Origin of the sequence: Prevotella melaninogenica, from assembly GCF_018128065.1 — a bacterium.
GTDB lineage: Bacteria > Bacteroidota > Bacteroidia > Bacteroidales > Bacteroidaceae > Prevotella.
On the sequence record NZ_CP072360.1, the window covers coordinates 1405929 to 1521271 of the forward strand.

At 41.7% G+C, this 115343-nt stretch carries 98 protein-coding genes, 3 tRNA genes, 1 other RNA gene and 4 pseudogenes (2 of these 106 cut by a window edge); 54 read left to right on the forward strand and 52 right to left on the reverse strand.

Annotated elements, in window-relative coordinates; genetic code table 11:
- Positions 1 to 535, reverse strand: the 5' portion of a protein-coding gene (locus J5A56_RS11550) for a patatin-like phospholipase family protein (RefSeq protein ID WP_021670796.1). The gene continues 332 nt to the left of window position 1, outside the view; the window shows 535 of its 867 coding nt (coding positions 1-535); it begins with the start codon at positions 533 to 535; its stop codon lies off the left edge, out of view.
- An 89-nt stretch (positions 536 to 624) separates the two neighbouring features.
- On the opposite strand from J5A56_RS11550, the gene J5A56_RS11555 reads away from it, so the two are divergent.
- From J5A56_RS11555 to J5A56_RS11575, 5 genes are all read left to right on the forward strand, one after another.
- Entirely contained in the window at positions 625 to 2031 is a 1407-nt protein-coding gene (locus tag J5A56_RS11555; RefSeq protein WP_021670797.1) for an aminopeptidase P family protein, read from the forward strand.
- 81 nt (positions 2032 to 2112) lie between these two features.
- Positions 2113 to 3315: an aminopeptidase C gene (locus tag J5A56_RS11560; RefSeq protein WP_036918707.1), complete on the forward strand. Its 1203-nt coding sequence runs from the start codon at positions 2113 to 2115 to the stop codon at positions 3313 to 3315.
- A 318-nt stretch (positions 3316 to 3633) separates the two neighbouring features.
- A complete protein-coding gene (locus J5A56_RS11565; RefSeq protein WP_211815519.1) occupies positions 3634 to 5514 on the forward strand; it encodes an IS1634 family transposase in 1881 nt (626 codons plus the stop codon).
- A gap of 170 nt (positions 5515 to 5684) precedes the next feature.
- Complete coding sequence (recJ, locus tag J5A56_RS11570) at positions 5685 to 7409, forward strand: single-stranded-DNA-specific exonuclease RecJ (RefSeq protein WP_021671012.1); 1725 nt, start codon at positions 5685 to 5687, stop codon at positions 7407 to 7409.
- 124 nt (positions 7410 to 7533) lie between these two features.
- Positions 7534 to 9426 carry a RecQ family ATP-dependent DNA helicase gene (locus tag J5A56_RS11575; protein WP_021671013.1) on the forward strand — a complete coding sequence of 631 codons (1893 nt, stop codon included), beginning with the start codon at positions 7534 to 7536 and terminating at the stop codon, positions 9424 to 9426.
- 140 nt (positions 9427 to 9566) lie between these two features.
- Here the strand turns inward: J5A56_RS11575 and J5A56_RS11580 are convergent, their stop codons facing one another.
- From J5A56_RS11580 to J5A56_RS11635, 12 genes are all read right to left on the reverse strand, one after another.
- Positions 9567 to 10331, reverse strand: a complete 765-nt coding sequence (locus J5A56_RS11580) for an acyl-[acyl-carrier-protein] thioesterase (protein WP_021671014.1) — start codon at positions 10329 to 10331, stop codon at positions 9567 to 9569.
- Positions 10332 to 10746: 415 nt separating this feature from the next.
- Positions 10747 to 11895, reverse strand: coding sequence for an OmpA family protein (locus tag J5A56_RS11585; RefSeq protein ID WP_021671015.1), 1149 nt, complete (start codon positions 11893 to 11895; stop codon positions 10747 to 10749).
- 713 nt (positions 11896 to 12608) lie between these two features.
- Positions 12609 to 13151 carry a 2-oxoacid:acceptor oxidoreductase family protein gene (locus tag J5A56_RS11590; protein WP_021671017.1) on the reverse strand — a complete coding sequence of 181 codons (543 nt, stop codon included), beginning with the start codon at positions 13149 to 13151 and terminating at the stop codon, positions 12609 to 12611.
- Between the two features lie 30 nt (positions 13152 to 13181).
- On the reverse strand, positions 13182 to 13949 hold the full coding sequence (locus J5A56_RS11595; RefSeq protein WP_021671018.1) for a thiamine pyrophosphate-dependent enzyme: 768 nt from the start codon (positions 13947 to 13949) through the stop codon (positions 13182 to 13184).
- A gap of 18 nt (positions 13950 to 13967) precedes the next feature.
- Positions 13968 to 15053 carry a 3-methyl-2-oxobutanoate dehydrogenase subunit VorB gene (locus J5A56_RS11600; RefSeq protein ID WP_036918951.1) on the reverse strand — a complete coding sequence of 362 codons (1086 nt, stop codon included), beginning with the start codon at positions 15051 to 15053 and terminating at the stop codon, positions 13968 to 13970.
- Positions 15054 to 15055: 2 nt separating this feature from the next.
- A complete protein-coding gene (locus J5A56_RS11605; protein ID WP_021671020.1) occupies positions 15056 to 15289 on the reverse strand; it encodes a 4Fe-4S dicluster domain-containing protein in 234 nt (77 codons plus the stop codon).
- A 12-nt stretch (positions 15290 to 15301) separates the two neighbouring features.
- Positions 15302 to 15481, reverse strand: a complete 180-nt coding sequence (locus tag J5A56_RS11610; protein ID WP_021671021.1) for a tetratricopeptide repeat protein — start codon at positions 15479 to 15481, stop codon at positions 15302 to 15304.
- Complete coding sequence (gene folD, locus J5A56_RS11615) at positions 15482 to 16366, reverse strand: bifunctional methylenetetrahydrofolate dehydrogenase/methenyltetrahydrofolate cyclohydrolase FolD (RefSeq protein ID WP_021671022.1); 885 nt, start codon at positions 16364 to 16366, stop codon at positions 15482 to 15484.
- 31 nt (positions 16367 to 16397) lie between these two features.
- On the reverse strand, positions 16398 to 17750 hold the full coding sequence (gene ffh, locus J5A56_RS11620; RefSeq protein ID WP_021671023.1) for a signal recognition particle protein: 1353 nt from the start codon (positions 17748 to 17750) through the stop codon (positions 16398 to 16400).
- Positions 17751 to 18457: 707 nt separating this feature from the next.
- A complete protein-coding gene (locus tag J5A56_RS11625) occupies positions 18458 to 18844 on the reverse strand; it encodes a hypothetical protein (RefSeq protein ID WP_021671025.1) in 387 nt (128 codons plus the stop codon).
- Between the two features lie 15 nt (positions 18845 to 18859).
- On the reverse strand, positions 18860 to 19768 hold the full coding sequence (locus J5A56_RS11630; protein WP_021671026.1) for a dihydroorotate dehydrogenase: 909 nt from the start codon (positions 19766 to 19768) through the stop codon (positions 18860 to 18862).
- Positions 19769 to 19883: 115 nt separating this feature from the next.
- Positions 19884 to 20660 carry a dihydroorotate dehydrogenase electron transfer subunit gene (locus J5A56_RS11635; protein ID WP_021671027.1) on the reverse strand — a complete coding sequence of 259 codons (777 nt, stop codon included), beginning with the start codon at positions 20658 to 20660 and terminating at the stop codon, positions 19884 to 19886.
- A gap of 696 nt (positions 20661 to 21356) precedes the next feature.
- Between J5A56_RS11635 and J5A56_RS11640 the strand changes: the two genes are divergently transcribed.
- Positions 21357 to 22766 carry a hypothetical protein gene (locus J5A56_RS11640; protein ID WP_021671028.1) on the forward strand — a complete coding sequence of 470 codons (1410 nt, stop codon included), beginning with the start codon at positions 21357 to 21359 and terminating at the stop codon, positions 22764 to 22766.
- Positions 22767 to 23378: 612 nt separating this feature from the next.
- Here J5A56_RS11640 and J5A56_RS11645 read toward each other — a convergent pair.
- Together J5A56_RS11645 and holA are read right to left on the reverse strand one after the other, a co-directional pair.
- Positions 23379 to 23849 carry a helix-turn-helix domain-containing protein gene (locus J5A56_RS11645; protein ID WP_021671029.1) on the reverse strand — a complete coding sequence of 157 codons (471 nt, stop codon included), beginning with the start codon at positions 23847 to 23849 and terminating at the stop codon, positions 23379 to 23381.
- An 837-nt stretch (positions 23850 to 24686) separates the two neighbouring features.
- Entirely contained in the window at positions 24687 to 25712 is a 1026-nt protein-coding gene (gene holA / locus J5A56_RS11650) for a DNA polymerase III subunit delta (RefSeq protein ID WP_021671030.1), read from the reverse strand.
- Positions 25713 to 25934: 222 nt separating this feature from the next.
- Between holA and J5A56_RS11655 the strand changes: the two genes are divergently transcribed.
- From J5A56_RS11655 to J5A56_RS11665, 3 genes are all read left to right on the forward strand, one after another.
- The gene (locus tag J5A56_RS11655; protein WP_021671031.1) at positions 25935 to 26384 is read left to right on the forward strand and encodes a type I restriction enzyme HsdR N-terminal domain-containing protein; all 450 of its coding nucleotides are present in this window, start codon (positions 25935 to 25937) and stop codon (positions 26382 to 26384) included.
- Between the two features lie 139 nt (positions 26385 to 26523).
- Positions 26524 to 27342, forward strand: coding sequence for a DnaJ domain-containing protein (locus J5A56_RS11660; RefSeq protein WP_021671032.1), 819 nt, complete (start codon positions 26524 to 26526; stop codon positions 27340 to 27342).
- 218 nt (positions 27343 to 27560) lie between these two features.
- On the forward strand, positions 27561 to 28307 hold the full coding sequence (locus J5A56_RS11665) for a peptidylprolyl isomerase (RefSeq protein ID WP_021671033.1): 747 nt from the start codon (positions 27561 to 27563) through the stop codon (positions 28305 to 28307).
- A gap of 106 nt (positions 28308 to 28413) precedes the next feature.
- On the opposite strand, the gene J5A56_RS11670 is transcribed toward J5A56_RS11665, so the two are convergent.
- From J5A56_RS11670 to J5A56_RS11680, 3 genes are all read right to left on the reverse strand, one after another.
- Positions 28414 to 28755 (reverse strand): TM2 domain-containing protein, encoded by a 342-nt coding sequence (locus J5A56_RS11670; protein WP_021671034.1) that lies wholly within the window; start codon positions 28753 to 28755, stop codon positions 28414 to 28416.
- Positions 28756 to 28818: 63 nt separating this feature from the next.
- Positions 28819 to 29199 (reverse strand): DUF2752 domain-containing protein, encoded by a 381-nt coding sequence (locus J5A56_RS11675; RefSeq protein WP_349251577.1) that lies wholly within the window; start codon positions 29197 to 29199, stop codon positions 28819 to 28821.
- A gap of 3 nt (positions 29200 to 29202) precedes the next feature.
- Positions 29203 to 29481 carry a CD225/dispanin family protein gene (locus J5A56_RS11680; RefSeq protein WP_036918956.1) on the reverse strand — a complete coding sequence of 93 codons (279 nt, stop codon included), beginning with the start codon at positions 29479 to 29481 and terminating at the stop codon, positions 29203 to 29205.
- A gap of 832 nt (positions 29482 to 30313) precedes the next feature.
- Between J5A56_RS11680 and J5A56_RS11685 the strand changes: the two genes are divergently transcribed.
- On the forward strand, positions 30314 to 31411 hold the full coding sequence (locus J5A56_RS11685; RefSeq protein ID WP_036918948.1) for an agmatine deiminase family protein: 1098 nt from the start codon (positions 30314 to 30316) through the stop codon (positions 31409 to 31411).
- Positions 31412 to 31459: 48 nt separating this feature from the next.
- Entirely contained in the window at positions 31460 to 32344 is an 885-nt protein-coding gene (locus J5A56_RS11690; protein WP_021671038.1) for a carbon-nitrogen hydrolase, read from the forward strand.
- 496 nt (positions 32345 to 32840) lie between these two features.
- On the opposite strand, the gene asnA is transcribed toward J5A56_RS11690, so the two are convergent.
- Entirely contained in the window at positions 32841 to 33878 is a 1038-nt protein-coding gene (asnA, locus tag J5A56_RS11695) for an aspartate--ammonia ligase (protein WP_021671040.1), read from the reverse strand.
- Positions 33879 to 34262: 384 nt separating this feature from the next.
- On the opposite strand from asnA, the gene J5A56_RS11700 reads away from it, so the two are divergent.
- The 11 genes from J5A56_RS11700 (at position 34263) to J5A56_RS11750 (ending at position 48274) form a co-directional block, all read left to right on the forward strand.
- Positions 34263 to 34336 (forward strand) — tRNA-Arg (locus J5A56_RS11700).
- Between the two features lie 722 nt (positions 34337 to 35058).
- A complete protein-coding gene (locus J5A56_RS11705) occupies positions 35059 to 36225 on the forward strand; it encodes a dicarboxylate/amino acid:cation symporter (RefSeq protein ID WP_021672683.1) in 1167 nt (388 codons plus the stop codon).
- Positions 36226 to 36400: 175 nt separating this feature from the next.
- A complete protein-coding gene (pepT, locus tag J5A56_RS11710; RefSeq protein ID WP_021672684.1) occupies positions 36401 to 37624 on the forward strand; it encodes a peptidase T in 1224 nt (407 codons plus the stop codon).
- Between the two features lie 226 nt (positions 37625 to 37850).
- Positions 37851 to 40121, forward strand: a complete 2271-nt coding sequence (locus tag J5A56_RS11715; RefSeq protein ID WP_021672685.1) for a cation:proton antiporter — start codon at positions 37851 to 37853, stop codon at positions 40119 to 40121.
- Between the two features lie 664 nt (positions 40122 to 40785).
- Entirely contained in the window at positions 40786 to 41730 is a 945-nt protein-coding gene (locus J5A56_RS11720) for a DUF4595 domain-containing protein (protein WP_021672687.1), read from the forward strand.
- Positions 41731 to 41872: 142 nt separating this feature from the next.
- Positions 41873 to 42781 carry a hypothetical protein gene (locus J5A56_RS11725; RefSeq protein WP_231370829.1) on the forward strand — a complete coding sequence of 303 codons (909 nt, stop codon included), beginning with the start codon at positions 41873 to 41875 and terminating at the stop codon, positions 42779 to 42781.
- An 86-nt stretch (positions 42782 to 42867) separates the two neighbouring features.
- Positions 42868 to 43683, forward strand: coding sequence for a Nif3-like dinuclear metal center hexameric protein (locus J5A56_RS11730; RefSeq protein WP_021672689.1), 816 nt, complete (start codon positions 42868 to 42870; stop codon positions 43681 to 43683).
- 185 nt (positions 43684 to 43868) lie between these two features.
- Complete coding sequence (locus tag J5A56_RS11735; protein WP_021672690.1) at positions 43869 to 44690, forward strand: zinc ribbon domain-containing protein; 822 nt, start codon at positions 43869 to 43871, stop codon at positions 44688 to 44690.
- Positions 44691 to 45658: 968 nt separating this feature from the next.
- On the forward strand, positions 45659 to 45865 hold the full coding sequence (locus J5A56_RS11740) for a hypothetical protein (RefSeq protein WP_211815444.1): 207 nt from the start codon (positions 45659 to 45661) through the stop codon (positions 45863 to 45865).
- A 57-nt stretch (positions 45866 to 45922) separates the two neighbouring features.
- Positions 45923 to 47467 carry a hypothetical protein gene (locus J5A56_RS11745; RefSeq protein WP_211815520.1) on the forward strand — a complete coding sequence of 515 codons (1545 nt, stop codon included), beginning with the start codon at positions 45923 to 45925 and terminating at the stop codon, positions 47465 to 47467.
- A gap of 372 nt (positions 47468 to 47839) precedes the next feature.
- On the forward strand, positions 47840 to 48274 hold the full coding sequence (locus tag J5A56_RS11750; protein ID WP_036919983.1) for an HU family DNA-binding protein: 435 nt from the start codon (positions 47840 to 47842) through the stop codon (positions 48272 to 48274).
- A gap of 457 nt (positions 48275 to 48731) precedes the next feature.
- Here the strand turns inward: J5A56_RS11750 and J5A56_RS11755 are convergent, their stop codons facing one another.
- The 5 genes and pseudogenes from J5A56_RS11755 to J5A56_RS11775 form a co-directional block, all read right to left on the reverse strand.
- Entirely contained in the window at positions 48732 to 49247 is a 516-nt protein-coding gene (locus J5A56_RS11755; RefSeq protein WP_036919981.1) for a nitroreductase, read from the reverse strand.
- Positions 49248 to 49260: 13 nt separating this feature from the next.
- Positions 49261 to 50442 (reverse strand): MalY/PatB family protein, encoded by a 1182-nt coding sequence (locus J5A56_RS11760; protein ID WP_021672132.1) that lies wholly within the window; start codon positions 50440 to 50442, stop codon positions 49261 to 49263.
- A 22-nt stretch (positions 50443 to 50464) separates the two neighbouring features.
- A pseudogene (locus J5A56_RS11765) lies at positions 50465 to 50746 on the reverse strand (PLP-dependent transferase); the annotation flags it as partial.
- A gap of 90 nt (positions 50747 to 50836) precedes the next feature.
- On the reverse strand, positions 50837 to 53683 hold the full coding sequence (locus J5A56_RS11770) for a putative LPS assembly protein LptD (protein ID WP_021672130.1): 2847 nt from the start codon (positions 53681 to 53683) through the stop codon (positions 50837 to 50839).
- A gap of 487 nt (positions 53684 to 54170) precedes the next feature.
- The gene (locus J5A56_RS11775) at positions 54171 to 55982 is read right to left on the reverse strand and encodes a DNA polymerase III subunit gamma/tau (protein WP_021672128.1); all 1812 of its coding nucleotides are present in this window, start codon (positions 55980 to 55982) and stop codon (positions 54171 to 54173) included.
- Positions 55983 to 56137: 155 nt separating this feature from the next.
- Between J5A56_RS11775 and J5A56_RS11780 the strand changes: the two genes are divergently transcribed.
- From J5A56_RS11780 to J5A56_RS11830, 11 genes are all read left to right on the forward strand, one after another.
- Positions 56138 to 56482 carry an FtsB family cell division protein gene (locus J5A56_RS11780; RefSeq protein WP_036919977.1) on the forward strand — a complete coding sequence of 115 codons (345 nt, stop codon included), beginning with the start codon at positions 56138 to 56140 and terminating at the stop codon, positions 56480 to 56482.
- Positions 56466 to 56900, forward strand: a complete 435-nt coding sequence (locus J5A56_RS11785; protein WP_021672126.1) for a hypothetical protein — start codon at positions 56466 to 56468, stop codon at positions 56898 to 56900. Before J5A56_RS11780 ends, J5A56_RS11785 begins: the two co-directional genes overlap by 17 nt.
- Positions 56901 to 57007: 107 nt before the next feature.
- Positions 57008 to 57856, forward strand: a complete 849-nt coding sequence (locus J5A56_RS11790; protein WP_021672125.1) for a DUF4369 domain-containing protein — start codon at positions 57008 to 57010, stop codon at positions 57854 to 57856.
- 127 nt (positions 57857 to 57983) lie between these two features.
- Entirely contained in the window at positions 57984 to 59333 is a 1350-nt protein-coding gene (locus J5A56_RS11795; protein WP_021672124.1) for a dihydroorotase, read from the forward strand.
- A gap of 6 nt (positions 59334 to 59339) precedes the next feature.
- Entirely contained in the window at positions 59340 to 60179 is an 840-nt protein-coding gene (locus J5A56_RS11800) for a vitamin B12 dependent-methionine synthase activation domain-containing protein (protein WP_021672123.1), read from the forward strand.
- Positions 60176 to 61348 carry a metallophosphoesterase gene (locus J5A56_RS11805; protein ID WP_021672122.1) on the forward strand — a complete coding sequence of 391 codons (1173 nt, stop codon included), beginning with the start codon at positions 60176 to 60178 and terminating at the stop codon, positions 61346 to 61348. The genes J5A56_RS11800 and J5A56_RS11805 overlap by 4 nt, the downstream gene beginning before the upstream one ends.
- Positions 61349 to 61367: 19 nt before the next feature.
- On the forward strand, positions 61368 to 62180 hold the full coding sequence (locus tag J5A56_RS11810) for a lysophospholipid acyltransferase family protein (RefSeq protein ID WP_051305139.1): 813 nt from the start codon (positions 61368 to 61370) through the stop codon (positions 62178 to 62180).
- 69 nt (positions 62181 to 62249) lie between these two features.
- On the forward strand, positions 62250 to 62465 hold the full coding sequence (locus tag J5A56_RS11815) for a hypothetical protein (protein WP_021672120.1): 216 nt from the start codon (positions 62250 to 62252) through the stop codon (positions 62463 to 62465).
- On the forward strand, positions 62462 to 63073 hold the full coding sequence (locus J5A56_RS11820) for a zeta toxin family protein (RefSeq protein ID WP_021672119.1): 612 nt from the start codon (positions 62462 to 62464) through the stop codon (positions 63071 to 63073). The genes J5A56_RS11815 and J5A56_RS11820 overlap by 4 nt, the downstream gene beginning before the upstream one ends.
- A 69-nt stretch (positions 63074 to 63142) precedes the next feature.
- Positions 63143 to 63889, forward strand: coding sequence for a polyprenol monophosphomannose synthase (locus J5A56_RS11825; RefSeq protein WP_021672118.1), 747 nt, complete (start codon positions 63143 to 63145; stop codon positions 63887 to 63889).
- Between the two features lie 401 nt (positions 63890 to 64290).
- Positions 64291 to 65661 carry a patatin-like phospholipase family protein gene (locus J5A56_RS11830; RefSeq protein WP_021672117.1) on the forward strand — a complete coding sequence of 457 codons (1371 nt, stop codon included), beginning with the start codon at positions 64291 to 64293 and terminating at the stop codon, positions 65659 to 65661.
- Positions 65662 to 65836: 175 nt separating this feature from the next.
- On the opposite strand, the gene J5A56_RS11835 is transcribed toward J5A56_RS11830, so the two are convergent.
- On the reverse strand, positions 65837 to 67198 hold the full coding sequence (locus J5A56_RS11835) for a dipeptidase (RefSeq protein WP_021672116.1): 1362 nt from the start codon (positions 67196 to 67198) through the stop codon (positions 65837 to 65839).
- Positions 67199 to 67342: 144 nt separating this feature from the next.
- On the opposite strand from J5A56_RS11835, the gene J5A56_RS13615 reads away from it, so the two are divergent.
- Together J5A56_RS13615 and J5A56_RS13620 are read left to right on the forward strand one after the other, a co-directional pair.
- Positions 67343 to 67657 (forward strand): hypothetical protein, encoded by a 315-nt coding sequence (locus J5A56_RS13615; protein ID WP_249112100.1) that lies wholly within the window; start codon positions 67343 to 67345, stop codon positions 67655 to 67657.
- Between the two features lie 152 nt (positions 67658 to 67809).
- Positions 67810 to 68673 (forward strand): DUF6624 domain-containing protein, encoded by an 864-nt coding sequence (locus J5A56_RS13620; RefSeq protein ID WP_249112101.1) that lies wholly within the window; start codon positions 67810 to 67812, stop codon positions 68671 to 68673.
- 16 nt (positions 68674 to 68689) lie between these two features.
- Here J5A56_RS13620 and mfd read toward each other — a convergent pair whose 3' ends face one another.
- Positions 68690 to 72229, reverse strand: a complete 3540-nt coding sequence (gene mfd, locus J5A56_RS11845; protein WP_021672114.1) for a transcription-repair coupling factor — start codon at positions 72227 to 72229, stop codon at positions 68690 to 68692.
- Between the two features lie 208 nt (positions 72230 to 72437).
- Here mfd and ssrA point away from each other — a divergent pair.
- The 5 genes from ssrA to J5A56_RS11870 all read left to right on the forward strand — a co-directional run bounded on the left by ssrA (position 72438) and on the right by J5A56_RS11870 (position 75666).
- Positions 72438 to 72838: a transfer-messenger RNA gene (gene ssrA / locus J5A56_RS11850) on the forward strand.
- A gap of 548 nt (positions 72839 to 73386) precedes the next feature.
- Positions 73387 to 73474: transfer RNA gene (locus tag J5A56_RS11855), tRNA-Ser, on the forward strand.
- A 220-nt stretch (positions 73475 to 73694) separates the two neighbouring features.
- Complete coding sequence (locus J5A56_RS11860; RefSeq protein ID WP_021672112.1) at positions 73695 to 73943, forward strand: hypothetical protein; 249 nt, start codon at positions 73695 to 73697, stop codon at positions 73941 to 73943.
- The gene (locus J5A56_RS11865; RefSeq protein ID WP_021672111.1) at positions 73940 to 74665 is read left to right on the forward strand and encodes an SDR family NAD(P)-dependent oxidoreductase; all 726 of its coding nucleotides are present in this window, start codon (positions 73940 to 73942) and stop codon (positions 74663 to 74665) included. Before J5A56_RS11860 ends, J5A56_RS11865 begins: the two co-directional genes overlap by 4 nt.
- Positions 74666 to 74859: 194 nt before the next feature.
- On the forward strand, positions 74860 to 75666 hold the full coding sequence (locus tag J5A56_RS11870) for a PepSY-associated TM helix domain-containing protein (protein ID WP_021672110.1): 807 nt from the start codon (positions 74860 to 74862) through the stop codon (positions 75664 to 75666).
- A 329-nt stretch (positions 75667 to 75995) separates the two neighbouring features.
- On the opposite strand, the gene J5A56_RS11875 is transcribed toward J5A56_RS11870, so the two are convergent.
- From J5A56_RS11875 to J5A56_RS13945, 8 genes and pseudogenes are all read right to left on the reverse strand, one after another.
- Positions 75996 to 77564: a hypothetical protein gene (locus tag J5A56_RS11875; RefSeq protein WP_021672108.1), complete on the reverse strand. Its 1569-nt coding sequence runs from the start codon at positions 77562 to 77564 to the stop codon at positions 75996 to 75998.
- A gap of 44 nt (positions 77565 to 77608) precedes the next feature.
- Positions 77609 to 78562: a PorV/PorQ family protein gene (locus J5A56_RS11880; RefSeq protein WP_021672107.1), complete on the reverse strand. Its 954-nt coding sequence runs from the start codon at positions 78560 to 78562 to the stop codon at positions 77609 to 77611.
- An 11-nt stretch (positions 78563 to 78573) separates the two neighbouring features.
- Positions 78574 to 81330, reverse strand: a complete 2757-nt coding sequence (locus J5A56_RS11885; RefSeq protein WP_036919968.1) for a S8 family serine peptidase — start codon at positions 81328 to 81330, stop codon at positions 78574 to 78576.
- A gap of 17 nt (positions 81331 to 81347) precedes the next feature.
- Positions 81348 to 82949 carry a BACON domain-containing protein gene (locus tag J5A56_RS11890; protein ID WP_021672105.1) on the reverse strand — a complete coding sequence of 534 codons (1602 nt, stop codon included), beginning with the start codon at positions 82947 to 82949 and terminating at the stop codon, positions 81348 to 81350.
- 35 nt (positions 82950 to 82984) lie between these two features.
- Positions 82985 to 84601, reverse strand: a complete 1617-nt coding sequence (locus J5A56_RS11895; protein ID WP_021672104.1) for a BACON domain-containing protein — start codon at positions 84599 to 84601, stop codon at positions 82985 to 82987.
- Between the two features lie 1392 nt (positions 84602 to 85993).
- Positions 85994 to 87097: an Mrp/NBP35 family ATP-binding protein gene (locus J5A56_RS11900; RefSeq protein ID WP_021673086.1), complete on the reverse strand. Its 1104-nt coding sequence runs from the start codon at positions 87095 to 87097 to the stop codon at positions 85994 to 85996.
- A 141-nt stretch (positions 87098 to 87238) separates the two neighbouring features.
- On the reverse strand, positions 87239 to 87616 hold the full coding sequence (locus J5A56_RS11905; RefSeq protein ID WP_036920438.1) for a hypothetical protein: 378 nt from the start codon (positions 87614 to 87616) through the stop codon (positions 87239 to 87241).
- A gap of 338 nt (positions 87617 to 87954) precedes the next feature.
- Positions 87955 to 89835: pseudogene (locus tag J5A56_RS13945) on the reverse strand (IS1634 family transposase).
- Between the two features lie 573 nt (positions 89836 to 90408).
- Between J5A56_RS13945 and J5A56_RS11920 the strand changes: the two are divergent.
- From J5A56_RS11920 to J5A56_RS11930, 3 genes are all read left to right on the forward strand, one after another.
- Positions 90409 to 90894, forward strand: a complete 486-nt coding sequence (locus tag J5A56_RS11920) for a pyridoxamine 5'-phosphate oxidase family protein (protein ID WP_036918991.1) — start codon at positions 90409 to 90411, stop codon at positions 90892 to 90894.
- Between the two features lie 231 nt (positions 90895 to 91125).
- Positions 91126 to 92397, forward strand: coding sequence for an NAD(P)/FAD-dependent oxidoreductase (locus tag J5A56_RS11925; protein ID WP_021671046.1), 1272 nt, complete (start codon positions 91126 to 91128; stop codon positions 92395 to 92397).
- Between the two features lie 260 nt (positions 92398 to 92657).
- Positions 92658 to 93284, forward strand: coding sequence for a hypothetical protein (locus J5A56_RS11930; protein ID WP_021671047.1), 627 nt, complete (start codon positions 92658 to 92660; stop codon positions 93282 to 93284).
- Positions 93285 to 93733: 449 nt separating this feature from the next.
- Here J5A56_RS11930 and J5A56_RS11935 read toward each other — a convergent pair whose 3' ends face one another.
- Positions 93734 to 94159: a hypothetical protein gene (locus tag J5A56_RS11935; protein ID WP_021671049.1), complete on the reverse strand. Its 426-nt coding sequence runs from the start codon at positions 94157 to 94159 to the stop codon at positions 93734 to 93736.
- Between the two features lie 170 nt (positions 94160 to 94329).
- On the opposite strand from J5A56_RS11935, the pseudogene J5A56_RS11940 reads away from it, so the two are divergent.
- The 10 genes and pseudogenes from J5A56_RS11940 to J5A56_RS11985 all read left to right on the forward strand — a co-directional run.
- Positions 94330 to 95148, forward strand: a pseudogene (locus J5A56_RS11940) (transposase); the annotation flags it as partial.
- A 578-nt stretch (positions 95149 to 95726) separates the two neighbouring features.
- Positions 95727 to 95811 (forward strand) — tRNA-Ser (locus tag J5A56_RS11945).
- Between the two features lie 312 nt (positions 95812 to 96123).
- On the forward strand, positions 96124 to 97350 hold the full coding sequence (locus J5A56_RS11950; protein WP_070668451.1) for a site-specific integrase: 1227 nt from the start codon (positions 96124 to 96126) through the stop codon (positions 97348 to 97350).
- Between the two features lie 33 nt (positions 97351 to 97383).
- Entirely contained in the window at positions 97384 to 97848 is a 465-nt protein-coding gene (locus J5A56_RS11955; protein ID WP_070668449.1) for a DUF1896 domain-containing protein, read from the forward strand.
- Positions 97849 to 97988: 140 nt separating this feature from the next.
- Complete coding sequence (locus J5A56_RS11960) at positions 97989 to 98336, forward strand: hypothetical protein (protein WP_007367138.1); 348 nt, start codon at positions 97989 to 97991, stop codon at positions 98334 to 98336.
- A 361-nt stretch (positions 98337 to 98697) separates the two neighbouring features.
- The gene (locus J5A56_RS11965; protein ID WP_211815521.1) at positions 98698 to 99129 is read left to right on the forward strand and encodes a hypothetical protein; all 432 of its coding nucleotides are present in this window, start codon (positions 98698 to 98700) and stop codon (positions 99127 to 99129) included.
- 22 nt (positions 99130 to 99151) lie between these two features.
- Positions 99152 to 99571: a PcfK-like family protein gene (locus tag J5A56_RS11970; protein WP_027952915.1), complete on the forward strand. Its 420-nt coding sequence runs from the start codon at positions 99152 to 99154 to the stop codon at positions 99569 to 99571.
- A 4-nt stretch (positions 99572 to 99575) separates the two neighbouring features.
- Positions 99576 to 100850, forward strand: a complete 1275-nt coding sequence (locus J5A56_RS11975; protein WP_211815522.1) for a PcfJ domain-containing protein — start codon at positions 99576 to 99578, stop codon at positions 100848 to 100850.
- A gap of 27 nt (positions 100851 to 100877) precedes the next feature.
- On the forward strand, positions 100878 to 101132 hold the full coding sequence (locus J5A56_RS11980; RefSeq protein WP_021672826.1) for a hypothetical protein: 255 nt from the start codon (positions 100878 to 100880) through the stop codon (positions 101130 to 101132).
- 8 nt (positions 101133 to 101140) lie between these two features.
- The gene (locus tag J5A56_RS11985) at positions 101141 to 101359 is read left to right on the forward strand and encodes a hypothetical protein (protein ID WP_021672825.1); all 219 of its coding nucleotides are present in this window, start codon (positions 101141 to 101143) and stop codon (positions 101357 to 101359) included.
- Positions 101360 to 101494: 135 nt separating this feature from the next.
- Here J5A56_RS11985 and J5A56_RS13625 read toward each other — a convergent pair.
- Positions 101495 to 101700, reverse strand: a pseudogene (locus J5A56_RS13625) (glycoside hydrolase family protein); the annotation flags it as partial.
- Between the two features lie 162 nt (positions 101701 to 101862).
- On the opposite strand from J5A56_RS13625, the gene J5A56_RS11990 reads away from it, so the two are divergent.
- On the forward strand, positions 101863 to 102576 hold the full coding sequence (locus J5A56_RS11990) for a class I SAM-dependent methyltransferase (protein ID WP_021672823.1): 714 nt from the start codon (positions 101863 to 101865) through the stop codon (positions 102574 to 102576).
- Positions 102577 to 102837: 261 nt separating this feature from the next.
- Here the strand turns inward: J5A56_RS11990 and J5A56_RS11995 are convergent, their stop codons facing one another.
- The 16 genes from J5A56_RS11995 to J5A56_RS12070 form a co-directional block, all read right to left on the reverse strand.
- Positions 102838 to 103347 carry a glycoside hydrolase family protein gene (locus J5A56_RS11995; RefSeq protein WP_021672822.1) on the reverse strand — a complete coding sequence of 170 codons (510 nt, stop codon included), beginning with the start codon at positions 103345 to 103347 and terminating at the stop codon, positions 102838 to 102840.
- A complete protein-coding gene (locus tag J5A56_RS12000; RefSeq protein WP_211815523.1) occupies positions 103334 to 103816 on the reverse strand; it encodes a DUF3872 domain-containing protein in 483 nt (160 codons plus the stop codon). Before J5A56_RS12000 ends, J5A56_RS11995 begins: the two co-directional genes overlap by 14 nt.
- 12 nt (positions 103817 to 103828) lie before the next feature.
- Positions 103829 to 104422: a conjugal transfer protein TraO gene (locus J5A56_RS12005; protein WP_211815524.1), complete on the reverse strand. Its 594-nt coding sequence runs from the start codon at positions 104420 to 104422 to the stop codon at positions 103829 to 103831.
- A complete protein-coding gene (traN, locus tag J5A56_RS12010) occupies positions 104416 to 105366 on the reverse strand; it encodes a conjugative transposon protein TraN (protein WP_211815525.1) in 951 nt (316 codons plus the stop codon). The genes J5A56_RS12005 and traN overlap by 7 nt, the downstream gene beginning before the upstream one ends.
- 47 nt (positions 105367 to 105413) lie before the next feature.
- Positions 105414 to 106682 (reverse strand): conjugative transposon protein TraM, encoded by a 1269-nt coding sequence (traM, locus tag J5A56_RS12015; protein WP_211815526.1) that lies wholly within the window; start codon positions 106680 to 106682, stop codon positions 105414 to 105416.
- Positions 106675 to 106977, reverse strand: a complete 303-nt coding sequence (locus tag J5A56_RS12020) for a hypothetical protein (RefSeq protein ID WP_211815527.1) — start codon at positions 106975 to 106977, stop codon at positions 106675 to 106677. Before J5A56_RS12020 ends, traM begins: the two co-directional genes overlap by 8 nt.
- A gap of 4 nt (positions 106978 to 106981) precedes the next feature.
- Positions 106982 to 107605 carry a conjugative transposon protein TraK gene (gene traK, locus J5A56_RS12025; RefSeq protein WP_211815528.1) on the reverse strand — a complete coding sequence of 208 codons (624 nt, stop codon included), beginning with the start codon at positions 107603 to 107605 and terminating at the stop codon, positions 106982 to 106984.
- A gap of 23 nt (positions 107606 to 107628) precedes the next feature.
- Positions 107629 to 108666, reverse strand: a complete 1038-nt coding sequence (gene traJ / locus J5A56_RS12030; protein WP_211815529.1) for a conjugative transposon protein TraJ — start codon at positions 108664 to 108666, stop codon at positions 107629 to 107631.
- A gap of 40 nt (positions 108667 to 108706) precedes the next feature.
- Entirely contained in the window at positions 108707 to 109339 is a 633-nt protein-coding gene (locus J5A56_RS12035; protein ID WP_008823910.1) for a DUF4141 domain-containing protein, read from the reverse strand.
- A 200-nt stretch (positions 109340 to 109539) separates the two neighbouring features.
- Entirely contained in the window at positions 109540 to 112053 is a 2514-nt protein-coding gene (locus J5A56_RS12040) for a TraG family conjugative transposon ATPase (RefSeq protein ID WP_211815530.1), read from the reverse strand.
- Positions 112050 to 112385 carry a DUF4133 domain-containing protein gene (locus J5A56_RS12045; protein WP_008566149.1) on the reverse strand — a complete coding sequence of 112 codons (336 nt, stop codon included), beginning with the start codon at positions 112383 to 112385 and terminating at the stop codon, positions 112050 to 112052. The genes J5A56_RS12040 and J5A56_RS12045 overlap by 4 nt, the downstream gene beginning before the upstream one ends.
- A gap of 4 nt (positions 112386 to 112389) precedes the next feature.
- Positions 112390 to 112692, reverse strand: a complete 303-nt coding sequence (locus tag J5A56_RS12050) for a DUF4134 domain-containing protein (RefSeq protein ID WP_036918814.1) — start codon at positions 112690 to 112692, stop codon at positions 112390 to 112392.
- A gap of 154 nt (positions 112693 to 112846) precedes the next feature.
- A complete protein-coding gene (locus tag J5A56_RS12055) occupies positions 112847 to 113665 on the reverse strand; it encodes a hypothetical protein (protein WP_021670886.1) in 819 nt (272 codons plus the stop codon).
- Between the two features lie 2 nt (positions 113666 to 113667).
- Positions 113668 to 114045, reverse strand: a complete 378-nt coding sequence (locus J5A56_RS12060; RefSeq protein WP_223381209.1) for a DUF3408 domain-containing protein — start codon at positions 114043 to 114045, stop codon at positions 113668 to 113670.
- Positions 114046 to 114150: 105 nt separating this feature from the next.
- Positions 114151 to 114624, reverse strand: a complete 474-nt coding sequence (locus J5A56_RS12065; protein WP_004351245.1) for a DUF3408 domain-containing protein — start codon at positions 114622 to 114624, stop codon at positions 114151 to 114153.
- A protein-coding gene (locus J5A56_RS12070) for a division plane positioning ATPase MipZ (RefSeq protein ID WP_036918809.1) crosses the window boundary here: on the reverse strand, positions 114611 to 115343 show its 3' portion. 71 nt of this gene lie beyond the right edge of the window; the window shows 733 of its 804 coding nt (coding positions 72-804); the start codon falls outside the window, past its right edge; it ends in the stop codon at positions 114611 to 114613. The genes J5A56_RS12065 and J5A56_RS12070 overlap by 14 nt, the downstream gene beginning before the upstream one ends.

Consider the following 115343-nt stretch of genomic DNA (forward strand, 5'->3'; position numbering starts at 1 on the left):
AACGTAGCACAGGAATAGAGTCAACGATACCGCCATCCAAAAATTCCTTGCCATCTACCGTAACAATCTTACTGACGTATGGAAGGCTTGAAGAAGCACGTGCTAACTCATTAAGACGATGCGAATTACCTGACGATTCTGAAAGGTATTCGGCAAAGCCTGTTTGGCAATTTGTTACAACCATTTCAAAGATATCCCCTTTCTTACAATTACGAAAATACTCCTCATAATCGTAAGGGATAAGCTCATAAGGGAAACGATGATAAAGCAGCTCTGGATCAAAGATGCAACCCTGTGTAACGAGATGGTGCAAGCCTATATAATCATATTTGGCAAGCATATCAATATTAGAAATACGAGCACGACGCGGTTGACGACTGGCGTATGACAAACCATTACACGCTCCAGCAGAAACAGCCACTGTATAGTGAAAATAAAGCTTATATTTCATAAAAGCATCTAACACACCAGAGGTAAATACACCACGCATTCCCCCACCTTCTAAAACTAATCCCGTATTCCTATCTATTAGCATAACTTCTTCTTGAAAAAAACAACTGCAAAGTTAATAACTTTCAAACAAAAATAACTATCTTTGCAATCAAACCAACTAATAATTGAAATATGTTTAACAAAGAAACCTATGTAAAGCGCCGTACAGAGCTAAAAAAGCTTGTTGGGAAAGGAATTATCATCCTCTTCGGCAACAACGAATCGCCTGCAAACTTTCCTGCAAATGGGTATTATCCATTCCGTCAGGATTCATCATTCCTCTATTATTTCGGTCAGAAACGTGACGGCTTAGTTGGTGTTATTGACATTGACAATGACACTGAAACGCTTGTTGGTAATGACATTGATATCGATGATATTGTTTGGTACGGTAGTGTTGACTCTGTAAAAGACATGGCTGATGCTGTTGGCGTAGCCAATACTGTCAACATGAAGGGACTCAAGACTATCTGTAATAATGCACTGCGTGAGCATCGCAAGATACATTTCTTGCCACCTTACCGTGCAGATATAATGATTCAAATCTTCGACCTCTTTGGTATTCATCCTAATCAGCAGAAAGAGTCTGCAAGTATGGAACTTATACGTGCGGTTGTGAAGATGCGTTCTGTTAAGACACAAGAAGAAATTGAAGAACTAGAGCGTGCTGCTGTTATTGGCTATAAGATGCACACTACAGCTATGATATTGGGTAAGCCAGGTGTAACCGAGAAGTTCGTTGGTGGTCAAGTTAGTGGTATCGCCAGCTCATACGGTTCAATGGTATCATTCCCTACTATCTTCTCTCAGCATGGTGAGATTATGCATGGTAATCCTTCCATGGCAGTATTGGAGGCTGGTCGCCTTGCTCTTTGCGATTGTGGTGCTGAAACCATCAACCACTATTGCTCTGATAATACTCGTACATTCCCTGTAAGCGGTAAGTTCACACAGAAGCAATTGGAGATTTACAAGGTTGTAGAAGAGTGCCACGATGCAGCATTGAAACTTTCTAAGCCGGGTGTCAAGTACATGGATGTACACTTTGCTGTCTGCCGTATTCTCTTTGACCGCATGAAAGAGCTTGGACTAGCTAAGGGTGACACCGATGCTGCTGTAGCTGCTGGTGCACACGCAATGTTCTTGCCTCATGGTCTTGGTCACATGATGGGTATGGATGTTCACGATATGGAATCATTCGACCAAATTAATGTAGGCTTTGACGAGGAGACACGTCCAAACCTTGAGCAGTTCGGAACAAACTGTCTGCGTATGGGTCGTCGATTAGAAGAAGGATTTGTTGTTACCGATGAGCCAGGTATCTACTTTATTCCTGCTTTGATTGATGAATGGCGTGCAAAGAAACATTGTGCAGACTTCCTTAACTTCGACAAGTTGGATGAGTATAAGGACTTCGGAGGAATCCGTCTCGAGGACGATCTCCTCATCACCAAGGATGGTTGCCGATTCATTGGCAAGGATATTATTCCATACCACCCGAAGGATGTAGAAGACTTCATTGCAGCAAACCGAAAGTAATAAACATTTATAATTAATATTTACATCAAGGTTGCCGCAAGAGTTTCGCTCACAATGGCAACCCAACTTTTTAAAAAACTTATGAGAAAAACTTTAGTAGTAGCATTGCTCGCTTTGTTTGCGATAGGTGCTAATGCCGCAGACAAGAAAGAGGGAACGACCTCTAACAAGCCTGTTTTTACTGTAGTAAAACAGATTCCAATTACAAGTATTAAGGACCAGAACCGCTCAGGTACTTGCTGGGACTACTCTACTCTTAGCTACTTCGAGGCTGAGATTTTGAAGAAGACTGGTAAGACATACGACCTCTGTGAGAGCTTTGTTGCAAACAAAACATATATGGATCGTGCTATTCAAGTGGTTCGCTTCCATGGCGATTGTCAATTTGCTCAAGGTGGTTCAGCATACGACGTGTTGCACACACTTGAGAACTACGGTATCTGCCCAGAGAATGCAATGCCATTCCCAGGCTCTCTCTACGGTGACTCACTGAACAACTTCAATGAGTTCTTCTCATTGCTGGAGCCATACGTAAATGGTATTGCCCGCAACAAGGCAAATAAGATTTCAAGTCAGTGGAAACAAGGCTTGCAGGGTATTCTTGATGCTTACCTCGGTAAGTGTCCAGAAACTTTCACCTACGAAGGCAAGCAGTACACTCCAAAGAGCTTCGCTGCAAGTCTCGGTTTGAACTGGAGCGATTATGTTACTATTACTTCTTACACACACCATCCTTTCTATTCAAAGTTTGCTGTTGAGGTACAAGACAACTGGCGTTTCCCACTGTCTTACAACCTTCCAATGGACGAGATGATGCGTATTATTGATAACGCTGTCATGAACGGCTACACAGTAGCATGGGGTGGCGATGTTAGCGAGCCTGGCTTCACTCGTAAGGGTTTGGCTTACATGGTTGACGGTAAGAAGGTTGAAAGCATGAAGGGTAGTGACATGGCTCACTGGCTTGGTCTTTCTGCAGCAAAGAAAAAGGATATCATCGACTCACTGGGTGTAAACGTACCAGAGGTTGTTCCTACACAGCAGCAACGTCAGGAGCGTTTTGACAACTGGGAGCTTACTGATGACCACGGTATGCTTATCTTCGGTATCGCTAAGGATCAAAATGGTAAGGAATACTACATGGTAAAGAACTCATGGGGTGAGACTGGTGACTACAAGGGTATCTGGTACATGACCAAGAACTTTATTGCAGCTAACACCATGGACTACATGGTAAACAAGAATGCTATCCCTAAGGATATTCGCAAGAAGATGGGTCTCTAAAGAGAATGAGATTGTTGAAATGAAAATGGGAAATTACCTTTTCTTATATTATTCTTTCAACTACTCGTACTGAATTATAAACAATCCCGTTCCTATGATTTGGAGCGGGATTGTCGTTTTATCACCTATTGGACCTATTAGCTTTATAGTCCTAACCCAAGTTTAACTGGCAAAAATATTTTTCATAAATATTCGGGATGTTTTGTGTAGTATCAATTTTATAAATGATTGATAATCAAGCATAGGGTATTGTAACGAGGAGTAAAATCCGAATTGTAGGACACCGTCATATCAAAATTATTTTGTTACTTTGCACTCATGCACGCAAATGTACAGACACGATTCAATCCTGCAACAGGCGACATGGCTCCTTATTATCGCATCAAGGAGTCATATCGTGATGTGCAGGGTCATGTACATTCGCTAATTCTGTTGAACATCGGTTTTGAACCTTCACTTACTGCCGTACAGGTTCGAAACATTGCATACGCACTTACCGAACGCTTCAAAAACAGAAGTACACCCTCGCTTTTCAAGGAACATCTTGACGGACTTACTCCTATTGAACAGGCAAAGGCTGACGAATGGTGGAGCCGTATGGAGCAAGAAGGTGGAATCGATAGGTTTAACAAGGAAGAGCAGAAGTCGCTGAGAAAATATGAGAACTACGTTGACCTTGAGACGGCAAAATATACTGACGCAAGGAATGTCGGTGCTGAGTGGCTCTGCAAGCAGACGATAGACAAACTGCAATTAGAGGGTTTCCTGCGCAGAAACGGCTGGACGGAGAATACGATCCGCACGGCTTTGTCAGCATTGATTGTTCGCACAGTATATGCAGTTTCTGAACGTTCGTCTTATTATTATTTGCGCGATAACTCAGCTGCTGGTGAACTTTATAGTGGAGTTCCTGGCTGGACACCAGGAATCAATTCTCTGTATAAAGTCACTGACAAATTATATGAACTAAAGGAACAGTTAGAGCGTCATCTGTGCAACGTTACTGACAATCTCTTTAATATAGACAACAAGTTGATGCTCTTCGACTTAACCAACTTCTATTTCGAGGGCAGTAAGCGTAACAGCGACAAGGTCAAGTTCGGTCGGTCAAAAGAAAAACGCTCTGACTGTAAGCTACTTGTACCTGCACTATGTATCAATAAAGAAGGTTTTATACGTTATTCTTCTATCTTGGAGGGTAATACAGCAGACCCCAAGTCTCTGCCCGATATGATTGACACGCTGGCAAAGAGGAATCCATCACGGACAAAGGATACGCTCGTTGTCATGGATGCAGGTGTTGCCACGGAAGAAAACTTGGAGCTGATCAAAAGGAAAGGTTACAATTATCTCTGCGTATCTCGTACGAAAATGAAGGACTATACGCTCAGTGATGATAACAGGAGTGTTACGGTAATGGATGCCCGTCGGCAGAAGATAACGCTGAAAGAGGTTAAGACAGAGGATGACAAGGATTATTATCTCGAAATAACATCTCCTTCGAAAGCTATGACAGAGTCGTCCATGAACAGGGTCTGGAGAGAGCGTTTTGAGATGGAACTGCAGAGAATAAACGATGGAATCTCCAAGAAAGGTGGAACGAAAACCTATGAAAAGGTTGTTGAACGTACAGGACGTGCCATACAGAAGTACCCATCTATAGCGAAGTTCTATCAGATAAGCTACATAAAAGATGAGAAGAAACCCAAGCAGATGCTACGCGTAGACTGGGAGATAAAAGACCTCTCCGCAATGGAATCTGGTCACGGAGTATACTTCCTCCGCAGCAATGTCAGGACACTTGATGAGCGCATGACATGGGAATACTACAATCTCATTCGTGAGATAGAATGCATGAACAGGCAACTAAAGAATGACCTCAACCTCCGTCCTATCTATCATCAGAAAGATGAGAGAAGCGACGCACACCTCTTCTTCGGTTTATTAGCCTATTGGGTGGTAAACACCATCCGTTGTCAATTAAAACGAGAAGGAGAAGCCTGTTACTGGACCGAGATTGTACGACGTATGAGCACCCAGAAGCTCGTCACAACAAAAGGGAAGAATCCATTAGGAGAGAACATCGAGATGCGCCAATGTAGTAGTCCTTCGAAGCAAGCAAAACAGATATACGATAAGTTGAACTTAAAACACTCACCATACAAAAAGAATAAAATTTGTAGGACACAGAACCCATAAGAAAAACGAGGAAAGTACGGTCACTGCAAGAAATAGGCGAATGTGGGGGTTAAACTTGGGATAATAAGGCTAATATCATTTGGAAACCCAGCACCAAATAATATACCACATAACATTCTCATTTGCTATTTTTTTTGTACCTTTACGGACAGAAATAAAAACAATTTAAAATGCAATTTAAATGGAACTACACACCACCTGTAGATACTCAGGTCAATGCTGCTAAAGACTTAGGAGAGAAATTGGGTATTAGTCCCATTCTCGCTTCGTTGCTCATTCGCCGTGGTATAACAACGGAGAGTGCTGCTAAGCGGTTCTTCCGCCCACAGTTGGCAGACCTCATCAATCCTTTCTTAATGAAGGACATGGATGCTGCTGTCGATCGTCTCAATGACGCAATGGGGCATAAAGAGCGTATTCTTGTCTATGGAGACTATGACGTAGATGGCTGTACAGCTGTAGCGTTGGTATATAAATTCTTACGACAGTTCTATTCAAACATTGATTACTACATCCCTGACCGCTATGATGAGGGATATGGAGTAAGTAAAAAAGGAATAGACTTTGCCAAAGAAACTGGAGTAAAACTTATCATTATCCTCGATTGTGGTATTAAGGCAATCGAAGAGATAACCTATGCTAAAGAACAAGGAATAGACTTCATCATCTGTGATCATCATGTCCCTGATGAAGTGATGCCACCTGCTGTGGCGATTCTTAACCCCAAAAGACCAGACGACACCTATCCTTTCAAGAACCTTTGCGGTTGTGGGGTGGGTTTTAAGTTCATGCAGGCATTTGCAAAGAACAATAACATTCCGTTCTCTCGACTCGTTCCCCTACTCGACTTCTGTGCTGTCAGCATAGCAGCTGATTTGGTTCCTGTGGTTGATGAAAACCGTATCCTTGCCTTCCACGGACTGAAACAGCTAAATCAGAATCCAAGCCTTGGACTGAAAGCAATTATTGACATCTGCGGTTTGAATGGTCGTGAATTATCTATGAGCGATATCATCTTCAAGATTGGACCACGTATCAACGCCAGCGGACGTATGGAGAATGGCAAGAAGAGTGTTGATTTACTCGTTGAAAGAGAATACAGCTTAGCTTTCAATCAAGCAAAACATATTGACGAATACAACGAACAACGAAAGGATGTAGACCGCCAGATGACGGAGGAAGCCAACCAGATTGTGGCTCGTTTGGAAAGCCAGAAGCATCAGTCGAGCATCGTTCTCTATGATGAACATTGGAAGAAAGGTGTCATAGGCATTGTTGCCTCTCGTCTAACAGAAATTTACTTCCGTCCAACAGTGGTCTTAACACGTGACGAAAACCTTGCAACTGGCTCTGCTCGTAGCGTAGCAGGATTTGATGTGTATGCAGCCATTAAGAGTTGTCGTGACCTACTACTAAACTTTGGCGGACATACCTATGCAGCTGGTCTGACTATGAAGTGGGCAGATGTAAAAGAGTTCCGCGAACGCTTCCAAGCCTTTGTAGAAGAACATATCGAACCAGAACAGCGTGAGGCGATATTGGATATTGATGCCGTTATTGATTTCAAGGATATCACCAAGAAGCTACACAGCGACTTAAAACGCTTTGCTCCATTTGGTCCAGGAAACCCCAAACCTCTCTTCTGCACATTGGATGTTTACGATTTCGGAACAAGTAAGGTTGTTGGGCGTGAGCAAGAGCATATCAAGTTGGAGCTGGTTGACTCCAAATCAAACAACGTAATGAATGGTATAGCCTTTGGACAGAGTGCATCTGCCCGCTATATCAAGTCAAAACGTTCGTTTGACATAGCCTATACGATTGAGGATAATGTCTTCAAGCGTGGAGCTGTACAGCTGCAGATAGAGGATATCAGACCGACAGAGGATTGTTAACAATAGAATGAATATAAGTTGTGTATGAACCAATAGGAATCTTTCAACACCCTAAAGTTCAATATTCAAAGTTCAAACCTCAAAGTTCAAACCTCAAAGTTCAAACCTCAAAGTTCAATGTTCAATGTCCTACCTTGACATTCTTCATCAATATTGGGGGTATCCTAACTTTCGTGGTATTCAGAAAGATATCATTGAGAGTATAGGTTCAGGAAAGGATACCTTAGGACTAATGCCAACAGGAGGAGGAAAGTCTCTCACTTTCCAAGTGCCTGCATTAGCCCAAGAGGGAGTATGCTTAGTCATAACCCCACTCATTGCATTGATGAAGGATCAGGTTGACCATCTTCGACGTCAAGGCATTACAGCAGCTGCTATTTACTCTGGCATGCGCCATGACGACATCATTACAACCTTAGACAACTGTACCTTTGGAGGAATAAAACTACTTTATATTTCACCAGAGCGTATAGGTTCTGATCTTTTTAAAGCAAAATTACGACATATAAAGGTGAGTTTTATCACAGTTGATGAAGCCCACTGTATCAGTCAATGGGGTTATGACTTTCGTCCTTCCTACCTGCAGATTGCAGACATCCGCAAGTTAGTACCTGATGCTCCAATTCTTGCTTTAACAGCAACAGCCACGCCAGAAGTTGTTGATGATATCCAAGATCGCTTAGGCTTTAAAGAGAGGAATGTCTTCCGCATGAGCTTTGAACGTAAGAACTTAGCCTATGTTGTACGTCAAACGGAGGATAAAGATGCAGAGATGGTACATATTCTGCAATCCATACCCAAGACCGCAATCGTCTACTGCCGTAGCAGAAAGCACACGAAAGAGATTGCACAAATGCTTACAGAGCATGGTGTTTCAGCTACATGGTATCATGCAGGCTTAGAGCCGGGTGTCAAAGATCAACGACAAAATGATTGGCAGAACGATAAGATACGTGTGATGGTTGCTACAAATGCGTTTGGTATGGGTATTGATAAACCAAACGTACGTGTAGTTATTCACATCGATTGTCCAAGTTCATTGGAGGCTTATTTCCAAGAAGCGGGACGTGCTGGGCGTGACAGTAATAAGGCATACGCCGTTCTACTATATAATGGAAACGACAATCGAACGTTACAGAAGCGTATCGAGGACACATTCCCACCTAAAGACTATATTCAGGAAGTTTATGAGCACTTAGCCTACTTCTATCAGATAGGTGTTGGAAGTGGCTACGGATGTATCTTTGAATTCCCAATAGACAAATTCTGTAATAGCTTCAAACACTTTCCTATACGTGTTAATGCTGCTCTGACAATACTTCAAAGAGCAGGTTACATTGACTATGAGCAGAATCCAGACACGAAGGCACGTGTTCGATTCCTTCTAAATAGAGACGAACTCTATCGACTCGACTCACTAAGTGATAAAGAGGATGAAATCGTCACTGCCCTACTCCGCAACTATGGCGGTTTATTCTCTGACTTCGGTTATATTGACGAGAGCTATATTGCACAAGAAGCTGGACTTGATAGAAACCAAACTTACATGGTACTTGTTAATCTGAGTAAAAAGCATATTATCAACTTTATTCCACGTAAGAACACACCACTTATAAGCTACACACAAGACCGTATTGATGGGGTTGACGTTGTACTTAACAAGAACGTGTATGAAAACAGAAAAGAAGAGTTCATAAAACGAATAAACTCAGTAATCAACTATGCGCAAAATGAACGAGTTTGTCGCAGCAGACAGCTACTATCCTACTTTGGAGAAGCAAAGTCAACAGACTGTGGACAATGCGATGTTTGCCTATCACATACCAATGAAGACGATACTGACGAAAAAGAGCTTATCAAACAACAGTTACTGACATTCTTAGCAGATGGACAAAAGCATCTTATTACAGAGATCCGACAACTGAATGATAACTGGGAGCTTCTGCAGAAAGTAATGCGAGATATGATTTTAGAAGAGGAAATTCTTATGGATGGCAGTTTCTTGCTTCTACCTTAGATGGGAAATATTTAACAGTAAAATTCATCGCAATGGGAATTCAACTCGTAAAATATTATGCAAAAAAGCGTACATAACGTACGCCCCGTAATTTCATAAGTTTTGAGATACAATCTACCACTAAAACTATTGTCTTATCCTTAAATAAACAGCATTCTACAACGACAGACTTCAGTTTCTTCTCCATCACTATTACTCTTGGTGATTCTGACATTAAAGTCGGTATCTGTATCCCTTTGCTCACGATAAAAATGAAGTTGATCACCTTGATGAGATTCTGCCACATATGCAATCTCAAACCGTTTAATACAATGTTCTTTATACCAAGACAAGTCCCACAAGTCTAACACGTGCTCAATATACTTGACAGAGTTGATATGACCATTAACATCTACATCATTATAATAGGTTTCTATTGAACGGATAGGAGCGGTAGCAGCTGACATCTTTACACGTGAAGACTTCTCTATTGGACAAGGATAGTCGGTTTCGATATACTCGTTTATCAAACCATCACGCACTGAAAGAATATCTACAGGCAGACGTGTATTGAGGTCAATCATTGCCCACACACTCTTTCCATATCCATATACATGACCCGTTTCTCCAACAACCTTAAAGTTACGGCTTGTAAAGAATCTCAATGCACTATCAACCCACGTTTCTACAAAGAACTTATCATACGCCCTTGGCATTTCCTCCATCTCAATAGCCAAACGGCTCAACACCCAAGTCTTATTGACTGTATTGAGATAATTCATTCCATAACCACGATCATTACTATGGAAGTCGGCAGCATTGAGCAAGTGATTCCCTAAATGTCCCATAAACAAGTGGTTGGAAAAGTCGCAATGAAACGGCTCTGCCAAAAACTCATATCTTCCTATCTTTGATAACTTTATCATATTACCCTTTCTTACACTATCCAGTTATTTCAAGTAATCATACACCAAATATATTATATAAACGGAGAAATACTAAGTTTATTCTATCATTAGCAAGAAAACTAAATTATCAGAGTTTACGGATCAGTAAGGATATAGGTACACAGAACGCAAACTATAAAAATCCTTCCAAACTTTGGAATAATAAATATTCCCAAATAAGAAAGATACTATTACAGAAGTTTTATTTCAGTTTGCTGTCACTTTTAACATTTCATATATCTTACTGTAATACAACAAATTAAGAACCTACTACAACTGACAGGAGTGACAGAAAAATATAATCCACCTTAATCGAAAAAGGGATGCACCTTAAAGATGCATCCCCTAATATCTATCGTTTGAAGGATAAACCTTCTTTACCAATCCAGTTAGATTACTTTACGTAAACAACAGCGAGACGGTTAGAAGTTGTACCCTGTACGCCCTTACCAGTAGCCTCGTCAACGATAACACCACGACCCTTGAGGTAGTTAGCAACTACATCAGCACGAGCCTGTGAGAGACGATCGTTAAGTTCCTTAGAACCCTCTGGAGAAGCTGTACCTACAATCTGAACGTGAACACCCTCCTTAACATTGTTAAGAGCCTTCTTAGCATCGTTTGTAAGGATTGACTTACCCTGTGCGAAGGTTACGAATACGAGGTCAGAAACTGACAACTCCTTAACCTGTACAGAAGGAACCTCCTTAACAACCTCCTTAGTGATAACCTGTGGCTTGCGGTTGCGAAGCTCATTGATCTGAGCGTTCAAAGCATCGATCTCAGCCTGGTCACGTGGAGTAACGATTGTGAAGTTGTGTGTACCGTTAGAGTTCTTGAACTTGTAGATGAAACCAGCATTCAACTGAACGAATGAGTTGTTGATGTTGTAAGCTGGCTGACCTGCCTGTGAAGCAGCCTTGTAACCATACTCCTGATGATCAGCTACAGCTACTGGAGCTAAAGGATTACCAGTTGCAACTAATTCCTTGCTCTTTGACTGACCCAAGAAAGCGAAATTAATAGAAGGCTCTACATAGAACTGGAACTGCTTTGCTGAACCAAAGTTGAAAGCGAAGTCAAGAGCAGCCTTAGAAGTCATACGATTACGCTGATTCTCAGTAGCAGCCTTAACAGCCTTGTCGTTTGTAAATACGTGCATCCAACCAAGACCATAGAGTGCGCTAACCTCGAATGTACGTGGCTCACCCTTGTAACCACCGAACCAATTGCTAAGGTTTACAGTACCGAGCAAGCTTGCGTTAGTAGCGCGAACTACTGTACCTGTAGAACCCCAAGGCTTGTTTGAGAAGTATGCGTTACCCTCTACAGCAAGACCGAATACTGGAGTGAAGTAACGACCAACACGGATACCAGCGTTTGGATCGAGGTCGCTCAACCACTTGTGACCAGTTGTCTTTGTAGCAACACCACCGTTAATACCAACGTAGATGTTATCAAATGTCTTGCTTTCTGCCACAGTTTGAGCAGAAACAGATGCAGCCATTGAAGCTGCAGCCAACATTAAAACTAACTTTTTCATTGTTTCTCTGAATAAATTAATATTTGTAAAATATATAATGTCAATGTCTTAATCACGGTGCAAAGTAATAAAAAAATAATGAAACAACCAAATTTTTTTTAGAGAAAATATGCACAAGACTATATATAATGAGCAAAAAAACACAAAGGAGGAAATAAAGAACAAAGTCTTATATATTTTTCCACTTTATAATACACAAATAAATAAGAAAAGTGTGCTAAACCGCACATTGTAGGAGGATAGTCATCATATAAAATATAAATATTTATTAATAGGGGAGTATTGGCGCACTGCAAGACTTTCCATATAGCTTAGTCAGTTGTTTCTTACAACACATTTTAATAATGCTAAGAAACTCTTTTACCATCTTCAACCAATGTGTTTATGCTCAACACATGTGGCGCTGATGGTAAACACCATGTGTGCGGAGGCTGCGCACCATATAAAAGAACATAGAGATAGAGCCTGATAACAGACTAAAAAGAGTTCTGTTGTCCCTAACAAAGTTTCCAGATAAGTGTGCTGTATTCTAAAATCAAAATAACATTATAGGACTGTTTCAACAGATAGGACGACAAGTTACCTCTTGTCAAGAAAAAAGGGACCCATAGCATCACTGCTTAGATCCCTTTAACAAATTAGAGAGTTATAAAAAAAATCAGGTTTACTTTCATCAATTACTGCAGATACCTCTACAGTAATATCACTCATAATTACTGTTGAGCAATAATCTTCATTCCCTCTTCCACTGCTTCCATATTCAGTGGAATGAGTTTATGATGGCGTTCTGGCAAACTCTTGAAGAGTGCCTTTTTGAGTCCATCGGTGCTGACAACAGGGCAAACCTTAAGCAGACCACCCAAGACTATCATATTAAACACCTTTGCATTCTTCATCTCAGCAGCCTTGTCCATAGCGTTTATGCGATAGACTGCTATATCCTTACGAGTTGGGGGATTGATGACACCATATCCATCATAGATAAGCAAACCACCTGACTTAACCTTTGGCTCAAACTTATCCAACGAAGGCTGGTTCAAAACAATCGCAACATCATACTTGCTGAGAATAGGAGAAGAGATACGCTCATCGCTTACAATAACAGTAACGTTAGCTGTACCACCACGCTGCTCTGGGCCATAAGCAGGCATCCATGTTATCTCCTTATCTTCCATTAGTCCCGAATAAGCCAGAATCTTGCCCATAGAGAGTACACCCTGACCACCGAAGCCACTAATTATTATCTCTTTCTTCATATTATACCTTATTTATATGGGAGAAGGCTTTTAAAGACCTGTTGTATCTTTCAAATCTCCCTTTTCATATTCAGGGAACATATTCTCACGCATCCACTCGTTAGCTTTCACTGGAGTAAGTTTCCAACCGCTGTTACAGGTTGCCACAATCTCTACCAACGAGCTTCCCTTTCCTTGCATACTTGCCTCAAAAGCTTTGCGAATTGCACGCTTTGCTTTATTGATTGAAGCTACGGTGTCAACACTCTGACGAGTAACATAGCAGGTTCCTTTCAGATGACTTGCCAACTCCGTAATGTTCAGATTATAACCATGCAGTTCTGGATCACGACCATATGGACAAGTTGCTGTCTTCTGACCAATAAGCGTAGTAGGTGCCATCTGTCCACCAGTCATACCATAGATTGCATTATTAATAAAGATAATTGCAAAGTTCTCGCCACGATTCAAGGCATGGATTGTTTCTGCTGTACCAATACAAGCAAGGTCACCATCACCTTGATACGTAAACACCAAGCGGTCTTCCCAAAGACGCTTAATACCTGTTGCAACAGCTGGGGCACGACCATGAGGAGCTTCCTGCCAGTCAATATCGAGGTAGCGATAAGCAAAGACAGCACATCCTACAGGGCATACACCAATCGCCTTATCACTCATTCCCATTTCTTCAATTACCTCTGCAACTAACTTATGAACCACACCATGTGAACAACCCGGACAATAATGCATTGTCGTATCGTTCATCAAAGTTGGCTTCTTATACACCAGATTCTCAGGTGAAATTATATCATTTGCCATAATAAACGTCCTCCCTTCTTACTTTACTAACGTTTCCTTGAGTGCCTTGACAATCTCTTCAGGGTCAGGAACGATACCACCTAAGCGACCGAAGTGCTCTACTGGTAAAGCGCCATTGATAGCCAAACGAACATCTTGCACCATCTGACCAGCATTGATTTCGCTTACCAACACACCCTTCTTGTCCTTGCAAAGCTCTGCAAGTTGCTTGCTTGGGAAAGGCCACAGTGTAATAGGACGGAACAAACCGACCTTCAATCCTGCCTCACGAGCCAACTCAACAGCCTTCTCGCCGATACGTGCGGCACTACCGAAGCTGACGATAACATAGTCAGCATCCTCACACTGTTGGGTCTCAAAGCGTACCTCATTCTCACGAATCTGACGATACTTCTCTTGTAAGTGGAGGTTTCTCTCTTCCATCACCTCTGGTTTCAATTCCAAAGAAGTAATGATATTAGGTTTGCGATCAGGCGTACGACCTATCGCCGCCCAAGGACACTCCTTGCGGATTTCTTCCTCTGTACGACGTGGCTTTTGTAGAGGCAGAATTACTTTCTCCATCATCTGACCAATCACACCATCAGAAAGAATCATTGCGGGGTTACGATACTTAAATGCTAACTCGAAGGCTAAGTCAACAAAATCAGCCATCTCCTGTACCGAGTTTGGTGCCAATACAATCACATTGTAATCACCATTACCACCTCCACGCGTTGCCTGGAAATAGTCACTCTGACTCGGTTGGATAGTTCCAAGACCTGGACCACCCCGCTGGACATTAACAAAGACACCAGGAAGTTCCGCACCAGCCAAATAACTGATACCCTCCTGCATCAATGCTACACCAGGCGATGAGGAGCTTGTCAGCACACGCTTACCTGCACCAGCACCACCATAAATCATATTGATTGAAGCCACCTCGCTCTCAGCCTGAAGAACAACCATACCCGTTGTTTCCCAAGGCTTCAATGCAGCAAGTGTCTCAATTATCTCACTCTGAGGAGTAATAGGGTAACCGAAATAGCCATCAGTACCGCAGCGGATAGCTGCATGGGCAATAGCCTCGTTACCCTTCATTAGTTTTACATCTTGTTCTGCCATAATCATACCTCCACCTTTTTACGATAGACTGTAATACAGCCATCAGGACAAACCGTTGCACAAGCAGCACAACCAATACAATCATCAGGTCGTGCAGACTCTATATACGGATATCCGTGGATATTTACCTTCTTTTGAGCCAATGCAATAACATCTTTCGGACATGCAACGATACACAACTGGCATCCTTTGCATCGATCTGTGTTTACTACAATGGCACCTTTCATCTTGCTCATAGTTTTTGTATTTTAAGGATTATACGCATCCTTGTTATAGAAGTTGAGAATATTCTCCAGCATTTCTTTTGCTACTACTGCTGGAGAATTAGGGTCCAACTCGATTGCCTCCATATAATTAGCTAAGGCCTCTTGCCAGTCGCCTCTTTGTCGGCATTCATTACCTCGTTGGAAATATTCTTCTGCTGTCATCTATTTATAATATTCTTTCTTGCCTGCTGCAAGTGTATTCTTCATCAGTGAGCAGATAGTCATAGGACCAACACCACCAGGCACAGGTGTAATGAAAGAGCAAAGAGGAGCAACCTCATCAAATTTCACGTCACCACAGAGCCTGAAGCCACTCTTACGTGCCTTGTCTTCAACACGTGTTGTACCGACGTCAATAACCACTGCACCAGGCTTCACCATATCAGCTGTTACAAATTCAGGTCTACCAATAGCTGCGATGATGATATCTGCCTCTTGACACTCTTTCTTCAAATCTCTTGAACGAGAGTGACATACTGTTACTGTTGAATCACCATATTGCTTTTGCATCATCAGCTGTGCCATAGGCTTACCAACAATATTGCTGCGACCTAAGATAACACACTTCTTACCAGAAGTTTCAATATGATAATGCTGCAATAAGGTAAGAATACCCAATGGCGTAGCCGAGATAAAGCACGGAAGACCAATAGCCATACGACCCACATTGATAGGATGGAAGCCGTCCACATCCTTGCGATAGTCTACAGCCATGATAATCTTCTGCTCATCGATATGCTTTGGCAAAGGGAGCTGAACGATGAAGCCATCAACGTCCTCATCCTTGTTCAGCTTATCCACACAAGCCAAAAGCTCTTCTTCTGTCACATCAGCCTCAAAACGAATGAGCGTAGACTTGAACCCACACTGTTCGCAGGCAATTACCTTATTCTTAACATAGGTTTCACTTCCTCCATCATGCCCCACCAAAACGGCAGCTAAATGAGGTTGTTTTCCACCTGCGACAACGATAGCCTTCACTTCTTCGGCAATCTCCTGCTTTATAGCAGTTGCAGTTGCCTTTCCGTCTATTAACTGATATTCCATAGTAATATATTATTTGATGAATATGTGTCTTTTACATCTTTGGCATCTTTGGCATACCCGGCATGCCCTTCATCTTGCTCATCATACCTGCCATCTTCGAACCCGTAACCATCTTCATCATCTTACGAGTCTGATCGAATTGCTTAATGAGTCGGTTCACCTCTTGTATATTGGTACCAGAGCCCTTAGAAATACGCTGACGACGAGAGTTATTGAGCAGTTCTGGATTCGTGCGTTCCTTCGGTGTCATACTCTGGATAATTGCCTCAATACCCTTGAAAGCATTATCGTCAATATCGACATCACGGATAGCCTTGCCTACTCCAGGAATCATAGAAGCGAGGTCCTTTAAGTTACCCATCTTCTTGATTTGCTGTATCTGATTATAGAAATCGTTGAAATCAAACTGGTTCTTCTGAATCTTCTTCTGCAGACGCTTTGCTTCTTCCTCGTCGAACTGCTCTTGTGCACGCTCAACAAGTGAAACAACGTCACCCATACCCAAAATACGGTCAGCCATACGACCCGGATGGAACACGTCGACAGCCTCCATCTTCTCACCCGTACCAATGAACTTAATAGGCTTTGTAACGACTGTACGGATTGACAATGCCGCACCACCACGTGTATCACCGTCAAGTTTTGTGAGAACAACACCATTGAAATCCAAACGATCATTGAACTCCTTAGCTGTATTCACTGCGTCCTGACCAGTCATTGAGTCAACAACAAACAGTGTCTCATCAGGATGAACATGATTCTTGAGACTTTCAATCTCGTTCATCATCTCTTCGTCAACAGCCAGACGACCAGCGGTATCGATGATGACAACATCGTGACCCTTTGCCTTTGCCTCAGCAAGTGCGTGGTCTGCAATCTCGTTCACATTCTTGTTCTCAGGCTCGCTATAAACAGCTACACCTACCTGCTCACCAACAACCTTCAACTGGTCGATAGCTGCAGGACGATAAACGTCACAAGCAACCAACAAAGGATTCTTATGTTCCTTTGTCTTAAGCATGTTTGCCAGTTTACCGGAGAATGTAGTCTTACCAGAACCTTGCAAACCACTCATCAAAATGATTGATGGACGACCTGACAAGTTCAAACCGACAGCCTCACCACCCATCAACTCTGCCAACTCATCATGTACTATCTTAACCATGAGTTGTCCGGGCTTAACGGCTGTGAGTACGTTCATACCTAATGCTTTCTGCTTTACAGTATCAGTAAAGGTTTTTGCAACTTTATAGTTAACATCGGCATCAAGAAGCGCTCTACGCACGTCCTTCAGGGTTTCTGCTACATTTATCTCTGTAATCTTTCCCTCTCCCTTGAGAATCTTAAAGGAGCGTTCAAGACGATCACTTAAATTTTCAAACATTGCTTTTAAAAGTAAACTTATATATTCTTATTTCTATCTTACAAAGATAATAAAAAGGAAAATAATACAGCAAGCGAACGACCTTTATTTTAATGTATTTTAAAACACAAACCTTATAATAATGCGCAAGTAAATATAGTTTGTGCAAAAAAATGTAAAATAAAACAGCCTCAACCCCTACTTTTCCATTATCACAAGGAAATGTAAAAACAAAACGCATCAGAAACTCTTAGATTATTAGGTTGAAATTTAGCACTTAAATTTTTCACTTAAAGTTAGCATCTAAGTTATCCTAAAACCGAATGAATGATGTTACACTATTTACCCGCCCATCAATCGACGGCGAATTAAGACAAAACTTTGTAATGTTTTTTCACAGACTACTTCTTATTTGATGCTTAATTTGCTTCGAAAAGATGCCTAATTAGCTTGCAAAAGATGCTCTTTTGAGATCTTACTAACGCCCTTTTGAACGCTTACTAAGCACCTTTTCTTGCACAGATTTATAACTAACTGATATAATAACAGTTACAAGCATCCTAAAAATAACTATTTATATGCCTTTATTGAAGGATAAGAAGCCTTAAAGATGTAAATATTTTTCCAAACAGGAAACAAAAAAGAAGTGCCGACATCACTCTCTTAAAAGAGGAAAACGATGTCGGCACTTCCCTATTAATCAAAATACTGAATTCATAAAATCTTGATTATTCTACAAAGTTAATGAGCAGCAATAACAATATATTAGGAATAATCATCCAAGCAAAGAAAACAAACCAAAGCGTAGGCGGACTATCATAAATAGATCCCCGATAATGAGTCATTACACGACTATGATGTCCTCGCACCTGATATATATAATATACAATGATATACGATAAAAGTATAGGTACACTGATTACAGTTTTTTCTTTCCATCCAGTAAAATGAAGCAGTGTGATATTCAGCAAATTTAAGCAATACCCCAAAAGGAACATAATCCCTAAAGGTATTAGTAACACTCCATCAATACTACGACGCCCTGGGAAAAGCTGATGTAACCGCTCTCCAACAAAGTAAACCAAGTCGAAAAAATAAAACTTTCTCTTACCCATTCTTGCTTTAAAAGTCTATACAAGACAGTTGATGATTTCCGTAACCGACTTACAGCCATGACGGTCAAGCCAGTCATTAATACCATCACGCACCTTTATCGTAACCTGTGGGTCAATGAAATTCGCTGTTCCTATCTGAATTGCTGTTGCTCCTGCCATGAGGAATTCAATAGCATCTTCAGCAGTAGAAATACCACCCAAACCGATAATAGGTATCTTAACAGCCTTTGCAACATCATTAACCATTCGGACAGCTACAGGCTTTACAGCTGGTCCACTCAATCCTCCCGTACGAATACTCAACTTCGGACGACGATGCTCAATATCAATCGCCATTCCCATCAACGTGTTAATCAGTGATACCGAGTCAGCACCTTCATCTTCGCAGGCACGTGCAATGCTGGCAACGTCTGTGACATTAGGTGAAAGCTTCACAATCATCGTCTTGTGATAATGCTGGCGCACAGCCTTCACGATAGAAGCAGCACCAGAACAGGTGACACCGAACGACATACCGCCTTCCTTCACGTTTGGGCAAGAGATATTCACTTCAATCGCAGGAATACTCTCCAATGCATCGAGTTTCTCAGCAGTCTCTGCATAAGATTCAGGCGAATTTCCGCTCACATTGACTATCATATTGGTATCGATATCCTTTATCTGAGGATAGATATGCTCGATAAAATAATCTACACCCTTATTCTGTAAGCCTACGCAATTAAGCATACCCTGAGGTGTTTCTACCATACGAGGATAGTCATTTCCCTCACGTGGTTCCAATGTTGTTCCCTTAACGATGATACCTCCAATTTCTTCCAATGGTACAAAGTCGGCAAACTCTAAACCATAACCAAAGGTACCGCTGGCAGTCATCACTGGATTCTTGAGATGTAAGTCATTTATCTTTACACTTAAATCAGCCATATTATAATCATCTATTTTTACAAAATTATGTGGTATTAGCTTCTTTCACCTATTAGAATTACGCATCTATTCCGTCTTCTATAAGGAGACTAAGTCCCTACCACTTCTTTCTGATTTATTCTCCCCACATCAACCTACGTGTATCGAAGACAGGACCTTCTGTACATACGCAGAGATTTCCCTCTGTTGTTTTCTCTACACAACACAGACAAGCACCGACACCGCAAGCCATCATATTCTCTAACGATGCCTCACAAGGAATAGATGCTCGGTGAGCATAACGTGCCACAGCCATCATCATTGGCTTAGGACCACAGGTTGAAATACGATCAAAACGCTCTGTGGACAGGATAGAGTGATTTGTGACAAACCCTTTCTCACCTGCAGAACCATCCTCTGTAGTGATACATACCTTTCCATACTTCTCGAAAAGCGATACCTCTGCTAAGTCGGCTGCTGTACGAGCGCCCAACAAAAAGACAGGCGAACCACCAGCCTCCTTTATCTGCTTACCGAAATAAAGCAACGGAGCAACGCCTACACCACCGCCTACAAGCAATACACGTTCTGACGGACTTGCCAAAGGGGCAAACGTATTACCCAAAGGAAGAACACAGTTTAACCTATCGCCTTCACGTAGACGTGCAAGCGTACGCGTACCTTCTCCTACAGGTGCAACAAGCAGCCACAACTCATTACACTCTTTATCAACAAAATTAATAGAAATAGGACGGCGAAGAAAGGTAGAAGGCGAGCCGTCCACTCTCACCTCTACAAACTGACCGGGCAGCATCTCTGGAAGCGGTTTCTCATCTGTCAGCTTAATAAGGACATTCCTTACATTGACACGCTCTACGGAAGATACCTTCAAGTCGAGGACATACTTCTTCATCTTTGCTTTGCTTTTTAAAACTATGCAAATATAGATAAAATATCCCGATTATAAACTGATTGAAGAAAAAAACAGAGAGAAATCCTTTCAAAACGAGTAATGCCCATAAACATCTATCGCATTAATAATACAATTAACACCTTTATATATAATCAGAAAGAGACTATCTTACGCTTTTCAGTCTATGTGTTATAACCCAGCACATAATGTGTTAGTTCCTAACACACGTGGTGTTTATGATTAGCACTATTCGTGCTAAGGGATAAATATCTCAGAATATAACCCTAAAAGGCAAGCTATTTATTGTCATAAATAGGGTTGTATAACTAAAAACAAGTCTTATCAAAACTCGCCTCCACAAAAGCAGACTGTCTATAAGGGTACAATATATATAACCATTGCAATAGATTGATGATAAATTACTTATCTGAATGTCCGATTGACAATTAGACTTATCAGCTATCAAACAACTCTATTACTGTAAATATTCTTCCAAAAGAAGGTAAGATTATCGGATTTTCTTTGTACTTTTGCCATGTTGGTTGCATAGTTAACACTTTTATTTCCAACAATAAGTCAAGTGAATTCTGCAGCACGACTGACACTTAGGCAACATTTTGTTACTCAAGTACTTGTATTAATACTTAAATCAGAACATTACAAAATCAAGGACTACGCCTGGTAAAACATAAATTTATGAAAAAAATAGATATAACCTACGAGTTAGAAGATTTCTACCATCATTTAAACGAAGCTACTATAGACAGAACCATCTTTTCAGCAAAATTCGGTGATGGCAAAACAGAGTTCCTAAAACAATTCAAGGAAAAATACCAAGATAAATACGACTTCTATACTCTGTACCCTGTCAACTATCAGATTGCTCCAAACGAACAAATAATGGAGTACATAAAAAGAGACCTGCTATTCCAACTGCTTCTCAACGAAAAAATCAAACCAGGTATAGAGATTCCTAACCCTATCGCATTCCAATGGTACCTCTGTAATAATACGTTTGACATTATACGAGACTGTATGAAATTTGCTCCATCACTCATTGGCACAATGGCGCAATACCAAGTGGTATTAGAGGGCGTAACAGCACTTGCAGAAACAATCATCAAACAATATCAGAAATTTAAGGATTTCAAAGAAGAAATCAACAATAATAGTTTTCAAGAAGGGGTGAACTATATTGGGCGTTTCAATAACGAGGCTGGTAGTATCTATGAATTAGACCCTATCAGCTGGCTCATTGCTAAAAGCATTACTGCTGAGAAAAGAAAAACACCCGTCCTCATCATAGAGGATCTTGACCGTATTGACCCTGCACACTTGTTCAGAATACTTAATATATTCTCTTCCCACATAGACAGACAATATCTATTAAGTGACCAAAACATAATAGAAGATGACGAAGAGAAGTCTTTAGACCAACTTCCGAATAAATTTGGGTTTAAGAAAATCATTTTTATCATGGATGCAGAAGCAACTGCGGCTATTTACGAGAAGTTCTATGGGAATTATAATTATAAGGGATACATTAGTAAATTTATCTCCAAACGTATTTTTGAATATTCGATAACAAAAGCTGCACAAACAAGATTGAATGAACATTTCTATCATGAATGTGGAATAGGTGCAAATACTGTATTTGATGCGTTAAGAAACGTGAGAGTCAATTTAGACTTATCTGTAAGAGACATTGTAAGAGTACTCGATGATTTTACAGATTCCTATAGAAGAGAAGAAGTGATAAAAAAAGAAGTACCATTTTTATCGGACACACCAGTTGTTAGATTCATTGCAATATTAAGCAGATTGGGACTAAATAAACAGCAGATACCAAAGGTTATCAAAGAAATACCACTAAACTCAATGATCATAAGTTTCTTGGACTGTTTTGCTTTAGATGAAAATTCTATTCAAGCATATAATTATTTGCGATATAATGGACGAACATATCAAATAGGATATACTGAGGATAACGGAGTTCTACATCTAATAGATTTAAACCATATAAATGATGAAAATATAAAAAATATCGAGTACGCAGAAATAGACATTGATGCTGCCATTGCCAAAGCATTAAGATATGTAAACTAACAAGAGAGACTTAAAACATGATAGGCATAAGTATGAAACGAAATTGAACAAGATACTCTATATATGACTAAAAAGAGTAAGAAAAGAGACGATAAGATACTATGTAATTGCTTTATCAAGTTTAAGTAAATAGTCCGCTTCCAACATACGATTCCCTAGAATTACACTTTCCTGTCACTACTGTCATCCAAAGAGAGAATATAACTAATTAGTTTATAAGGAATTTGTGCTAAATGTTAAAATGACAGCAAACTAAATCAAAAATAGTTTTTTTGGTAAACGATTAAATTAAAGTCTATCGTAGCACATCCAAACTCTGGATAGACATGATAAAAAAGTAAGAACCCAGTAATATTAATAAGAGAAAAGACCTTTGTGGGCTTAAAGTTCGTTTGCATGCTATAAACACCTATTTCTTTATAGTAAGAGCAAATACATCAAAATTGAAACAAAGGCTTGTAAGAAAGACTACATAGATTCTTATAGAATAATGTACGCTACTTAGAAATTGTTTTAAGAGATAACTAATGTAACTTTGCACTCGGAAGTTAACGAATACGTTTACAAACTCCGAGTGCTATTCTTTGAATATCATTTTCGCATTCCGAAGACTTACTTCTTTGGTACAAAAGTCTCCCATGTTTGGTCATCAAAGAAGATACGAATCTCGGTGATACGACGTTGTGGTTTGTCAATATATTTTATCTCTGTTCGAGCTGGCGTTTTATAGCTATTATCATTATAAGGTGAACTTACTTGTTCGGCTTCAGCCTGCGATGGGGAGGTAGAATAAGAGAAATCAAGTGCGCCTTCAGAATTACCAGGACGCATCATGTCGGTTTCTGCATTAGAAGAATTAGACTCAACCCCCTGATCTTTAAACATAGGTCCTTGTCCATACATAAGCCAGTCAAGATTAATCTTAGTAAACTTACTACGAATTGCCTCAACAGTATTTAGAGTCGGTTTTGTTCTTCCCGTAAAAATACTACTGAGCGATGCAGATGAGATTCCTATGAAATCTGAGAAGGTTTGTTGAGTCATGTGCTGACTCTCCATAAGCTGTCTGATTCGATCTTTCATATTAAATTTCTATCGTTCGTTTTCAAATAGAGGTGTTTTTAGGGCAATTTGCCACTTCTATAACTCTTTTACAAAGGTAAACAAAAGATTTTAGACATCAAAATTATGAGACGAAAAGATTTCATTTGTATATCTAACTTTTTATATTTACATTTTACAATTATAAAGTAATTAAAGTGTGCATTCCTAATATACATTTACAAATCAATATATACGTACCTATACGATATAAAATAAATAAATAAACAAAAATACCTAAACCACTGGCTATAATACATATTATTGAGCATATACAAACCTAAAAAGTGGAAATATACGGTTTATAAGGCTTTAAAAGGTAAACAAAGCTATTAAAACAACATTGATTTATAATAACTATCTGATTTACAGTAATATAACAACACAATTAATCATGTGTATAAAAATACATTTATGTTTGCAAAGCTATAAAACCACATTTAATAATACAAATATGAACTTGTGTGAGCATTTATTTATTATTAAACAATCACCTTTTATCAACAAACATAAATCAAGATAGCAACATTTTTAAATATCAGATTTACAATATAAAACCATAACATATGTGAAAGATAAATCGTTTCTCCAAGAAAAGAACCATTTTTTGCATGCTTCAAGTATTTACGAACAAGGGGAAAGAAGGCGAAAAATACGCAAAAAATGAAGGAGCTAAAATGAGCTAACTCCCCTAATACTCAATAGAAAACATGAAAAAAGCACCCTTTTTAGAGTGCTTCTTTTAGCTTAAAATAGCGTTATTTTTGATTGAAAAGGGTCATTTTTCTGCTTGAAAAAGCATAAAAACCCATCATTTTTTTAATGAAGAATGAAGAAAATCAGCTCTTTCATCAAATCTCCTGCACCAGTATTAGGATTATCCAATCCTTTACTCTTTCCATCGATATCTCGAATCTTAGAAATAATATCCATCGTTTTGCGTGCAGAATAGTTCTTTTGTCCAATCACAAACTCTTTTGCTCCCCATATGCTTCGTAAATCTAAAGCTGCTGCTATATCTTTTTCTGTGTTTTTCTGAGGCGCGTAATGAACAATCATCAGACTTTGAAAATAAGAAAAGAGCAAAGGAAGGAAAGAATAAAGTGAACCAGCTTTGGGATTATTGTCAAAATATTTCACAATCTGATTTGCCTTAAAACAGTCTTTCTGAACAATTGCATTCCTAAGTTCAAACGCATTGAAATCTTTACTTACTCCAATCTCCTTTTCCACGACTTCTGGTGTTACCATAAGATTGTCTGCCGGGAGCGAAATAAGAACCTTATCAAGTTCTGAAGTAAGACGACTGAGATCTGCCCCAATATGATCAGCTATAATCTGACACGATTTAGGGTCGATACTAACTTTTCTTTCTTTTAAGTAACTTTGGATAAAATCAGGGAGCTGATAGTCGCGCAACTTCTTACTTTCAAAAACGACACCTACAGATTGTGCTAATCCAAGCGTCTTCTTACGTGCATCAATTTTCCCATTTTTATGGCACCATACAAGGATGGTTGATTTTACGGGATTTTTGAGATACTTATCCAATGCTTCTAAAGAGCGTATATTCTGTGCTTCTTTGACGATTATCACTTGATGTTCAGCCATCATTGGATAGCGTCTTGCCATATCAGCTACTTGAACAGCTGTTACGTCTGATCCGAAGCAGATGGTTTCATTAAAATCCCGTTCTTCTGGAGAAAGAACATGTTCCGCTATATAATCAGAAATCTGGTCTATATAATAAGATTCTTCACCCATCAGCATATAGATGGGAGCAAACTTCTTATTCTTCAGATCCTGCATTATACTCTGAAATGTTGATCCTTGCTTTGCTGGCATTTACTTTTTTATTAACTTTGCATTATAGATAAACCATATACACAGACAAGAAGAGCGAGACTATATGTCCATCTTAACAACTAATCTGTTGAAAGGAACACGTCTTCTAATATCTTGCTGTTCGGTCTGTCATGCAAAGTTAGTAGAAAAGAGATAGAAAACAAAATTTTCATTTGACTTTCGCCTTCACTTTACACCATTTATATATAATGATATTTAGTTATGATACAGCTTAACCTTCCTCCTTACCAAATAAGAATAAAAGAGGTAAACGGACGGAAGCAGATTTTTGATATTCTTCGCAGGAAATACATAGCACTCACTCCAGAGGAATGGGTGCGTCAACACTTTATACACTTCCTTATTGAACACAAGCATTACCCTGCTTCCCTCCTCGCTAATGAGGTTCCGTTGCAGGTGGGTGAAAAGAAAGTTCGTGCAGACAGTGTACTATACGACAATCAGCTTCGACCAAGGATGATTATAGAGTACAAAGCTCCAACAATACCCCTAACACAGAAAGTGTTTGACCAGATATCTGTTTACAACCTCCTACTCCATGTTGATTATCTCGTTGTATCGAATGGATTAGGGTCGTATATCTGCAAAATGGATTATGAACAACAATCATACACATTCCTTGAGAGTCTTCCTGATTATCAAAACATCTGACAATACTAATGATTTAACCCCCAATGATAGCATAATTAAACTTGACAATCAGTAAGACAAGACACTTTGGCATTATCTTTGTCTATAAGTCAGAAGTGTAACGATAAAGAGAATTTATTTCATATAAACAGAAGAAGATATGGCAATTGCAAAATGGATAGGTGGCGCATTAGGTTGGATTCTTAGCGGAAACATGTTAGGGGCTTTGGCAGGTTTTTGCGTTGGATCAATGCTTGACGAGGCAATCACTGGAAATAAAAACAACACTTTTGGTGGTGATAATCAAGATGAATTTGGTGAACAAAATCACTTTGGGGGTTCTCGTGCTTTTGAAGAAGATCGCAACTCCTTTTTGTTTGCAATGCTTGTTCTGTCATCTTACATCATAAAGGCAGATGGCAAGATAATGCACTCCGAGATGGAGTATGTACGTCTGTTTCTTCGTCAGAACTTCGGTGAACAGGCAGTAAGACAAGGCGAATCCATTCTACTGAAGTTATTTGAATTACAAAAGCAACAAGGACCTTACCAATTCAAAGAAACAATCCGTAAGAGTTGCGTTGAGATACGCTTTCACACAAGTGTTAGTCAACGACTACAATTGCTTAATTACCTTGTAATAATAGCAAAAGTTGATGGATCAGTAAGCCCAGAAGAAGTTATTGCCTTAAAAGAAATTGCCCAATATATTGGACTTTCTGAGCAAGATGTAGAGTCTATGCTCAACTTAGAAAGTGGAGCAAAAGCAAGTAGCAACATTGAAGATGCTTATAAGGTGTTAGGCATATCTCCATCAGCAACTGACGATGAAGTCAAGGCTGCTTACCGCAAGATGGCTTTAAAACATCATCCAGACCGCGTATCTTCACTGGGAGATGACATTAGAAAAGCAGCTGAGAAGAAGTTCCAAGAGATTAATGATGCCAAAGAGAGAATCTATAAGGCAAGAGGACTATAGTTAGTAAACGAGTTTATAGTTTACAAGTTTTTACAAGTAAACAAGTTTGTAGTTGACAAGTGAATAAGTTTTTGCTGGTAAATAAACGAGTTTTTGTTGACAAACAAACGAATTATTGTTGACAAATTGGATACAGATTATTGCTTACCAATTAAATTGAAAAGACCCCGTCTAAAATATCATTTATCATCGTTACAAAAGAAACAAACATAAGTAATATGGCAACAAAACTTAAAATAAAAACAACTGAAGGTGATATCATCATTCGCCTTTATGATGAGACTCCAAAACATCGTGATAACTTTTTAAAGCTTGCAAAGGAAGGGTATTTCAATGGTACGCTCTTCCACCGAGTAATAAAGGACTTTATGATACAAGGTGGTGATCCAGATAGTAAGAATGCTCCAAAGGGTAAGATGTTAGGTACAGGTGGACCTGATTATACCATTCCTGCTGAGTTTGTGTATCCACAATACTTCCACAAACGTGGTGCCCTGAGTGGTGCCCGCACTGGTGATGAAGTTAACCCCAATAAAGAGAGCAGCGGTAGTCAGTTCTACATCGTATGGGGAAAGACCTACAAGCCTGCTGAACTAAAGCAAATGGAGCGTCAGATGGCGATGCAACAGGAACAACAAGTTTTCAATCAGCTAACAAAAGAAAATCACGAGGAGATAATGAACTTAAGGCGTAATCGTGACCGTGTTGGCTTGCAGACGCTGCAAGAAAAACTTATAGAACAAACTAAGACGATCTGTAAGGAACAAGGTAAACCAACCTTTACAGAAGAACAGATAGAGGCTTACACTACTGTTGGTGGTACTCCTTTCCTTGACAATCAATACACTGTCTTCGGAGAAGTTGAAAAGGGTCTCGAAATTGTTGAACGTATCCAAAACTGTGATACAGACCGCAATGACCGTCCAACAGAAGATATTATGATTGAGGCTATAGACTTATTATAAGCTCTCTTTATCAAAGCTTAAAAATAAAATCCTTGTATAGTTATTTCCACCAAGAAGTAACTACACAAGAGTTTTTGATATTCTAACCGAATAGAACTATTCTATCTTAACGAAGATAGTATGACAGAAGTTCTAAGTTCTTCTGCTTAGTAGCATCCATTATCAAAAAGATGTCTATAAGCCACCAAATACCACAACCACCACCTGTTAGCAGCTTACCAATACCTAAACCAACATCACCAATATAGAAGCGATCTACACCAAATGTTCCAACAAATACTGATAAGAGGATTGATAACAAAGGGTCTTTCATTTGGGTAAGAAGAGTCATTATCTCCGCCTCTCTCAATTCTGAGTTCTCCAATCTTGTACGGACACTCGAGATACTTTCCATAGGGATCTTTGATGAAAGCATCATCAATATATGATTCACTTTGTCTGATTCCATAATGATTACCTTAGATTTAACTATTTATATACAGATATCACGTATCCATAAAAGCCTTATCCACTACAAATTTAGGATATTTCTTACAACAAACCAAATAAAAAAAAGAATTATATACAACCATATAAGGCGCTTATCTTCTATTACCTTTGTCAGATTATCCTTAGTCTTTCCTTTCGGTAGTAACGCACGGACTCCAAAAGATAAGATATATGGTCCAGAAAATAGAAGAAAATAATTATAATGGATTGCATCTAAAAAATGTCCTTGCAATAAGGTGTGCAATGCACGTTGAATACCACAACCAGGACATTGTAACCCTGTTACAAGCTTTAATGGGCACTTAGGTGTCCACAAACTTGCAACAGGGTCATATAAATAATATATTGTCAATAGGATTACTCCTAAACAGAGTAACCCTGAAAGTTTTATACTACGTTTCAATGATTAATTAAATCCAGACAATGCACTCAGTGCCGCCAAACCACCAAAGAAAACAAGGTAGAGGATAGAAACAATTGCACCTGCAACAATACCAATAATGCTCCATTTCTTTGCATCATTAGCAGCCAAAGCAGCCTCTTCGTATTGTTTCATCATATAAAGTTCATTCACCTTCATAGCGCGAATGATTGCATAAATACCTGCTGGCAAACAGCAACATACAGTTGTGAAAATCGCAAGAGCCAAATTGTTATTTGGCTTAGGAGTATTCATTTCTTCCATAACTTTTTTTGAGCCGACTCCCCATAGCATTATTTTTTGTTTATTAATTAAACCACATTGCTACTACGGTGGGGAAGTCTTAGGTGACACCTCTTCACAAATGGATTATTGTTTTTAGTTTATTACTTAACCGAGAACAAATTTAAGTAATTTAGATTAAATATACAAGCTAAAGAAAAACTTTTCGTTCTGTCATAAACAAAAACATCATAATTTAAACAAATATAACATCTAAGAAATGCTACGAAAAAGAAAAAAAGGAACTCCTATAAACAAAAATCGGATCAGAATCTTTATGACTCTAACCCGATCTCTCTTTTATATTCTCTCAATTATTTTTCTTAACTACATAATTGCGTAAGAACCAGTGTGTCTATGTTTATGCCAAACAATTTACACGACCAAAATTATATTCTTTAATGACATCTGTCATATAATGAAACATCTTACGCATAACACTCATATTCTTTACTTTCTCTTTCATAATGTTTCCTTTCTTCTGTTGAGTTATACAATCTTTTACCTGTGTTTATTGAGACTGAAGCCCATTCTTTTGCTACCTCTTTTTGTTATCCTTAATGAGGTGCTTTTGTATTGTTTTGTGTTTGCAAAGTTAGCACACTTTCCAAAATAACACAAAGAAAACTCACTCTTAAATCGCTTTTTTAATCACTAATTGACTTTCATCAAAACTATTGATTCGTATCAATCGAATGAATTGATTCATATCAAAGCAACTACTCCACCCTATCAACTTCCTCAAAACGAAGATATTATGATAAAAAAGAATGGGAAAGACGAGTATCACATTTTCTTTTCTTACCTTTGCACTATGAATACTAATAGATATAACGGATTCAGACTACCTGCTGAGTGGGAACCACAAAGTTGCGTTATGTTGATATGGCCACACGAGGATACCGACTGGCGGCCTTATCTGAAAGAGATTACAGAAGTTTATCTCCAGATGGCGAATGCAATCACACAATATGAGACCTTACTTATTACGGCTCGTGATACCGAAGGCGTACGCGCTTTGTTAGCTGAGAGGCTGACTGACGAGCAAATGAGAAAAGTAACGCTCTTCACGTGTGATTACAATGACACATGGGCACGAGACGTGGCTCCGATTTCACTCGTGTCAGACAAAGAACCCAAAGGTAGCTTTCAACCACTCCATCTACTCGACTTCTGTTTCAATGGCTGGGGCGAAAAGTTTGAAGCTGGAAAAGATAACAAAATCAACCGCCAACTTTATGAGGCAGGACTCCTCCAAGGAGCTTTAGAGAACCATAAGGACTTTGTGTTAGAAGGTGGTTCGATAGAGAGCGATGGAGACTGTACACTCTTCACGACAACAGGTTGCCTGATGGCACCACATCGTAACCAACCGCTCACACAGGAGGATTTAGACAAACGACTGCGCCTACTCTTTCCAAATGTAGAACGAGTTGTGTGGCTCGATTATGGTCAGTTAGCAGGTGACGACACTGACGGACATATCGACACTATTGTGCGTATCGCTCCCAACAACACCTTATTATATATAGCGTGTGACGACAAAGACGATGAGCATTACGAGGATTTCCGACTTTTAGAGGAACAGCTCAAGCAACTCCGCACACTCGAAGGTAAACCTTACCGCTTACTTCGTCTGCCGATGCCCGATGCTATCTATGATGATGATGAGCGTCTGCCAGCGACACATGCCAACTTCCTTATCATCAACGGAGCTGTGCTTGTACCAACCTACAACCAGCCAGCAAAAGATAAAGCGGCATTGGATACAATCCAAGCAGCATTCCCTGATCGTGACATCATTGCTATTGACAGTCGTACTATCATAAGACAGCATGGTTCAATACACTGTCTTACCATGCAGTTGCCACAAATCAACCGCCTCACCCGAACTAATGAGGGCAGTATATAACATTAGAACACAGAACAATAAACATAAACAAGGCAAACACCTTATATTATGAGAGAACTGAAAATTGGTTTTCTGCAGCAACATAATGTTGTAGATATAAAAAACAATATAGAGCGACTGGCTGAGGGTATTACAGACTTGGCACAACGTGGTGCGGAGCTTGTTATCCTACAAGAGTTGCACAACTCACTTTACTTCTGCCAGACAGAAGACGTAAACAAGTTTGACTTAGCCGAGACAATCCCAGGTCCATCTACTGGTTTTTATGGCGAATTAGCACGCGGATTAGGTATTGTCATTGTAACATCTCTCTTTGAGAAGCGTGCACCTGGACTTTACCATAACACAGCCGTGGTCATAGAGAAAGATGGCAGTATTGCGGGTAAATATCGCAAGATGCACATTCCAGACGACCCAGCTTACTATGAGAAGTTCTACTTCACACCAGGTGACCTCGGTTTCCACCCGATTGACACAAGCGTAGGACGTCTTGGTGTACTCGTCTGCTGGGACCAGTGGTATCCGGAGGCAGCCCGCCTGATGGCTTTACAGGGCGCAGAGATGCTCATCTATCCAACTGCAATTGGTTATGAGAGTAGTGACACAGACGAGGAAAAACAACGCCAACGTGAAGCGTGGACTACCGTAATGCGTGGTCATGCTGTTGCCAATGGTCTGCCTGTAATAGCCGTCAATCGCGTCGGTCATGAACCTGACCCAAGCGAGCAAACGCAAGGTATACAATTCTGGGGTAGCAGTTTCGTTGCCGGACCGCAAGGCGAACTACTTTATCGTGCTTGTGACAACGATGAAGAAAGCGTTATCCTCAACATCAACCTTGACCACAGCGAGAATGTTCGTCGTTGGTGGCCTTTCTTGCGCGACAGAAGAATTGACGAGTACGGAGAGATAACAAAAAGGTTTATTGATTAAAAACCTCCCCTAACCCCTCCAAAGGAGGGGAAGTCCCCCTACCCCTCTCATGAACCAATGGTCATTGACCGAAGGGAAGTAATGGAAGAGGGTGTCTTAACGGAATAAGAGATTCTCTCTTTATTAATGATTACTGCTTGATAGGAGTTAAACAACACCTCCTTCCATACGAAATATGATAATAAGTAGAGTCTATCCAATAAGATATTAGAACTTAATATGCCATCCGCACCATTGGTGCTTACCATGCGCACCACACGTGCTGAGCACCAACACATAGGCTGGATATGGATTGAGCGTTGCATTGTAATACTCAAAGAGCCATACAAAACTCGTTCTTAGAGTTTGGTATGGCTATTTTTTCTTTACCAACATAATTACCCTCTTATAACAGTCGCTGTTGGATTGATATTCTTTCCCTACAAAACTAATATTCTCCCATTACTTCCCTTCGGTCAGTAACACTGGTTTAGGAGAGAAGTCGAACGGTGAGACTTTAGATTAACGGCATTCCCGCCTCTTCACATGCTCTTCTCATTTCATCTGGCCAGATACTTGCTTGTATCTCACCGATATGCGCTTTGTGCAACATTATCATACAAAGGCGGCTTTGACCGATACCACCACCAATACACAATGGTAATTTGTCTGAGAGCAACTGCTGATGGAAATAAAGCTGTTCGCGCTCTTCTTGCTTCTCTATTGTCAACTGTCGAAGCAAAACCGTCTTATCCACACGGATACCCATAGAAGAGAGTTCAATACTACGACCTAAGATAGGATACCAAACGAGGATATCTCCATTCAACCCCATCTTACCATCTTCTGCCACCGTAGACCAGTCATCGTAATCAGCAGCACGCCCATCGTGCTTCTCGCCATTACTTAACCGGCACCCTATGCCTTCAATAAACACGGCACCATACTCTTTACAAATCGCATCTTCGCGTTCTTTTGCTGTCATTGTAGGATACATATCCAACAGGTCTTGTGCATGAATAAAATGAATCGACTGTGGAAGGAAAGGTTTCAGCTGAGGATAAGACTCACAAGTAAGAAACTCTGTGCGGAGAATAGCTGCATAGATTCGTCGAACAACATTCTCTAAAAAAATACGTGTTCTGTCGTTTTCGGTGATGACAGCCTCCCAGTCCCACTGGTCAACATAAAGTGAGTGAAGATTATCCAGCTCCTCGTCAGCACGAATCGCATTCATATCGGTATAGATACCATAACCTGGTTGAATAGCATATTCAGCTAACGTTAGTCGCTTCCACTTTGCCAGCGAGTGTACAACTTCAGCCTCAGCTTCTCCTAAGTCCTTGATTGGAAAAGAAACAGGGCGCTCAACACCATTCAAATCATCATTAATACCTAAACCTTTCAGTACGAACAGCGGTGCCGTAACACGACTTAAACGTAGTTCGGTAGCTAAATTTTGTTGGAAGAATTCTTTTATCAGTTTGATTCCTTGCTCAGTCTGGCGTTTGCCAAGTACTGCTTTATATCCTTCTGGTTTTATCAGTTGGCTCATTATATTTTCTTTCTATTGATTTTTTTATTAATTATCTTTATTGCTCACAAAGGTATATATTAATTATCAAACTGAAAAACAATAACTAACACAATACTGCAAAATAACAGATTTCATCTACGTTTTACAACATTATGACAATTTAGAGAAGAGCCTTGGTTTATTAAGCTTATTTTTCTTTTCTGCTGATAAGAAGTTTTCCCCATCAGAAACTTCTCTCATTGCATATAGAGTTCATTAACACATAACAGATGTAAAAACGACCTTAGATGAAAGATATTAGTCAGCTTGCGAAACATTACTTCTATACCAGAAACTTTAACAAGAATGTTTACTGTTCGTTTGGAGTTATGCAAACTTTAATGTATCTTTGCACAGTCATTAGGCTCCGTAGCTTAGCTGAATAGAGCGTCAGATTCCGGTTCTGAAGGTCTTGGGTTTGAATCCCAACGGAGTCACTAAAAGTGATGAACACCTTGATTACATTTAGCTGAATGAGGTCAGAAAAATGTTCTGAAGGTCTTGGGTTTGAATCCCAACGGAGTCACTAAAAGTGATGAATACCTTGATTACATTTAGCTGAATGAGGTCAGAAAAATGTTCTGAAGGTCTTGGGTTTGAATCCCAACGGAGTCACTAAAAGTGATGAACACCTTGGTTACATTTAGCTGAATGAGGTCAGAAAAATGTTCTAAAGGTCTTGGGTTTGAATCCCAACGGAGTCACTAAAAGTGATGAACACCTTGATTACATTTAGCTGAATGAGGTCAGAAAAATGTTCTGAAGGTCTTGGGTTTGAATCCCAACGGAGTCACTAAAAGTGATGAATACCTTGATTACATTTAGCTGAATGAGGTCAGAAAAATGTTCTGAAGGTCTTGGGTTTGAATCCCAACGGAGTCACTAAAAGTGATGAACACCTTGGTTACATTTAGCTGAATGAGGTCAGAAAAATGTTCTAAAGGTCTTGGGTTTGAATCCCAACGGAGTCACTAAAAGTGATGAACACCTTGATTACATTTAGCTGAATGAGGTCAGAAAAATGTTCTGAAGGTCTCAGAGAAAGAAAGAATAAGAATCACAGATTGTAACAAAGGATGTATGGTTGTTTGCTATTCATCCTTTTTTTGTTCAACCGAGTTAGCTTAAATATTGATTAATCCATCACAAAATTAAAAGTATGCAGAAGAAAAACAGAATTGGTCTACTCCCACGCGTTATCATCGCAATACTGCTTGGATTGTTTCTTGGCTATTATCTCCCAGACCCAGCAGTAAGAGCGTTTCTGACTTTTAACAGTATCTTCAGTCAGTTCCTCGGCTTTATGATACCACTGATCATCATTGGGCTGGTAACCCCTGCTATTGCAGGAATTGGCAAAGGAGCTGGCAAGTTACTGATAGTTACCGTAATCATTGCCTACGTTGATACTATCTTAGCAGGTGGATTGTCATACGGAGCAGGTACGTGGCTCTTCCCATCTATGATTGCCTCTACAGGAGGAAGTATGCCACAAATTGATAAAGCTACCGAACTGGCACCTTATTTTACAATCAATATCCCTGCTATGGTTGACGTAATGAGCAGTTTGGTATTCTCATTCATTGCAGGGCTGAGTATTGCACACTATGGTTTGCGCACTATGGAGAACCTCTTTAATGAGTTTAAAACCATAATTGAGAAGGTTATTGAGAAGGCTATTATCCCTCTCCTACCGCTTTACATCTTTGGTGTATTCCTTAGCATGACCCATAATGGGCAGGCAAGACAGGTGCTTTTAGTATTCTCACAGATAATCATTGTCATCCTCGTTCTGCATGTGCTCATCCTTATCTATGAATTCTGCATTGCAGGTGCTATCGTTAAGCGCAATCCTTTCAGACTACTCTGGAATATGTTGCCCGCTTATCTGACAGCATTAGGTACAAGTTCATCCGCAGCAACAATCCCTGTAACGCTGAAGCAGACAGAAAAGAACAATGTAAACAATGAGGTGGCTGGCTTTGTTGTACCTCTTTGTGCTACTATCCATCTTAGCGGAAGTGCTATGAAGATTACGGCTTGTGCATTGACTATCTGTCTATTGACAGGCTTACCACACGACCCAGGGTTATTCATTTACTTTATTCTTATGCTCTCTATCATTATGGTAGCAGCCCCTGGCGTCCCTGGTGGTGCGATTATGGCAGCCTTAGCTCCACTATCAAGCATCTTAGGATTTAACCAAGAGGAACAGGCTTTGATGATAGCATTGTACATTGCAATGGATAGTTTTGGTACTGCTTGCAACGTGACTGGTGATGGAGCTATTGCCATTGTTATTAATAAATTCTTTGGTAAGAAATAGTTAATTCACTTGTAAAAGTGCTTAACTCATCAGCTTAATAAGAAATCCTAAAAAGAGACAGCAAAGCCTCTTTCATTAGGCTTTATCAAAATTAAATAGTATCTTTGCAGATGACAGGCTGCAATTAGCAGCATTGAACACGCAAAAAAACATACAATAAAATATCCGTAACATCATGGAAATAGTAGAAAGATTTATTAACTACACCAAGTTTGACACACAGTCAGCTGAAGACTCAGAGACAGTGCCAAGTACATCGAAACAACTTATCTTTGCAAAATACCTCAAGGAGGAACTTGAACGTGAAGGGCTGAAAGATGTTGAAATGGACGAGATGGGCTATATCTATGCCACTCTCCCTGCAAACACTAAGAAGAAGATTCCAACAATAGGTTTCATTTCTCATTATGACACTGCACTTGATGCAAGTGGAGCGAATGTCAATGCCCGTATCGTAAAGAATTACGATGGTGGTGACATACAGTTGAATCCTAATATGGTTAGCTCACCTCGAATGTTTCCTGAGCTTTTAGAGCATAAGGGAGAAGACCTCATCGTAACAGATGGCACGACTCTTTTGGGTGCAGATGATAAGGCAGGTATAGCTGAAATCGTACAGGCTATGTGCTTCCTCCGCGATCATGACGAGATAAAGCATGGTGATATTCGTATCGCTTTCAACCCAGACGAAGAGATTGGTATGGGAGCTCATCACTTCGATGTTGAGAAGTTCGGTTGTGAATGGGGTTATACCATTGATGGTGGCGATCTTGGAGAGCTTGAATATGAGAACTTCAACGCTGCTGGTGCCAAAGTTCTTATCCATGGTGTAAGCGTTCATACAGGTTATGCTAAGGGTAAGATGATCAACGCAAGTCGTTTAGCATGTGAATTCAATAATATGATTCCTGCAACAGAGATACCTGAAGAGACTGAAGGGTATCAAGGATTCTATCACCTTACCAGTATAGAAAGCCGCTGTGAGGAAGCAAAGCTCAGCTATATTATTCGTGATCATGATCGTGAACACTTTGAAGATCGTAAACGTTTCATGGAGAACTGCGTGAAGCAGATGAATGAAAAGTACGGTGAAGGAACTGTTGAGTTGAAGATGAACGACCAGTACTATAACATGAAAGAGAAAATCGATCCTAACATGCACGTTATCGAGTTAGTTCTCCGTGCTATGCATCAAGCAAACGTCGCTCCAAAGGTGCAGCCTATTCGTGGCGGTACAGATGGTGCACAACTATCTTTCAAGGGTCTTCCTTGCCCTAACATCTTTGCTGGTGGCGTAAACTTCCATGGACCTTACGAGTTTGTTTCAGTCCAGGTAATGGAAAAAGCCATGCAGGTTATCATTAATATCTGTCGACTTACGGAAGAGTTTAATGATTGATGTTTGATAATTAAGTAGTTAAAGATATGCCGTAGGAGTTAAGCCAACTGATTATAATCTATATACTTATGTTGGTTTAACTCTTTTTCTTTTAACTATCCATTTACCACCTATCATTTACAAAAAGATGTCCAACACTCAAACAACACATACAGAATTATATACAACTAAGGTCTTGGCTTCACCTCCAATACCCCACAAACTCCTCTAACTCCATAAAATATTTATGTCAGAACTACCCGAATTGGTCAAAGACCTTGCACTCATTCTCGTTGTAGCAGGATTTGTAACTCTTATTTTCAAGAAACTCAAGCAGCCATTGGTATTAGGTTACATCGTGGCAGGCTTCCTTGTGTCACCCCACATGCCCTATTTGATGAGCGTTGTCGACAAATCCGATATACAGACATGGGCGGACATTGGTGTTATCTTCTTGCTCTTCTCATTAGGATTAGACTTCTCCATTAAGAAGATTCTAAAAATGGGAGCCTCCCCTATCATTGCCGCCTGTACCATCATCTTCTGTATGATGACATTAGGTGTCATTGTAGGGCATAGCTTTGGATGGAAAGAGATGGACAGCATCTTCCTTGGAGGTATGGTAGCAATGAGTTCTACAACCATTATATACAAAGCCTTCTCGGATATGGGACTCACGCAACAAGGCTTTGCTTCAACGGTTATGAGCGTACTCATATTGGAGGACATCCTTGCCATTGTAATGATGGTGATGCTCAGTACTATAGCCAATGGAAACAGCCCCGATGGAGTACAACTCGTGGGAAGTATTATGAAAATTGGCTTCTTTCTTGTTCTATGGTTCGTAATCGGGATTTTTGCCATCCCACTCTTCCTTCGTTCCGTTCGTAAAATACTTAACAACGAAACCCTGCTTATTGTGGCATTGGGTTTCTGTTGTCTTATGGCCGTTATATCAACACGGGTAGGGTTTAGTGCAGCTTTCGGTGCCTTTGTTATGGGAAGTATCTTGGCTGAAACGGTTGAAGCTGATAAAATCATCCGCCTTGTAGACCCTGTTAAGAATCTCTTTGGAGCTATCTTCTTCGTCTCTGTTGGTATGTTGGTAAATCCAAGTGTTCTTGTTAACTATGCTCTTCCTATCCTTCTGCTTGTCGTTACAATCCTCGTAGGACAGGCTTTGTTTGGTACCTTAGGCTATCTTCTCGGAGGCCAGACACTCAAAAACGCTATGCGTTGTGGTTTCTCAATGGCACAAGTGGGTGAGTTTGCCTTCATTATAGCGACATTAGGACGTTCTTTGGGAGTCATAAGCGAATTCCTCTACCCCGTTGTCGTTGCAGTATCAGTCATCACCACCTTCCTCACGCCTTATATGATTCGTGCGGCAGAGCCATGCTATGACTTCCTCATCAAACATCTTCCCAAACGATGGGTTCGTCGACTTACTCATATCCAAACGAATAGTGTGGGAGGGAGTGCCACTGCTGATAATCATTGGAAAGTCCTGATGAAGAAGATGATACTTAACACACTTATCTATGGCATTCTTTCTTCTGCTGTCATTGCCATTATGTTCTCTGCAGCCCTTCCTCTTTGTAGGAAGTTATCTATAGAATGGACAGGAAGCCATTGGGCTGGTAATGCCGTATGTGGATTTCTCACAATCGGCTTTATTGCACCTTTCTTACGTTCTATCGTAATGAAACAGAATCATTCCGAAGCATTCAAAGCATTGTGGACAGACCGACGCATCAATCGCCTACCCCTCACAGCAACCGTTCTCGCACGTGTAATTATCGCACTCGGTTTCATCTTTTACGTATGTAATTACCTCACACGCTTCAAAAATGCACTGATGATTGCCATTGCAATGGGTATATTAATATTGATGCTACTCTCCCGTTGGCTCAAGAAAAGAAGTATAACATTGGAACGTCTGTTTATCCAGAACCTCCGAAGCCGTGACATTGAGGCACAGATACAAGGAAAGAAGAAACCTCTTTTTGCCGACTATCTGATAGACCGTGATATCCATATTGCTAATCTTGAACTGCCCGACGATTCTCTATGGGCTGGTAAGACATTGTATAGTCTGAAGCTCCGAAACCGATTTGGCGTGCATATTAGCAGTATCCTTCGTGGCTCCCAGCATATCAATATTCCGAATGGTGGCACAATTCTCTTCCCTGGCGATAAACTGCAAGCCATTGGTAATGATGAGCAGCTAACAAAACTTTCTAAGGCAATAAATGCTGAGTTACAGGCAGAGCTTACTGACATAGAGAAGCATGAGATGAAACTCCGTAGTTTCACCATCTCTAAGACAAGTCCTTTCATTGGCAAAACGCTCAAAGACAGTGGTATCCGCGACGAATATAACTGTATGGTTGTGGGTGTTGACGAAGGTCAGAAGAACCTCACCCTCATCACTCCTTCCCGCTGTCTGCAAGCAGGCGACATCCTATGGGTAGTGGGAGAAGAACGCAACATAGAGCGTATCCTCGCATTAGGATAAATATTTTTAGGCTTATTAGCCCAATTACATAATCAAGTAATAAGGACTAATAAGCCTAAATTGTATATTGCCAAACGAAGCCACAGAATATTCGTGAAATACCCAAAGAACTACGCCACGGATTATTTTCATGATAAACATTAAAAATACAGGTTAGTCCTTCCATATTATAAGATGATAACTATTCTCTAATAAGAGATGTTATTACACGTGATGCAAGGAAAGTTTTATATTAGCTTGCTGTCACTTTTAACATTTCGCATATCTTTCTGTAATATAAAGAGTTAAGTATCTAACACAAATGACAGGAATGACAGGAACTTTCATTTATGGATTACTCAGTAAAACGAAATCGACTAATTGATATAGATACTTTGCTGGTTCTTCCGAAATATAGAGTGATGAAATAAGTTTCCCAATATAATAGGACACACTGAGAAAAGGAAAGCGGAGGTAATCATTATCACCCAATATTCAACACCCAACACTCATCACCCAATATTCTCCTTTGCTCAATGCACCAGTGCCTTTATTGGACGACAACGAAAAAATCATATCTCTATCGGTTTAGATTTAATAGAGAACAAAAACTTAATTGACTTTTTTTTCTTACCTTTGCAGCTGATTTTGAAAATGACTATTTATAAATTTTAATTATATTAATATGAAGAAAATCTACTTATTATTTATTTGTTTCATAGTAGTTGCACAGACCATAAGTGCACAGAATGATAAGAAATTATTGAAGATGACCTTTGGCAAATCTTACTTTGAACTTAAGTATGATGCAAAAGGAAAACTTGTAGAGACGGTTGAATATTATGCAGATGAATCCACAAAACGTAACAGCAAGTATACTTATAACGATAACAAAGTGGAGCAAATCTTCTATGAGAATGATAATGTAAACGATAAAGATAATCGAACATCTGTTCTCAAAAATAATAGAGTTGTTTCAGAAAGAATACACTTGTCAGCACATGAAGGAGAACCTGAATATTGGGCAGATTACAACTACACGTATAATGGTGCAGGTGAACTGATAAAGGTTGTAACAACCAGTAATGGACGTCCAGACACAGAGTATAAATTGACATGGACAGACGGAGATATTACACTCGTAGAGCATTTTCGAGATAACAAAAAAGTAGGACAGGTAGCTTATGAATACAACAAAAGCATCACCAACAAATATCTATCTCTATTTGTCAATCCAATTACTTCAATTGCCGATTATGAAGGCATCGTACCATACGGACAACTTTTAGCAGGATACTTTGGAAAAGTTTTCCAACATCCAGTAGCTGCTGTGCACTATACGGTGATAGATAAAGACTATTTTGGGTGGACAAGTGATGATGATTTCACAATTACGTATAAGCAGAATGCAAGTGGTATTGTAGAAAATATCAAACAATCAGGGGAAGAAGGAGTGACAGCAACGTGTATTTGGGAAGAAACCCCTACAGGTATCAGTGTTTATAAGCAGGAGAAAGAGAATACAAAAAAGATTTATGACCTTTCTGGTAAATGCCTTGAAAATATACAACATGGTGTGAATATTATCAAAGAAACGAATGGCAAGACACATAAGGTTATTGTAAGATAATATTCTACTGTTTATCAAAGAAATAGCATAATAAAAGGAGGAGCAGCATAAGTTTCTCCTTTTATTAGTATTTTTAATATTTAATCTAACGTTTCCTCGCATAATTAGAGTATCTTTGCATTGTCATTCGATGATTATACAGATGAAACGTAATAAATTAACAGCTCTGATAGCACTTGTAGGTGTTGTAGCCTTCACATCTTGTGAGGATGTGAAACGTCCAACCCCTGTCAGAGAACGTATCAATGTCACTCCTCCATCAAGAGAGGCAGAGGCTATAAGTCAGTTGACAGCATCAATAGATGAGATTTCAGCTAACCTTGATGCCATATCTTCTCAAGAGGCAATGCTCTGTAAGACTACAGAGCACGCAAATAAGAAGTCGAAGATTATTCAGCAGATAAGGGGGCTCGGTGCGCTGCTTAGAGAGAAGCAAAACCAGATTGATAAACTGCTAAATGAAAAGGTTAAGAAAGTGGATGCTCCAGCAGCATCTAATCCTACAATAGATAATCTTTACAAGGTAATAGAGTTCCTTTCATCACAGCTGAAGGAGAAAGGAGATCGTGTAACCCAATTAGAGCAGGTTGCAAGTCGTAAGGATGTCACTGTAGACCAGCTTAAATACATCGTTATGAACCAAACTAACAGCATTGATGCAATGCGTTACAGGTTCAACATGGCAGCTTTGAAGCGCGAATATGCTCAACTGAAAACTAAAGAGAAGCAAAGAATTAAAGAAGATAAGGAGTCAGATAAAGTCTACTATATCATTGCGAACAAAGAGACTCTGAAGGATAAAGGTCTTTTGAAGACATCACTTTTCTCTAAGAAAGTGGATAATAACAATGTAACAAAAGATCTGTTTACAGAGGCTAACAGCAAAGATCTGAAGACACTGACGATAAACTCATCGAGTCCAAAGCTCTTATCCCAGAACCCAAAAGGTAGTTATACACTCACGCAGAATGAAGACAGAACGACAACACTCACCATTACAGACCCAGAGAAGTTTTGGAATGTGTCGCGCTATCTGATCATCCAAGAGTAAATCTACTTTGAAATAGAAAGAAAATAAATTAGGCTGCAAAGGTTGTGAAAATCGAATAATTTTCTTATCTTTGCAGCCTAAAACTTATGCGTAGCGTGAAAATAAAGGAAGTAATTGATGCCCTTGAACGATTCGCGCCTTTGCCCTTGCAGGAAAGCTATGATAATGCTGGCCTACAAGTTGGATTGACAGAGGCGGAAGTATCAGGGGCTTTATTGTGTCTTGACGTGACGGAAAAGGTGGTTGATGAGGCTATCAACAAGGGGTGTAACTTAATTGTTGCGCACCATCCGCTCATCTTCCGCAAGTTGGCACAAATAACAGACGTGAACTATGTGCAGCGCACAGTGATAAAGGCTATCAAGCATGATATCGTCATTGCCGCTATGCACACAAACTTAGACTCAGCTGTGGGTGGTGTTAACTACAAGATAGCTGAGAAGTTAGGACTTAAGAACCTTCGTTTCTTCGGTCGTAACAAACAAGTGGTAAACCCACAGACAGGAGAATCAGTAACAGGTGGCGATGGTGTCATCGGTGAGTTTGAGGAGCCTTTGGCAGCAGACGATTTGATACTGTTATTGAAAAAGAAGTTTGATGCAGAGTGTGTTCAAACCAATGAATTACTTCGTCGTGAGATTCACACCATTGCTCTCTGTGGTGGTTCAGGCTCATTCCTATTGCAGGATGCTATCGCAGCAGGTGCAGATTCCTTCATGACAGGTGAGATGAGCTATCACGAATACTTTGGTCATGAGCAAGAAATACAGATTTGTATCATCGGACATTATCAGAGTGAACAGTTCACTACTGAGGTGTTACGTGACGTTATCGAACGAGAATGCCCAAGTGTAAAATGCTACTTGTCTGAGATTAATACGAATCCTATCGGGTATTTTTAGTTGACGAGTTAGACAAGTTGACAGGTTGACGTGTTAGACAAGTAAACAAGTTAATTGTTAAGAAGTTGGACGAATGGAGTCTGTGGTGTTGTCTTAACTCCTCTCACTCCTAAACTCCTAAAACAACAGTAATCATAATTATGAATTTTGAATTATGAATTTTGAATTAAATTAACATAAGAACTATGGCAAAGAAAGATCCAAAAGAGTTACCAGTAGAGGAGAAATTGAAGGCCCTTTTCCAGTTACAGACAACCCTGTCAGGAATCGACGAGAAGCGTGCATTGCGTGGTGAGTTGCCACTTGAGGTACGTGACTTAGAAGATGAGTTGGAAGGTCTGCACATTCGTATTGAGAAGATTGAGCAGGACATTAAGGACTATCAGAGTGCTGTTACCCAGAAGAAGGGTAACATCGTTGACGCTCAAGCAAGTTTGGAGCGTTACAACAAGCAGTTGGACTCTGTTGCAAACAACCGTGAGTATGACACTTTGACAAAGGAAATCGAGTTCCAAACATTGGAGATTGAGCTTTGCAATAAGAAAATTAAGGAAGCTCAAATTAAGGTTGAAGAGAAGCAGAAGGACTTAGAGGCTAATCGTGCATTGCTCGAAGACCGTCAGCACGCCTTAGAGGAGAAGCGCAACGAGCTCGATGAGATTATGCAGGAGACACGCGAGGAGGAAGGTCTGCTGAAGGAGAAGGCTGCAGAGTTGGAGACTAAGATTGAGCCGGGATTGCTTCGTAGCTTCAAGCGTATCCGTCGTGGTGCTCGCAATGGTTTGGGTATCGTTTACGTACAGCGTGATGCTTGTGGTGGTTGCTTCAACAAGATTCCACCTCAGCGCCAGTTGGATGTGAAGATGCACAAGAAGATTATCGTTTGTGAGTACTGTGGTCGTATTCTCATTGACCCAGAGTTGGCTGGTGTAAAGGTTGACAAGACCGAGGAGAAGCCAAAGAAGCGTAGAACAACTCGTAAGAAGAAGGAAGAGGAGGGAGAGTAATCATCGGCCCTTTTTATCCCATAGAGGATTAAAGTCTTTCATCTTCTGAAAGATAGAAAATAGCCTCAATACATTTGAAATGCCATCAAGCATTCTTATGTATTGAGGTTACTTTTACGTTTAGCACTCTATTATTGCTATGCTATAAAATTTTAGTTCAAATCGATTATTATCTCACAATAATCTTATTATTCTCATCATATTATGCATTCTGACCAAACCAAATAAAATCTGTTCAGCCTCTAATAATAGATTTCAGTTTAAAGTAAAGAGAAAGAGTTCATTTGTTACTCTTTCCCTCTTTCTGCCTCCTTTTTATCTTTCTGTTACCTTTTCTTTTTCTCGGTTATTCTGTCTAATTTATATATTTTTTTAAGATTTCCTTGCCAGTTCTAAAAAGATGTTTTACCTTTGCGCCCGTGAAACAATTAGCAATGACATATCCAGCCAATCCAGCACAGCAAAGAAACTTTGATTTCTTTGCCTTTTTTAGTGCTTTATATTTGGCAGTCTCAGATATTTTGCTAACACACACACACACACACACACACACACACACACACACACACACACACACACACAGGCGCACCTAGCGTTTAATCATACTTTTTTTCTTCCATCCTACGCGCGCGCGAAGCGTGGCGTAACGCTTGTAAACAAAGGACTTCACGGAGTTTCCTTTGTTCGCTTTTTTGTACCCGTTTGCGAACTGTCAAGAAAGCAAAATAAGGACGTTTTAAGCACTGGTTTTACTGCAAAAAATACTTATCATTTTATAGTAATAGTTTGTTTTCTCTCGTTGATTTCTCAGGCAGGCAGCAGTGATATGCTGTCTGCCTGTAGAGAGGGAGAGGGCAAGCAATCAGAAGGGATAAATAATGAGATCGTCAGGATGTATATATAAAGGTGGCGTGATAAAGCCACATCTATAGAACAGTAACAACTATTTTTAATCAAATCAAAAAGCAATGAGAAAGAAACAAGAAAAGAAGGTTTATTCTGCACCACGTTGCACGATAATCCAAGTAAGCGAAACCACTTATTTGATGGACACTTCTTTCCCCAGTCAGCACAACCCAGCCCAACCGGGTGGAACCTTTGGTGATGCAAAGCAGGCTCCAAGCTGGATGACAGAAAGCGAAGAAGCAACCGAGCATTCTTCATGGGAAGACTAACAGAGAGTTATTAACCAAGTAAAGAAAACAAAATCACACTAAAAGAAGAAACAGACAATGAAAAAGAAATTATTCAAGACCCGCCTGCTTTCATTCGCAGCTTTCTGCGGGCTCACATTCGCGTTTGCATCCTGTGCCAATGAAGACGTAGCGCAGAACCCAAACAACATAGATAACGATAAGAACTTGACAACCTTCACAGCAGGTGACCCCTCAACACGCACCTCAATGGAGAGCGATGGCAAGTTCTTTTGGGAGGGAGGCGACAAGATTTGGGTAAAAGATGATAACGGTGCTTGGCAGCAAAGTAGCAACGCCCCTACAGAAAAGACTGCCAGCTTTAAGTTTAAAGTACCCGGCAACTTTACACAAAGCAGCAGCTATAAGGTTTACTACCCTGGTAAGAATGGAAATCGAGACAAAGTAACAATCTCTGCAAACCAAAGTCAGTCAGAACCCAACACTACCGCCCACTTTGGCACATCAGGCGATTGCGGAATGGCTGATGCATCAAAGCAGTCAAACGGCTCGTTTGCTTTTGCGCTTGACCACAAGGCAGCTTACTTGCTTCTTTTGCCACGTACAGCCAATACAATCTTGCATGACTGCTACTTGACAAAGGTAGAGATAAACTCTGATAACGACATCACTAGTACATATACCCTTGACCCAACAACAGGCGAACTAACAGGTACTGGAACAGGCAAACAGATTGTTCTCACAACAAAGAGTAGCGGAACATACGCTAATGGTTTCCCTTTAACCAACACTGCCACAAACGCCGCTACTAACGGTTCTTACGTTGTTATAAAACCGGGCACCCATACACTCAAGATACGTTATTGGGTGAAGGACATTGTAACAAATGTAGAAGGAACTATAACCAAGACATTGTCATCAGCTACCTACGACCAGAATAAATATTATAACATCACTGCTAACCTTGACGTAAAGGATTACGACGGAACAAAGTACTACATGTGGGATGCTCAGCAGAATTATTGGGCAGGTCATGAATGGAATAGCGCAGCTCCATGGCAGCCAACGCTTACGACACAGCCAGCCAATTCAAACTACCCCAAGAGCAACACCGACTCTCGTTGGTACCACGAGGGCGGCGGTCTAGGTCGCATCGATGCTACTCAGAGTTGCGCTACTCTTCCCAACGTGAACGAGATGACATGGTACGCTGCCAAGGGCAATCCCCGTTGGGACAAGGACGAATTATGGACAACTATGGGTCATTTATATAAAGGCGGCATGTGGTTTAAGAAGAAGTCAGTCTTACTGGCAGAAGGTAATTATAACACCGAGAAATCTGTCGACGGCACTGATTGGCGTATAAATAGAAATGCAAACCGCTGGTCCGTATCTCAGACTCTTCCTTCCGCTGCCGATGCAAACAAATACTTCTACCTGCCCGCCTTGGGTTTCTACAGCTCTGGTCTGTGGTACAACGTTGGCGAAGCCGGCTTCTATTGGTCGTCAAGTGCTACTCCGCGGTACAGCATCAGCGCGTGCCTTGTGCGCTTAGACAGTGGTTTCGTCCACGTGTTCAACGAAGACCGCTACCGCGGTCTCTGGGTCGGGGTGTTTGAGTAGTCCTAAAAGCCCACCCTGACCCTCCCCAAAGGGGAGGGAGTGCCTAACGGGATAAAAGAAGTAAATAAGCAAACCGTTTGAAAAAAAATTCTAACGTGTTAGAAATTTACGGGGAACGTGTTAGCGAGAAATTTCTAACGGGTTAGAAATTTTCTTGCAACCCGTTAGAAATTTTACTCTGACCTAATATGCGTTTTAAGCCTCCGCATTATGCGGATTTTCAAAGCTTTGCGGAGGTTTTTATCTCTTTTAAATACTGAATAAACACGCTTTGATTGAGCTTATCAAACTGAGAAAAAACGAAACTAATGAAAAACGTGTTGCTGCAAAGTGCAGCACAAGTAAGTAATAACTAATAAAATTTTAAACACAATGAAAATCAAATTGATTGAAAGAAGAAAGCCGGGTACAAAGACTGGACCGGGTAAGTTTTATGCAAGTCCTGTAAACGTGGGGAAGAAGAACCTGCGGGATATTGCGCATGACATTGCGGGACGTTCTTCGCTGACACGTGGTGATATCGAAAACGTGCTGTCAAACTTTATGGATTGTCTGCCCCACTATCTTCGTGACGGCTTTAGTGTGCAGTTAGGCGAATTTGGCACGATGCGCTTGACACTGTCAAGCGAGGGAGCTGAAACGGAAAAGGCTTTTAAGACCGAGAAGATTAAGCCGCGCGTAACGTTTACACCGGGCGTAGAACTGAAAGCTGCCCTGCGCGAGAACTCGTATGAGACAGTGAAGGAGGAAAAGTCGGGCGGAAAGAAAGAAGGAGGCGGAAAGGCTCCCGGACCTATGCCAGAGTAGGAAGCGGCCTCACCCCCAACCCCTCTCCTATTGGAGAGGGGAGTGAACACCGAGATACCCCCACATGTTTGAATGCATTATTGTGGATGATAAGCTAAACGCCATACAGCAAAGATTTTGTTCGTAAACCTTACAATGTAAACCTTATAATGTAAGCCTTATGGCAAATATTCTGCAAATGGGGTTCTTCCTCTTTCGGGGGGAGTTGAGGGGCTTCTCTTTTCTCCGCAAATTGTTTATGGTAAAGGATTGGCTTTAATCAAGAATAAATCAAAAAATTGTTCGCGAACAAAAAGGAAATTGTTCGCGAACTTTTTTTGATTTGTTCGCGAACAATTTTGGTAGAGTCTTAGAATAAATTTTCTCGCATGAAGTCAGAATGCAGAAAGATATACACTTCAAAGGAATGTTTTAAGACAGACAACCTATGTTTATCAGGTAGCACTGATTCAACTCCTTACTTCACATAGAAGATACGATTTTGCTTGCGTGATGAGGTCTTGCCTTCCTTTGCTGCATAACCAAGAATACAGAAGCCGATACCTTCATAATCGCCTTCTATCCCCCACTCTTTCAACATCTGCTTACCATCTTCACGTTCAAAAGTCTGCTTGGCACGATTAATCCAACAGCTTCCTAAACCTACTGCGTGAGCAGCATTCATAAGGTTGCCCATCATCAACGCACCATCATAGACGTGATTAGGGCTACTCTTATCCGCTAACACAGCAAGGACAACGGATGCTCCATAAAAAGGGTCGCTCGTTACGCCCATTATCTCACCATTAATCGCCGATAAGCGGTCGCGTACTTCCTTATTAGTCACTTCAACGATGATAGCAGTCTGCATATTCTTTCCACTTGCAGCGTAAAGACCAGCTTCCATCACCTTATCAATCAACTCCTGTGCAGGCATACGCTCTTCATAAGCACGTATGCTACGACGTGTCAACAATGCTTCTAATGCTTCCATAACATATTCTATTTTATAATTCATTTACGGCTTTTGCCAACTGCTCCAACGCCTGACGAAGTATAGAACGTGGTGTACCGATATTCAAACGCATAAAACCTTCACCTCCGGGACCAAACATTCTACCATCATTTAAAGCTAAATGAGCTTTGTCAATGAAGAGGTTTAATAGTTCTTTGTGCTTCAATCCAAGGTCACGACAATCCAACCAAACAAGGAAACTTGCTTGTGGACGAAGTGGACGAACACTTGGAATATGTTCACGACAGAAGTCTTCGACAAAGAGAATATTGTCTTCTACATACGCCAACATCTGTTTACGCCACTCCTCTCCCTTTCGGTAAGCAGCTATCGTGGCTATTGGGGCAAAGAGTGTAGGCTCATCTAATTCGTTTGCCTTCAACCAACCATAGAAACGATTACGCAGTTCTTCATTCGGAACAATGGCATACGAACTAACGATACCTGCCATATTAAAGGTCTTTGTCGGTGCTGCAAAAGTAATACTAATTTCCGCAGCATGCTCTGACACACTTGCAAATGGTGTATGACGATTGCCAAAGAGAGCCATATCGCTGTGTATCTCATCGCTAATGACAAGAATATTATGCTCATAACAGAAGTCTGCCAAGCGGCGTAATGTATCTTCCGACCAACACAATCCTGCAGGGTTATGAGGATTAGAGAGGATTAGTAAACGACATTTATCATCACATACCTTTGCGAGATTCTCAAAGTCCATATCATAATATCCGTCTTCACGGAGACGAAGCGGATTGAAGACAACCTTACGATGATTAGCCTCTGGTGTCAAACGGAATGGATGATAGACAGGTGGTTGTATTATCACCTTTTCGCCTGACTCTGTGAATACATTTACAACAAAACCAATACCCCTTACGATACCGGGAATAAAACTCAACCACTCTGGCTTTACTTCCCAAGCATGATGCGCACATATCCAATCAATGATAGCAGGGCGATAGTCAGATGGTTCTATGGTATAACCAAAGATAGGATGTGAAAGACGGTCTTTAAGGGCATCCACAACAAAATCAGGAGTAGCAAAGTCCATATCAGCCACCCAAAGTGGTAACAAGTCATTACGTCCCCAACGTGGAAGAAGTGCCTCATGCTTCAAGTCACCACTTCCCGAACGGTCGATTATCTCGTCAAAGTTATAAGTCTTTATCATACTTCCAAAGCCTGTTTAATATCATCAAAGAAAGCAGCGTATTGCTGATAGCAGCCATGCCTGAGTTAAGGGCGATAACATTCTCAGCTCCAGTCAAAGTCTTAACACGCTGTTCGAGATTCGTCACCGTTGGGTTTTCCACACGTGAATAATCAGGAGCATCAATACGTCCACAAAAGGCATCAGCCATCACTTCCGCATTGTCAAATTCAAAAGCAACAGCATTATAGACTGGCATACTTAACGCATCGTAAGCATCCCTACGCTTGTAAGCCTGATGAATAGCCAGTGTTTGCTTCTTCATATCTTTCAAACAGTTGTGTTGTTTATAAAGGATTCATAAATCAAGGACGGACGGAAAAACCGTCCGTCATATAAGTTGTAGTTTATCTTATTAATACCACTGTACCGCATTGGTGATACCGCTTCGTTTATCATATTTCAACGCATCTGTCAGCGTTGCAGCATTACAACGGAAGGTAAAGTTGTAAGATGTATATGGTGCTAAAACTACAGAAGCACTCATATTAAAACAGTGTAGGTCACGTGACAGGCTGGCTGTTGTCATACTCATCGCATGGTTTTCAAAGTCGTAACCACTTGAGAAGTTAATGTTCCAGCCATCACTGATACGAATATTACCAGAGAAGTTCAGCGTCTGTGTGAACTTATAAGGGTAACGCATCGTCTTAGTATTGAACCTACCCGCTGTATTCTCACGCATCGTAATACCATAACCGATTGTCAATGACCATGGCATATTGAAACTCATGTAACCATCGTCATCCGTCTCAGCAATATTACCACGCTTCTTCTTAGCTGCATGCTTTCCTTTCTCAAGGTCATCGTCCATATTCGATTCGATATTGGTATCAGGCCCATCGCTCTCTTCCGTCACCTTGTCGTCATTCTTATCATCCTTACGTCCGAACCACTTCTTCAACTTCTCTGGATTCAAAGTGAATGAGAAGTTCTGCGACATACCTTGAAAACGAGGCAAACGACCATACCCCCACTCAGTATGATTACCTACGTAAGGCTTACCATTAGCATCAAGTTCGTAAGCATAGGTAGCAAACTGTGCATTCATTGAGAAGGTATAATTCTTCCACCACTTCAAACGTAGACGCATACTAAGGTCACTCCAACGATGATAGTCTGCTGCAGCATTGTAAGACATACTGGCTCCTAACTCATCAATGATACTTATCTTCTTATAACCAGTCGTATCTTTGTCGCTCTTGATTTTCATTTCGAGGTTATTGCTAACATCCCAACTAATCATCTCAGTCTTGTACTTACCCGGCACACTATAGAGTTCATCCTGATAAGGAGAGTACTCAACAAGTTTCACATTACCGCTTGCATCGGTGTACTGGTAGCTGTCATAATAGCCATAACGGCGTGCACCGAAGTTAGGTGAATAAGAGAATGAAACCTGTGGCGTGATAACATGGCGGATAGCCTGAATCTTATCACCAAAAAGTTTTCTATTAGGTGTCCAGAAACCATACAACTTAGTGCTGGCACCTACATTCATGCTCCAATTATATACATTATGGAAGCCATACGTAGTGTCTCTTACCACCTCTTTCTGAAGAGTGTTATCCCATCCACGTGTCACCTTCTTAGAATACATACGATCCGTAAAATTGAAAGATGGCGTCACATTGATATAATTAAACAAGGTGAAGTTTGCCTGTACAGGAATTGTATGCTGAAAAGCATTCTTCCAGTCTTTGATCAGATTAGAGTGTAAGAGTTTATCTTCCTTCGTTGAGATAGAATTAGCCAACTGACCCGTATAGCTCATCGAAATCTTCTCATACCAACGTTCCTTACCCACAAGATGCTTACGCTTGAAAGGGTAGAATCGGCTCAAACTAATGTTCAAGTCTGGCAGTGTTATCTGAATAGAAGAGTCACGCATATTCTGTGCAAGGTTCGTAGTAGCACTCAAAGAGAGTCCAATACTTGAAAAACCTGTGCTCCAGCTTACAGAAGAAGTTCTAGTAGACTGTGTGAGTGTCTGCGGATTATACATACTATTGAGGTTGTTACGCTCATAGCTTGATGTCGCAAAGTTCACACTTGCCGAGAGAGAGCTGTAAGGATTAGCCTTAGGATCTTGGCGATGATTCCATTGAATCTTGAAACTCTCCTGCTCTGCAAAGTCTGGCAATCCCTTGTCACCAGTCTTTGAGTCCTGATAACTAAAGAGGAATGAACCAGAATATCTATAACGCTTGCGGTAGTTGCTGGCTGCAGAAACACCCCAAGAACCTCTGGTATAGATTTCACCTAAGAGTTTCAAGTCCCATTTATCACTAATGGCAAAGTAGTAACCACCATCACGAAGATAGAAACCACGATCACTTTCATCACCATAGCTTGGCATAATAAAACCACTTGAATACTTCTTTGAGAAAGGAAAGAAGCCGTATGGAATTGCCAATGGTAAAGGTACATCAGCCACAACGAGATAAGCTGGACCAAAAACAACATCCTTACCCGGACGAACCTTTGCACGCGAAAGGGCAATATAAAAATCAGGATGGGCTTTATCACATGTGGTATAACGTCCATGCTGCAAATAAACAGAACCCGTAGAATCACGCTTTCCTACTTCTCCACTAAGGAAACCATCCTGCTGTTCGGTATAGATACCTTTAATCAAGCCCTTCTTTGACTTGAAATTAAAAGCCATCGTATCGCTCTTATACTCGTCTTTACCCATTGTAAAGACTGGCTTTCCCTTAATTCCACCCTCTTCAGTAGAGTCTGCCGTACCTGTTGCACGCACAGTACTCTTATTGAGATTCATGTCTACCTTATCACTTGAAAGCTTCATATTCTCATAATCAACTTTCGAGCCACCATACAAGTATGCAGTACCCGACTCCGCATCATAAACGAGAGAGTCCTCTGCAGAATACTTCACAGGTACATCAATTCCATTTGAGCGCGCACGCATCATGCTGTCGGCACGAATAGAATCGTCTATAGCCTTATTATGATGATAGATAGCCAACTGAAGAGAATCCATCTTCGCGGTATCTGGAATATTCTTATCAACCTCCTTACTAACCTTTGGTGTCTGTCCTTTCAGTAGCGTATCAACCACAACGGCGTTAGCCTTAGCCTTCTTGGTTTTCTTACCTTGAGGCACAGGCATGTTGACACTTGCCATTGCAAACACAACAACAAAGGATAATAGGAATATAATGCTCTTATTTCTCATTGCCTAAATAACGTGCAAAAATACTGAAATAATGCCGAACATAAACACCATTACGCTATTTTAACTTTTATAATAATGTACCTGCGCACAAATAACAGAGTACCAACAATTCATTTTGTCCTCGCCCTCCGACTCAGAGAGCATTTCCATTTTAATGCCTCAAAATACCGATAAGGGGTTGAAAAATCATTACACTTCCCCAAATAAAACACCTGCAAACTAAAGGCAAAAATACGTGCAAAAAACATATCCACAACCAGCAGAAAATCAACCTATTACAAAGTCATACAAGAAAAGGTGCTTAATTGGACTTCAAAAGGGCGTTAGTAACACCCCAAAAGGGCATCTTTTCCAAGCCAATTGAGCATCTTTTCGAAGCCAAAAGACCATGTATTGGTTTTGAAAGGTGCGAAAATAGTTTACAACTATCAACAAACAAGGAAACAAGTTATTTGTAGAAGACGGAAAGACTAAGACAAATTTCACTTTAATCCAAACACAAGCCTAACGTTTCTACAAGCTTCTTTACAGGATGATGTGCTTCCAGCAGTTTATCGAAAGACTCACGAGGCGTAAGTATCGGCTTGATTTCATCATGCTTGGCAAGACGAATTGCTATTTCTATCTGTCCATTACGTAATTCCTTTGCCAATGTGGCACGAATACGCGACTTGATAGTTAGCATTTCGTTGAGCTGAATATTGTTATCAGCAAGCACCAAGATTGCTGGATACTCTGTGATAGTAGGCGTAATATTCTTCATACGCTGTGCCAAAGCCTGCATACGCTCTGGCATACGAGAGCACATAGCACGCCAACTCACAACAAGGTCTTGCTGTGAAAACCTTTCGTTTTCATCCTTATTGGTTATTTCAACTTCCTCTTCCTGCTTTTTCTTCTTATCGGTTCTAAGCAGATTATCGAACGACATCGTCAATGAACCAAGATTTACAGAATTCGGAAGACCTGAGGAAACACTCATTTTAGGACGTACACCAGAAGTCTCTGCAATAGACTTTTCTGGTGAAGACACAACCTCAACTGATACTGTCCCACCATCATTAGAGTTGCGAACAGTATCATCATCACGCTTCAGGCTCCCGACCACCTGCGGAGTCGGTTTCGGTTGAGCCTTCAGAATAAGATTCTTGAACAGGGATTTTAATCGCTTAGGGCTGCGCCCCGAGGCTGGGACATCATCATCCTTCTGCGTAATCTGCGCCACTTGAATAAGCGTCAGTTCTACCAACAAACGCTTGTTGGAACTCTGACGATACTCCACATCACAGCGATTCATAATCTGCAATGCTGTATAAAGGAAGCTGACAGGACACTTCTGTGCTTGCAATTGGTAACGATTACGCAACTGTTCGCTCACCTCAAGCAATGGAAGTGTCTGAGCATCCTTTGCCATCAACACGTTACGGACATGAGATGCCAAGCCATTTACAAGGTGTCCACCATCGAATCCCTTATTTATAACCGTATTCAAAAGTACCATCACCTCACTTACCTTATTCTCTAAAGCAAGGTCGACAATATTAAAATAATTCTCAGCATCAAGTACATTCAAGTCCTCTATCACCTTCTGATAAGTGATATTTCCCTGAGAGAAACTTGCAGCCTGATCGAAGATAGAGAGTGCATCACGCATTCCACCATCAGCTTTCTCTGCAATAACACTCAATGCCTCTTCGTCAAACTGTATATTCTCTTTCTCAGCAACACTTTTAAGATGGCTGATGATGTTTGGAACTGTCATACGCTCGAAGTCGTAGATTTGACAGCGGGAAAGAATCGTTGGGAGAATCTTATGCTTCTCAGTCGTAGCAAGAATGAAGATAACGTGTGCGGGTGGTTCCTCCAAAGTCTTAAGAAAAGCATTGAAGGCTGCTGTAGAGAGCATGTGAACCTCATCGATGATAAAGACCTTATAACGTCCTACCTGTGGCGGGATTCGGGTCTGCTCCATCAATGACTTGATGTTCTCAACAGAGTTATTGCTGGCGGCATCTAATTCGAAGATATTATAACTTCGTCCTTCTCCGAACGCTTTACAGCTCTCACACTCGTTACAAGCCTCGCTGTCAGCCGTTGGATGTTCGCAGTTAATAGCCTTCGCAAAGATACGAGCACAAGTAGTTTTACCCACACCTCGTGGACCGCAAAAAAGGTAAGCATGAGCCAGCTTGCCACTCTTCACAGCATTCTTCAGCGTAGTAGTCAACGCCTGCTGTCCAACAACAGAATCAAAGGACATAGGACGGTACTTTCGCGCCGAAACAATATATTCATCCATAACTTTAAAATCTAATTGTATATGCAAAGGTAATAAAAGTTAAGAAAAGAGGAGGAAGGTAGGAAGAATTAAATTGTTAATTTGCTAAAAATATATATGTTTAATACGCCCATATGCAATCTTTTCCTTACTTTTGCAAAAAAGAATGTAAAGAAGTGAGTAAGATTACTGGACATATTTTCAATTTTTTCAGTCGATTTAAATTTCATATCGTCATCATTTTGGGCGTACTCATTGTAGGCGTACTGGATGAGAACAGTTTTATGAAACGTATAGAGTATGCTTATCAGATTGAAGACCTAAAAACTGAAATCCAAAAGTATGATAACCAATACCAGCATGACATGCAACAACTTAAGGAACTTAAAACAGATCCAAAGGCAATTGCACGTGTAGCTCGGGAACGTTACTTTATGAAAGCTGATAATGAAGACATCTTCGTATTGAGCGATGATGAGCAACAAACTGAAAACACAGCCAAAAATGAGACAACTGAATAAACTCGAATCTATTATTTACCTTTTGGGAGGAATAATAATGGTTGCAGGTGCAGGCTTGTACGCTTTTCTGTTGATACAACCGATTGCTTGCTGGCTAATGCTTGCAGGTGCTGTTGCATTTGCACTTATGCAGTCTCGTCAGCGTTACCTTGGAACAACTCTTTCTATTCGTCGCTTACGCAAGATTATGTCTCTGGCAGGTTGGGGATTTATCCTTGCTGGACTCTTTATGGTAGAAGACTCCTATCATTTCTTTCGTCCGCTATTTGCAGGCTCATTAGATGGTTATAGCAGTTATGTAAGTATCTTCCATCACAATTGGGTTATACTCTTACTCATTTCTGCTATCATCGAGATGTATACAACTCATCGTATCAGCTACGAACTAAAAAAGGAAAGCGAAAGTCCAAGTACCTAAAAAAGCTAAAAGCTTAGAGATAGTTTTAATTTGAATAAAAAAGTTTCTCGACTTCAATTATAGAATGTAATTTTGTCAGAGAAGAAACAGAACCAGTTTAATGAACTATGAATAGAATTCTTTACGCACTTCTGACGCTCATAGCGTTTACGTCATGTGCCAACTCCTTCAATATACAGGGAACATCTAACGTATCAAGTTTGGATGGAAGAAAATTGTATTTGAAAACAGACCAAGCTGACTCACTGATTGACTTAGACTCATGTGATGTTGTTCATGGTCAGTTTGCCTTTCATGGAACTGTTGACTCTACTAAGATCGCACAGATTTTCATGGATGATATCAACCTACAGTTCCCTGTTGTTATTGAGAAGGGAGATATTACCGTTAAATTGGACAACACTCAGCAGCGTGTTAGTGGCACACCGCTGAATGACAAACTAAATGATTTCTGGACAAAGTTTATACAGCTCCGCAATCAATATGCAGAAATAGATCACGAGGAAAGTGCTGCCATTATGAATGGTCATGATGAGGAGACGGTGAATGCTCAGCTTATTAAGAAGGCATTGAACGTATATGACAAGGGTGACAAACTATTTACGAAGTTCATTACAGAGAACTTCAACAACATTCTTGGTCCATGGTGTTTCCTTACACGTATCAGCTACGAGACAACACCTAATGCTTACCCTGTATGGATGAATGATTATATGTATACCAATGCTGTTAATCAGTTACCATCTTGGATTGAGTACATTATGAGTAAGGCAACAGATAGCTTTAAGAAAAACCCTCAGATAAAAGCATTCTATACAGACTTCTTACAAGCACAAAAAGAAATGAATGGAATGGTTGACCCAGCAGGATTAACTGATGCAGCAGGAACAACTCCTAACGCAGCAGTAGCGCCTCCAACTCCTGCAGAGATGGCAGGCGACTCTATTCCAGAGTAAATCTTACATACCCTTTTGTTCAGTAGTCTTTGTGTAAAAAACTTTCCAACTACTTCTGAGACATTTATATACGAGCTTAAGTCTTATCTCAGAATAGAAAACAAACAACCCCTAACAGCAAGAAAATATGAGGAAACTCATTCAAGGCGGAACAATCGTCAACGAAGGGCGAAGCTTCATTGGTTCGCTCATCATAGAGGACGATTGTATCATAGAGATTATAGAAAATAACGAAACACCCCGTGGTATATTTGACGAAATTGTCAATGCCACGGGGTGCTTTGTCTTACCGGGTGTTATTGATGACCATGTTCACTTTCGTGAGCCGGGACTAACGGAAAAGGCTGATATTGAAAGTGAGAGTCGTGCTGCTGCATACGGTGGCGTTACCTCTTACTTTGAAATGCCAAACACCAACCCGCAGACAACAACTCTGGAGGCTTTACAAGAGAAGTGGGAACGTGCAAAACAATCAAGTTATGTGAACTATAGCTTCTTCATTGGTGCTACAAATACTAATTATAAGTTGCTCCCTCAGTTGGATGTCCACACTATTCCCGGAATAAAACTCTTTATGGGAGCCTCAACTGGTAATATGCTTGTTGATAGACGTGAAGCCTTGGAACAGACCTTCCGTACTGCTGCAGAGCTAAACCTCCCAGTAATGACACACTGTGAGGATTCGGGTATCATCAATGAAAACATGAAAGCTGCCAAGGAACGCTTTGGCGAGGACCCTGACATTACACACCATTGGGAAATACGTAGCGACGAAGCTTGCTGGGCTTCCTCGCTATTAGCTGTGGAATTAGCAAGAAAATATAAGACTCAACTCCACATTGCACATATTTCTACAGCAAGAGAACTATCATTGGGTGCTCAGCCAGAAGATGAAGGAAGGATTACTTTAGAGGCTGTCATTGCACACATTGCTTTCTCTAACGAAGACTATCTTACGAAGAAAGCACTTATAAAGTGTAACCCTTCTGTGAAAACGACTACTGACCGAACAGCTATTCGACAGGCGCTCACAGATGGACGTATCAGAGTGATTGGTACCGACCATGCCCCACACCTATTGGCACAGAAGCAAGGTGGTTGCTCTAAGGCAGCATCAGGTATGCCAATGATTCAGTTCTCACTTGTCACAATGCTTGAATTGGTTGACGAAGGAGTACTAACAATCGAGCAAATGGTAGAGCTGATGTCACACGCACCAGCACGTCTCTTCCGCATAGACCAACGAGGCTTCTTACGTAAAGGATATAAAGCTGACATCACAATCGTCTCACCAAACCAACCTTGGACAGTAGACGAAGATTGTATTCAAAGTAAATGTAAATGGAGTCCAATGATGGGACACACCTATCTATGGCGTGTCTTACATACCTTCTGTAATGGACATCATCTACTAAACAATGGAGAGTTTGACAACACTATACGTGGTGAAAGGATTACTTTCCGAAATGAAAAATGATTCATAATGGACAAAAATAAAGTAGATAACAAAAGTAAGATTATAACATACAATCTCAGCGATGTCTCTCCTTACATCAACTGGGCATACTTCTTTTATGCGTGGTCAATGAATGGAAAGGCTAAAGATGCACAACAAGAACTGCGTAATGAAGCAGAGAACTTGTTGGCTGATATGGAAGGAAAATACCACACACGTGCTGTCTTTGCGCTATGTGAAGCCAATAGTGAAGGCGATGATATAATCATCAATGGAACACGTGTCCCTATGTTACGCCAGCAAAAAGTTATTTCAGGCAAACCAAACCTATGCCTTGCTGATTTCATACGCCCTGCATCTTCGGGCATCAAGGATACGATTGGACTCTTTGCGACCTCTGTTGATGAAGAATTTACCAGCAACAATGAACAAGATCCCTACCAGCGTATGCTTTCTCAGACATTAGCTGATCGATTAGCAGAAGCTACAGCAGAGAAGATACACGAGGATGTTCGTAAAAAGTATTGGGGCTATGCACCTGACGAGCAGCTTACTCTAATGGAGATTTTTACAGAGAAATACCAAGGCATACGACCAGCTGTAGGCTATCCTTCCATCCCTGACACAAGTATGAACTTTCTTCTATATGAGCTGTTAGACATGAAGGGCATTGGTATCAAGCTTACAGAAAATGGAATGATGGTACCACATGCCAGTGTATCAGGTTTTATGTTTGCACATCCTCAAAGTCGATATTTCGATTTAGGCAAGATTGATGACGACCAATTAGTAGATTATGCACGCCGTCGTAATCAGCCTGTTGAGACTTTAAGGAAGTATCTTGCCTCTACTCTATTGAAGAAATGATAGCGAGAATCGTTATATATCTTATATTAATAATAGTGCTGTCTGACCTATACATTGACTTACACTATTTCCGCAAGCGTTACCACACTACTTGGTGGCAACGCCTTTTGTGGTGGTTACCTTGCATAGGTATGGTTATCTATACCTGTGCAATGGCATCCATTCGTAACTTTGCACCTGATAACCTTACTTGGCTGAACACCTATCTGTTCCTCCTCGGATTATTTGTTGGTCCTAAGGCTATTTTCGCCTTTACATCCCTCTTAGGCTCAATAGTCCGTAAATACATCATTCGTACAAATAGAAACTGGGGACATTACATAGGTATATTCCTTGGCTTCTTTGCTGTCGGCACATTTATCTATGGGCTTACCTACGGAGTTTCAAACATACAAGTAAAGCATGTAGACCTATATTTCAAGGATTTACCCAAGTCTTTTGACGGTTATCGTATTGTACACGTATCTGATTTACACCTCGGAACTTTCAATGGATGGCGCAGTAAGATTCTCAAAGCAGAGATGGATAGCATTGAAAAGCAAAAAGCTAACCTTATTTGTTTTACTGGTGATTTGCAGAATATACGCCCAGAAGAGATTGAACAGATGGCTTCGCTAATCCGCCAACCTATGAAAGGAACGATTTCCATCTTAGGGAACCATGATTATACGGAATATATCAAGGGTGATGCCAAAGAGAAGGCTGCACAAGAAGCACGATTGGTAAATGCAGAAAAAGATGTCTTAGGCTGGACTCTTTTACGGAATCAAAACACTTGTATTACAACACCTGCAAAGGAGTCAATTTATATCTGTGGCACAGAGAACGATGGCAAACCGCCTTTCCCAAACTATTCTGACTATAAGAAAGCGGTCCAAGGGATAGGTCCTAACGCATTTATAATTATGCTACAACACGACCCATCAGCATGGAAACGTTCTATACTCCCAAAGACAACAGCACAGCTGACACTCAGTGGGCATACACACGGAGGACAGATGCAACTATTCGGATGGCGTCCAACCAGTATCCGACAACCAGAAGACTATGGGCTCTATGAAGAGAACGAACGTTACCTCAATATAACAGCAGGATTAGGAGGGCTCGTTCCTTTCCGTCTCAATATGCCTAACGAGATAGCTGTGATAACATTACATGTTAAGAAATAAAATAAAAAAGAATATATCTATGAGTAATATTGCATCACAACAACAAAGGCAAAATTCAATAGCCATAATGGTTATTACGTTTTTGTATAGAATCTACATACTTTTAATTGCCTTCCCACTTTTTCTCATTGCATCTATTCTTACTGCATTAACAACAACTATAGGTTGTCAACTCGGTAATGGGCACTTCTGGGGATACTACCCTGGGAAATGGTGGTCATGGTTTACCATTCGAATACTCTTTCTTCCCGTAAAGATTGAAGGACGTGAACATCTTGACCCCAAGCAGAGCTATGTCTTTGTTAGCAATCATCAAGGATCTTTTGACATCTTCCTCATCTACGGCTTTCTTGGAAGAAATTTCAAATGGATGATGAAAAAAGCAATCCGTAAGATTCCATTGGTAGGATTGGCATGCGAGAAAGCACATCATATCTATGTGGATAAAAGTGGCGCAAGTAAGATCAAAAAGACTTACGACACAGCACGTGAGACACTTCGTGGAGGTATGTCGGTTGTCGTCTTTCCCGAAGGTGCGCGTAGCTTTACAGGGCACATGGGTAAGTTCCGTCGTGGAGCTTTCATGCTGGCAGACGAACTTCAATTGCCAGTTTGTCCACTGACCATCAATGGTTCTTTCGATGTCATGCCACGCACTAAGGATTGGCATTTCCCTCAATGGCACCGACTCCGTCTCACCATTCACCAACCTATCTTCCCTAACGGGAAAGGTACAGAGTATGAGAAGAAAACCATGAATGAAGCATACACTTCTGTCATGGATGGTCTTACTCCCGAATACCAAGGCTACATAGAGAACCCAGACCAATAAAAACAGACAAAAACTTGTTAGTATCATATTTTTATACTACATTTGTCCTATCAGTATAAAAGAATCATTATGAGTAAACAAACGATTGATACATATAAACTGACGGGCGCTGAAGAGCCTTCTGACGAGGTCCTTTCACAACTTATGCGTGAGGCTGCTGCAATAGCTAAGAAAAGAGACGAGAAAGCTCACCAACAACTATTCTCTCAACTTCGTAAAGAAGCTGCCAAAAGATTAAAGGAATGGAATAATAAAAATATTTCCAACCCAATGACTTCTCTATGATAAATGAAAATCATCGCCCAGTTCTTATAGTTATTGCTGGACCTAATGGGTCTGGTAAGACGACTATTACCTCTCGAATTCTACATCATGAATGGATGGAGAATGCTATATACATTAATCCAGATATTATAGCACAAGAGAAATTTGGCGATTGGAATTCTCATGAGGCTATTATGAAGGCTGTTGATTATTCTGAACGCTTAAGAGAAGAGTGTTTAGAGAAGAAACAAAGCATTATATTTGAAACCGTTTTATCAGTTGAATCTAAGATAGATTACATAAAACGAGCAAAAGATGCAGGTTTTTTTATACGCTTATTCTTTGTTTCAACTGCTTCTCCTACAATTAATGCTTCAAGAATAGCTAAACGAGTTTTGGAAGGTGGACACGATGTTCCCATTACCAAAATTATATCACGATACAATCGTTCAATTATAAATTGTGCTATTGCATCAAAAATTGCTGACAGAACATACGTTTACGACAATTCTATCAATAATGAGGATGCTAAATTACTTTTCCGTATGTCTGAAGGAGAGGTAATAAAGCAATACACTTGCGAGATACCCGAATGGGCAGAAACAATTTACTATCAAGGAAACATTTAAATGTTGAAACAACCTGATATTTTTGTTACTTTCAGGTAAATATACTACTTTTGCAAAAAACAAAAATCTATGACAAGCGATAGCATTGTAATCATACCGACATACAACGAAAAGGAGAATATAGAGAAGATTATCCGAGCGGTATTCCAATTGGAGAAGTTTTTTCATATTCTGGTAATTGACGATGGCAGTCCTGACGGGACAGCTCAAATCGTACATAATCTGATAAAGACAGAGTTTACAGACCGTCTCTTTATCATTGAGCGTTCAGGTAAGTTAGGATTAGGTACAGCCTATATAACTGGCTTCAAGTGGGCATTGGAACATGGCTACGACTACATCTTCGAGATGGATGCAGACTTTAGTCATGACCCTAATGATCTTCCTCGTCTCTATGCAGCTACCCACGATGAAGGCTACGATGTTGCCGTTGGTTCACGCTATGTTAGTGGCGTAAACGTTGTCAACTGGCCAATCGGACGTGTACTGATGAGTTACTTTGCCAGCAAATATGTTCGTGCCGTAACAGGTTTCCATGTTCATGACACTACTGCAGGCTTTGTATGTTATCGTCGTCGTGTCCTTGAGACAATCCCATTAGACTTGGTTCGCTTCAAAGGCTATGCCTTCCAGATTGAAATGAAGTACACCTCCTTCAAGATTGGTTTCAAAATCAAGGAAGTACCAGTTATCTTCGTCAATCGCCGTGAGGGAACCAGTAAGATGAGTGGTGGTATCTTCTCCGAAGCCTTCTTCGGTGTCATCCGACTCCGAATAGACGGATGGTTCAGAAAATATCCAAAGATGCCAAAATAAAAACTTCTACAAGAAAAAGACAAACTATTTAGAAAATACACCAACAGCCATAACTCCTTAGGAATATGGTTGTTTACGTTAGAAAGTATTACTACGCTTCTATATAACTACCAATTGACTCAAACCAACTAAGAACACATACTATTCAAAGAGCCTCATCCCTTCTTGTTCAGAGTATCACCTAAACTATCAAACGACTCTGAATATATACGATGAAAACCAAAGGTAAAGGCTCAACGAATTATTAATTGATATAAAGTCCACTTAGTAATAACCCTACTGACGATGTAGCTGTTGAGTATTATGAAGATAAAGTCATTCATATAAAGATTTGACATCAAACAACACGAGACTAAGTCCTTTTACACAACGTTTCATCCCAGTATCAAAACTTACGAATCATGAACACCACAAAAAAGAAAATTGGCTTAGCCTTATCCGGTGGAGGCTACAGAGCCGCAGCGTACCACATTGGTACTCTACGTGCATTACACCGTCTTGGTATTTTAAACAAAGTAGATGTTATCTCTTCTGTTTCTGGCGGTTCTATAACAGCAGCCTACTATGCACTAAACAAAGACAACTATGAAGACTTTGAAAAAAGCTTTACTCAAAGTCTCGCAAAGGGAGTGTTGTGGTTATCCATCACGTATCTTATCATTGTAAGCGTTTTATTGTTAGCTACATCCATACTACTAAGCCATATCACAGCACGCCTTATGAGCATTCTGTTCCCTCATCAACCTATCTTCTCTGGTATATGTGCAGCCTTAGTAGGAGTACTTAGTTTCTTCCTACTACTTATCTATTGTCTCAAACACTCCTTTGTAACAATTCCTACAAGTAAGTTCGTCTCACGTTTATACAACAAAGTTTTCTTTAAGGGAAAGACACTTAGCGACCTACCTGACACACCTTCATTATGTATCAACTCCACAAATATCGCCACACAAAGACCGTTCTTCTTCTCTAAAAAAGACATGGGAGAATATGCTTATCGAATAAATGGAAGATCTATTTTCAACACACAGGATTTTCCAATAGCAAGTGCTGTTATGGCTTCGTCCTGTGTCCCTTATGGTTTTACTCCTATTACAATTGACAAGAAACATCTAACAGAAGACTATAGTCAATGTTCTAATAAGCCCGAAGCGCCAAAATTAATTGATGGTGGTGTTTATGATAATCAAGGAGGGCATAAGCTAAGCCAAGATAAAAGTAGGTTTCATACAGACTTCATCATTGTCAGTGATGCCGGTAATAGTGCTATCTCAGCAGATAAAACAAAAAATATCTTTAGCTTGGCGATGAGTACTATCAGTTTGATGATGGATAGAGTAAAGAAAATGCAGAGAACTGAAAATCTATATCAAACCTATGTCGGTAAGGAACATTTTGCGTATGTTCCTTTAGAGTGGGACTGTTCAGAAAGACTTATTCATGGATTCGTGAACAACCTGAAAGATGATAACGTTCATCCTGATGTATGGCAAGCACACGCAATTACAGAAGAAGACATTGCACAATTAAAAGGATTAGAAAGTAAATCCGCATATACAGCTATTATTGAAAAGATTAAGAAATCTATCAATTGGACAGCATTAGAGCAGAAGATACCACAGAAAGAAAGTGAAGAAATAGCACGAAGCGTGGGAACAAGTTTGACAGCTCTTCCCCCTCAAGAAATTGAAAGTTTAACTGCACACTCTGCTTGGCTAACAGAACTTCAAGTTCGCCTTTATATGCCAATGCTCATAACAGCAGAGAACTAAACAGACATAAGTCCCTTGCAAGCAAATAGACTTGCAAGGGACTTATTGTATAAACAAAGAAACGTTATTCTCCGATGTAAACCTTTCTTTTACATGAAAAGAATTTGCTACAACAGAGAACAACGTTTCTTTGTTACTATGTCTTGACACAGCTTACTGTGTCTTAATGCCAAACTTATGCTTCCTTATCGTACTCGAGATGGAAGTGAATGATAGTTTCAATACCCTTCATCCAAAGGTCAACAGGCATATTCTCGTTCGGAGAGTGAATAGCATTTGACTCCAAGCCGAAGCCCATGAGAACAGTCTTCACACCGAGCAACTTCTCGAAAGTAGAGATAATTGGAATACTACCACCGATACGTACTGGCAGTGGACGTTTACCGAATACAGCTTCGAAGCCACGCTCAGCAGCTTTATAGGCTGGGAAGTCGATAGGACAGACATAGCCATGACCACCATGATGCTTCTCTACCTTCACTGTGACATAATCAGGAGCAACGCTGTTGAAATAGTCCACTACCAACTGGCTAATCTTTGTATGATCCTGATGTGGCACAAGGCGTGAAGAAAGCTTTGCGTATGCCTTTGATGGAATAACAGTCTTCGCACCATCACCCGTGTAACCACCCCAGATACCACATACGTCGAATGTTGGACGATAGCCAGTGCGCTCAATAGTACTGTAACCTTCCTCACCAAAGAGTGCCTTCACACCGAGAGACTTCTTATATTCCTCTTCATTGAAAGGAATAGATGCTACGAGTTTACGCTCCTCATCTGAAGCCTCCTCAACATCATCATAGAAGCCAGGAATGAGAATCTTACCATCAGGACCAGTTACGTCAGCTATCAACTTACAAAGTACATTGATAGGGTTAGCCACTGCACCACCAAAAGTTCCTGAGTGAAGGTCACGGTTAGGACCAGTCACCTCTATCTGCCAGTAAGACAAACCACGCAAACCGGTTGTGATAGAAGGGGTATCAGGACCAATAAGACCTGTGTCAGAAACGAGGATAACATCGCAAGCCAAGAGTTCCTTGTGTTCCTCTATGAATGGACCGAGGCTACCAGAACCAATCTCTTCCTCACCTTCAAAGATGAACTTCATATTATGCTTCAACAAGTCATTCTTGTTAAGATACTCGAATGCCTTTGCCTGCATAAATGATTGTCCCTTATCATCATCTGCACCACGAGCCCAGATATGACCATCCTTGATAACTGGCTCAAAAGGTTCAGTCTTCCAAAGTTCAAATGGCTCTGCTGGCATCACGTCATAGTGACCATAAACCAATACTGTCTTTGCATTAGGGTCAACAATTCTCTCAGCGTAAACCATAGGATTACCCTTTGATGGCATCACCTCAGCTTTGTCAACACCTGCCTCAAGCAGCAACTCCTTCCAACGCTCAGCACAGCGTACCATGTCCTCCTTATGAGCTGGTTGTGCACTTACGCTTGGTATGCGTATCAGACTGAATAACTCCTCGAGCATTCTGTCTTTATTCTCTTCTACATATTTCTTAATCATAATTCTTTATTTATTGATTTTCTAATGTACGCAAATTTAAGCATCATTTATCAATTTCGCAAGTTTTTTGTTTAATTTTATACTTGCTCACATATATGATAATAGAAATAATTTGTATATTTGTAAAAACTAACACATTACCCCATGAATAAAATTATCTTAACTATTATCCTTTCATCTTTACTATTCGCATGTAGCTCTGTTAAACTTACAGAAGAACAACGTATGCTGAATGAAATAAGGCGAGATGTCCCTTTTCAATTAGACTCTCTTAAACCCACCAATAGTAACAGCTGGAGCTTCGCCAACAATGGTATTATTACAGCAGAGCCTGACTATGAAATAAGGGATGACGGTGCATTATTTGTTTATCGTACTTTCTTTAATGAACCGAAACAAGCACAGCAGCCCAATATAGTATGGCGTAACCTCTTCGTAAAAAGAGGAAACATCGGATAATATGTGTAGATAGGGTGTTGAAAGATGATAAAACGAAAGGTATAATTTATGTTCTTCAGAGTAGGAATAAGTCCTATGCCTCTTGTGGACATTATAATTGGGATATCACCCGATTGGAACATTTAGAGTTAGTTGGCTCTATTTTAGAAGATATGAAGAACTCAACTCTAAAACGATTCAACCTTTCTAACAGCACTCCTAAATTAATGTCTTCAGATATCAAGAAGCCTTCCTCACAGAATGATTATTGGCGTCTTATCTTCCATGCCGACTCTCTTTATGAGCAAGGGCGTTATGATGATGCCATCCGTGTATATACTGAAGCATTCGCAGATGATCGTTACATCTTTCCTTCCAAGTTATCAAGTGTTGCTTATAAATTACGTATGGTTGATAAAGAAGAGGCTGCTTATAAGTTTGATAAGCACCGTATAAGAATGGAAAAAGATTACTATCAGATGCCAGACTCTGCTACTGTGCCTTCTTATGAAGATGAGTTTGATAAGCGAGCAGATATCTATAACTATGATTTATCACTGAAGAACCATTTAGAAGAGATGCTTGAACGTGACCAAGCTTATAGGACACAATGGATATTGAGCCGACAGTTGCACCATGAGGAGACACAATATGATATAGCGTTAAGGCTTCGTGCTGATAGTATTGACTCTCTCAACCAAGTCGAGATAAGGCAAATATTGAAAGAACACGGCTTCCCTAAAAAGACAGAAGTAGGCACTTCTGCTTGTGAGGCAGCATGGATAATCATTCAGCATGCACCCTTGGACGTACAGAAAGAATATCTACCTATGTTGGAGAGAGCTGCGACAGAAGGGAACATTCAAGCTGCTTTAGTTGCTGCTCTACATGACAGGATTGATGTAAGAGAGGGGCGACCTCAGAAATACGGAACACAGAGAAATCGCAATGGGATCTGCCCTTTACTTAATAAGAAAATGGTCAATCAATGGCGGAAGGAGGTTGGTCTTCCACCATTGGATGAATATTCAAAGTGAACTTAGGGTATCCATTTCATAAAGACATTTTGTTCCCTTGTTCTATTGCTCTTAAAACTTTCACACCTTCTCCCACCGTTTTAACGTCACTAACCACCATAGAACGCTTGCCATTTCGCTCTTTCAGATTACAACGGCGGGGATGAGAACCGATATAGTTGAGAACCTTATCAAAGGCAGCACTCTGATAGTAAACGCTATTTGGATTAGAAACGAACTGCATTTGCATACGTCCCTGCTTGAGAATAATCTTCTCACAACCCAATCGCTTACCCACACGACGAAGTGCAACGACCTGCATCAGTTCCTCACCTTGACGAGGAACAGGACCGAAACGGTCTTGCAGACGCTGACGATAGGCATCGAGGTCCTCGTCTTTTTCAATATTATCCAGTTCACGATAAAGCAGCATACGCTCAGAACTGCCTGGTACGTAATTATCAGGGAAGTACATTTCAAGGTCGCTCTCTACGGCACAATCATCAATGAAATCATCACCAGTAATCTGCTTTCCTTCTTCCATCTCCTCTTCATAAAGATCTTGGAACTCATCATTCTTCAGCTCCATTACCGCCTGATTGAGGATTTTCTGATAGGTTTCATATCCCAAATCTTCCATGAAACCACTCTGCTCAGAGCCTAAGAGGTTACCCGCACCACGGATATCGAGGTCTTGCATAGCAAGATTAAAGCCACTACCAAGATCAGAGAAAGTCTCTAAAGCCTCCAAACGACGACGTGCCTCTGGGTTCAATGCAGCTAAAGGTGGCGCAAGCAGATAACAGAAAGCCTTCTTATTAGAACGACCGACACGCCCACGCATCTGATGCAGGTCGGAGAGTCCGAAACGATGAGCATCATTGATGATGATAGTATTAGCATTGGAAATATCAATACCATTCTCAACAATCGTTGTTGAAAGCAGTACATCATAGTCATAGTTCATAAAGCCCATAACTATCTCCTCCAATTCCTCAGGTTTCATCTGTCCATGTCCGATAGCAATACGACAGTCAGGCACGTACTTCTTGATAAGGTTTGCTATCTCAGGAAGGTTACTAATGCGATCGTTAACGAAATAAACCTGTCCATTACGGCTCATCTCAAAGTTGATTGCATCTGCTATCACTTCATGTGAAAAAGAAGCTATCTCGGTCTGAATAGGATAACGATTAGGTGGCGGTGTACGCATAATACTCATGTCACGTGCACCCATCAGCGAGAACTGGAGCGTACGTGGGATAGGCGTTGCCGACATTGTCAGCGTGTCAACATTCGTTTTCAACTGGCGAAGTTTCTCCTTTGTAGACACACCAAACTTCTGTTCTTCATCAATGATGAGCAGTCCGAGGTCGTTCCACTTCACCGACTTGCCTATCAACTTATGCGTACCAACAAGGATATTTATCTTTCCATCTGCCAAATCCTCCAACACCTGTTTGGCTTGTTTAGCACTGCGAGCACGTGAGAGGTAGTCAACACGCACAGGCATATCCTTCAATCGCTTCTTAAAAGTCTGGTAATGCTGGAAAGCTAATACAGTTGTTGGCACAAGCACTGCAACCTGCTTATTATCCACAGCAGCCTTGAAAGCAGCACGAATAGCTACTTCCGTCTTACCAAAGCCCACGTCACCACAAACCAGACGATCCATCGGACGTGTGCTTTCCATATCATGTTTGAGTTCTTGTGTAGCCTTCAACTGGTCGGGTGTATCTTCATAAAGGAATGAAGCCTCCAATTCGTGCTGCATAAACGTATCAGGAGAAAAGGCAAATCCCTTTTCACGACGACGTTTAGCATAGAGCTTAATGAGGTCACGAGCAATATCCTTAATACGCTTCTTTGCCCTTTCTTTCAGACGATCCCAAGCACCTGAACCAAGAACTGACAGTCGTGGAGCCTCGCCACTATCACCACGACGATACTTACTGATTTTGTAAAGTGAATGGATAGATACGTCCACAATATCATTATGCTGATAAACAAGACGTATCATCTCCTGATAAGAGTCGCCAGCAGGAACACGAACCAGACCGGCAAACTTGCCAATTCCGAAGTCAACATGCACAAGGAAGTCGCCGGGTTCCATCTCTTGCAGCTCCTTCATCGTCAAAGCCATCTTACCTTGACGAGCCTTGTCAGACTTAAGGTTGTACTTATGGAAACGGTCAAAAATCTGATGATCGGTAAAGAAACATACTTTCAGCGTACTATCAACAAAACCTTCATGGAGTGTTCGGTTGACTGGTGTGAAAGGAAGAGCTCCCACAGTTGCATCCCCACCCTCTCCAGACAGATCGGCTACGGACAGATTCTCTGAGTCAGGTGACACACTTGTCTCTGACAATGAGTCGAAGATATCTCTAAGACGTACGGTCTGTTTCTCACTATCGGCAAAGATATAGAGTTTATAACCTTGAAGAAGATAGTCACGAAGGGTCTTAGAAAGCAAGTCGAAGTTCTTATGAAAGAGCGGTTGCGGTGATGTGCTAAAAGTAATCGTAGCCCGTGAACCATCTTTCTTCTTTGCTAAATCGGAACTGGAATGATTAATACCGAACTCTATACGACGGAAGTCAAGCGCATCATTCATCCAACGTGAGGCTGGAACAAGCTGTCCCTCCTTACGGAAAGCCTGCTCTAATTCGCGTTGTTCCATCTCAGTCTTACCTTCGAGTTTCTCTGTCAACGCCTGATTAGTAAATCCTTCTTGATAGATATTATCTATCGCATCACGAACATAAAGGAAGTCCTTAAAAGCTAATATCGCATCATCTGGCAGGAACTGCAGGAATGGAACCTTCTCTTCCGAGGATGTAGCTAACTCTGGTACAATCTCAACACGTTTCAGTTTCTCATTAGATAGCTGTGTTTCAACTTCAAAAGTACGGATTGTTTCAATATCATCACCAAAGAAGTCGATACGAAAAGGAAGTTCGTTTGAGAAAGAATAGACATCTATGATACTACCACGCACAGCAAACTGTCCCGGTTCATAAACGTAATCAGTCTCTGTGAATCCAAAAGAACGCAGTGTCTTTTCAACCTCTACAATATCAATATGCTGATCAACTGTCAATGTCAAACGACGTTCATCCAACTGTTTCTTTGACACAACGAGTTCTGACAGAGCCGAAGGTTCAGTAACAATATAGAGTGGAAGAGCGTTATTAGTCTCCGAAGCAAGTGCAGAAAGACGTGTCAGGACCTCTGTGCGCAGGATTTCATTACCCGCATCACGCTGTCCATATTTCACGGCACGACGATAAGACGACGGATAAAACAGCACTTCCGCCACCTTCCCTTCTCCATCAACGGGCATAGCTATGGTCTTGAGGTCATTATAGAAATAGCCTGCTTCATCGTTATCATTCAACACGAAAACAGTCGTAGTCTTCCATCGTTCAGCTATTGATGCAAAGAACATCGGAGCAGCTGAAGCCACGAGTCCCTGCAGGAAAACAGTTCTTATCGACTTATCTTCCTGTATCTTTTGTATTGCTCCTGCCTGTGGCAGCATAGCGTATAGTTTCTGTATGTCTTGTATCTTCATCGCAAATGCGTTGTGCTTGCAAAGTTACAACAAAATTCAGACAGAGGGCAATTATCTATGAAATTAAGCAGAAAAGTACTTAAAGATTTGGTAGTTTCGTGAACTCTCCTTATATTTGCAGTCTGATTCAGTGGAAACAGCAGAGGATAAACGGGAAAATAAGGATGGATAACACCGCCTTTAACCTCTAAAATCCTCATTGTACTATGGGCTTGTTTGGATTTGACGGCAAGACGAGATGGTACGTAAGCACGCGGAGCATCGTTGACTGGCTCCTAAATCTCAGTTATCGAAAAATTAATTGGCGAAAACAATTACGCTCTCGCTGCCTAACCGAAGTACAGTAGGTTACTGGCTTTATCCGACTATTAGATAGTTGGACGAGACATCGCTCCGAGGATGTTGTTCCGAATCCAGAGAGTAAGCGATGCAGGTTCAATCGGAAATAGTCAGTGTATGCCTCGCTGCACTGATGAAAATTTAGAGGATAAGATGTCGGTTGGTGGTCCAGGTCTTGCCGACATACGAAAATCGAAGGCTGGAATAAACGTGTAGAAAGCGTATGGTTTCCTTGTGCGGACGTGGGTTCGACTCCCACCAGGTCCACTCTTATACTCTCAACAGGGGATATGAAAAGATTCGAAAAGAGGCAGCATTAAAGCATTTTTGATACTGCCTCTTTATTGTATCTCTGCCAAGCTAATACACATAAAAGAACCACATCCCTCTTCTAAACCGAGAAATTCCGAAGAAGCAATTTCCACAAAGACATGCTTTCGCTCGAATCTATGCATTAATAAGTATAGGTGTTTACTGCTACAAACCCTAAGAAAAGTGCTGTTAGCTATGACCACAAGAAAGCTCTATCTGTCTTTCAATTGACTTCATGATTACATTTTTCTCGTCTTTTAAGTCATATTTTACTCGACAAAAGAACAATCTATTAAAGTTTAATCCCAATCTTACAAGTAGTTATAACCGTATCACCAAATAGTCTCTTACTTACAACTGACAATAAAAAAAGAAATAACACCTTATCGAAATATTAAAGAAGTTTAAAATACACTTTATGGTCGCTTTATTGTAAAACTAAAATCCTATTTTTGCAAACTAATTTGAGTCCAATATATAAACGATATATTTTGGAGGGCACTCAAGGAAAGATGCTCGAGTGGTTGAAGAGGCACGCCTGGAAAGCGTGTATACCCCTAAAGGGTATCGGGGGTTCGAATCCCCCTCTTTCCGCGAGGGAGGTGTAGAACAATGGGTTACGTGGTTTGCACCTTTTTTTATCTCCTTAAACAGAAGGAAAGCACACGAACAATCACAAACTTTCTCTCCAACGTACAACACGTATTTTTTCTTTCTGTTACTTGTTATACGATTTATTTTCATAACTTTGCAGAAAGTAAGGCAAAGAAATAGCTTTGCATTCAAACAATAACATTCAAATTCAAGAAAATAGATGTTAGAACTCGACACAACCAATATGTGTTCCCATCTACAAAAGAAGCTATTCAATGAAGATGGCGTTTATCACCCAATATGGCAAGCGATACAGTCTGATGGAGAGATAACAGCTGTTATTCGATCACGACAGCTACACATCTACCGAAATGGTAAAAAAATATTGATACTCCCAGGTAAGGCTGCACCAAAGATTATTCGCGATGACAGTCTCAACAAATTATTACCTAAGAACTTACTGAAATGAAAAGAGCAATCGTTATAGGTGCCAGCAGTGGTATCGGTCACGAAGTGGCACGACTACTCATCAGAGAGGGTTGGACTGTGGGTGTAGCAGCTCGTCGTACAGACAAACTGACAGACCTGCAAAATACCGCTCCAGAGCATGTCTTTACCGCACAGATTGATGTAACTGACGAAGCTGCAGAAGCAACTCTCCTGCAACTTATTGAGCGTATGGGTGGACTCGAACTCTACTTTCATGCAGCAGGGATCGGATGGAAAAACCCTAATCTTGATGCTGAAATAGAACTTAAAACGATGGAAACCAACGCACTCGGATTTACAAGGATGGTAGGGTGTGTCTTTCGTTATTTTGCAGCCAATGGGGGTGGACACATCGTTTGTATTACATCCATCGCAGGAACAAAAGGGCTCGGTCCTGCTCCTGCTTACAGTGCAACGAAAGCAATGCAAAACACCTATCTACAAGCATTAGAGCAACTTGCTAACAGCAAACATCTTAACATCCACTTCACAGATATTCGTCCAGGATTTGTTGACACTCCCCTACTCGCTGGTACGTCAAACCTTCCCATGTTAATGACTACTGAGAAGGTGGCTCGCAGCATCATAAAAGCGATTAATAAGCGTCGTCATATCTGCATCATCGATTGTCGTTGGCGTATACTCACCTACTTGTGGCGACATATTCCGAATTGGGCATGGAGACGAATGAAGTTGAGCTAACAATTCTATAATGAATGTTCACACTCGCAAATGCAAATAAAAGTTAAACAATATACACAAGATTAAACTTTTGTTTCAGTCATTCATCTAAGCAAATAAGTTTAAAAAAATATCTATTGCAGAAGAGAAGGAGAAGAATAGATAAAAAGATATGTATTAACAAAGAAATAAGAAAACAATAATTATTATAGAATATGAGAAAATTCTTTCTAAAGATTCACAAATGGTTTGCCTTACCATTAGGCGTAGTGATGGCAATTCTATGTTTTAGCGGTCTGGCAATATTACTAATAAAAGATCTCGCACCACTGTTTGACATGAATGCCAAAGAGTTACCCATCTATACAACAATCGTACGACTGCACCGCTGGCTCTTTATGAAACCAGAGAATGCACATGATGGTGGACTATCATTGGGAAGAATCCTCACAGCAGTGTCGTCAATCTGTATGACGATAGTATTGCTTTCAGGGATTGTGATCTGGTGGCCAAAGAGCAAGAAAGCACTAAAAAATCGTTTGAAAATCAGTACAAACAAAGGCTTCCGCCGCTTTGTTTACGACTCTCATGTGTCGTTAGGAATCTATGTTGTCATCTTCCTTCTCCTCATGTCTCTCACTGGACCCGTCTTCTCTTTCGGTTGGTACAGACAGGGTATATCAAAACTCTTCGGACAACCTATGCCACCAAAGGGTATGAAGATGCAACAGCCAAAAGACGGAGCTAAGCAGAGCGCAACAAACGACAAGGCTTTTGTACAGGTAGACACAAGTCAGATAAAGCAACAGACACAAGCAGCTAAAGACGAAGCAAAAGATATGAAAGGCGACCAACATGGCAAGAAGCCAAAGGGTGGTAAGCTTTTTAAGCAGTTGCATACTGGAACCTGGGGTGGTTGGTTCTCACGTGTTCTCTACGCTATTGCAGCCTTCATCGGTGGTTTCCTCCCTATTAGCGGCTACTACCTGTGGTGGAAAAGAAGAAGTAGGGAAAAGAATTAAACTTAGGTTCATCAGGAAGACGGAATAACGGAGTTGACAAGTAGGCGAGTAGACAAGTTTGTAGTAGATGAGTTAACAAGTTGCTTGTAAAGACGGGGTATATAGAAGACAAAGTAACAGAGTTAACAAGTGGACGAGTTAACAAGTTGCTTGCGAGAACAGGGTACATAGAAGACATAGTAACAGGAGGTGGGGGCAAAGAATATTGCCGAGGATAACAAACAAAAAAATGGCAAGCAGACGAGTATTAGTTATAACGGATATAACTTTTACTCGTTTACTTGCCAATAATACAATTACCTTGTTTACTTGTCAACTCGTAAACTCGTTTACTTAATTACCACCTTACGTGTAGTGCCATCAGAAGACTTGATGATGTTAAGACCCTTCTGTGGCTGCTGGAACTGGCGACCATCAACGGTGTAGTACTTTTCAGTAGTTGTCTTGTTGAAGGTAGTGTTCTCAATGCCAGTAGTGACAGCAGTGCTCATTGGTTCACTTGAATACTTCTTACCACCATCCTCGTAAACCATTACGACCTTGAGCGTACGGATGCCATTATCATAGAAGTGAACGAAACGCTCGTTTTCGACAATCTTAAAGTCGCTATTCAATCTGTCTTTATAGTTAAATGGAATGTTCGTCATTTCATTCTCATCCATATAGACGAACTGTGACTTCTTGAAGGTGTATGGCGTCGCACTACCATTGACATAGACGTTATAATACATCTTCTCTGGGTTGAGGTAGTTACCATTAACATCTACATTATCAACATAGAATGCTAAAGTCGTTGTAGTAATAGAGTAGTCATAACTTAGTGAAGCAGAGCAATAATGTAGGGTTGGGGTCTTAGGGTTGGCTACTGCCTGCTGACTATAAGGAGTCAAGACAAGATTCTCATAGCTCTTAACATATTCCTCTTCCGTAATGTTCTCTTCACTACTCTTACCCAAAGAGGTGCGAAGAATCTTATTAGCAGTCAGCTTACCAGACCCATCGATACTGAACTCAAGTTCGTTGGCAACAGTGGTTGCATTCTCAAAAGCAGCAGCATAGGTATGATACTCTGACTTATCACTGTCGTATGTCTTGAAATCTGTCTTAAGCGTCTTACCTAAGTATTGATTTGTTTGCATCACAGCCTTATTACCTTGCTTTGTGAGTTTTATCCAAACATTCGCGAGCTTTGAACTCTTGAACAATCCTTTGAGATAGATATCATTGCCATCTGTCATTGCATCAACAATACGTGGAGAGGTCTCTTCCTTAGAAGTAACGGTGTACTGACTCTTTGTAGCCGTAGCAGGTGGTGTAATAAGCTGTTCATTAAGTGGCTCAATCCTCATAGCCCAGTCGCCACCATAGCTTCTTTGCCATTCTTTATTATAAGAAGCACCCCATATTTGGGTTCTCTGCCCCATACCTTTCATCACGAGTCTATTGTTCTCCCAAGTGAAATCTACGTAGTTTAACGCTGCGCCAACAGGCTCGTAATCCTTTCCTTCATTAGAAGAAACCATACGTTGAAGCGTGATTGTGCGCTCGCTACTTTCTTCGTCATCATCATCCCCACCGTAGTCGTCTGTAAGGATATCCTGTGGTAGCTTTGCTCTATACTTGCCATCAGCTTGTCTTTCAAGCTTTAACCATGACTTACTGTCGAGACCTGATAGTGGATTGTAAATGTAAATACAGCCATCATCGCCGATAACAATCTTAGACACTAAGCCTTCATATCTGCCTGCTTGTATATCTGTCCAACCCTTCTTAACCCAAGACTTGCTTGAGCGATACAGGTTTTCAATCAGCTTACCTTTAGGTGTGTCTTTTATTATCTGAGCGGAAGCTGTAAGGCTCAGTACTAATGCACAAATTGAGAATAAAACTCTTTTCATAACTGTTACTTTTGATTAAATAATTTATATTGTTTGTCCTTGTTTTAGAAATCATAGCCAATACCTATGCTACAGTAGCTACTTCCTGTGTCTGCCGTCTTAAGATTATAAGCTCCGTTCAGACGCAAACCGTGATATTTGAAGCCTGCACCCATGGTGACATGACTGAGGTCGTGGTCACCATACTCATAGCCAGCACGCACCGATACCATCTTGTTGTAGGTGTATTCGAGTCCACCACCTAACATAAAGAGTTTGGCTTCGGAAGGTTGGAAGAAATAACGAGTAGACAAGGCTGCTGCAACCTGATGCTTCTCAGCCACATCAACAGACAGCGCACCACCAACGGCAACGTGGGTAGGGAGCGTTGCCTTGTGCATGTTACCATAGTCGAGTTTTGGACCAATTGCGCCCACTTTAGCATCAAGAATGAGGCATGCTGGTTTGTTGGCGAGCGTCAACTCGTTGTTCAAATAAGATGCGCCCACATTGAAAGCACCACCAACAGCATTCTTTGAGAGGTGGCTATAGATAAGACTTCCTGTAGCATACGCCGCGAAGCCAGTACCAAAGAGATAGGTATAACCTAAATCGAGCGTCCAATTATAAGGTTTGTAATCCTTTGTTGGATTACCAGAAATGTCATAACCCTTTAGACTTAAGCCACCCGCATAGCGAAAACCTACGAAGGCTGCATGACGTTTCGCAAACTTATAGCCAGCTGTGGCTGCATAAATCCCAAAGGTTCCATCAGCACCTTCCACTTTTTCAAAGAGAGAAGCAGAAGCATCTGCGGTGAACTTCTTATCAGATGCGAAGATGGCAGCAGGGTTGTTGTATAGATACATACCCTCAACGGCAGCCGAAGCGTTACCCATAGCGGCTGTTCGGGCATCGGTATTCGCTGTTAATATCGAGAGATCTTGCCCTTGGGCATTAGCCTGCGTAGCACCGAGAAGTACTGCGCAAGCCAAGAGAATGATATGTTTTGTATTCATACTTTTTGTGTTTATCGTTTAATGAACATCTGGGAGTGATTGCCCTTACTGGTGTATACCGTAAGTTTATACGTTCCTGGGGTTAGTTTAGAAAGGTCAAGCGTTGCTACGCTGTACTTATCAGGTGTCACAGTAGCCTTCATCACGCGCTCACCCACAGTAGAACTGATGACGAGTTCTGCCTGCTTCACTTCAGGATTGAGCAATGCGTGGATGTCTTTCTGCACTGGAACAGGATAGACAGCATAGACAGGAGCCGACTTCTTTTCAACAACACGTACTTGGAAAGAACCGTCAGAAGATGTCTCACGACCATCAGTAGCAGCGATGTTGATACGTGTAACACCCTTTGCCATAGGCTTTAGTTGAAGGTTGTCATTGCTAACTGTGGCTGAAGCGATACTACCGTTCGCAGCATTAGCCTTGTAAGTAAGCTGCACATTATCGCTGTATGAGTAATGTCCTGACAATGGAATCGTAACGACACCCTCGTCTAAACCGATGATATAGTTCTCGAAAGGCTTTGTTAGCTGTGGTGGAATATACTTTACAATCTTAAACGTAAAGCTCTTCTCAGCCTTGGCTCCTAAGTCATCAGAGAGTACGAAGGTGCAAGTATAACTACCAGCTGCAAGCACTGGAACGAGATTGACGGTCACAGTGTTACCTTTAACAGTGTAAGAAACACCCTTTGTCTCGCCCGTAGCTTTGACATCCCAGTTGTGGCCATCAGGGTCAACAACGTTGAAGCTGAACGACTTACGTTCATTCTCCATCACCTCTATGGCTTCTATTGGGAATCCAGTAGCCTCTGGGGCATGGTTGAGTTTGGTCGTACACTTCTGAATCTTTGGTTCAGAGAGGTTTCCCCAGCGGTCAACTGCCACTACGGCAACGCTGTAAGTGGTGTTATCCCTCAAATCATCAAAGTCATACTTAAGAGTTTCGCCTAAGCTATGCCCCATACCATTGATTTCTCTGTAGGTCATATCCTTGAGCTTGTCAGCTGTCAATTCGCCCTGAGCAATATAGAGTCGATAGAAGGCTGCGGTCTTATCCTCATCCTTGGCGATACTCCACTCCGCATTGATGTCTACGAAGTCAGGCTTGAGCGTAAGTGTACCTACCTTCTCTGGGGCAATCTTTGTGTCTGATTCAAAAGCTGCTTCAGCGTCAATATAGCCCTTACCTAACTTACCTTTGTAGGTTGGGTTCTGTTCATCAATATTATAAGGTCTGTAAGCAGTAATCAAACGTTTCTTCAGATCATCATTTGTAAAGCCCTGTTTGCCGAAGTAAGAAGTGATGAGCGCAGCAATACCCGATACGTGTGGACACGCCATGGAGGTGCCTTGGAAGTAAGCATAGCCTGATGCAGCATTCTTCTTTGGGACTGTACTCAATACTCCTGCTCCATTTCCGAAGCGATCTTGGTCGCCACCAGGTGCCGTAATCGTCACCCATTTAGCATAGTTACTGTAACTTGCCTTCGAGAAGTCCCACGCCATAGCAGCGACAGAAACCGTAGGGGCGTAGCAAGCTGGGTAAGCAGAGAACTCCTTGTTTTCGTTACCAGCAGCGAAGATTACCACGCCACCCTTCATTGGAGAGTCAGCACGTTGATTGCCGTTAGCATCGCAACCCGCCATCTTGATGAAGTAGTCGATAGCTTCTTTTAGCGACTGTGGCATCGAGGTGACACCAGCGTTTGATGAATAACCCCATGAGTTCTGGCAGATAACAGCTCCGTTGTCAGCTGCATACTTGATGGCAGCAGCTGCGTCACCTTGTTCGTTCTTGTTTCTGAATATCTGGCAACTCAGCAAGCGTACACCACTATCTGCAAAGCCATCACCACCAGCAATGCCAGCAACACCCTTCCCGTTGTTATTGCGTGCTGCAACAGTTCCTGCAACGTGGGTACCATGTCCGCCATCATCGGGTTCTATCGTTCCACCGATGACGTCTTTTGCAGAAACAAAGTTATATCCGTAAATATCATCAACAAAACCATTGCCATCATCATCAACGTTAGGTTGACCATTCTTCTCCTTCTCGTTGACATAAAGGTTGTCAATCAAGTCTTCGTGCGTGATGTCGATACCACCATCAACAACAGCCACAATGACATTCTTCTTACCTGTCGTGTACTTTTCCCAAACAGGTTTGACGTTACAGTCTGCACCCTTTACAGCACGAGCGTTAATCGTACCATCATTATAATAATGCCACTGTTTGCCAAGAAGTGGGTCGTTAAATTTGCTTCCTGTTCCTTGCATGCTTGCATCAGAAGGGCTATAAGGAACAACCTTGACCTCTGGTCTTGCCATTGGCAACACACGTTCAGCACATTCAACGCCCTCTGCTTTATTGAACTGAGCCAATACGGCAGCCACATCTTTAGACTTATCAAAGTAGATGGTGTACCATCGGTCGAGTCCTGCAGCTATCGTTCGAGCTTCATATTCGCCAGCAGGCTTAAAGACTCTTTCCATCTTATAAGCACCTGAATATTGCATTGCTGAAGCTATTTCTGATGGGACACTCTGCATCTCAACGCTACCACTACGGGTCGTTGGTATAGATTGGTTCGCACCCTTTGCCAACTTCACGTTGATGCAACCTTTTACCGCAAAAAGGTCTTTGTCAATGTTGACCGCACGTGTGTTAGACGAAGTTGCATCCGACTCCAAACCATCTTGGCACGATGTGGCGAGCATCATACCAGAGACAGCACACGCACATAAATATATAATAGATTTTCTCATTACTATTTCTTTCTATATTATTTGCTTGGATTGTGTTGTTTGAGCATTCGTTCTACCTTAGCCATTCGTTGTTCTTTACTTCCAGCAAAGACGCTTGGCTTGTATAGAACAGTAATCTGCATGACTGCCTTACCATTGTTCACGTCGGAATATTCTCCACCAGAGATAGCCAAGGTCAGATAGTCAGAACGACGAGCATAGACATTATGCTTACCATTGTAACCTACAAACTCAAAATTGTTTGAAGTAAGCAGTTTGTCGAACTCATGGGTTACGAACCATTCATTACCATACTGCCATATTCCTAAGTTTGGTTTACTGTAGAACAAACTGTACTGCTCAACACTTCCAACCTTCTCTTGTGGAGTAGAAGCATCGCTACCAAGGAAGAAGAAGTAGGTGCGAGCAATCTGTACAGGGTCATTTGTCTGGTAGAGGAGTGCTTCAACTTCATTGCTCTTAGACATTTGTCGCTTCATCTCCTCACTTTTCTTGCTCTTTTCGTATTTTTCAACATCACTCACCTTCTTATCATTCTTGTTTAAGAGGTCGATAGGACCGAGGTCAAGACTACTTAAGGTTGGGTAATCACGATCCTGTGTGCGCATCTGATAGAAGAATAACACGACACTGTTATTCTCTTCTCTGATATCTACATCCATCGTGTAAGCCTCTTTCACATTGACGTAATGATTCGTATCCTTCTCGTCTCTTGTGTATCCATTGGCTTTCATAAACTCTTGGAAAGCCTGTGTCTTAACCGAATTAACACCCTCTCTTGTCAGCGAACGTGTATAGACACGGGTCGGTACAAAATGCTTCGTATCGTGTACATAGACAACATCCTTGAACAATGGCGATGGTGTTCTGAAGAAATAACTTTCCTCATAGATTCCATTTACCTCATCTGGACCGCCATATTCTGTAAGCATACTACCACGACGATACTCATATTCCATCATCTTATGCAGACTAAAAGGATTACCAGGGTTACAAGCCAAGACAAAGAGAGAGACCCCAGGCTGCTTTACAACCACATCGTAGTTCTTTCCAGCAAGAGTTAACGTAAGTTTTGCAGTTCTTTCTGCCACGGCATAGTTAGGCTTAGAGATAAACTTCAAACGATGTTTTTTCTTGATAACTTGCAGCCATTCTGGCTTTTCGTTCTGTGTGAGGTCGTAGGATGCGCCTTCCAATTTCAGGTCGACAGTGGTCGTACCACCCACTTGCGGAAGTATAACCTCACCTTTCGTAATATCCAACGAGATATCAGAAGCATTCTGACTAACCATAATCTTCTGTACAGCCAAACCACCATCCACAAGGATATAGCTACCTCTTTCCATTCCCGTTGGATTAGCATCCGCCTGCACAGTGAGTTCGTTTCCATTCTGTGTAAGGTGTAGCCACGACTTCGGAGTCGTCGCAATCCATTCCTTACAATTCGTGTTCACTGTAATTTTCTTCTCATCAATCTGATGAGAGAAAGATATCTCCTTTTCTGAAAGATTCAGATAAGGCTGTTCAAAGCTGTCATTCTCAGCACATCCAATCACTATCCCCAATAATAGGAATAACAAGGAGATCTGCAGCAGCTTATGTAAATTTATTATACGCATATCAGATAATAATTTAAGCTATAACAAATTGTATCTTACTTCAAAGCCTTCTTCGCAGCAGAGAAGTTTTTAATCATCTTTGCCTGTGCCTTTACGGCTTTACTACCAGCACTTGATACCGATGGGTCGAAGCTGTAAAGCAATGCGAGAACAGGTGTGTTGTTATCTAATACGCAGGTGATATCAATAACCAAATGGTCGCTTTCACGTACAAAGAAGTGGTTGTTACCTGATGTGCGAAGGAATGAGAAGCCCTCTTCGCCGAGTAACTTCTTGATTTCCTTTGTTGCAACCCATTTATTACCATACTTCCATACGCCGAGACTTGTTTCTTTGAAGAGCAATGCGCCGATCTGAACACTACCAAGATTATCAGGTGCATCACCATTCTTATCGGTTGTGTAGAAAATGTGGATGCGTCCGTAGGCTGCAGTAGGGTCGGTGCTTGCCTTCAGCTTGTACTGAATCTGCGAAATCTCTGAGGTCTTATATTCGTTGGTGCTACGCTCCTCTTCAGTGCTACCAGCCTTCTGCTCGTAATCCTCTACCTGTGCCAATTTCACGTTGTCTTTCTGCAAAAGTGTGAGTGGATAGTATGGTAACTTGCTGAAAGTCTTGTATTCACCAATCTGTTTCATAATAGGAGTGAAAGTAAGGTTAACGCCCTCATTATTCTCTTTCTCAGATATATAAACCTTCAAAGAAAGCAGCTCCTTGTCGTTGGTATATTCTCTGTCAGACTGAGAATTGCTACGTACATAGCCATTGTCTGTTAAGAACTTATCGAAAGCCTTGTCTTTTACTGCGTCAACGGCTTTTCTGCCATCGCCAATAGAGATAATCTGTGATGGAGTAACGCCATCAGAGCTGCAATACTGTATCAAAGTGAAGATGGGCGAAGGAGTAATAAAGGTGTAGGTCTCTTCAAGCCCGTAGGCTGGCATAGCAGTCTGATACTCGCGTAGGAAGCTACCACGACCTAACTCAAAGTCCATAATCTTGTGCTCATCCTGTGGTACACCTGGATAGATAGGGAGGATGTAACGTTGTATGCCCGACTGAGAAACAACAATCTCACGGATGACGCTACCACTCTTTGCGTACAGCTTCACCTCACGCTTCTGATAAGTGTCGTTGCGTTCAGCAATCAGTTTGATTTCCTCTTCGCCCTTGACAATTTTCAACCAACTAACTTCCTCACTGGTTGTCACGTCATAAACAGACGAATTGGTTGTGATGTCAACCGTCTTTTCACCACCTGTCTGGGGGAGGTAGATAGCATCTGGTGCTACGTCGAGCGTCACGTCAGCAGCGCTCTGCGTCACAGCTATTTTACCTGATGCACCATTGGCATTGACGAGAACGTAGCTTGTACGCTCGCTTCCCATCTTGTTTTCTGTTGACTTCACCTTCAGTACGTTGCCGTCCTGAACCAACGAGAGCCAGTCGCCTTCCTGTGGAGACGATGCAATCCAGCTTGCTTGATTTGTTGTAACGCTAATGTTTCTTTCGCTTACGCCTTTGTCAAACGTAATACTGTTTTCCGAAAGAACCAATGTAGGCATTTCAAACTCGTCTTCCTTTGCACATGAGAAAAGGCAAAGAAGAATTCCACCTAACATTAGGGAGTAGAGTGTCTTTTTTAATTCCATACTCTTCAAGGTTTTTATAAGATAAAAATATATTATTGATTAAATTTTATTCTGAGAAAGTGTTCCTTTCCAATATAAAAGTGTTGGGTAAATACTAAAAATCATAGTGTTTATCTTATTCGAATTATTTTAGATTATTTTCTGCAAATATACTGATTCTTAGGGATATAAGCAAATGGGTCTAGTTAAAATAAACTAATCTATTGTTGTTGTTATTTATTCTTTTACCTTCGTATAAATATAAACAAATCTTTTCTCTCCATACTCCATTTCTGAATTCTTTTTCGGTAAGTTATGACCTCTACCAGCCTTATTACCTCATTTATAATTCTATAAAACATCATTCTTATTACGGTCTATAAAAATTATGTGTGCAAAGGTACTGGCTTCTTGTTGACGTGGCAATACCCATTTTTAAGTAATTTATTTCCGATTATCCGTGTGGAGCTCATTTCTTATCCCTAATATCTATTATAACTTGGAAGTTTGAACTTGGAACTTGGAACTTGGACACTTGGAACTTGGACACTTGGACACTTGAGCGTTAACGTTTTTACTTTTTTACTTTTTCAGAGGTCTTTTTACTTTTACATAATCTTGTAAAATATTTTCGCACACATAAAATCCAACACATGCTCTTTTAGCTTTCAATTAACGCCCAATTGGCTTGCAAAAGATGCCCTTTAGAGGTCTTACTAACGCCCTTTTAAAATCCAACTAAGCACCTTTTGAAACACACCTTTGCAACTATCTGATTCCATGCGAGTTACAAGACAGACAAAAATCACTATTTTCAGCGTATTTTCTCATCACAAACCACCAATTATTGTAAATATATTTCAAACCAGTTCCTACCCTTTTTCACTCTCAATCAATCATGACAATCTAACAAATGAAACGTAGAAAATTACACAGAAAAGCAGACAAAGGCAAGAAAATAATTTATTTCTCTCTTCCTTTGATTACAACAGATAAGGATTTCTTACTTTATTTTAACACCTTTGCAGTATTATTGAGGACTTTCAGTCGCATATACTTTGCAAAAACAAATAGTAAAAAAAGAAACTGAGTGATAGTCGCCATCTTTGGATACCGATAAGCTTTGAAAATGAAAAGCCTATCCTACGTAAGTAGTTCATAATTATGATTAAAGAGACATACGCTATTCACGTACAGTAACTATTCAGCGATAAGGTTTAAAAACTATTATTGATTATCAGTAAGTTACATAAATAGGTACAGACAAATTCTATTAAAAAATGTCTTTTCGAGCCTTTTTGCCACAATGTTAAGTTTATAAGTTATTGATATTCAACGTTTATTATCGCTGAATAGTTACCACGTACATCTCTATTTTCAATGATGTTTAAAACATCCGAGCTGTTTATATGCTTATCCGTTCTTTACATCGACTATCTTTGTCGGAGCCTGCTCCTTATTACGACGATTGACCACTGTAACCACACTCTGCGCAAGACTGAGGAAAGCCTGACCTGTAATCGTATCAACCTGAGTTGCTGCTGGTGTACCATTATCACCATTCTCACAAATGCTCTGTACAATTGGAATCTGGGCGAGCAATGGACAATCAAGCTCTTTCGCTAAGTTCTTGCAGCCGTCTTTTCCAAAGATATAGTATTTGTTCTCTGGGAGTTCAGCTGGCGTGAACCAAGCCATATTTTCTACCAAGCCGAGGATTGGAATATTCACCTTGTCATTGCGATACATGTCAATACCTTTACGTGCATCAGCCAAAGCTACTTTCTGTGGTGTAGAGACAATCACTGCACCTGTGATAGCAAGCGTCTGCATGAGTGTCAGATGGATATCGCTGGTGCCGGGAGGCGTATCAAGGATGAAGTAATCAAGTTCGCCCCAATCTGCATCAGCAATGAGTTGCTTAAGAGCTGAAGTCGCCATACCACCACGCCAAAGCGTCGCCGTGTCTGGATTAACAAAGAAACCGATAGAAAGCAGCTTCACACCATACTTCTCTACTGGTTCAATGAGCTGTCGTCCATCTTTTTCGACTCCGTATGGACGTGCATCTTCAACGCCAAACATCTTTGGCATACTTGGACCAAAGATATCTGTATCAAGCAAACCAACCTTATAGCCAAGGCGTGCTAAAGCTATGGCAAGGTTAGCTGAAACAGTACTCTTCCCTACTCCACCCTTTCCAGAGCTAACAGCAATGATATTCTTCACCTGAGGCAACAACTTACTAACCTCTGGACGTGGTGCATTCTTAAATTCTGTAGTAATAGTTACTTCAACCTCCTTACCAACCGAATAATGGATTTGCGCCTCAGCTGCCTTAATGGTAGACTTGAGAAAAGGGTCGGTCTCACGTGGGAAGATAAGCGTAAAACTTACTTTATTCCCATTGATACTGGGTGTATCAGCCAGCATCTCACTTTCTATAATGTTCTTTTTTGTTCCTGGATAAATTACTTTCTCCAGTGCATCTGTAATGAGTTTTGGATATAATGTCATTGTTTTATTATTTTATCGATTTTAAATGAAGCCACTAAACAAAGGACCTCTCACCGCTATAAAAGCTTGTAGGCTTCCAAATAAGGTTTCTTCTTACTTCTTTTAATATTCAAAAAGAATGCCACAAATTAATTGGACACATTAGTTATCACCATTTTGCGATTGCTCCCATTCTTCCCACTCTTTAGCAACAGCTTTCCAGTCAGTCATCTCTCCCGCTTCAATAGCTTGCTGCTCACGTGTAGCCGCATCACGAGCCTTATCACGTGCACGCTTTGCCTTCATATCAGCAATTGTAGCATCGTCAAGAATCAGAATAGCTCCACGATGGATAGCATCTTGCAATTCCTCTTCACCAAAAGCCTTACCAGGTTCATTGAAATCAGAAATATTAAATTCGTAGATGGTACGGAGGTCGTGACGAATCAGTTTCTGCTTCGCACGATTACCCGCATTCTTCAGTCTGAGTAGCTTTGCTATTTCTATTATCTCGTCTTTTGCGAATTTATTTCTTCCCATGTTTTGACTCTTTTTCAAATGCCCTTAATGGCTTTTCCTGTCTGCGAAGATAGCAACAAAATCCCAATACTGCAAGTTTTTCTTGAAGAATACATTGTGCAAGGCATCATAAAGTGTCATAATAAAGACAGGCTTCAGTTTGAGAAATAGCATTAAACAACTCATCTAAAAAGTGACAAAGAAAGTTTTGAAGTATTCCAATGACTGAAAAAAGATTTAAAGAACGCAAATGTACAAGAAACATTAATAAGAGAAACAACTAAAACATACAAACTTATCCCAAGTTTAACCCCCACTTTCGCCTATTTCTTGCAGTGACCGTACTTTCCTCGTTTTTCTTATGGGCTCTGTGTCCTACAAATTTTATTCTTTTTGTATGGTGAGTGTTTTAAGTTCAACTTATCGCATATCTGTTTTGCTTGCTTCGAAGGACTACTACATTGGCGCATCTCGATGTTCTCACCTAATGGATTCTTCCCTTTTGTTGTGACGAGCTTCTGGGTGCTCATACGTCGTACAATCTCGGTCCAGTAACAGGTTTCTCCTTCTCGTTTTAATTGACAACGGATGGTATTTACCACCCAATAGGCTAATAAGCCGAAGAAGAGGTGTGCGTCGCTTCTCTCATCTTTCTGATGATAGATAGGACGGAGGTTGAGATCATTCTTTAGTTGCCTGTTCGTGCATTCTATCTCACGAATGAGATTGTAGTATTCCCATGTCACGCGCTCATCAAGTGTCCTGACATTGCTGCGGAGGAAGTATACTCCGTGACCAGATTCCATTGCCGAGAGGTCTTTTATCTCCCAGTCTACACGTAGCATCTGATTGGGTTTCTTCTCATTTTTTATGTAGCTTATCTGGTAGAACTTCGCTATAGAAGGGTACTTCTGTATGGCACGTCCTGTACGTTCAACAACCTTTTCATAGGTTTTTGTTCCACCTTTCTTGGAGATTCCATTGTTTATCCTCTGCAGTTCCATCTCAAAACGCTCTCTCCAGACCCTGTTCATGGACGACTCTGTCATAGCTTTCGAAGGAGATGTTATTTCGAGATAATAATCCTTGTCATCCTCTGTCTTAACCTCTTTCAGCGTTATCTTCTGCCGACGGGCATCCATTACCGTAACACTCCTGTTATCATCACTGAGCGTATAGTCCTTCATTTTCGTACGGGATACGCAGAGATAATTGTAACCTTACCTTTTGATCAGCTCCAAGTTCTCTTCCGTGGCAACACCTGCATCCATGACAACGAGCGTATCCTTTGTCCGTGATGGATTCCTCTTTGCCAGCGTGTCAATCATATCGGGCAGAGACTTGGGGTCTGCTGTATTACCCTCCAAGATAGAAGAATAACGTATAAAACCTTCTTTATTGATACATAGTGCAAGTACAAGTAGCTTACAGTCAGAGCGTTTTTCTTTTGATCGACCGAACTTGGCTTTATCGCTATTACGCTTACTACCCTCGAAATAGAAGTTGGTTAAGTCGAAGAGCATCAACTTGTTGTCTATATTAAAGAGATTGTCAGTAACGCTACACAAATGACGCTCTAACTGTTCCTTTAGTTCATATAACTTGTCAGTGATTTTATACAGAGAATTGATTCCTGGTGTCCAGCCAGGAACTCCACTATAAAGTTCGCCAGCAGCTGATTTATCGCGCAAATAATAATAAGATGAATGTTCAGAAACAGCATATACTGTGCGAACAATCAATGCTGACAAAGCCGTGTGTATCGTATTCTCAGTCCAGCCGTTTCTGCGCAGGAAACCCTCTAATTGCAGCTTGTCTATCGTCTGCTTGCAGAGCCACTCAGTACCGACATTCCTTGCGTCAGTATATTTTGCCGTCTCAAGGTCAACGTAGTTCTCATATTTTCTCAGCGACTTCTGCTCTTCCTTATTAAACCTATCGATTCCACCTTCTTGCTCCATACGGCTCCACCATTCGTCAGCCTCTGCCTGTTCAATAGGAGTAAGTCCGTCAAGATGTTCCTTGAAAAGCGAGAGTGTACTTCTGTTTTTGAAGCGTTCGGTAAGTGCGTATGCAATTTTTCGAACCTGTACGGCAGTAAGTGAAGGTGCAAAACCGATGTTCAACAGAATTAGCGAATGTACATGACCCTGCACGTCACGATATGACTCCTTGATGCGATAATAAGGAGCCATGTCGCCTGTGGCAGGGTTGAATCGTGTCTGTACATTTGCGTGCATGAGTGCAAAGTAACAAAATATTTTTGATATGACGGTGTCCTACAATTCGGATTTTACTCCTCGTTACAATACCCTATGCTTGATTATCAATCATTTATAAAATTGATACTACACAAAACATCCCGAATATTTATGAAAAATATTTTTGCCAGTTAAACTTGGGTTATAAGGAATTTTTAACCTTAGTGTTTATGTAGAAAATATCGAAAAAAGAAAACATCATAACCCTTTATACAAAAGAAATCGATACATTTCTTGGATGCCAAAATCATAATCATTTCATCATATTAATCAAGAGAGAAACTAATAACAAAGGTTAATTTTATTATCGAGAACGAAAAATATTACATAAAAAATTTGGTCGTTACAAGAAAAACGTTTACCTTTGCATCAAGTTTTTTTAGTGGTTAATTTAGTTTTAGTATTTAAACCTTGGGTGATGTGAATCAGTCAAGGTCTTTTTTATATATAATAGGAATATCTAACACGAAGTTTTCATTAAAAAATAGGATTAATCTGTAAAAGATAATTCATAGATTTAACAATTAATTTATTATTAATAAAATGTACAATATGAAATATGTTAATGATCGCATACGCAGACAAGACCGGTTAATGGACGAAGAACGTTCTATTGAACTATTGCGTGAAGGTGAATATGGTGTCTTGAGTATGGTTTCTGAAGGTATGGGATATGGTATTCCTGTAAACTTTGTTTGGGATGGTAACAATAGTATATATATTCATTGTGCACCTGAGGGACGTAAGTTAGTAGCCATTGAAAAGAACCCAAAAGTTTCGCTTTGCATCATCGGTAAAGTAAACTTATTACCTCGCAACTTCACAACAGAATATGAAAGTGCTATTTTTTTCGGTGAGGCACATATACATCTCTCTGATGAAGAGAAAATGCACGCATTGCATTTATTGATTGATAAGCTATCTGCTGATTTTAAAGAACTTGGTGATAAATATGCACACAAAAGTTTTCATCGGGTTGAGATAATTCGTGTTGATTTCACAGAATTCAGTGGAAAACGTAAGAAAGTGCTTGGATAACGAGTTTTCAAGTTGACAGGTTTACAAGTTGACGAGTTATTTGTTTCGTTATCTTACATAATGCTATAATCTTAAGAAATAGCAGTCATCTTATAAAGTGGACGAGTGGACAAGTTTACGAGTGGACAAGTTATTTATATCGTTAGCTTACTTGATGCAATAAACTTTAGATATAGAAATTATCATAATTGTGAATTTTGAATTATAACTTGTGAATTTTGAATTAAACTAATGGATATAGCAATCATTGGCGGAGGAGCTGCAGGATTCATGACAGCTATCACAGCTCGAAGAATAAACCCTTCATGTAAGGTAACTATCTTTGAACGTGCGCAGAAAGTGTTAGCAAAGGTTGAAATAACTGGGGGCGGGCGTTGTAATGTGACAAACAGTTTTGCAGCTATCAAAGACATGAAGCAGGCTTATCCACGTGGGCATAAACTGATGAAACGATTAATGAAAACGTTTAGTCATGAAGATGCCTACAAATGGTTTGAAAAACATGGAGTTCCTTTGATTACACAAGAAGACGAATGTGTATTCCCAAAGGCACAGGATTCACATGCTATTATTGATTGTCTGGTTCGCCAAGCCAAAGAACTGAATGTGACTATATGTTGTCAACATCGACTAACAGGTATACATCGCACAGAAGATGGGAGACTAAAACTGGACTTTGAAAATGATACACATCGCATCTTCCATCGTACTATCATAACAACTGGCGGCTCACCCAATGGGCGTGGATTACAATATCTCGCCTGCCTTGGACATGAGATTGAAGCACCTGTACCTTCGCTTTTTACCTTTAACATAAAGGACCGTGCTTTCTGCAATCTTATGGGAACGGTTGTTGACCCTGTTGTAACAACAATTCCAGGAACAAAGTTACGTGCACAAGGACCTTTACTTGTGACACATTGGGGCGTGAGCGGTCCTGCAATCCTGAAGCTATCATCATACGCAGCACGAATACTTGCAAACAACAATTATAAGGTCCCACTTGCCATCAACTGGACTGGTGAACGAACACGACAAGAAGTAGAAGAAAACATTCTTAAATTGCAAGCAGCAAATCCACGTAAACAAATCTCTACTATACATCCATTTGGACTACCAAGTCGCCTTTGGCTATACATACTTAACAAACTGGGCTTAGATGCAATGAAACCATGGGCTGAGGTTGGACGTAAAACATTGAACCGTATGATTGAAACATTGGTCAATGATCAATACGCCATTACTGGCAAAGGTATCTTCCGCGAAGAGTTTGTTACTTGTGGCGGGGTGAGTTTAAACTCTATAAATCCTAAAACGCTCGAAAGTAAAGTTTGCCCAAATCTTTTCTTTGCAGGAGAAGTATTAGACATCGATGCTATTACAGGTGGCTTTAATCTTCAAGCAGCATGGACAACAGGTGTTGTGGCAGGACAAAACGCAAGTAAAATGTCCAACCAAAAATCATACGTTCATACAGAACACACTCATGCAATGCTATTATAGGAATTGCCCTTCACATACACAAAAAATAATAAAGAGAACTAAAGTTCCCCACCCCTCTATTTCATGGGTATTTCAGCTGGATATGCCAAAAGTTAAAAGGCTGTAAGGGGGGATTACCCTTGGGAAAGTTTTCTCAGGACTATTAAATGTTTTTGAGAAAGTTGCACAACGCACTACCCTAATATTAATACCCCCGCACAACTATTTATATGAATGATATTGATAACGGTAGAAATCCACAAATACGCTAATATAAACATATGAAAGAGCTTATCAAAGATTTAGAAAACTGTTTAATTGAAAGTAAAAACCCGATATTAAACAATATGGATCACGAAAATGACAGGAAGTCGGAAGAAAATATCTTAGAGGCATTCAAGACTGTAGGATTAAAATGCTGCCAAGAACTTATGGACTTGTATCTTTGGAAAACAGGATGCACTAAAGAATTAATATTTGATTTGAGCGAAGACGAAAATGAATGGAATCACTTTTTGCTTTGCTCATATGGTAACTATGCATCTTACGAAGTTTCCAGAGATATTATGTTCCAAAACAAGAGTTATAATGCTGTCTATGCAGGAGACCACTATATGTATCCTTTTATGTATTGTGGCGTTTATGAAGATCCGATACTCATAGACCTTAATCCTTGTAGGGAGACATACAAAGCTATGTTCTATTATAGTCCTGAAGTAACTTTGTCGGAAAATCCTATTATGATTTATGACTCTATTGAAAGCTGGCTAAAAACAATTATTCAATGTTATAAACAACGGATTTATCATATAGATAGAAATGGATTTTTGCAGTATGACAGAGACCGTGAACCCAAACTCTCACGAGAGATGAATCCCAAATCTGTGTTTTGGAAATTATTTGATTAATATCATTAAAAAGAAAGGATAAATGATATATTTAGTTTCAATGCTGATGCAGCATAATATTTAGATTAATATTCTCCAAAATATTCGTCTTTTTGACAACTTATAATGTGGGCACAATCTCTCTATCTTCGTATATAGTCACATTATCTCTAATTTTTTCGGCCAATAAAGCAAATTCTTCAAAACTATAACACTCTTCTTCTTTCCTCAAAAGAAAACTTCGCAAGTAATCCACAAAACTATTGTAAAAAACCACACTAATGATTTTTCCCCATTTACATTATATATAGAATAATCCCAATCCTTCTTTTGCACTAATTCCTTCATTTTAAAATCTCCTTAATACTGTAATCAACCTCTTTTATCATACCCTCCGTTTTAATAACAGCTTCTGTTGGTAATGGTAAGGACCTATTTCCAGACACTTGCAGCATATATTTAACATCAAACTATCTCTGGAAATCTTCTATTTCATTTATCAAAGTGCTATAGCATCTCAATTGAGTAAATTCTTTTTTTTGTTTTATCCTTTCATAGAGATTACTATAATCAAAAACCAAATAGCGATCTATATATAATTTTATTTTACACAGATAAATAAAGTATAGTATCCTACAAACATTTTTTCTATTTACTTTAACATCATTAATCATTTTATTTATTCTGTCAAGGCTTACTTCATTATCCACTAACAATGCATGCAGAGCCCATACAATATTTGAACAATCAATCACCTCGGTATTACAATCATAATGCTTTACTACTATAATATCTATCAGTTTTCCGTCAAAAACGGATTTTTTGACAATATTATATTCTTTTGAACACCTAGTGTAGTTCAATGATTTAATTATTTCATCTTCTCTTTTTTTCATTGGGTGGTTATTTGAGTTGTGTATATATTTGTATTTATTCCCTTAATTCCGCAGAACAAAATCTTATAAGAAACCCAAGTGCCTGAGCAACAAAGTCCTCAAAACACTTGGATATGTCAGAAATTTCACCTAACTTAGTGCTGTTAAAAAAAGCAAGCAAAACAACTGACATGACAAAGATAGCAATTAAAAACGAGAATATCACTTCTTTCGGTGGAATTTATCATATTATGGACGTATTTTCAAAGTTGGGCTTTGAAAAACTCACAGAATCTGTCTTGGGCAAACGTGGGTGTAGCGATAAGGCTTTTAGTCATGGAAGCATTTTCGGTTCTCTCTTCTTCAGTTACCTTTGTGGTGGCGAATGCCTTGAGGATATCAATGCGCTTATAGAGCAGTTCAGGCAGAGACCTGGCACGCAACTGCCTGGCGCCGACACTGTAGGACGTGGACTTAAGGAACTTGCCGAAGAGAATATCGTCTATAAGAGCGAGATCTCTGGGAAGTCGTATAGCTTCAATGCAGCAGAGAAACTGAATACCTTACTTCTGCGAATGATACGACAGATGGGGATTATAAAGGTAGGTAGCCATGTTGACTTTGACTTTGATCATCAGTTTATTCCTGCCCACAAGTTCGATGCAAAGTATTCTTACAAACAGGATTTTGGCTACTTCCCTAGTTGGGCTTCCATTGGGGGCATTATCGTTGGAGGTGAGAATCGTGATGGAAACACCAATGTGAAATTTCATCAGGAAGACACGCTTCGTCGCATTATGGACCGAGTAATCTCAGAACTTGGTGTGACAATAGAGCGTTTCCGTGCCGACTGTGGGTCGTTCTCAAAGGAAATTATCCAAACCGTAGAGCAACACTGTAACACATTCTATATACGTGCTGCCAACTGTGGCACCCGCCACGAGGAGTTCTGCCAGCTGGAAGAATGGAAGAGCGTTGAGGTTGGTTATGAATTTTGTCAGTGTGCCAGCGAAATGGGTGCGCACAGGAAGGCAGAACGTTCTAAACCTTTATACCAATAAAGCATACTACTCTGAAGTGTTCCTTGAATAAACAGCATTTCTTTGTGGCATTCATTTTCCCCATTGGCTTGGGTGGGGGATTTTATGCGCCTGCAAGGGCAAATTCCAGTCTAAGGTCGCTTCCTATCACATGTAGAGGCAAAAAGACGTCTCAACACACAAAATCATCTCACAAGAAAAAGTGCTGCGGAATTGAGGTAATAATCTTTTTGCCTTTTTCAATCAATGTGTTCATGCCCAACACGCATGGTGATTTTGGTAAAAACCATATAAGATAATACGGAGATAGAGACTACTTGCGGGCAGAAAAGCATTTCCCTAACGAGAACAAACAATATCCTTTAGGTAAGTGGACAATACATCTATATTAAAATCAGCGATTGTCAGATACATTTCACACCCACTTTTAGTTAAAAAGTGTTTTGTTGTCAAAATCTTCCGCTATACATTTTGCAGTTTCAAAAAATATATATAACTTTGCACTCGCTTTCCACAAGAAAGCAGGTAGACTACAACAGTTACCTTTTGGAGAGATGGTAGAGTGGTCGATTACAGCGGTCTTGAAAACCGCCGTGCTGAGAGGCACCGGGGGTTCGAATCCCTCTCTCTCCGCTAATAGGCTTCAAAAGGACTTCACAAAGGTTGTCAATTTAGCCTTCAAAAATTAGCTAATCGTTGTAAAATCAAGGTTTTACAACGATTTTTCTTTGTATATACCTCTATCGCCTGACGGCATAACCCTATGTTTTGACAGTCATTATTCGGTCAAATTCTGCTACATAAACTGCTACACAAAAATTGTAGCAATAAAAAATGTAGCAGTGACGGGATTCTGAATACCATATTGACGGCATCAATTCTTTCTGTTTCAGTATGTTATATATTAACTTTGCAGCCGAGTGCTACACAAAAGAATGATGCATTATGAGAACAAATTTCAAGGTATCCTTCTACCTACGCTCAAACTATGAGAACAAAGAAGGAAAGTCGCCTGTAATGCTCCGTGTATTCCTTAACGGAGAAATGGCAAATTTTGGCTCTACGAAAATTTTCGTGGATAAGACAATGTGGAATAATGCCACAAGCCGGCTTAAAGGTAGGACGGCAGAAAGTTTGTCCGTCAATGCCGCATTGGACTCTATTTCCACTACATTGAATGGAATTTACCGCAAGTTTGAGGATGACGAGTCCCTGTCATTGGAGAAAATCCGTTCTTTCTTTATAGGAAAAGACAGGGAGTACACAACTTTCCTCCCGGTATTCGACAAGTTCAACGAAGACATCAAGCAGCGTGTCGGACACACCATCAGCAAAGACAGTCTGCAAAAGTACAGTGTTTTGAGAAGACATTTCTCAGAGTTCCTTATCCATAAATATGGAAGAAAGGATATAGGACTGACAGAATTCACACCATCCGTGGTACAAGACTTTGAGTTATATCTGAGTACTGTGGCAGGCTGCGCTTACAATACGTCGGTCAAGAAAATGAAGGCTCTCAAAACCGTAACCATATATGCACAAAAGCGTGGCTATCTCCTTCACGACCCCTTTCTCAATCATCGTTTCCACTTGGAGCCGGTAAACCGTGGTTTCCTCACGGACGAAGAAATCATGAAGATAGCCAACAAGGATTTCGGCATCCAGCGTTTGGAACTGGTAAGGGACGTTTTCATCTTCTCTTGCTTTACAGGGCTGGCATACATTGACGTGTCCAATCTCACACCGGACAACATCGTCACGCTCGATGACAAGCAGTGGATTATGACCAAAAGACAGAAAACAAGCGTGGAAACAAATGTCCTACTTCTCGATATTCCGAAGCGCATCATTGCAAAGTATAGTGGAAAGACCTATCGGGACGGCAAACTATTCCCCATACTGACGAATCAGAAGACTAATGCGTATTTGAAAGAAATAGCCGACCTTTGCGGTGTCAAGAAGAACCTGACCTTTCACCTTGCCCGGCATACATTTGCCACCATGTCTTTGAGTAAGGGCGTTCCGATGGAAAGTGTGTCGAAGATGCTGGGACATACCAACATAAAGACCACACAGATTTATGCTCGCATCACCAACAAGAAGATTGAGCATGACATGGAACAGCTTGCCGACAAACTCGGTAAGTTCAACAAGGCAATGGGAATCCGATAATATAATAATGTATAACCCTAAACCAAGAAGATTATGACAACTAAGAAAGAACTATCCTACTTCCGTCTGAAGTTAGAGAACTACCTCAGTGAGCATTTCCCCGAAATGCTGAGTGACAAACCATTCATAACGGCAAGAGCCGACGAAGCTCTTACCACCTACTGCGATGCAGTGGCACAAGGCTTCTCGCATCCCGAAGCTGAGAGTATGGCAAGCGAAGTGTTGTATAGAGGACTGCATTTCTCAAAGTACGACACGCTTGTATCTGTCTTGGAGAATGAGTTTGAGAAAGAACTGCCCTCCCCACTCCCCGAAAGACTATCCCCGATACTCCTGAAGAACAAGGCTGTGCAAAGCGTTTTCGACAAGTATGAACTCACGGACGATTTTGGCGCAAGTCCTGAGTATGAGAAACTCTACACCGAACTGACAGGAACAATCGTTCTGCTCATTGAGGTCAATGGTCTGCCAACGATAGGCGGTGAGAACATGACTTGATGCAGCACCATCGGGAGCTTTTGTAGTGTCAAGAGCCAAGATAAACGCTCCGCTCCACACGCCAAGAGTTTGTACCAACACTTGTCTTTGTGTAGCCTGCGCATCTTGTTATTGCTCTTGAACTATTCAAAGCTCCGATTATGAATACAATCATCATGAATCAAGATGTCCACACACCTGCCTTCATCAAGGCAGACGCATCGAACAAAAGCAATAACATCAAGCAGCAGCCGATTTCTTTCAAGCAAGTCCGCCGTTTCAGTTGGACACGCTTCATCGAACTGGTCATCCTGCTCTCCATCGTTATCGGTGTCGTTTGGCTTATCTCAAAGATAGTAACGCCACAGGTCGTTACCGCCGTGTCAGTCATTGCAGGCTTTCTGATACTGCGCTTTATTGTCAGAGTCATTCTCCAAGTTACCTTTACGCTGCTGAGCTTTCTATTCTGGCTGGCGATACTCTGTGCCATCCTGCTTTGCGTGCTTTGAGAAGCACGACGATGTAATCTGTAAACACTTTCATTTATCGTTCATCAGGTGGTTATCTCGCATTTTGAGATAGCCACCTTTTCTGTTTTCCACTATGGGCGTTGCACTTTCGCTTCCTTTCCAATGCTCCACAATATGCGAAATGAAGAAGACGGATGCTGTTCCCTTTTTATCCGCAAAGGTAGTACGGGGCTTGTGGCTTTCAAAAGGTCAGTGCCGCTGGGTTTGTCTGGAAAATCTCCACACCTATGGGTAGTATTTTCCGCCAAAACCTTGTGCAAGCCTCGCCCCGCTACCTCTATTTTGCTACAAAAAGGAATCAGCATACTCCGATCTTTGGACGCATAAAAAAAATGTCGCTATGGATAAGCAAAAAGTAAATACAACATCTTCGATGAAAAGAAAAGGATATAGCTCCTCCTCTCATTACCGCATTAACTATGTGGTTGGAAAAAGTGAGCAAGTGTTGGCAATTAAGTTTGTACAATGGGACGTACCCTCTTTGGAGAGCCTTTGTAATAGCAAAGTATATCTCCTACGTGTGAAACTCTATTGTGGCGAGCGTATGAGCCGTGAGGAAAAGAATTGGCTATGTGAAGCGGTGAACTCTAATACCTACTTCCGTACTGCCGTTCCCCTACAAGGCTATCGCTTTGACTTCTTTGACGTGCTGAAGAAATACCTTGTCAATCAGTACGGACAATGGACAGAGTATTACGCACCCGATAGAACAAGCCTAAGAGCCTACCTGTATGGACGTATCAATCAAATAGTTGAAATTCCCAAGTATTAACAACATCAAAACATATACGACAATGAAAGGAACAGAACATTTCACACGGACAATAGCCGAGTATCTTAATCAGCGTGCTATGACAGACCCATTATTTGCCCCTAACTTGTTGAAGCCAAACAAGAATATCGAGGAGTGCATCACCTACATTCTTAATGAAGTGCAGAAAAGCGGTTGCAATGGCTTTGATGATGATGAAATTTTCTCTATGGCTGTTCACTACTACGATGAGGACGATATAGAAGTGGGTAAGGCTGTTTCTTGCCAAGTAGCCGTCAATCACATTGTGGAACTCACAGAGGAAGAAAAAGCCGAAGCAAGGCAGGAAGCCATTAAACAATATCAGCGTGAGGAACTTGCCAAGATACAGAGCCGTAACACACGAGTGAAGAAGACCGAGAATGCAGCAACCCAAGTACAACCATCCCTATTCGATTTTTAAGTCTATGAAACCGAGAAACAAGTTTGAGAAGGCGGTCCTTGCCGAGAGCAGGCACCTTCGCCCGATAACCAAGACACAGACAAAGTGGGCATTCCGTAAGTGCATAGACCATTTAGCCTACCGCCTGCCAAAAGGTCGCACCACTTGTATGGATTGTGGGTATAGTTGGATAATGGACAAACATAGAGAAACTTGCACTTGCCCTCATTGCAGGGCAAAGTTGCAGGTCAAGGAAACCTTTGAGCGTAAATTGCAGCAGAAGCGGTATTTCACCACGCTAACCGCTTGTGGAGAGTATCAAGTATTGCGTATGTTCCTCCTTGTTGTGGGAATGGAGAAAGGCAGTAAGGCACAATATCACGCACTTGAAATCGGTCAGTATTGGTGGAACGCAAAAGGACGGCAAGCCATTGTTGCCATTCCACGCACATTGGGCAGATATGTTGATACCTTTTCTTACTATACCCCTATGGCTATCCGTAACGACAATGAAGCCTACCGATATGCAGCCTATTCGCAGATATATCCTAAATTCAAGGTTACAGACACACTCCGCAGGAATGGATTTGAGGATGATTTTCACGATATAGCCCCGACAATATTCATTCCTGCATTGCTTTCTGACAGCCGGGCTGAAACATTGATGAAAGCAGGACGAATGGGGCATTTACGCTATTTCCTCAACAACAATTCGACATTTGACGCTTGTTGGCAGTCCTACAAAGTTGCCACTCGCAACGGCTATGAGATAGAGGATATTTCTCTATGGTGCGACTATGTGGATATGCTCCGCAGATTGAATAAAGACATACACAGCCCGAAGTATGTTTGCCCCACCGACCTGCATAGGGAACACGACCTAAGACAAAGCGAACTCCGCAGACAAAGGGAAAAGGAAGAAAAGGCGGCGAAACGCAAAAAGGCAATGGAGGAAGAGAAGCGTTTCCACGAACTCAAATCCAAGTTCTTCGGTATCTGTTTCACGGACGGCACAATCCAAGTTCACGTATTGGAGAGTGTGCAGGAACATTTGGAGGAAGGAGTATCAATGCACCATTGCGTGTTCGACAATGCTTACTATCTCAAAGAAAACTCTCTTATCCTTTCGGCAACCATTGAGGGCAGACGGATAGAAACGATTGAGGTCAATCTGGACACGCTCAAAGTGGTGCAAAGTCGTGGAGTGTGCAACAAGAATACGGAGTATCACGAACAGATAGTGAACCTTGTTAATGCTAATCGAGAACTAATAAGCCGAAGAATGAAAGCAACTGCATGAAGTATGAACCATTAAAATATCAGAGATATGAAAACAGAGATAGAAAACATCATCTATAACTACACGGACGAGATACCGCATATTCTCATCAGGGTTATCAATGCGATAACCCTATCCGACAATGAGGAAGAGTTAAGGACGGCAATAGGAAAAATTGCCGAAGAAACGGAACTTGACAAGTTTTTCGCCTATGGTTATGGCGCACATCACTTTTGGCTCACACACCGCAAGTTATCCAATGGAGAGCCAAAGCAGTACAGATTATTAAAGGTTGAATTTTAAGATTAGGAATGATGAAGAAACAGAGATTTTTAGTCTATACGGAATATGTTTTTGACGGCGTATTCGATGTGGTTGCCGAGAGCAAGGAGGAAGCACGGCAGAAAGTCCTACAAAATTGTGGGTTGGCTATGGGTGGAAGCATTCACAGCACTTTGCCCGATGATGAGAGAAATTGGGCTTTCGATATACACCCTAACAGACGAATAGACAAAATAACGAAAGTGTAGAAACAGCACCTTGAATAAGACCAAGAGCCACGCAAACCGAAAATTTGCGTGGCTTCTTTTCTTTGTCTTTGAGCGAGCAGGCGACCAAAGCAAAGAAGCAAAAGAAAGTCGCAGGGAAATTACATTTCATATTTGCTAAGGAAGAAAGAACAAGGCTAACTCCACACGTCTCTGCTTCACCAATCTTTTGCCCCTGCATCGGCAAAAGGATACATACTCACGACAAATTTTTCGTAACCAGCCTCTATCTTTCTCTTGGGTTGCTTACCGTAACCAAGTAGTCGCTTCACGCCCACACTGTAGGAAAGCAGGGTAAGCAGTAAAGCATCCTTGCCGTTACCATTGCTGTTTTTATAGGCAGCGTATTCTCAATATCTTCTACCTTATCCACAATGATGTTCTGTGATTCCCAATCCACATACATGGAGGATGTTCGAAATAAAAATCATTATTATTGGCGATTGCAGAGACGAAGCAGATATCGTACTTTTGCAAAATAAGAAATGAACATTCTTGATAAGAAGATGATGGCAAACAGACAGAGCAATTCCTACCAAAGGATGATGGAACATTACGACGATCTATTGACCGGACGGAAGTGGTGGTCAAGGATATATATGCGATTTATTTGGAACGAAGACACTAATCTCTTGGCTCGGAAAGTGCTTGATCTCATACCGGACGATTTTCGGGGACGACTGCTTGACGTGCCTGTCGGCACTGCCATTTTCACCGCCGAGAAGTATCGCCGGATGAAAGATGCCGAGATCGTTGGTTTGGACTATTCGGAAGAAATGATAGCCATTGCGGCTTTGCGGAAAGAGACAGAGGAGATAGCCAACCTGTCTTTGGAGCAAGGAGATGTCGGAGAACTTCCCTATGCCAACGAGATCTTCGACTGCGTACTGTCGATGAACGGCTTTCAGGCTTTCCCTGAGAAAGAAAAAGCCTTTGCCGAGATTTTCCGCGTGCTGAAACCCGGCGGTTGCTTCTGCGGCTGCTTTTATATCAAGGGCGAACGCCGATTGGCTGATTTATTTGTTAAGAAAGTCATGGAAAGAATAGGATTTTTCCACCCTCCATACGACACCTTCGCTGAAGCCGAAAGCCGACTTCGGAGTATGTATGGCGATGACGTGCTGACAGAAAAAATGGCTTCCGTCTGCTTGTTCCGCTGCGTGAAACCACAAAGAGAAAGCACTGAAAACGAACAATAACCCCAAAACATAAGACTATGAGCGTAACAAAAATCATCGACGAAGAAAACATCACCATCGTACAAGGAGTCAACGGCATTCTGCTACATCAGGAAGGGTGGATGAAAGAAAAGAATGACAGAAAAGGCTAAGCAAGAGGATAACCTATCCATCAACTCTTGATAAGGAATCTCTCTTTGAAAGTATAGTTGTATCCTACAAAAGAGCCTTCAAATTAGAACTAAACTCTTACCAAGTCTGTTGCGTGGATGGATAGATGTATCAAGGTATATAAAACATGGCAAACTCCACTTGCCTCCGTTTCACCAATCCTTTCAAAACTTTTCCCTTGTATCGGCAGAATGAAACATACTCTTGATAAAAGTTCCTGTTTCCAGCCTCAATTTTTCGCAGCAATCGGCTCTTGGGATGCTTGCCATATCCGAGCAATCGCCCCACGCCCACATTGTAGGCAAGCAAGGTCAGCAGCAGGGCATCCTTGCCACAGCCCTTGAAGTGTTCAAAGCATTTCCAAAGGTCGGCACGGAGCAGGGAGTCTGCCTGCCGTTCCGTCATATCCGCCGTGAAGTGCTCTCCTGGTTGCAGCCGGTGACCATATCCGACATAAGGAAAATCCTTCGGCTTATTATGAAGTCCCTCAAAGTATTTAACAATGAGGACGACACGCTCAAAAGGTGGCAAGTCTGCCAACCGCACCCTGTGCTGGGCAAGGATGGGCTGGCAGAATAAACATAAAATAAAAAATAAAGCAAAGTGTTTAGCTGTCCTCATCTTTCAATACTTTGGTAACTGTTGCGGAGGACTTTTCCTTATTTTCCGCCTTTTCGTTGTTGAAACTGAAAGTCAGTTGCTGCATTCTGCCGAAGTTGTCTTCCACATACACATCAATCGTCTGGCGGTCAGATGAGAGCGAGGTATAGTACAAGCGAAACACGTCCTTTGTAAGCGGATAACGGTCGTTAGGCTTGAAGACAGTACCGTTATCATTTCTTAGCAAGCCCTTGCCGTCAGACTGGAAATAACGTATCGTATAGCGAGTGTCAGCAAACTCACCGCCTCGCTTCAGTGTGCAGCGTATCTCAGCCGTCTGACCCCTTACGATGTCCTTCTGAACGGGCATTGTTTCCACCGTAAACGGATAAGACTGCTGAACATCCAACTCCCTATCACAAGCAGATAGGCAAAACACGGCAAGGGTCAGTACTCCCATTACCCATATCGTATTCAATATCTTCTTCATCTTTTCTTCTACTTAAAAGTTAAACCTTAGTCCAGCAGAAACAGCCGGACGGAAACAATGCACATCCGTTCCAAAGAGGAAACGTCCCTGCGCCTTTACAAGAAAGAGAACCCTGTCCGTGAGGAACACTTCCACCGAGCCATGCACGGCACCGCCATAGACAAAGCGGGAACGGTCGAGCAGTGTTGCCCCATCGGGCAGTAGCTTATTGTCCTCGTTCAGTTGCTCATAGCCACCCAAGGCGGATATGCCACCATAGAGAAACACGTTCTTACCTCTGTCGGAAAGAACAGGGTGCATATAGCCCACCTGTAAGAGTGCATCCTTGAGTTTTACGTTATAACTTCTGTACGGCATATTCTGCTGTTCATACTCTGCCATAACAAAGGTATAATTCTCACGCCCCAGATAACGGGTGAGTGCTGCTCCCATGCCGAAATTGTCAGCAGCAAGAAACTTTTCGCCTTTGATAAGCGGAACACTCCCTACGACCTCTACGCCCCTTTGCTTGGGTATCAGTCGCTGTGCCTGCGATGGCAAGCTAAAAGCCATTGCCACCGCAACGCAAACCGATAAAATGATTTTCTTCTTCATAATGTCTACCATTTCAGTTTGAGGTTATCAATCTTTTTTGCCAGTTGTAGGTCTTCTGCCGTCACATAAAAGGTCAGCGTACGACCGCCTTTTCTCTCATAGAGCGTCACTTCAAGCTGCTTGTCTTCTGCAAGAGAAAACTGTTCGAGTGCAAACACAGCGTGTTCACTACCCATGCCATGCACCTGCATCACCTGATGATAGGCACGAAGTGGCTGCAATACTTGCTCCTGTATGGCGGTGCGCTTTGCCATCTTCTTATCTACAACCTTAAAGGTGATAAAATCCACCGAGTACGGCATATTCGTGCCGTTTTCCATACGAGTGTGGAAATACAGCAAGCCGTTATGGGCATACAAGCCACGAAGCAGAAACTTCATACCGAACTGCTGTGCACCGATATGCTTGATACTACGTCTGTCGTTCTGATAGATAGTCTGCATCATCAGTTTTACTAACACAGGCGACTCGTTACCGAGTTCCTTAAAGTAAATGTCAGAGCGGTTGCTTGGCAGGCGTCCGTCCGTTGGTGACAAGAAGTCCTTCATCTCTATGCTGAGCTTCTCCGGCTCATCAGCATACTTTACGTTGAAAGCATAGAAAGAGCCGTCCTCACAGATGACACTCATATTGGTTTCCGTCTCAAAGTCCTTCACCGAAGCCTTTACACGCAGTACGTTCTCTGCATCCTCCGCCTTACCTGCAATGATGTTCTGTGAGCCCAAGTCTACATAGCGGATGGCAGAAGGGAAGATAAGATGCACGGTCTTGTCAAAGGTGACGTCAAGACCATACGGCAGTACGACACGCCCCGTTGGTATGGCACGGCTCATACCTTGAAAAAGCTCTCCCGAAGTAAGCGGACGGCTTGGTGTCAGACCATCATTGTTTTCCTGTGCTGTAGCTGTTGCTCCCACCATGGCAAGCATAGCCATTGATAAAATAATTTTCTTCATTGTTCCTTTTGTTTTGATGTTATTTTTACTTATCATTTTCGATTGTTTTATTTGGACTGAACCAAGAAAAGGCGGTAGCCACCCTTGAGCGTTACCTTAATGGTGCGCAGTTTCTTCTGAAGCAGCTGACTTGCGCCCTGCATCACCCCACGGGCAGCCTCGGAGATAATCTGGTCCTTGGCAGAGGAAGCGAAGGTAAAGGATGTGCCCATTGAACCGCCGATGTTCGCCCCGACTTCCTTAAGCGCATTGATGTCCTCCGAACCTGGTATATACACTCCTTCCTGTCCGTCTGTATCGTATGCCGAGAGTTTGACGGCTATGATATGGCCGTCCACCTCAATGCTTTTGACAAGCAGGTGCATACGGTTACCCTCAATCTTGGCGACGGCTATGAGTCGGCTCTGCCGTGGAATACGCAAGCCCTGTACCTTGGCACTTTCAAGCAGACGGAGCACGACATTATCGCCCTCTTTGAGCGTCGTTGTCCTGTCCACCACCACTTTGAGTGTATTGCGCATCGTGGGTACAGCCGTGCTTGCGAGCGAATGAAAGCCCATATTACGAGCCTTCTTGCCGTATTCCTCCATAAAGTACACATCGCTCATAGGCTGGTCAAGTGAAGAAACTATCTGCCTGTGCTCCGGCAGAACCTCCATTGCAGGCTTTTCGTTCTGCATGGTCTTGCCCTTAGCGGCTTCAGAGCCGCCTGCAGCTCCTTCCGTCTTCTCTTTTTCAGCAGTCAGACCGTTATTGAGGGTAGGTGGAGTTGATGCTTTAGGGAGATACTTCGCTGCCATCTGATAGCTCTTTTCCATCAAGGCAAGCTGCCGTTTCTCTTCATTGTCCTCCCTGCTGTCTTTGACAGAGAGTTCCTTTTTAAGGTTATCTATCTCCGAGCGCAGGGCTTCACGCTCCTGCTCGTGTGGGTCGGGAGCGTAAAAGGAGTTCAAGAGGCGATTGTTCTCTTCATAGCGATGCATGGAGCTTTCTATCTTTGCCGTAGAAGCAGCCGTCTCTGCACGCTGCGCCTCTGATGGAGCAGTGTTCTGTGCGAAATAGTCCGATAGTCTGCCCATCTCCTCGCGGGTCTGTTCCTCCTCGTGTGCCTTGTCGCCTAATTCGTAGGCTTTGAGCTTGTTTTCGGTGAGCTTTTCAGTCGTTGCCTGCGGGATGCTGTCATTGAGTCCCTGCTCCGCTGCGGTCTTATCCTTGCCCGAAGGTGCGAAGATAAACCACATCGAGAGGGCAAACAGCAGTCCCAAACCTCCGAAGACCAAGCCTTTCTTCATTTGTTCTTTCTGTTTATTATCCATTTTCCTTGATTGTTTGATGATGTTGTAGGTAAAAATTGCCGTGTAACTCGTGTAAAGTGCTGTCCGTCCGTATGGGACTGTCCGTCAGCTTTCCCGTGGGGATGGGTAGTTTCTCCGTCTTTGGAGGAAGGAAAAACTGTGCTATCATCCAAAGCGAGCAGAGCAGATAGATGAAGCTCAGCCCATAGACGATTTCCTTTCTCTGCCTTATCGTGAGTCTTTCACAACGATGGCGGAGCCACAGGTGAAAGCGCAGATAATGACGTGAGCGTAAAAAGTTTCTTTTCCTTGCCATAGCCTTACCGTTTATAAGTCTGTATGTCCCTGTTCTCCTTGACGAGGAAGTTCTCCATCAGGAAGCCTTGTGGGTTGTTGTCCGAACGGACAGAGTTCTGCAGCGTGCAGGTTGTAATGAGACTGCGCTCCGTGACGTTGCTCTGTCTGACGATGAACTGCCGTGCATAGGTCGTTACCGTATAAGGGTAAGTATTAAAGTTGCAGTGGATAGAGTCCACCTCTATGCGCTGATTGACATTACCCGATATGGCACGGTTATAATAGCCCTTCTCTGCCAAGTCTTTATAATAGTTGAAAGCCGACTTGTCACACAGGAGGAAGGCACGCTCCATATTCTTCTCAATAGCATCCTTGTCAGGCGCAATGGTGAAGAACAGCTCATGGAAGCGACGTACATGCTCCCTTGCCTCCACGGGACGGTTTCGGCTTGCATCCTGACTGAGGGCAAGCATGAGTGACTTTCCCTGGTCAAGCACATAGATTTTCTCCCGCTGCTCCTTGGCGAAGCTGTACGAGGCATAGACGGCATAACCGCTCACCGCCACGCAGACGATGGCAAAGACAAAGGCATAGAGTCTTATCTGTCTGAATGAAGTCTCGATATTACCAAGTGATTTGAATTCCATTTTTTTCCTTTCTTTATTAGTGATTACTTTCCTTTGAGCAGTGCACCCTTGATACGTCCACCGACATTTCCGATGACCGACCCTGCACCTGCCGCGGCATATCTTCCGCCCGTGTAGGCACTTTGTGCACCGCGCTGTGCAGCTTGATTGACATTGCGACCATAAGAGCCGATACCACCGCCGGCTTCGATAATCCAGCCTGCAACGGTGGGAACGCAGAAGTAACCTACAATGCCGATGAGGAAGAAGACGATGTAGTACCACGTCCCCGAATCAGGCAGGTAGTTAGGGTCACTGAGTGCTTCAATATCCTTCTCTATCATCAGCACCTGTATCTTGGTGAGCAGAGCTGTTAAGATAGAGCTGACGGGCAGCCACAGATAGACCGATATATAGCGTGAGAACCAAGCCGTGAGCGAACCCGACAACCCGTCCCACACGGCAATGCCGAAGACTATCGGACCGAGAATGGAAAGGACGATGAGCATGAACGTACGCAGCGTGTCGATGATAAGCCCTGCGGCATGGAACAGCAGCTCCATGAGGTCGTGCACCATCTTCATCACCCATTGCTTGGTCTGATAGGCAGCACGCTCGGCATACATACCCGCTATCGTCACGGCATCTTCAGGTCCGATGATGCCCATTTCCTCTATCTTCTCATCGAACTTCTCGTTGGAGACAAGGTAGGCTGTTTCAGGATTCCTAAGGTAGGCTTCCTCTTGCAACTTGTCCCGCTTGGCAGTAAGCTCGGCAAGGTTCCCCTCCTGCTGGTGTACCATCATCTCCGTTCCCTGCACTACGGGCGAGAGAACGGCATTCATCGTACCCAGTACGACTGTCGGGAAGAACATGATGCAAAAGCCCAGCACAAAAGGTCGGAGAAGTGGAAAAACGTCTATCGCCTCGGCACGGGCAATGGAAGCCCATACCCGAAGAGCAATGTAAAAGAGTGCGCCCAAGCCTGCAATGCCCTTGGCAATGCCTGTCATCTGGGCGCAGAGCGGCATCATCTCTTCATAGGTTGAGCGTAGCAGCTCGTGTAAACTGGCAAAATCCATAAGCAAGTGTGTTTAGATGTATGAATCACCAATGACCTGATTACCAATACCTGCTTGCCGTATTGCCGTAGAGTGCTTTGACGGAGGCAAGGTTGTTCTTTTCTCTTGCACGCACGTAGCTCACGGAAATGTTCTTCCTTGTGTAATACGACACGAGCGAGCGGTTTTCCCTCAGTGTGGTATAAATACGGTCGATTGCCTGCATACGCTCGTGGTCGTTCATCGAGAGAACACCCGACTTGACGATGGACTTGAGTTCCTTGAGACTCTCACCGCTCTGCTCCAGAAGCTTGGCATAGCCCGAAGCCATTGCAGCAAGTTCTGAAGGGCGGAAGTTCTTGTCCGAGAGCATTTTCTTATACGAGGTGACGTAAATCTCCGAGATGTCGCCCACCATCAGGATGCACTCCTTGACCTTGTAGGCATCCCCAATGAGGTTGTTCACTTTCTTCAGCGCATCGTAATACTTCTTGGTGTCGTTGTAGAGTTTTTCCACCTCCTTGAATCCGTCCAAGGTGTTCTTCACCGTCTTCGAAGCTGTTGCTATCTCCTTGACCGAATTGACGATGTTGCCGGCGAAGTTACCGGGATCGGTTACTACCCACTGTGCGTGGGCTTTTCCGCTGAATAAAAGGACGGTGCCCATCAGCAGCATTAAAATTCTTGTTTTCATTGTTCTTTTTGTTTATGATGTGAATACTATGTTTGTCTGAATGTCCACTAAGGGATGTCTATTCAGCTTGCTGTTATAGGGATAAGTTGGACAAGTTAGTCCAAGTATTTGGACACGACTGTCTAATTGATTGGACACGTTTGTCCAATTGTTTATCCACGTTTGGCTAAACCAATACATTTTTTACATGTCTTGTCCGATTAACGGTTTCGTGCAGCCCGTTTCTCTTGTGCAAGCTGACGAATAGCCGTTTCGATGTCCCCACCGAGCTGTGCCGCCCTGTTCATTACCTCCACCTTCTCGGTTTCCTCCGTGGTGTAGGTGAGGTATTCCTCCATGCTCACTTCCGTGGCATAGACAGCACTCTGCATACCGCCCAGCCCTATCCACACTTCCTTGTAGAGTCGGTTCGGGTCGTTGTTCTGGTTGATGGATAGTATCTGGCTCTTTTCCTTTTCCGAAAGGCCGAGCATCGCCTGTATGCCGTCGAACTTGGTCATGTACTTGCGCTGATCGAGCAGTATCTTGCAGTCGGAGTTGTTGATGATGCTCTCCTTGACGATGGGCGACTGAATGATGTCGTCCACTTCCTGCGTTACGACAATGGCTTCCCCGAAATACTTTCTCACCGTCTTGTAGAGATACTTGATGTAGTCCGCCATGTTTGCCGAAGCGATGGCTTTCCACGCTTCCTCGATGAGTATCATCTTGCGGACACCCTTTAATCGGCGCATCTTGTTGATGAAGGCTTCCATGATGATAATCGTCACCACAGGAAAGAGGTCCTTGTTGTCCTTCACTTGGTCGATTTCAAAGACGATGAAGCGTTTAGAGAGCAGGTCGATGTTCTTGTCCGAGTTCAAAAGAAAGTCGTAACGACCGCCTTTATAGTATTGCTTGAGTGTCGTCAGGAGGTTATTGATGTTGAAATCCGAGAGCGTCACCTTGATGTCCCGTTTCTCCATATCCTTGCGATAGACGTCTCGCAGGTATTCATAGAAAGTATTAAAACAGGGCGTAACACTATGGTCTGCACATATCAGCTCGATGTACGAGTTCACGGCAGAGCCAAGTTCACCTGCCTCGGTCTTCGTGATATGCTCATCAGCACTCTTCCAGAGCGTGAGCAGCAGCGTACAGATACTCTCCCTTTTCTCTACATCGAAGAAATAGTCGTCGGTGTAGAAGGGATTAAAGGAAATCGGGCTTTCATTGGTATAGGTGAAATAAACCCCATCTTCGCCTTTGGTCTTGCGGTGGATGAGTTCGCACAATCCCTGATACGAGTTTCCTGTATCGACCAAGAGGACGTGCGCCCCTTGCTCGTAATACTGGCGTACCATGTGGTTGGTGAAAAAAGACTTACCACTGCCCGAAGGACCCAAGATGAACTTGTTACGGTTGGTGATGACTCCCTTTTTCATCGGCAAATCCGATATATCTAAGTGGACGGGTTTTCCAGAAAGGCGGTCTGCCATCTTGATGCCAAAGGGTGAGAGCGAGTCCTTATAGTTCGTCTCTGCCGTAAAGAAACAGAGGGCAGGCTCGATAAAAGTATAGAACGACTCTTCTGCAGGAAAGTCTGCCGCATTGCCGGGAATACCCGCCCAGTAGAGCGTTGCCGCATCAATGGTATTGTGACGTGGGTGGCATTCCATAAGAGCAAGTGCAGAGCCTACGTCATTCTTAATCTGGCGAAGTTCTTCCTTATCGCTGCTCCATGCCAGTACGTTGAAGTGGGCACGGATAGATGTCAGCCCCTGTGAGTGGGCAATATTGAGATACTCCTGTATCCATTCCTCGTTGATCTGGTTGCTACGGCTGTAGCGTGCCAGCGAGTGCATGTTTCTTGCCTGCTTCTCGAAGCGTTCCAAGTTGGCATCGCTATCCTCGATAAAGAGGTACTGGTTATAAATGTGGTTACACGGCAGCATCAAGCCCACAGGCGAGGCAAAGGAAAGTCGACAGTCGCTTCGGTCGGTGGATAACCGCTCGTATCGGCTGTCCGTGCTGACTGTTGTCGGCAGGTCATCCGTATCACTGAGTGTATGCAGACAAAGCATATTGTCGCCCACACGCACAAGGTCTGCGCCTAGACGGATGTCCTCCAAAGACGCGTGTCCTTCTTCTGATAGAGAGAAATACCTGTCGAGTAGTCCGCCCTTTTCATTTGTGCCAACTAACTCTTCTTCTGTCATGCGGACAATCCTTAGCTGCTCGGTATCGTTGATGATACGCTCGAACTGGTCTACGGCTTCCATGAACTTCATCACCTCGTCCTTGTTGGTAATCTCCTTTGGTAGCAGGTGTCCACGGCAGAGCGAAGAAAAATTGCTCTGTTGTGCCATACGCTGCTTGTTGGTCTTGGTAAGGAAGAGATAGACTGAATGGTGGAGATACGGACGTTCGTTGAAATGCCGTTCAGAGGAACGGGCAAGGAAGCTCAGTCCGCCATCGGAGAGCTTTCCTTGATAGTCCTCCTTGATGAACCAGTCCTGCTTGTGTACGATGCTGTAATTGGGTAGCACCTTGATTGCCTTATGCCAGGCAGAGTGCATTGCTTCGTATTCTGTAGAGGTGACGGTAAAGAGTTCGGGCAGCTCCACACGGAAAGCCACCGTGATGTCAGCATCCTTGCTCACCATACACCCCTGCTCTATGGAGAGTAGCGGGAACTTCGATTCCAAGGTAGTTATCTTGCTTTTATTTCTCATTTCTTCGCTTTCTTTGGTTGAAGGTTACGGATAAGGTGGCAGACCGTACGGCGGTTCACAAGGTAGCGTGGGTGCATACGCACTGCTCCTTTCTTCATCAATCCATATTGCCCGTACTTTCTGTTCATGGTGAACGTTTGCCACACCACTATGGTGGCACCCACTACACCTATGACAAGACAGGCTATCTGACTGATGCCGCAGAGATAGAGAATGACCACGAGAATGAAGACTGCCAGCAACCCTCCTGCAAAGAGGAAGAGGTACTGTGCCTTCAAGCCCTTGAATTCCACCGTCCGGCCTACACCCTTGTTGATTTCAAATGCTGCCATCGCCTTACAGGAAGAAACTTCTCAGGATAGTGGCAGCCACGATGAGGAAGATACATGCACCGAACCAAGAGGCTGCGGTCTTGCTCGTATCGGGGTCACCACTTGAGAACTTGTTATACACTTTTATTCCTCCAATCAACCCCACTACCGCCCCTACGGCATAAATGAGTTTCGTGCCGGGATCGAAGTAGGAGGTTACCATTTTCGTTGCTTCATTGATTCCGGCAATGCCGTTGCCTTGTGCGTATGCTCCTATGGCGGTAGCCGTCAGCAGTAACAGCATTGTGATTTTCTTTTTGTTGTTCATTGTTCTTTTTATTTTAAGTTGTTAAATGAATTGTTTTCTTTTAGATAGAGGTGGTAAGGGGTGGCTCGGTTTTATCGTATGACAGATATGGGATGATTGTTTTACTTTTGAGCCACCCCTCGAACACTGTACAATATGAACAAAAACACTAGTTTTACAGATAGTATGAAAGTGGACGCTCGTCTTCTTCCGAAGCATCGCTGTTGCTGCTCTCTACGTTTGAGTCTGTTTCAGAATCAGGAGAAGAGCTTATATTACTTTCCTCTAATTCCGCTTCCTCCGCTTTGCGAATGGCAGCAAGGAGCCTTTGATGGTCTTGCTCCTGTCCGAGTGCGGCTTCTTTCATGTATTCCATGAGCTCAGTCCCTCGTATCGCTTGCAGCGTTTCGTGAACCTCCGTTTCGCTTTCCTCATCGAGTGCATCGTCATTCCTGTGCCAACCGTTGACACGGATAATGTCCCTTGCGAGGATACTGGACGGTGATACTTCGGGCAGAGAATCGTCTGCTATCAGGCTTTCACTTCGTCCACCGATGTCCAATTCCAGTTCCTCACGGGCTATGGTGTCCTCATCCGGTTCGTCCATCGTATAATCGACATCCATCTCATTGTCGTCCTCCTCTGCGGTACTTCCTGCTTTTTCGGTCGCGCCCTGCCCTGTTTGGGTGTTTTGCCCTGCAAAAGTATCAGAAATTTTGGCTGAATTTTCAGACGAGGAAACAGCGGGAATTTCGGGGACAGACGGGGAAGTGAAAGGTTTGCTCCTGCCTACCAGAATATGGTGGGCACTGTCTATTTGCTCTTGGGAAACAGAAGGCTTGGGACTTTCACCTTGCTTGCCAGCTTTCTGTTTCGGGGTGTTCTTACCTGATAGGGCTGCTGAGTCTTGAAAAAGCCTCCACAGGTATGCGATGCCCAAAATCACCCAAACAACACCCAAGAAAAGGAGAATATCTAAAAGAACAGTTTCCATATTCACAGGTATAAAGTGTTTTTTAATTTCTGCTTGTCTGCAATCTCATTGATAAGCTCCTGATGAGTTTTGAGGTGATTGGTAAGGATATTCTCTATGTAAGCCGTCAACGTCGTTTCCGCCTTTGTATCGCGGAGAACATTGCGGAGTATGGTTAAGGTCTCTGTGTTGATCGTGAACCCCGATTTGTTTCGGGACCGCCTTGGAATAAAGAACTTGGCTTTGTAATCCTCCCATTGCTCCTCTGTACTTTGCAGCATAAAGTCAGCAAGGTAATCCGTATCTGTAAAATCCTTGCTGTCTTCCATAAGATGCTGAGTTCCGGACGCTGTTTTCTTTACCTGAGTGGGATTGTCCGTGTTGTCTTCCTTGGTATTCATGTCTCTTATGTAAACCTGAAAGAAAATGACACAGCAATATATAATCAGAAGAATATTGCTGAATACCAAGAATAAAATCAGAAAATCGTTTGTTGTCATAATATGTTATATTGTTATGGTTGTTTTACGCCGTTGTCTTGCCGTGGCATTGTTGAGCAGTTCCTTATGCTCTCTGAGGTGCTCACGCAAAATGTTGTCTATGTATGCAGCCATCGAGATCCGTTCACCCAAGTCTTGCAGCACGTTCCTTAGTACCTGCAAGGTCTCCACATCCATCGTGAAGGCTGTCTTTTCGCGGATACGGACAGCGTGAAAATAGCGTGTCCGGTAATCGTCCAATGAGAGTACCTGAGTCTCATGCGGCACTTTCCTTGCCCTTTCCGCATTCGTTTCTTGGAGGACGGGAGTATTCCCTTGAACCGGCATAATCTCCTTCGCCTCTTGTTGCTCGTTTTCTTCATCCTCATCGGGCGGGTCGAAGGCAAGCGTATCCTTGGGCTTTCCTTTCATCATGCCGTCCTCTGACATCTCCTTGAGCTTGGCTTCCAAGATTTTTCTCCGTTCGTCAATCCGTGCCATTGTCCGCCTCCTTCTTTAGTCTGATATGCGTGAGCAGGCTGTCAATCATCTCATCCAACCCCGTGCCTGCACGTTGGGCTTTGCCCGGAGCCAGATAAGTGGAACGGAATGCCCCACGAAAGCCGTATTGTTCCAACTCGTGACAGAAACGGTGGGCGGCATAGACGTGTTCGTCAAACAGCGTATAGCCCTCGTTCCTGATGTATTCGCTGTATTTCTCTATCAGCGTGCTCTTCACCCGTCTGTCCACCTTGTTCCAAAGGAGCATGACATCCTTGATACGCGCCCCGGTCATCGACACCCCCAAGTCCTGCATGGTCTTGGCATAGGCAAGGCAGGAGACCATTGACTGTACGTCGGCCTCGATGGGGGAAAGGATATAGTCCATTTCTAGTGAGAGTTCCAGCAGATCACTCGTCCCCGCATGCCCGGGAAAGTCGAAGACCACCAGTTCGAAGCGTTTCTTGGAATTTTTGCGGATATGTTCTTCAGCCTTGGCTATGGCACTCTTCGGGTCGGCCTTAAGAACACGGTAGGAAACACGTCCCAATGTTGAAAAATAGTTGTTCATCTGCTGGGAAACCAAGGGATCGCCCTCGACAAAAGTCTTTTCCCTTTGGCGGAGCTTATAAAAAGAGTCCTGCGAAAGGTCGCAATCCACGATGAAGAGTTCGATGCCTTTCTCATAATAGAGGATGCTGCTGACGATTTCTGCCAGC

Coding starts and splice junctions, on each gene's coding strand:
- J5A56_RS11595 (WP_021671018.1), bottom strand. CDS start 13,949: ATGGCAAATGATATAATTTCACCTGAGAATCTGGTGTATAAGAAGCCA.
- J5A56_RS11705 (WP_021672683.1), top strand. CDS start 35,059: ATGCAGAAGAAAAACAGAATTGGTCTACTCCCACGCGTTATCATCGCA.
- J5A56_RS11785 (WP_021672126.1), top strand. CDS start 56,466: ATGAGACAACTGAATAAACTCGAATCTATTATTTACCTTTTGGGAGGA.
- J5A56_RS11820 (WP_021672119.1), top strand. CDS start 62,462: ATGATAAATGAAAATCATCGCCCAGTTCTTATAGTTATTGCTGGACCT.
- asnA (WP_021671040.1), bottom strand. CDS start 33,878: ATGAGCCAACTGATAAAACCAGAAGGATATAAAGCAGTACTTGGCAAA.
- J5A56_RS11680 (WP_036918956.1), bottom strand. CDS start 29,481: ATGGAAGAAATGAATACTCCTAAGCCAAATAACAATTTGGCTCTTGCG.
- J5A56_RS11590 (WP_021671017.1), bottom strand. CDS start 13,151: ATGAAGAAAGAGATAATAATTAGTGGCTTCGGTGGTCAGGGTGTACTC.
- J5A56_RS12060 (WP_223381209.1), bottom strand. CDS start 114,045: ATGAATACCAAGGAAGACAACACGGACAATCCCACTCAGGTAAAGAAA.
- J5A56_RS11805 (WP_021672122.1), top strand. CDS start 60,176: ATGATAGCGAGAATCGTTATATATCTTATATTAATAATAGTGCTGTCT.
- J5A56_RS11800 (WP_021672123.1), top strand. CDS start 59,340: ATGGACAAAAATAAAGTAGATAACAAAAGTAAGATTATAACATACAAT.
- J5A56_RS12005 (WP_211815524.1), bottom strand. CDS start 104,422: ATGGTAGACATTATGAAGAAGAAAATCATTTTATCGGTTTGCGTTGCG.
- J5A56_RS11600 (WP_036918951.1), bottom strand. CDS start 15,053: ATGGCAGAACAAGATGTAAAACTAATGAAGGGTAACGAGGCTATTGCC.
- J5A56_RS11790 (WP_021672125.1), top strand. CDS start 57,008: ATGAATAGAATTCTTTACGCACTTCTGACGCTCATAGCGTTTACGTCA.
- J5A56_RS11880 (WP_021672107.1), bottom strand. CDS start 78,562: ATGAATACAAAACATATCATTCTCTTGGCTTGCGCAGTACTTCTCGGT.
- J5A56_RS13620 (WP_249112101.1), top strand. CDS start 67,810: ATGAAGAACTCAACTCTAAAACGATTCAACCTTTCTAACAGCACTCCT.
- J5A56_RS11685 (WP_036918948.1), top strand. CDS start 30,314: ATGAATACTAATAGATATAACGGATTCAGACTACCTGCTGAGTGGGAA.
- J5A56_RS11935 (WP_021671049.1), bottom strand. CDS start 94,159: ATGAAAAAAAGAGAAGATGAAATAATTAAATCATTGAACTACACTAGG.
- J5A56_RS11605 (WP_021671020.1), bottom strand. CDS start 15,289: ATGAGCAAGATGAAAGGTGCCATTGTAGTAAACACAGATCGATGCAAA.
- mfd (WP_021672114.1), bottom strand. CDS start 72,229: ATGAAGATACAAGACATACAGAAACTATACGCTATGCTGCCACAGGCA.
- traJ (WP_211815529.1), bottom strand. CDS start 108,666: ATGGATTTTGCCAGTTTACACGAGCTGCTACGCTCAACCTATGAAGAG.
- J5A56_RS11960 (WP_007367138.1), top strand. CDS start 97,989: ATGAATACAATCATCATGAATCAAGATGTCCACACACCTGCCTTCATC.
- J5A56_RS11895 (WP_021672104.1), bottom strand. CDS start 84,601: ATGGAATTAAAAAAGACACTCTACTCCCTAATGTTAGGTGGAATTCTT.
- J5A56_RS11835 (WP_021672116.1), bottom strand. CDS start 67,198: ATGATTAAGAAATATGTAGAAGAGAATAAAGACAGAATGCTCGAGGAG.
- J5A56_RS13615 (WP_249112100.1), top strand. CDS start 67,343: ATGAATAAAATTATCTTAACTATTATCCTTTCATCTTTACTATTCGCA.
- J5A56_RS11955 (WP_070668449.1), top strand. CDS start 97,384: ATGACAACTAAGAAAGAACTATCCTACTTCCGTCTGAAGTTAGAGAAC.
- J5A56_RS11575 (WP_021671013.1), top strand. CDS start 7,534: ATGTCCTACCTTGACATTCTTCATCAATATTGGGGGTATCCTAACTTT.
- J5A56_RS11635 (WP_021671027.1), bottom strand. CDS start 20,660: ATGAAGAAGTATGTCCTCGACTTGAAGGTATCTTCCGTAGAGCGTGTC.
- J5A56_RS11875 (WP_021672108.1), bottom strand. CDS start 77,564: ATGAAAAGAGTTTTATTCTCAATTTGTGCATTAGTACTGAGCCTTACA.
- J5A56_RS11555 (WP_021670797.1), top strand. CDS start 625: ATGTTTAACAAAGAAACCTATGTAAAGCGCCGTACAGAGCTAAAAAAG.
- J5A56_RS11565 (WP_211815519.1), top strand. CDS start 3,634: ATGCACGCAAATGTACAGACACGATTCAATCCTGCAACAGGCGACATG.
- J5A56_RS12035 (WP_008823910.1), bottom strand. CDS start 109,339: ATGAAAACAAGAATTTTAATGCTGCTGATGGGCACCGTCCTTTTATTC.
- folD (WP_021671022.1), bottom strand. CDS start 16,366: ATGGAATATCAGTTAATAGACGGAAAGGCAACTGCAACTGCTATAAAG.
- J5A56_RS11795 (WP_021672124.1), top strand. CDS start 57,984: ATGAGGAAACTCATTCAAGGCGGAACAATCGTCAACGAAGGGCGAAGC.
- J5A56_RS11985 (WP_021672825.1), top strand. CDS start 101,141: ATGATGAAGAAACAGAGATTTTTAGTCTATACGGAATATGTTTTTGAC.
- J5A56_RS11660 (WP_021671032.1), top strand. CDS start 26,524: ATGGCAATTGCAAAATGGATAGGTGGCGCATTAGGTTGGATTCTTAGC.
- J5A56_RS12000 (WP_211815523.1), bottom strand. CDS start 103,816: ATGAAGAAGATATTGAATACGATATGGGTAATGGGAGTACTGACCCTT.
- ffh (WP_021671023.1), bottom strand. CDS start 17,750: ATGTTTGAAAATTTAAGTGATCGTCTTGAACGCTCCTTTAAGATTCTC.
- J5A56_RS11865 (WP_021672111.1), top strand. CDS start 73,940: ATGAAAAGAGCAATCGTTATAGGTGCCAGCAGTGGTATCGGTCACGAA.
- J5A56_RS12050 (WP_036918814.1), bottom strand. CDS start 112,692: ATGAACAACAAAAAGAAAATCACAATGCTGTTACTGCTGACGGCTACC.
- J5A56_RS11825 (WP_021672118.1), top strand. CDS start 63,143: ATGACAAGCGATAGCATTGTAATCATACCGACATACAACGAAAAGGAG.
- J5A56_RS11665 (WP_021671033.1), top strand. CDS start 27,561: ATGGCAACAAAACTTAAAATAAAAACAACTGAAGGTGATATCATCATT.
- J5A56_RS11610 (WP_021671021.1), bottom strand. CDS start 15,481: ATGACAGCAGAAGAATATTTCCAACGAGGTAATGAATGCCGACAAAGA.
- J5A56_RS12040 (WP_211815530.1), bottom strand. CDS start 112,053: ATGAGAAATAAAAGCAAGATAACTACCTTGGAATCGAAGTTCCCGCTA.
- J5A56_RS11585 (WP_021671015.1), bottom strand. CDS start 11,895: ATGAAAAAGTTAGTTTTAATGTTGGCTGCAGCTTCAATGGCTGCATCT.
- J5A56_RS11690 (WP_021671038.1), top strand. CDS start 31,460: ATGAGAGAACTGAAAATTGGTTTTCTGCAGCAACATAATGTTGTAGAT.
- J5A56_RS12020 (WP_211815527.1), bottom strand. CDS start 106,977: ATGGCAAGGAAAAGAAACTTTTTACGCTCACGTCATTATCTGCGCTTT.
- traN (WP_211815525.1), bottom strand. CDS start 105,366: ATGAAGAAAATTATTTTATCAATGGCTATGCTTGCCATGGTGGGAGCA.
- J5A56_RS11655 (WP_021671031.1), top strand. CDS start 25,935: ATGATACAGCTTAACCTTCCTCCTTACCAAATAAGAATAAAAGAGGTA.
- J5A56_RS11740 (WP_211815444.1), top strand. CDS start 45,659: ATGAGAAAGAAACAAGAAAAGAAGGTTTATTCTGCACCACGTTGCACG.
- J5A56_RS11770 (WP_021672130.1), bottom strand. CDS start 53,683: ATGAGAAATAAGAGCATTATATTCCTATTATCCTTTGTTGTTGTGTTT.
- J5A56_RS11625 (WP_021671025.1), bottom strand. CDS start 18,844: ATGGGTAAGAGAAAGTTTTATTTTTTCGACTTGGTTTACTTTGTTGGA.
- J5A56_RS11870 (WP_021672110.1), top strand. CDS start 74,860: ATGAGAAAATTCTTTCTAAAGATTCACAAATGGTTTGCCTTACCATTA.
- J5A56_RS11755 (WP_036919981.1), bottom strand. CDS start 49,247: ATGGAAGCATTAGAAGCATTGTTGACACGTCGTAGCATACGTGCTTAT.
- J5A56_RS11970 (WP_027952915.1), top strand. CDS start 99,152: ATGAAAGGAACAGAACATTTCACACGGACAATAGCCGAGTATCTTAAT.
- J5A56_RS11925 (WP_021671046.1), top strand. CDS start 91,126: ATGGATATAGCAATCATTGGCGGAGGAGCTGCAGGATTCATGACAGCT.
- J5A56_RS11735 (WP_021672690.1), top strand. CDS start 43,869: ATGGCAAAGAAAGATCCAAAAGAGTTACCAGTAGAGGAGAAATTGAAG.
- traM (WP_211815526.1), bottom strand. CDS start 106,682: ATGGATAATAAACAGAAAGAACAAATGAAGAAAGGCTTGGTCTTCGGA.
- J5A56_RS11715 (WP_021672685.1), top strand. CDS start 37,851: ATGTCAGAACTACCCGAATTGGTCAAAGACCTTGCACTCATTCTCGTT.
- J5A56_RS11720 (WP_021672687.1), top strand. CDS start 40,786: ATGAAGAAAATCTACTTATTATTTATTTGTTTCATAGTAGTTGCACAG.
- traK (WP_211815528.1), bottom strand. CDS start 107,605: ATGGAATTCAAATCACTTGGTAATATCGAGACTTCATTCAGACAGATA.
- J5A56_RS11980 (WP_021672826.1), top strand. CDS start 100,878: ATGAAAACAGAGATAGAAAACATCATCTATAACTACACGGACGAGATA.
- J5A56_RS11990 (WP_021672823.1), top strand. CDS start 101,863: ATGAACATTCTTGATAAGAAGATGATGGCAAACAGACAGAGCAATTCC.
- J5A56_RS11750 (WP_036919983.1), top strand. CDS start 47,840: ATGAAAATCAAATTGATTGAAAGAAGAAAGCCGGGTACAAAGACTGGA.
- J5A56_RS11560 (WP_036918707.1), top strand. CDS start 2,113: ATGAGAAAAACTTTAGTAGTAGCATTGCTCGCTTTGTTTGCGATAGGT.
- holA (WP_021671030.1), bottom strand. CDS start 25,712: ATGCCAGCAAAGCAAGGATCAACATTTCAGAGTATAATGCAGGATCTG.
- J5A56_RS12045 (WP_008566149.1), bottom strand. CDS start 112,385: ATGGCAGCATTTGAAATCAACAAGGGTGTAGGCCGGACGGTGGAATTC.
- J5A56_RS11775 (WP_021672128.1), bottom strand. CDS start 55,982: ATGGATGAATATATTGTTTCGGCGCGAAAGTACCGTCCTATGTCCTTT.
- J5A56_RS11995 (WP_021672822.1), bottom strand. CDS start 103,347: ATGAGGACAGCTAAACACTTTGCTTTATTTTTTATTTTATGTTTATTC.
- J5A56_RS11975 (WP_211815522.1), top strand. CDS start 99,576: ATGAAACCGAGAAACAAGTTTGAGAAGGCGGTCCTTGCCGAGAGCAGG.
- J5A56_RS11745 (WP_211815520.1), top strand. CDS start 45,923: ATGAAAAAGAAATTATTCAAGACCCGCCTGCTTTCATTCGCAGCTTTC.
- J5A56_RS11920 (WP_036918991.1), top strand. CDS start 90,409: ATGAAATATGTTAATGATCGCATACGCAGACAAGACCGGTTAATGGAC.
- J5A56_RS11670 (WP_021671034.1), bottom strand. CDS start 28,755: ATGGAATCAGACAAAGTGAATCATATATTGATGATGCTTTCATCAAAG.
- J5A56_RS11900 (WP_021673086.1), bottom strand. CDS start 87,097: ATGACATTATATCCAAAACTCATTACAGATGCACTGGAGAAAGTAATT.
- J5A56_RS11580 (WP_021671014.1), bottom strand. CDS start 10,331: ATGATAAAGTTATCAAAGATAGGAAGATATGAGTTTTTGGCAGAGCCG.
- J5A56_RS11810 (WP_051305139.1), top strand. CDS start 61,368: ATGAGTAATATTGCATCACAACAACAAAGGCAAAATTCAATAGCCATA.
- J5A56_RS11860 (WP_021672112.1), top strand. CDS start 73,695: ATGTTAGAACTCGACACAACCAATATGTGTTCCCATCTACAAAAGAAG.
- J5A56_RS11965 (WP_211815521.1), top strand. CDS start 98,698: ATGGATAAGCAAAAAGTAAATACAACATCTTCGATGAAAAGAAAAGGA.
- J5A56_RS11725 (WP_231370829.1), top strand. CDS start 41,873: ATGAAACGTAATAAATTAACAGCTCTGATAGCACTTGTAGGTGTTGTA.
- pepT (WP_021672684.1), top strand. CDS start 36,401: ATGGAAATAGTAGAAAGATTTATTAACTACACCAAGTTTGACACACAG.
- J5A56_RS12055 (WP_021670886.1), bottom strand. CDS start 113,665: ATGGAAACTGTTCTTTTAGATATTCTCCTTTTCTTGGGTGTTGTTTGG.
- J5A56_RS11830 (WP_021672117.1), top strand. CDS start 64,291: ATGAACACCACAAAAAAGAAAATTGGCTTAGCCTTATCCGGTGGAGGC.
- J5A56_RS12065 (WP_004351245.1), bottom strand. CDS start 114,624: ATGGCACGGATTGACGAACGGAGAAAAATCTTGGAAGCCAAGCTCAAG.
- recJ (WP_021671012.1), top strand. CDS start 5,685: ATGCAATTTAAATGGAACTACACACCACCTGTAGATACTCAGGTCAAT.
- J5A56_RS11930 (WP_021671047.1), top strand. CDS start 92,658: ATGAAAGAGCTTATCAAAGATTTAGAAAACTGTTTAATTGAAAGTAAA.
- J5A56_RS11885 (WP_036919968.1), bottom strand. CDS start 81,330: ATGAGAAAATCTATTATATATTTATGTGCGTGTGCTGTCTCTGGTATG.
- J5A56_RS11890 (WP_021672105.1), bottom strand. CDS start 82,949: ATGCGTATAATAAATTTACATAAGCTGCTGCAGATCTCCTTGTTATTC.
- J5A56_RS11640 (WP_021671028.1), top strand. CDS start 21,357: ATGAAAAAAATAGATATAACCTACGAGTTAGAAGATTTCTACCATCAT.
- J5A56_RS11950 (WP_070668451.1), top strand. CDS start 96,124: ATGAGAACAAATTTCAAGGTATCCTTCTACCTACGCTCAAACTATGAG.
- J5A56_RS11645 (WP_021671029.1), bottom strand. CDS start 23,849: ATGAAAGATCGAATCAGACAGCTTATGGAGAGTCAGCACATGACTCAA.
- J5A56_RS11760 (WP_021672132.1), bottom strand. CDS start 50,442: ATGATAAAGACTTATAACTTTGACGAGATAATCGACCGTTCGGGAAGT.
- J5A56_RS11815 (WP_021672120.1), top strand. CDS start 62,250: ATGAGTAAACAAACGATTGATACATATAAACTGACGGGCGCTGAAGAG.
- J5A56_RS11905 (WP_036920438.1), bottom strand. CDS start 87,616: ATGGGAAGAAATAAATTCGCAAAAGACGAGATAATAGAAATAGCAAAG.
- J5A56_RS11630 (WP_021671026.1), bottom strand. CDS start 19,768: ATGGCTGATTTAAGTGTAAAGATAAATGACTTACATCTCAAGAATCCA.
- J5A56_RS11730 (WP_021672689.1), top strand. CDS start 42,868: ATGCGTAGCGTGAAAATAAAGGAAGTAATTGATGCCCTTGAACGATTC.